General features: G+C 73.2%; 99 protein-coding genes, 2 pseudogenes and 1 riboswitch (2 of these 102 cut by a window edge). Of the genes and pseudogenes, 26 read left to right on the top strand and 75 right to left on the bottom strand.

The genetic code is table 11. The annotated features are described in order from the left end of the window. A protein-coding gene (locus tag ACIGO8_RS20675; protein WP_399732456.1) for a lipid-transfer protein crosses the window boundary here: on the top strand, positions 1-605 show its 3' portion. Its footprint begins 553 nt before the window's first position; only the last 605 of its 1,158 coding nucleotides appear in the window; its start codon lies beyond the left edge, outside the window; it ends in the stop codon at positions 603-605. 79 nt (positions 606-684) lie between these two features. Here the strand turns inward: ACIGO8_RS20675 and ACIGO8_RS20670 are convergent, their stop codons facing one another. Genes ACIGO8_RS20670 through ACIGO8_RS20655 form a run of 4 tightly spaced genes read right to left on the bottom strand, consistent with a single transcriptional unit; the run spans position 685 to position 4,907 of the window. Further along, positions 685-1,296 carry a GTP-binding protein gene (locus tag ACIGO8_RS20670; RefSeq protein WP_399732359.1) on the bottom strand — a complete coding sequence of 204 codons (612 nt, stop codon included), beginning with the start codon at positions 1,294-1,296 and terminating at the stop codon, positions 685-687. Further along, a complete protein-coding gene (locus ACIGO8_RS20665; protein WP_399732356.1) occupies positions 1,277-1,687 on the bottom strand; it encodes a DUF742 domain-containing protein in 411 nt (136 codons plus the stop codon). Before ACIGO8_RS20665 ends, ACIGO8_RS20670 begins: the two co-directional genes overlap by 20 nt. A 14-nt stretch (positions 1,688-1,701) precedes the next feature. Then, positions 1,702-2,142 (bottom strand): roadblock/LC7 domain-containing protein, encoded by a 441-nt coding sequence (locus ACIGO8_RS20660; protein ID WP_399732353.1) that lies wholly within the window; start codon positions 2,140-2,142, stop codon positions 1,702-1,704. After that, a complete protein-coding gene (locus tag ACIGO8_RS20655) occupies positions 2,139-4,907 on the bottom strand; it encodes a nitrate- and nitrite sensing domain-containing protein (RefSeq protein WP_399732352.1) in 2,769 nt (922 codons plus the stop codon). Before ACIGO8_RS20655 ends, ACIGO8_RS20660 begins: the two co-directional genes overlap by 4 nt. 462 nt (positions 4,908-5,369) lie before the next feature. Here ACIGO8_RS20655 and ACIGO8_RS20650 point away from each other — a divergent pair, with 462 nt between their 5' ends. Further along, complete coding sequence (locus tag ACIGO8_RS20650; RefSeq protein WP_399732349.1) at positions 5,370-5,738, top strand: hypothetical protein; 369 nt, start codon at positions 5,370-5,372, stop codon at positions 5,736-5,738. Between the two features lie 229 nt (positions 5,739-5,967). Here the strand turns inward: ACIGO8_RS20650 and ACIGO8_RS20645 are convergent, their stop codons facing one another. The 5 genes from ACIGO8_RS20645 to ACIGO8_RS20625 form a co-directional block, all read right to left on the bottom strand. Continuing rightward, positions 5,968-10,863 carry a hypothetical protein gene (locus ACIGO8_RS20645; protein WP_399732346.1) on the bottom strand — a complete coding sequence of 1,632 codons (4,896 nt, stop codon included), beginning with the start codon at positions 10,861-10,863 and terminating at the stop codon, positions 5,968-5,970. Between the two features lie 30 nt (positions 10,864-10,893). Then, positions 10,894-11,790 (bottom strand): hypothetical protein, encoded by an 897-nt coding sequence (locus tag ACIGO8_RS20640; RefSeq protein WP_399732343.1) that lies wholly within the window; start codon positions 11,788-11,790, stop codon positions 10,894-10,896. Continuing rightward, the gene (locus ACIGO8_RS20635) at positions 11,787-12,203 is read right to left on the bottom strand and encodes a hypothetical protein (protein WP_399732340.1); all 417 of its coding nucleotides are present in this window, start codon (positions 12,201-12,203) and stop codon (positions 11,787-11,789) included. The genes ACIGO8_RS20640 and ACIGO8_RS20635 overlap by 4 nt, the downstream gene beginning before the upstream one ends. Then, positions 12,200-13,747, bottom strand: a complete 1,548-nt coding sequence (locus tag ACIGO8_RS20630) for a hypothetical protein (RefSeq protein ID WP_399732337.1) — start codon at positions 13,745-13,747, stop codon at positions 12,200-12,202. The genes ACIGO8_RS20635 and ACIGO8_RS20630 overlap by 4 nt, the downstream gene beginning before the upstream one ends. A gap of 204 nt (positions 13,748-13,951) precedes the next feature. After that, entirely contained in the window at positions 13,952-14,647 is a 696-nt protein-coding gene (locus ACIGO8_RS20625) for a GntR family transcriptional regulator (RefSeq protein WP_399732334.1), read from the bottom strand. Positions 14,648-14,847: 200 nt separating this feature from the next. Here ACIGO8_RS20625 and ACIGO8_RS20620 point away from each other — a divergent pair, with 200 nt between their 5' ends. Genes ACIGO8_RS20620 through ACIGO8_RS20600 form a run of 5 tightly spaced genes read left to right on the top strand, consistent with a single transcriptional unit; the run spans position 14,848 to position 19,233 of the window. Then, entirely contained in the window at positions 14,848-16,128 is a 1,281-nt protein-coding gene (locus ACIGO8_RS20620; protein WP_399732331.1) for an MFS transporter, read from the top strand. After that, complete coding sequence (locus tag ACIGO8_RS20615) at positions 16,125-16,925, top strand: putative hydro-lyase (RefSeq protein WP_399732328.1); 801 nt, start codon at positions 16,125-16,127, stop codon at positions 16,923-16,925. The genes ACIGO8_RS20620 and ACIGO8_RS20615 overlap by 4 nt, the downstream gene beginning before the upstream one ends. 45 nt (positions 16,926-16,970) lie before the next feature. Continuing rightward, positions 16,971-17,750: a LamB/YcsF family protein gene (locus ACIGO8_RS20610; RefSeq protein ID WP_399732325.1), complete on the top strand. Its 780-nt coding sequence runs from the start codon at positions 16,971-16,973 to the stop codon at positions 17,748-17,750. Continuing rightward, entirely contained in the window at positions 17,747-18,373 is a 627-nt protein-coding gene (locus tag ACIGO8_RS20605; protein WP_399732323.1) for an allophanate hydrolase subunit 1, read from the top strand. The genes ACIGO8_RS20610 and ACIGO8_RS20605 overlap by 4 nt, the downstream gene beginning before the upstream one ends. Beyond that, positions 18,370-19,233 carry a biotin-dependent carboxyltransferase family protein gene (locus ACIGO8_RS20600; RefSeq protein WP_399732320.1) on the top strand — a complete coding sequence of 288 codons (864 nt, stop codon included), beginning with the start codon at positions 18,370-18,372 and terminating at the stop codon, positions 19,231-19,233. The genes ACIGO8_RS20605 and ACIGO8_RS20600 overlap by 4 nt, the downstream gene beginning before the upstream one ends. 22 nt (positions 19,234-19,255) lie before the next feature. On the opposite strand, the gene ACIGO8_RS20595 is transcribed toward ACIGO8_RS20600, so the two are convergent. The 6 genes from ACIGO8_RS20595 to ACIGO8_RS20570 all read right to left on the bottom strand — a co-directional run bounded on the left by ACIGO8_RS20595 (position 19,256) and on the right by ACIGO8_RS20570 (position 28,558). Beyond that, complete coding sequence (locus ACIGO8_RS20595) at positions 19,256-22,876, bottom strand: hydantoinase B/oxoprolinase family protein (protein ID WP_399732317.1); 3,621 nt, start codon at positions 22,874-22,876, stop codon at positions 19,256-19,258. Next, positions 22,873-23,751, bottom strand: coding sequence for an SGNH/GDSL hydrolase family protein (locus ACIGO8_RS20590; RefSeq protein WP_399732453.1), 879 nt, complete (start codon positions 23,749-23,751; stop codon positions 22,873-22,875). Before ACIGO8_RS20590 ends, ACIGO8_RS20595 begins: the two co-directional genes overlap by 4 nt. A 77-nt stretch (positions 23,752-23,828) precedes the next feature. Beyond that, positions 23,829-24,962 carry a glycosyltransferase gene (locus ACIGO8_RS20585; protein WP_399732451.1) on the bottom strand — a complete coding sequence of 378 codons (1,134 nt, stop codon included), beginning with the start codon at positions 24,960-24,962 and terminating at the stop codon, positions 23,829-23,831. 200 nt (positions 24,963-25,162) lie between these two features. Next, positions 25,163-26,290, bottom strand: coding sequence for a glycosyltransferase family 4 protein (locus tag ACIGO8_RS20580; RefSeq protein ID WP_399732314.1), 1,128 nt, complete (start codon positions 26,288-26,290; stop codon positions 25,163-25,165). A 205-nt stretch (positions 26,291-26,495) separates the two neighbouring features. Beyond that, entirely contained in the window at positions 26,496-27,917 is a 1,422-nt protein-coding gene (locus ACIGO8_RS20575) for a HEAT repeat domain-containing protein (RefSeq protein ID WP_399732311.1), read from the bottom strand. 242 nt (positions 27,918-28,159) lie between these two features. Next, on the bottom strand, positions 28,160-28,558 hold the full coding sequence (locus ACIGO8_RS20570; protein ID WP_399732309.1) for an ankyrin repeat domain-containing protein: 399 nt from the start codon (positions 28,556-28,558) through the stop codon (positions 28,160-28,162). Positions 28,559-28,869: 311 nt separating this feature from the next. On the opposite strand from ACIGO8_RS20570, the gene ACIGO8_RS20565 reads away from it, so the two are divergent. Then, on the top strand, positions 28,870-29,064 hold the full coding sequence (locus tag ACIGO8_RS20565; protein ID WP_329122987.1) for a hypothetical protein: 195 nt from the start codon (positions 28,870-28,872) through the stop codon (positions 29,062-29,064). A gap of 37 nt (positions 29,065-29,101) precedes the next feature. Continuing rightward, complete coding sequence (locus ACIGO8_RS20560) at positions 29,102-30,862, top strand: hypothetical protein (RefSeq protein WP_399732306.1); 1,761 nt, start codon at positions 29,102-29,104, stop codon at positions 30,860-30,862. Between the two features lie 76 nt (positions 30,863-30,938). Here the strand turns inward: ACIGO8_RS20560 and ACIGO8_RS20555 are convergent, their stop codons facing one another. Next, positions 30,939-32,438, bottom strand: a complete 1,500-nt coding sequence (locus ACIGO8_RS20555) for a PLP-dependent aminotransferase family protein (RefSeq protein WP_399732304.1) — start codon at positions 32,436-32,438, stop codon at positions 30,939-30,941. Positions 32,439-32,502: 64 nt separating this feature from the next. On the opposite strand from ACIGO8_RS20555, the pseudogene ACIGO8_RS20550 reads away from it, so the two are divergent. From ACIGO8_RS20550 to ACIGO8_RS20535, 4 genes and pseudogenes are all read left to right on the top strand, one after another. After that, positions 32,503-33,174, top strand: a pseudogene (locus tag ACIGO8_RS20550) (YitT family protein); the annotation flags it as partial. Between the two features lie 203 nt (positions 33,175-33,377). Then, positions 33,378-34,142 (top strand): glycerophosphodiester phosphodiesterase, encoded by a 765-nt coding sequence (locus ACIGO8_RS20545; protein WP_399732301.1) that lies wholly within the window; start codon positions 33,378-33,380, stop codon positions 34,140-34,142. Between the two features lie 56 nt (positions 34,143-34,198). Beyond that, positions 34,199-35,560 carry an MFS transporter gene (locus ACIGO8_RS20540; protein WP_399732298.1) on the top strand — a complete coding sequence of 454 codons (1,362 nt, stop codon included), beginning with the start codon at positions 34,199-34,201 and terminating at the stop codon, positions 35,558-35,560. A gap of 255 nt (positions 35,561-35,815) precedes the next feature. Then, the gene (locus ACIGO8_RS20535) at positions 35,816-36,190 is read left to right on the top strand and encodes an RNA polymerase-binding protein RbpA (protein ID WP_026278069.1); all 375 of its coding nucleotides are present in this window, start codon (positions 35,816-35,818) and stop codon (positions 36,188-36,190) included. A gap of 212 nt (positions 36,191-36,402) precedes the next feature. Here the strand turns inward: ACIGO8_RS20535 and fxsA are convergent, their stop codons facing one another. The 4 genes from fxsA to ACIGO8_RS20515 form a co-directional block, all read right to left on the bottom strand. Next, positions 36,403-37,008 carry an FxsA family membrane protein gene (gene fxsA / locus ACIGO8_RS20530; RefSeq protein WP_399732295.1) on the bottom strand — a complete coding sequence of 202 codons (606 nt, stop codon included), beginning with the start codon at positions 37,006-37,008 and terminating at the stop codon, positions 36,403-36,405. A 52-nt stretch (positions 37,009-37,060) separates the two neighbouring features. Next, complete coding sequence (locus tag ACIGO8_RS20525; RefSeq protein ID WP_399732293.1) at positions 37,061-37,834, bottom strand: polyprenol monophosphomannose synthase; 774 nt, start codon at positions 37,832-37,834, stop codon at positions 37,061-37,063. Between the two features lie 403 nt (positions 37,835-38,237). Continuing rightward, positions 38,238-39,848 carry an amidohydrolase gene (locus tag ACIGO8_RS20520; protein WP_399732291.1) on the bottom strand — a complete coding sequence of 537 codons (1,611 nt, stop codon included), beginning with the start codon at positions 39,846-39,848 and terminating at the stop codon, positions 38,238-38,240. 156 nt (positions 39,849-40,004) lie between these two features. Continuing rightward, a complete protein-coding gene (locus tag ACIGO8_RS20515) occupies positions 40,005-40,445 on the bottom strand; it encodes an Lrp/AsnC family transcriptional regulator (RefSeq protein WP_382548111.1) in 441 nt (146 codons plus the stop codon). A gap of 224 nt (positions 40,446-40,669) precedes the next feature. On the opposite strand from ACIGO8_RS20515, the gene ACIGO8_RS20510 reads away from it, so the two are divergent. Beyond that, positions 40,670-41,038 (top strand): hypothetical protein, encoded by a 369-nt coding sequence (locus ACIGO8_RS20510; RefSeq protein WP_399732288.1) that lies wholly within the window; start codon positions 40,670-40,672, stop codon positions 41,036-41,038. 54 nt (positions 41,039-41,092) lie between these two features. On the opposite strand, the gene ACIGO8_RS20505 is transcribed toward ACIGO8_RS20510, so the two are convergent. Both ACIGO8_RS20505 and ACIGO8_RS20500 read right to left on the bottom strand, forming a co-directional pair. After that, positions 41,093-42,193 (bottom strand): phosphotransferase family protein, encoded by a 1,101-nt coding sequence (locus ACIGO8_RS20505; protein WP_399732285.1) that lies wholly within the window; start codon positions 42,191-42,193, stop codon positions 41,093-41,095. 13 nt (positions 42,194-42,206) lie between these two features. Next, positions 42,207-43,328, bottom strand: coding sequence for a hypothetical protein (locus ACIGO8_RS20500; protein WP_399732282.1), 1,122 nt, complete (start codon positions 43,326-43,328; stop codon positions 42,207-42,209). 183 nt (positions 43,329-43,511) lie between these two features. Here ACIGO8_RS20500 and ACIGO8_RS20495 point away from each other — a divergent pair, with 183 nt between their 5' ends. Then, positions 43,512-43,886, top strand: coding sequence for a hypothetical protein (locus tag ACIGO8_RS20495; RefSeq protein WP_399732280.1), 375 nt, complete (start codon positions 43,512-43,514; stop codon positions 43,884-43,886). Here the strand turns inward: ACIGO8_RS20495 and ACIGO8_RS20490 are convergent. After that, positions 43,849-45,003, bottom strand: a complete 1,155-nt coding sequence (locus ACIGO8_RS20490) for an acyl-CoA dehydrogenase family protein (RefSeq protein WP_399732276.1) — start codon at positions 45,001-45,003, stop codon at positions 43,849-43,851. The genes ACIGO8_RS20495 and ACIGO8_RS20490 overlap by 38 nt on opposite strands. Before the next feature lie 334 nt (positions 45,004-45,337). On the opposite strand from ACIGO8_RS20490, the gene ACIGO8_RS20485 reads away from it, so the two are divergent. Together ACIGO8_RS20485 and ACIGO8_RS20480 are read left to right on the top strand one after the other, a co-directional pair. After that, positions 45,338-45,961 (top strand): SMI1/KNR4 family protein, encoded by a 624-nt coding sequence (locus ACIGO8_RS20485; RefSeq protein ID WP_399732274.1) that lies wholly within the window; start codon positions 45,338-45,340, stop codon positions 45,959-45,961. A 452-nt stretch (positions 45,962-46,413) separates the two neighbouring features. Beyond that, a complete protein-coding gene (locus tag ACIGO8_RS20480) occupies positions 46,414-46,683 on the top strand; it encodes a hypothetical protein (protein WP_399732271.1) in 270 nt (89 codons plus the stop codon). 73 nt (positions 46,684-46,756) lie between these two features. Here the strand turns inward: ACIGO8_RS20480 and ACIGO8_RS20475 are convergent, their stop codons facing one another. Continuing rightward, a complete protein-coding gene (locus tag ACIGO8_RS20475; protein ID WP_399732268.1) occupies positions 46,757-48,172 on the bottom strand; it encodes a peptidase C39 family protein in 1,416 nt (471 codons plus the stop codon). A 186-nt stretch (positions 48,173-48,358) separates the two neighbouring features. Between ACIGO8_RS20475 and ACIGO8_RS20470 the strand changes: the two genes are divergently transcribed. Both ACIGO8_RS20470 and ACIGO8_RS20465 read left to right on the top strand, forming a co-directional pair. Continuing rightward, complete coding sequence (locus tag ACIGO8_RS20470) at positions 48,359-48,988, top strand: uridine kinase (protein WP_399732266.1); 630 nt, start codon at positions 48,359-48,361, stop codon at positions 48,986-48,988. Positions 48,989-49,293: 305 nt separating this feature from the next. Further along, positions 49,294-51,186, top strand: a complete 1,893-nt coding sequence (locus tag ACIGO8_RS20465) for an AAA family ATPase (protein ID WP_399732263.1) — start codon at positions 49,294-49,296, stop codon at positions 51,184-51,186. Between the two features lie 2 nt (positions 51,187-51,188). Here the strand turns inward: ACIGO8_RS20465 and ACIGO8_RS20460 are convergent, their stop codons facing one another. From ACIGO8_RS20460 to ribD, 10 genes are all read right to left on the bottom strand, one after another. Beyond that, on the bottom strand, positions 51,189-52,259 hold the full coding sequence (locus ACIGO8_RS20460) for a hemolysin family protein (protein ID WP_399732259.1): 1,071 nt from the start codon (positions 52,257-52,259) through the stop codon (positions 51,189-51,191). Beyond that, complete coding sequence (locus ACIGO8_RS20455; protein WP_399732256.1) at positions 52,256-53,596, bottom strand: hemolysin family protein; 1,341 nt, start codon at positions 53,594-53,596, stop codon at positions 52,256-52,258. The genes ACIGO8_RS20460 and ACIGO8_RS20455 overlap by 4 nt, the downstream gene beginning before the upstream one ends. Positions 53,597-53,838: 242 nt before the next feature. Continuing rightward, a complete protein-coding gene (locus ACIGO8_RS20450) occupies positions 53,839-54,291 on the bottom strand; it encodes a PH domain-containing protein (RefSeq protein ID WP_399732253.1) in 453 nt (150 codons plus the stop codon). A 24-nt stretch (positions 54,292-54,315) separates the two neighbouring features. Next, complete coding sequence (hisG, locus tag ACIGO8_RS20445) at positions 54,316-55,164, bottom strand: ATP phosphoribosyltransferase (protein WP_399732250.1); 849 nt, start codon at positions 55,162-55,164, stop codon at positions 54,316-54,318. A 123-nt stretch (positions 55,165-55,287) separates the two neighbouring features. Continuing rightward, the gene (locus tag ACIGO8_RS20440; RefSeq protein WP_376637414.1) at positions 55,288-55,560 is read right to left on the bottom strand and encodes a phosphoribosyl-ATP diphosphatase; all 273 of its coding nucleotides are present in this window, start codon (positions 55,558-55,560) and stop codon (positions 55,288-55,290) included. 34 nt (positions 55,561-55,594) lie between these two features. After that, positions 55,595-56,080 (bottom strand): 6,7-dimethyl-8-ribityllumazine synthase, encoded by a 486-nt coding sequence (gene ribH / locus ACIGO8_RS20435; protein WP_399732248.1) that lies wholly within the window; start codon positions 56,078-56,080, stop codon positions 55,595-55,597. A 52-nt stretch (positions 56,081-56,132) separates the two neighbouring features. Continuing rightward, a complete protein-coding gene (locus ACIGO8_RS20430; RefSeq protein ID WP_399732245.1) occupies positions 56,133-57,410 on the bottom strand; it encodes a bifunctional 3,4-dihydroxy-2-butanone-4-phosphate synthase/GTP cyclohydrolase II in 1,278 nt (425 codons plus the stop codon). Positions 57,411-57,501: 91 nt separating this feature from the next. Further along, on the bottom strand, positions 57,502-58,080 hold the full coding sequence (locus ACIGO8_RS20425) for a nicotinamide riboside transporter PnuC (protein WP_399732449.1): 579 nt from the start codon (positions 58,078-58,080) through the stop codon (positions 57,502-57,504). Positions 58,081-58,136: 56 nt separating this feature from the next. Next, positions 58,137-58,745 carry a riboflavin synthase gene (locus ACIGO8_RS20420; RefSeq protein ID WP_399732242.1) on the bottom strand — a complete coding sequence of 203 codons (609 nt, stop codon included), beginning with the start codon at positions 58,743-58,745 and terminating at the stop codon, positions 58,137-58,139. A 2-nt stretch (positions 58,746-58,747) separates the two neighbouring features. After that, a complete protein-coding gene (gene ribD, locus ACIGO8_RS20415; protein WP_399732239.1) occupies positions 58,748-59,839 on the bottom strand; it encodes a bifunctional diaminohydroxyphosphoribosylaminopyrimidine deaminase/5-amino-6-(5-phosphoribosylamino)uracil reductase RibD in 1,092 nt (363 codons plus the stop codon). A gap of 187 nt (positions 59,840-60,026) precedes the next feature. Then, a riboswitch (FMN riboswitch) is annotated at positions 60,027-60,157 on the bottom strand. A 286-nt stretch (positions 60,158-60,443) separates the two neighbouring features. On the opposite strand from ribD, the gene ACIGO8_RS20410 reads away from it, so the two are divergent. Then, positions 60,444-62,816, top strand: a complete 2,373-nt coding sequence (locus ACIGO8_RS20410) for a chitinase C-terminal domain-containing protein (RefSeq protein ID WP_399732236.1) — start codon at positions 60,444-60,446, stop codon at positions 62,814-62,816. Positions 62,817-63,014: 198 nt separating this feature from the next. On the opposite strand, the gene ACIGO8_RS20405 is transcribed toward ACIGO8_RS20410, so the two are convergent. Next, positions 63,015-64,142: an ROK family transcriptional regulator gene (locus tag ACIGO8_RS20405; RefSeq protein ID WP_399732234.1), complete on the bottom strand. Its 1,128-nt coding sequence runs from the start codon at positions 64,140-64,142 to the stop codon at positions 63,015-63,017. Positions 64,143-64,260: 118 nt separating this feature from the next. Between ACIGO8_RS20405 and ACIGO8_RS20400 the strand changes: the two genes are divergently transcribed. The 3 genes from ACIGO8_RS20400 (at position 64,261) to ACIGO8_RS20390 (ending at position 67,830) form a co-directional block, all read left to right on the top strand. After that, the gene (locus ACIGO8_RS20400; RefSeq protein ID WP_399732231.1) at positions 64,261-65,469 is read left to right on the top strand and encodes an MFS transporter; all 1,209 of its coding nucleotides are present in this window, start codon (positions 64,261-64,263) and stop codon (positions 65,467-65,469) included. A 77-nt stretch (positions 65,470-65,546) separates the two neighbouring features. After that, on the top strand, positions 65,547-67,049 hold the full coding sequence (locus ACIGO8_RS20395) for a uracil-xanthine permease family protein (RefSeq protein ID WP_399732228.1): 1,503 nt from the start codon (positions 65,547-65,549) through the stop codon (positions 67,047-67,049). Positions 67,050-67,122: 73 nt separating this feature from the next. Continuing rightward, positions 67,123-67,830 carry a DUF5995 family protein gene (locus ACIGO8_RS20390; RefSeq protein ID WP_399732225.1) on the top strand — a complete coding sequence of 236 codons (708 nt, stop codon included), beginning with the start codon at positions 67,123-67,125 and terminating at the stop codon, positions 67,828-67,830. Positions 67,831-67,937: 107 nt separating this feature from the next. On the opposite strand, the gene ACIGO8_RS20385 is transcribed toward ACIGO8_RS20390, so the two are convergent. The 4 genes from ACIGO8_RS20385 to ACIGO8_RS20370 all read right to left on the bottom strand — a co-directional run bounded on the left by ACIGO8_RS20385 (position 67,938) and on the right by ACIGO8_RS20370 (position 72,824). Then, positions 67,938-69,635 carry a flavin monoamine oxidase family protein gene (locus tag ACIGO8_RS20385; protein WP_399732222.1) on the bottom strand — a complete coding sequence of 566 codons (1,698 nt, stop codon included), beginning with the start codon at positions 69,633-69,635 and terminating at the stop codon, positions 67,938-67,940. A gap of 66 nt (positions 69,636-69,701) precedes the next feature. Then, a complete protein-coding gene (locus tag ACIGO8_RS20380; RefSeq protein ID WP_399732219.1) occupies positions 69,702-70,520 on the bottom strand; it encodes a carbon-nitrogen hydrolase family protein in 819 nt (272 codons plus the stop codon). A 341-nt stretch (positions 70,521-70,861) separates the two neighbouring features. Further along, entirely contained in the window at positions 70,862-71,317 is a 456-nt protein-coding gene (locus tag ACIGO8_RS20375) for an Lrp/AsnC family transcriptional regulator (RefSeq protein ID WP_030691274.1), read from the bottom strand. A 10-nt stretch (positions 71,318-71,327) separates the two neighbouring features. After that, positions 71,328-72,824 (bottom strand): amino acid permease, encoded by a 1,497-nt coding sequence (locus ACIGO8_RS20370; RefSeq protein ID WP_399732216.1) that lies wholly within the window; start codon positions 72,822-72,824, stop codon positions 71,328-71,330. 334 nt (positions 72,825-73,158) lie between these two features. Here ACIGO8_RS20370 and ACIGO8_RS20365 point away from each other — a divergent pair, with 334 nt between their 5' ends. Continuing rightward, entirely contained in the window at positions 73,159-74,172 is a 1,014-nt protein-coding gene (locus ACIGO8_RS20365) for a GDSL-type esterase/lipase family protein (RefSeq protein ID WP_399732213.1), read from the top strand. Here ACIGO8_RS20365 and ACIGO8_RS20360 read toward each other — a convergent pair. The 8 genes from ACIGO8_RS20360 to fmt all read right to left on the bottom strand — a co-directional run bounded on the left by ACIGO8_RS20360 (position 74,156) and on the right by fmt (position 81,739). Next, entirely contained in the window at positions 74,156-74,659 is a 504-nt protein-coding gene (locus ACIGO8_RS20360) for a GNAT family N-acetyltransferase (protein WP_399732210.1), read from the bottom strand. The two genes, ACIGO8_RS20365 and ACIGO8_RS20360, sit on opposite strands and share 17 nt — an antisense overlap. Before the next feature lie 133 nt (positions 74,660-74,792). Then, a complete protein-coding gene (locus tag ACIGO8_RS20355) occupies positions 74,793-76,235 on the bottom strand; it encodes a GuaB1 family IMP dehydrogenase-related protein (protein WP_399732207.1) in 1,443 nt (480 codons plus the stop codon). A 65-nt stretch (positions 76,236-76,300) separates the two neighbouring features. Then, entirely contained in the window at positions 76,301-76,681 is a 381-nt protein-coding gene (locus tag ACIGO8_RS20350) for a barstar family protein (protein ID WP_399732204.1), read from the bottom strand. After that, complete coding sequence (locus tag ACIGO8_RS20345; RefSeq protein ID WP_399732202.1) at positions 76,668-77,177, bottom strand: ribonuclease domain-containing protein; 510 nt, start codon at positions 77,175-77,177, stop codon at positions 76,668-76,670. The genes ACIGO8_RS20350 and ACIGO8_RS20345 overlap by 14 nt, the downstream gene beginning before the upstream one ends. Positions 77,178-77,238: 61 nt before the next feature. Further along, entirely contained in the window at positions 77,239-78,288 is a 1,050-nt protein-coding gene (locus ACIGO8_RS20340) for a sugar-binding transcriptional regulator (RefSeq protein ID WP_399732199.1), read from the bottom strand. Positions 78,289-78,431: 143 nt separating this feature from the next. Then, positions 78,432-79,115: a ribulose-phosphate 3-epimerase gene (gene rpe, locus ACIGO8_RS20335; RefSeq protein ID WP_399732196.1), complete on the bottom strand. Its 684-nt coding sequence runs from the start codon at positions 79,113-79,115 to the stop codon at positions 78,432-78,434. Positions 79,116-79,211: 96 nt separating this feature from the next. Further along, positions 79,212-80,636 (bottom strand): RsmB/NOP family class I SAM-dependent RNA methyltransferase, encoded by a 1,425-nt coding sequence (locus ACIGO8_RS20330; protein WP_399732193.1) that lies wholly within the window; start codon positions 80,634-80,636, stop codon positions 79,212-79,214. Between the two features lie 161 nt (positions 80,637-80,797). Then, positions 80,798-81,739: a methionyl-tRNA formyltransferase gene (gene fmt, locus ACIGO8_RS20325; protein ID WP_399732191.1), complete on the bottom strand. Its 942-nt coding sequence runs from the start codon at positions 81,737-81,739 to the stop codon at positions 80,798-80,800. A 221-nt stretch (positions 81,740-81,960) separates the two neighbouring features. Between fmt and ACIGO8_RS20320 the strand changes: the two genes are divergently transcribed. Continuing rightward, a complete protein-coding gene (locus tag ACIGO8_RS20320; protein WP_399732188.1) occupies positions 81,961-82,482 on the top strand; it encodes a hypothetical protein in 522 nt (173 codons plus the stop codon). Positions 82,483-82,585: 103 nt separating this feature from the next. On the opposite strand, the gene ACIGO8_RS20315 is transcribed toward ACIGO8_RS20320, so the two are convergent. The 14 genes from ACIGO8_RS20315 to pyrR all read right to left on the bottom strand — a co-directional run bounded on the left by ACIGO8_RS20315 (position 82,586) and on the right by pyrR (position 99,136). Beyond that, positions 82,586-84,733, bottom strand: coding sequence for a primosomal protein N' (locus ACIGO8_RS20315; RefSeq protein ID WP_399732185.1), 2,148 nt, complete (start codon positions 84,731-84,733; stop codon positions 82,586-82,588). A gap of 109 nt (positions 84,734-84,842) precedes the next feature. After that, positions 84,843-86,051, bottom strand: coding sequence for a methionine adenosyltransferase (metK, locus tag ACIGO8_RS20310; protein WP_399732182.1), 1,209 nt, complete (start codon positions 86,049-86,051; stop codon positions 84,843-84,845). 262 nt (positions 86,052-86,313) lie between these two features. Next, positions 86,314-87,528: a bifunctional phosphopantothenoylcysteine decarboxylase/phosphopantothenate--cysteine ligase CoaBC gene (gene coaBC / locus ACIGO8_RS20305; protein ID WP_399732180.1), complete on the bottom strand. Its 1,215-nt coding sequence runs from the start codon at positions 87,526-87,528 to the stop codon at positions 86,314-86,316. Positions 87,529-87,627: 99 nt separating this feature from the next. Continuing rightward, a complete protein-coding gene (rpoZ, locus tag ACIGO8_RS20300; RefSeq protein WP_005319902.1) occupies positions 87,628-87,900 on the bottom strand; it encodes a DNA-directed RNA polymerase subunit omega in 273 nt (90 codons plus the stop codon). A gap of 28 nt (positions 87,901-87,928) precedes the next feature. Next, the gene (gmk, locus tag ACIGO8_RS20295; RefSeq protein ID WP_399732176.1) at positions 87,929-88,492 is read right to left on the bottom strand and encodes a guanylate kinase; all 564 of its coding nucleotides are present in this window, start codon (positions 88,490-88,492) and stop codon (positions 87,929-87,931) included. Between the two features lie 60 nt (positions 88,493-88,552). Then, positions 88,553-88,876 carry an integration host factor gene (locus ACIGO8_RS20290; protein ID WP_030493613.1) on the bottom strand — a complete coding sequence of 108 codons (324 nt, stop codon included), beginning with the start codon at positions 88,874-88,876 and terminating at the stop codon, positions 88,553-88,555. 320 nt (positions 88,877-89,196) lie between these two features. Beyond that, positions 89,197-90,030: an orotidine-5'-phosphate decarboxylase gene (gene pyrF / locus ACIGO8_RS20285; RefSeq protein ID WP_399732174.1), complete on the bottom strand. Its 834-nt coding sequence runs from the start codon at positions 90,028-90,030 to the stop codon at positions 89,197-89,199. Then, entirely contained in the window at positions 90,027-91,148 is a 1,122-nt protein-coding gene (locus tag ACIGO8_RS20280) for a quinone-dependent dihydroorotate dehydrogenase (RefSeq protein ID WP_399732172.1), read from the bottom strand. The genes pyrF and ACIGO8_RS20280 overlap by 4 nt, the downstream gene beginning before the upstream one ends. Before the next feature lie 55 nt (positions 91,149-91,203). Beyond that, positions 91,204-94,512: a carbamoyl-phosphate synthase large subunit gene (gene carB / locus ACIGO8_RS20275; protein ID WP_399732170.1), complete on the bottom strand. Its 3,309-nt coding sequence runs from the start codon at positions 94,510-94,512 to the stop codon at positions 91,204-91,206. Continuing rightward, positions 94,505-95,647: a glutamine-hydrolyzing carbamoyl-phosphate synthase small subunit gene (carA, locus tag ACIGO8_RS20270; RefSeq protein WP_399732166.1), complete on the bottom strand. Its 1,143-nt coding sequence runs from the start codon at positions 95,645-95,647 to the stop codon at positions 94,505-94,507. Before carA ends, carB begins: the two co-directional genes overlap by 8 nt. Then, the gene (locus ACIGO8_RS20265) at positions 95,644-96,219 is read right to left on the bottom strand and encodes a hypothetical protein (protein ID WP_399732164.1); all 576 of its coding nucleotides are present in this window, start codon (positions 96,217-96,219) and stop codon (positions 95,644-95,646) included. The genes carA and ACIGO8_RS20265 overlap by 4 nt, the downstream gene beginning before the upstream one ends. Beyond that, entirely contained in the window at positions 96,216-97,502 is a 1,287-nt protein-coding gene (locus tag ACIGO8_RS20260; RefSeq protein WP_399732162.1) for a dihydroorotase, read from the bottom strand. The genes ACIGO8_RS20265 and ACIGO8_RS20260 overlap by 4 nt, the downstream gene beginning before the upstream one ends. 4 nt (positions 97,503-97,506) lie before the next feature. Next, the gene (locus ACIGO8_RS20255; protein WP_399732160.1) at positions 97,507-98,487 is read right to left on the bottom strand and encodes an aspartate carbamoyltransferase catalytic subunit; all 981 of its coding nucleotides are present in this window, start codon (positions 98,485-98,487) and stop codon (positions 97,507-97,509) included. 85 nt (positions 98,488-98,572) lie between these two features. Next, positions 98,573-99,136 (bottom strand): bifunctional pyr operon transcriptional regulator/uracil phosphoribosyltransferase PyrR, encoded by a 564-nt coding sequence (gene pyrR, locus ACIGO8_RS20250; protein WP_399732157.1) that lies wholly within the window; start codon positions 99,134-99,136, stop codon positions 98,573-98,575. A 243-nt stretch (positions 99,137-99,379) separates the two neighbouring features. On the opposite strand from pyrR, the gene bldD reads away from it, so the two are divergent. After that, the gene (bldD, locus tag ACIGO8_RS20245) at positions 99,380-99,880 is read left to right on the top strand and encodes a transcriptional regulator BldD (protein ID WP_030607052.1); all 501 of its coding nucleotides are present in this window, start codon (positions 99,380-99,382) and stop codon (positions 99,878-99,880) included. Between the two features lie 192 nt (positions 99,881-100,072). Here bldD and nusB read toward each other — a convergent pair whose 3' ends face one another. From nusB to alaS, 14 genes and pseudogenes are all read right to left on the bottom strand, one after another. Then, positions 100,073-100,510, bottom strand: a complete 438-nt coding sequence (gene nusB, locus ACIGO8_RS20240) for a transcription antitermination factor NusB (protein ID WP_399732154.1) — start codon at positions 100,508-100,510, stop codon at positions 100,073-100,075. 2 nt (positions 100,511-100,512) lie between these two features. Next, complete coding sequence (gene efp, locus ACIGO8_RS20235) at positions 100,513-101,079, bottom strand: elongation factor P (protein ID WP_399732152.1); 567 nt, start codon at positions 101,077-101,079, stop codon at positions 100,513-100,515. A 48-nt stretch (positions 101,080-101,127) separates the two neighbouring features. Further along, complete coding sequence (locus ACIGO8_RS20230) at positions 101,128-102,234, bottom strand: aminopeptidase P family protein (RefSeq protein ID WP_399732150.1); 1,107 nt, start codon at positions 102,232-102,234, stop codon at positions 101,128-101,130. A 149-nt stretch (positions 102,235-102,383) separates the two neighbouring features. Then, entirely contained in the window at positions 102,384-103,328 is a 945-nt protein-coding gene (locus tag ACIGO8_RS20225; RefSeq protein WP_399732147.1) for an AAA family ATPase, read from the bottom strand. A gap of 154 nt (positions 103,329-103,482) precedes the next feature. After that, positions 103,483-103,929, bottom strand: coding sequence for a type II 3-dehydroquinate dehydratase (aroQ, locus tag ACIGO8_RS20220; protein WP_399732144.1), 447 nt, complete (start codon positions 103,927-103,929; stop codon positions 103,483-103,485). Continuing rightward, positions 103,926-105,020, bottom strand: coding sequence for a 3-dehydroquinate synthase (gene aroB, locus ACIGO8_RS20215; RefSeq protein ID WP_399732141.1), 1,095 nt, complete (start codon positions 105,018-105,020; stop codon positions 103,926-103,928). The genes aroQ and aroB overlap by 4 nt, the downstream gene beginning before the upstream one ends. Continuing rightward, complete coding sequence (locus ACIGO8_RS20210) at positions 105,017-105,538, bottom strand: shikimate kinase (RefSeq protein WP_399732138.1); 522 nt, start codon at positions 105,536-105,538, stop codon at positions 105,017-105,019. Before ACIGO8_RS20210 ends, aroB begins: the two co-directional genes overlap by 4 nt. Further along, complete coding sequence (aroC, locus tag ACIGO8_RS20205; protein ID WP_399732136.1) at positions 105,535-106,719, bottom strand: chorismate synthase; 1,185 nt, start codon at positions 106,717-106,719, stop codon at positions 105,535-105,537. The genes ACIGO8_RS20210 and aroC overlap by 4 nt, the downstream gene beginning before the upstream one ends. 131 nt (positions 106,720-106,850) lie before the next feature. Further along, a complete protein-coding gene (locus tag ACIGO8_RS20200; RefSeq protein ID WP_399732133.1) occupies positions 106,851-107,087 on the bottom strand; it encodes a hypothetical protein in 237 nt (78 codons plus the stop codon). A gap of 100 nt (positions 107,088-107,187) precedes the next feature. Continuing rightward, a complete protein-coding gene (locus ACIGO8_RS20195; RefSeq protein WP_399732131.1) occupies positions 107,188-108,015 on the bottom strand; it encodes a shikimate dehydrogenase in 828 nt (275 codons plus the stop codon). Further along, positions 108,015-109,709, bottom strand: a complete 1,695-nt coding sequence (gene mltG / locus ACIGO8_RS20190) for an endolytic transglycosylase MltG (RefSeq protein ID WP_399732129.1) — start codon at positions 109,707-109,709, stop codon at positions 108,015-108,017. The genes ACIGO8_RS20195 and mltG overlap by 1 nt, the downstream gene beginning before the upstream one ends. A gap of 101 nt (positions 109,710-109,810) precedes the next feature. After that, positions 109,811-110,846, bottom strand: a pseudogene (locus tag ACIGO8_RS20185) (RNA-guided endonuclease TnpB family protein). 51 nt (positions 110,847-110,897) lie between these two features. Continuing rightward, positions 110,898-111,362, bottom strand: coding sequence for a Holliday junction resolvase RuvX (gene ruvX, locus ACIGO8_RS20180; protein ID WP_399732446.1), 465 nt, complete (start codon positions 111,360-111,362; stop codon positions 110,898-110,900). Between the two features lie 73 nt (positions 111,363-111,435). Then, a protein-coding gene (alaS, locus tag ACIGO8_RS20175; RefSeq protein ID WP_399732126.1) for an alanine--tRNA ligase crosses the window boundary here: on the bottom strand, positions 111,436-113,809 show its 3' portion. It continues 296 nt past the right edge of the window; only the last 2,374 of its 2,670 coding nucleotides appear in the window; its start codon lies beyond the right edge, outside the window — the gene reads right to left on this strand; its stop codon occupies positions 111,436-111,438.

Here is a 113,809-nt window from a genome sequence, read left to right as displayed (position 1 = left end):
CCGTGGTCGCCGATCCGCTGCGGCTGCTCGACATCTGCGCGACCTCCGACGGCGGCGCGGCGCTCGTCCTGTCGAGCATGGACTACGCCCGGCGCCACGGGCACCCGGACCCGGTCCGTATCCGCGCGGTGTCCACGGTCACCCCGACCTACCCGAAGGCGGTCCTCGACCTGCCGGACATCGCGACCGACTCGGCCGCGGTGGTGCCGCCCGCGCCGCACACCTTCCGGGCGTCGATCGCGCGGGCCGCGTACGAGGAGGCGGGGCTCGGCCCGGAGGACCTGTCCCTGGCGGAGGTGTACGACCTGTCCACGGCCCTGGAGCTGGAGTGGTACGAGGACATCGGGCTGTGCGCGCCGGGCGAGGGCGCGAAGCTGCTGCGGGAGGGCGCGACCGGACTGGGCGGGCGGCTGCCGGTCAACCCGAGCGGTGGACTCGCCTCCTTCGGGGAGGCGGTGCCGGCGCAGGCCATCGCCCAGGTCTGCGAGCTGACCTGGCAGCTGCGGGGCACGGCGGGCGACCGGCAGGTGCCGGGTGCGCGCGCCGGGATCACCGCCAACCAGGGCCTGTTCGGCCATGGTTCGGCGGTGGTGGCGGTCCGCTAGCGACCCGGGGCGACGCCGCGCGCGCCGGTCACGGGCCGGACGCTTCCGGCCGTGTCCACCGGGGCCCGGCGGCGTCCCGTCAGGTGGTGACGGCCGCCGGCCGGTGTTCGGCGAGGGCCAGGGCGTGTTCGACGACGGCCACCAGGACGTTCTTCACGGACTCGCGGTCGCGGGCGTCGCACATCAGCAGCTCCACCTCGGGATCGAGGTCGAGCGCGCCGCGCACGGACTCGGCCGCGTAACGGCGCGCGCCCTCGAAGCAGTTGACGGCGACGGTGAAGGGAATCCCGCGCCGCTCGAAGTAGTCGATCGCGGCGAAGCTGTCCTCCAGACGGCGGGTGTCGGCCAGCACGACCGCGCCCAGCGCGCCCTGCGCGAGCTCGTCCCACAGGAACCAGAAGCGGTCCTGGCCGGGCGTGCCGAACAGGTACAGGACCAGGTCCTCGCGCAGCGTGATCCGGCCGAAGTCCATGGCGACGGTGGTGGTCGACTTGGCCTCGACGCCGTGCAGGTCGTCGACCGGCCGGCCCGCCTCGCTGAGGATCTCCTCGGTCCGCAGCGGCCGGATCTCGCTGACCGCGCCGACCAGCGTGGTCTTGCCGACCCCGAAGCCGCCCGCGACCAGGATCTTCAGCGTCACCGGTTCGACCGGCGGCTGCCTGCGGCTGGAGCTAGAGCGCCCGAAGGCCATTGATCACCTCGCGAAGGATGCTCACGTCCGGCAGCTCGGCCGGCGGAACGGGGCGGGTCACGTGCACGAGTTCGTCGTCCACGAGGTCGCCGACCAGGACCCGTACCACCCCGACGGGCAGGTCGAGTCCGGCGGCGAGTTCGGCGATCGACTGCGGCTGCTCGGAACAGCGTTCGACGATCTCCACGTGCTCGGGGGACAGCGTCTGGTCGCGGCCGGGGTCGTCGGCCGCCGGTTCGGGCACCACGACCGCGATCAGGTCGAGCCGGTGGCGGGTCGCGGCGCTGGTGCGGCCGCGGGTCATCGCGTACGGGCGGACCACCGGGCCCGCCTCGTCGTCGAACCAGCGGGCGAGCGTGTCCTCGTGGGACTGGTCTGCTGCGTCGGTCATGCCGTCCCCCTTGTTCATCCTCCGGTGGGCAGCCCGGACCGGGGCGCCGTGGCGAGATGGGCACCGACCCGCTTGACCATGAGGGTCATCTCGTACGCGACCTGGCCGACGTCCGAGTCGGCGTCGGCCAGGACGGCCAGGCAGCTGCCGTCGCCCGCGGCCGTGACGAAGAGGAAGGCGTCCTCCAGCTCGACGACGGTCTGGCGGACCCTGCCCGCCTCGAAGTGGCGGCCGACGCCCTTGGCGAGGCTGTGGAAGCCGGAGGCGACGGCGGCGAGGTGCTCGCCGTCCTCGCGGGAGAGGTCCTGCGAGGCGCCGGTGGGCAGGCCGTCGCTGGAGAGCACCAGGGCCTTGCGGATGGAGCCGACGCGCTGGACCAGTTCGTCGAGGAGCCAGTTCAGCTCCCCGTTGCCGTGGGTGGAGCTGTGGGCTGCTGCGGCGTTCGGTGCGGTCATCGACCGTCCCCCTCGGGTGTCGTTCCAGGTGCTGTCGTTTCGGCGTTCTGCCGCCGGCCGCGCTGCCAGCCCCGCTGCATGGAGGCCATGCGGCTGCGCACCTCCTCGGCGTCGCGCTCGAAGGAGTCGGTCTCGGCGCCCTGGCCGGTGCCGGCCGGGGCCGCCGGGGTGGCCGACCGGTGGTCGGGGCGCGCGGCGGTGTCACGGAGCTGGGGCGCGAGGCTGGCCTGCCGCACGCGCCGGGGCAGTCCGCCGAACGGTGCCGGTCCCTCCTGCGGTACGGGTACGAGGGTGGGCGCCGGGCGGACGCGGGCCAGCTCCATGGTGTCGTCCGGGCGGGCCCCGTCGCGGGCGTCGTCGCGGGACGCGGCGGCGGTCGGCCCGGCGGGCCGGGACGCGTCGCGCAGGCCCTCGCGGGGCTCGTCCTCGTCGGCCGGGCCGGCCGCCGGGTGGGCGCGGCCGTCCTCGTCGAGGCGCCGGCCGCGGTCGACGACGAGCGTCGGCGGGCGGCGGCGGCGCGGCAGCCGGACGGGTGCGGCGGGAGCGTCGTCCTCGTCCGCGCGGCCGCCGGCGTGGTCGGGCGTCTGCTGGTGCTGCTCGCCCCGGCGGCGGTGCTCGCGGGCCCGGAAGAGGCCGCCGCGCTCGCTCTCGCTGTCGAGGAGGTCGGCCGCGCCGCCGAGCAGCGCGTCGAAGCCGTCGGTGTCGAGCGGGGCCTCCAGCTCGACGGGTCCGTCGAGGGCCGTGTCGGAGACGGTGGTCAGGGCGGGGCGGCGGCTCGGCAGGCCTTCCGGGCCCGAGGTGTCGCCCTGCTCGCGGCCGGCCCGGTCCGGCGTCTTGCGGTCCAGGCGGAAGCCGGCGCCCTGGGTCTCGGGCGCGTCGGTGAGCAGCGCGGCCGGGATGAAGACGACCGCGGTGGTCCCTCCGTACGGCGAGGGCTGGAGCGAGACGCGCACGTTCTGGCGCTGGGCGAGGCGGCTGACCACGAACAGGCCGAGGCGGTCGGTGTCGGAGAGCTCGAACTCGGGCGTCTCGGCGAGGCGGAGGTTGGCGTCGAGGAGGGCGTCCGGGCTCATGCCGAGGCCGCGGTCGTGGATCTCGAGGGTGAAGCCGTTGGCGACGCGCTCGCCCAGCACCTGGACGGCGGTGTGCGGCGGCGAGAAGACGGTGGCGTTCTCGAGGAGTTCGGCGATGAGGTGGGTGAGGTCGGCGACGGCGGGTCCGCCGACGCCGAGCCGGGGCAGCCGGCGGACCTCGATGCGCTCGTAGTCCTCGACCTCGGCGACGGCGGCGCGGACGACGTCCATGAGCTGGACGGGCTTGCGCCACTGGCGGGAGGGCGCGGCGCCGGACAGGATCACCAGGCCCTCGGCGTGGCGGCGCATGCGGGTGGTGAGGTGGTCGAGCCGGAAGAGGTCGGCGAGCTCGTCGGTGTCCTCGGTGCGGCGCTCCATGGTGTCGAGGAGGGTGAGCTGGCGGTGCAGCAGGACCTGGTTGCGGCGGGCGAGGTTGACGAAGACCTCGGCGACGCCGCGGCGCATGTCGGCCTGCTTGACGGCGGCCTCGACGGCGGCGCGCTGGAGGGTGTTGAGGGCCTGGCCGACCTGGCCGACCTCGTCGTCCTCGTACCGCAGGTGGGGCACCTCGGTCTCGACGTCGACGTGTTCGCCGGCGGCGAGGCGGCGCATGACGCTGGGCAGCCGGACGCCGGAGACCTCCTGGGCCTCCTTGCGGAGCCGGCGCAGGTCGCGGACGAGCTCGCGGCCGACGCGTACGGAGACGATGACGGAGACCAGCAGGGCGACGAAGCCGAGGACGCCGGCGACGCCGGCCTTGAGCAGCACGCGGTAGGCGGCGGGCTGGACGCGGTCCTTGTAGCGGTCGCCGGCCGCGGTGTTCTCGTGGGCGAGGGTGTCGAGGACGGGCGTGGCCTGCTCCTGCCAGTGTTCGGCGGAGACGGCGCGCGGGTGCTCGGTGGCGCCCGCGGAGATGACCGCCTCCTCCGACGTGCGCAGAGGTGCGGTGGCGGCGCCGGCCCAGTACTTCTCGAAGCGGTCGCGTTCGGAGCCCGGCAGGACCTCCAGGTTGGCCTCGTAGAGCAGCTTGCGGCCGGCGACGAGGTCGGTGACGGCGCGGACCTCCTCGGCGGTGACGCGCTCGGCGATCAGGGCCGAAGAGACGAGGGCGTCCTCGCGGGAGAGGAGTTCACGGGCGCGGGTGACGCCGACGAGCGCGCGGCCCTGCTTGTCCATCTCGACGTTCTCCAGGGCGTGGAGCGTCATGAGGAAGCCGTAGCAGGGGTCGACCAGCCGGTTGTAGAACTCCAGGGCCTGCATGCGGCCGATGCTGCGGTTCTCCACGGAGCGGCGCAGCGAGGAGAGGCCGTCGAGGGCTTCGAGCACGGAGTCGAGCCGCTGGGAGGTGACGGGGTTCATGTCGCCGCGTACGCCGGGGTCGGCGGCGTTGCGGCGGATGAGCGCGATCTGCCGGTCGGTGGCCTCGCGTTGTTCGCGCAGCCGGGTGGGGGCGTCGGCGGCGCGCGGGTCGGCGAGGTAGACGAGGGACTGGCGGCGTTCCTTCTGGATCACCCGCGCGGTGTCCTCGATCGGGTAGCCGATCTTGTCGACGATGTAGCCGACGTCGAGGAGTTGGCGTGCCTCGCGACCGGTGAGGACCGTCGCGAAGCCCCACAGGCCGGTGAGCGAGACGAGCGGCACGAGGAGCAACGCCACGATCTTCCTGCGGATGGACTTCCCGCGAAAGCGCATGGCCTCCCCCAGCTCGGCCTCCGCGGCCACGGAGGTCCCTCACATCGTCACGCCCGACGTCCACACGCGGCGTCAACATTCGGCGTCAACATTCGGCTTCAACAAACGGCGGCGCGAGCCTACTACTGCATCACAGCCAACTCGAAGGCGCGTCCGGTCGATTTTCAGCCGGTCGAGTGAGTGTTGATCATGAGATGTCCCGGTATTCGGGGAGTTGGCTTCCGCCGGTGTGGCGTAGGACACCTGACAGTTCACCACTTTCTGTCTCCTGACAGATGGCTGGAACTGTTTGTTCCGGTCCCTGGAGTGCAGGTGGCGCCGCGCCCCGGGAAGGGACCCCGCCGAAACCTTTTCCCTCACTCGTGCGTCATTCTGTACCGGGGAGGGTTGTGTCCGCGTAAAGCGGCGCAAGACGGGCAGCAGCTTCCCTGGGAAACATCGTTGGTGGGGAGTGACAGCGCGATGGGACACGAGGCGCGACCGGTGGGGCAGTTGTGGGTGGAGGACGAGAAGGGTCGCGTCCGGATGCCCGATCCGGTGCGGACGGCGGCGGTACGGGCCGTGCTGATCACCTCGGTCACACTGATCCAGGCGATGGTCGCCTTCTTCTGCTCGGTCACCGGATCGTGGCTGGCGTTTCCGCTGACCGTCACGGCCGTGGGCAGCATCGTGGTGGCGACCTGGAGCGTGCTCGACGTGTGGATCACCCGTCAGGTCTGGCGCCAGCGCAACGGCGTGGTGTCCGAGCCGAGCAGCACGGCGCGCCGGCTGCGGCGCGAACGCCGCCGGGAGGAGCGGGCCGAGGGGCACGCACTGTCCGAGGCGGCCTGACGGCCCGGCCGACGTGACGGCCTGACCGACGTGACGGCCTGACCCCGGCCTGACCGGCCTGGCTGATCTGACGGTCCGGCTGAGCCGCCCGCGGGCGGCGTACGGACGCGGAACGGCGAGCGGCCCGGTCCCTCCGCTCGGGGGACCGGGCCGCTTCCTGTCGCCGTAGGCAGCAGGGCCGTAGGTCGTAGCGGGCCGTTGTCGGCCTCGCCGGCCGCGTGGGCGTCAGCTACTCCGACGCGGCGGCCTGGACGGCCTCCGGCGTACGGCGGAACATGCGGGTCGCCGTGATCTCGCCGTGGATCGTCTCGCCCTCCGCGCTCGGCTGCGGCAGACCCGGGCGCAGATGCTCCTCCACGCTGATGTACTTCAGGCCCGCCCGCAGGTCGGCGTCGTTGCGCAGCCGGATGACCAGCGGGAACTCGGCGAGCGCCGTGGTGTCGAACAGGCCCGTGGTGTACAGCAGCTGCACGCCGAGCGCGTCCGACACCGCCCGCTGGAGTTCCAGCAGATACGTGGCGTTGGCGCGGCCGATCGGGTTGTCCAGGAACAGCGTGCCCGCGTGCCGGTGCTTGTCGCGGCCCCGGTCGTTGGAGCGCAGCGCGGCCATCGTGCAGTAGAGGGCGATGGCGGCGGTGAGCAGCTGGCCGCCGGAGAAGACGTCGCCCATCTGTCCGACGGGCACGCGCTCGGCGCGCAGCACCGCGTCCGGCTTGAGGATCTCGACGGCGACGCCCTTCGGTTCGAGGGCGGCCTGCACACCGCGCAGCAGCAGCGACATGCCGTCCCTGCGCAGGTCGGAGTTCTTCCGCAGGGCGGCGCGGGTGGCCTCGTCGATCACCTCGCCCAGGCGCGCGGCGAGCGTGGCCTGGTCGGGCTCCTCGAAGCGGATGCGCAGGAACTCCTGGCCCGACCACTCCCCCAGGCCCTCGGGCAGCCGGGAAAGGCGCTGGGCGGACCGGAGGGTGGCGAGCGCGGACTCCACCAGGCCGCGCAGCCGGTCCACGATCGAGTCGCGGTTGCGCTCCAGCTGCGCCAGCTCGTCGGTGAGCACCCGCAGCCGCGGCGCGAAGGCCTCCGCCCACTTGGCCGCGTGCTCGGGCAGCGCGGCGGCGGGCAGTTCGCGGATCTGCTGGCGGGCCGGGGTGCGGACCTGCTCGAAGCGGGTGGAGTTGGCGTGGCGTACGAGGATGTCGCCGGCCTCGCGGACGGCGGCGTCGGCGGCCGACAGGTCGGCGGCGCAGGAGCGCAGCGAGCGGCGGGCCTCCGCCGCGGTGGTACGTGCCTCGGCGAGCGGACCCGGGTACGGCTCGGGCTCCTCCTGCTCCTCCTCGCCGTGGTCGCGCAGCAGGTCGCGCAGGAGCGCCGCGGTCTCGTCGAAGCCGCCGGCGGCGTCCTCGGCGGCCCGGTGGGCCTGGAGCAGGCCGGTGTGGGCGGCGCGCGCGGCCTCCAGGGCGTCGGTGCGGGCGGCGAGTTCGGTGGTGGCGGTGCGCAGCAGGCTCTGGGCGTGCTCGGCGTCGGCCGGGACGAGCTCCTCGGGCAGCTCGGTGTGCGCCTCGCCGTCCTCGGGCGCCAGCCGCTCGGCCTCGCCGCGCAGCCGGCCGAGCTTCTCGCTGGCCTCCGAGGCGCGCGACTCCAGCTTCTGGACGAGGGCCTCGGCCCGCGCGGCGGCGGCCTGGCGGGACGGGCCGTCGGCGCCGTCGGTGGACTCGAGGAGCTGCTCGGCGCGGGTGCGGACCTTGTTGGTGAGCCGGTCGAGCTCGGCGAGCGCGGCGGACTCGTCGCTCTCGGCGCGGGCCTGCTCGGCGCGCAGGTCCGCGCCGACGCCGACCTTCTCGTACACCTGGGAGGCGGCCCGGTAGGCCTCGCGGAGGGTCGGGAGCGCGGCGCGCGGCGCGTCGGCGTCCTCCTCCGGGAGGGTCTCGGGCGCGCCGGCGATCTCCGCGCGCTCGGCGCGCAGGGCGCGGGCGGTGCGGTGGGCGTCGTCGGCGGCGCGCTGGGCGGCGCGACGGTCCTCGTCGGCGGCGCGGGCGCGCTCCAGGCAGGTCTGGGCGCGGGCCTCGCACTCGGCGGCCTCGTCGGCGAGCTCACGGAGCTTGGCCTGCCAGGCGGAGCGCTCGCGCAGCCGGAAGGCGAGTCCGGCGAGGGCGTCGGCGGCGCGGCGGGAGCGCTGGGCGGCCTCCTGGCGCTCGTCGCGCACCCGGGTGGCGTCGGCGGCGGCCTCGTCGGCCTCCGCGCGTACGGTACGGGCCTCGGCGAGCGCGGCGACGGCGGCCTCGGCGGCGGTGCGGGCGGTCGCCGCCGCGGCGGCGAGCTCGGTGAGCATCCCGGGCGGGCAGTCGGCGCGCCAGGCGCCGATCCGGGCGGCCAGCGAACGGTCGGCGGTGAGGCGGGCGGCGAGGGTACGGATCTCCTCGTCCCGGGCCGCGGCCCGGGCGCGCAGCGCCTGGCGCTCCTCGTCGGCGGCGTGCTCGTCGTGCATGGCCGGGTTCGGCGGCACGAGGAACACGTCCGCGTCCTGACCCGACTCGGGCGCCGGGACGGGCGCGAGCAGCGCGGCGGCGGTGCCGACGGCCACGGTGGAGCGGGGCAGCAGCGCGGCGCCGCCCAGCACCTCGCGGGCGCGGGTGTACGAGACGGGGTCGGTGATCACGACGCCGTCGACCAGCTCGGGGCGGGCGGCGAGGACGGCGGCGTGGTCGGCGGGGTCGACGGCCTGGGCGAGATAGCGCCAGCCGGGCAGGGCCGGGATGCCGTGCTCGCCGAGGTACTCGACGGTGGCCAGGACGTCAGGGCCGGGCGGCAGCAGACCGCCGTCGCCGAGGGCGCCGAGGATCCGGTTGTCGTCGGCGGCGGCCGTGCGCAGGTCGAAGAGCTGGCGCTCGGCGGAGGCGATGGACTGCTCGAGCAGTGCGCGCAGTTCGTCGGCGTAGCGGTCGAACTCGGTGACGGTGAGCGGGCCGTGGGGCCCGGGGCGCAGGCCGAAGGCCGCGCCGGAGCGGGCACCACCGGCCTGGCCGTCGGCGTCGGAGGCGGCGGGCGGGCGGCTGTGGGACGGGCCGTCGGCCGGGTCGGCGCCCGGGGCGGAGTCGCTCGAGCCGGACCGGGAGTGGCGGCCGTCGGTGCTGGAGGAGCTGCCGGCGGGGTCCGCCTCGGCGTCAGCGGCGCGCCGGCCCGGCGGGACGGCTCCGGGACGGGCGGGCCCGTCGGCCGCACCGGCGTTCGGGTCGGTGTCACCGGCTCGCTGGCCCGGCAGGGCCGAACCGGCGGCCGGTGTCACGCCCGGCAGGGAGAGGAGTTCGGCCAGGCGCGGCGTGGCGGCGAGGGACTCGGCGGCGCGGCGTTCGGCGTCGTAGGCGTTCTCGGCGGCCTCGGCCGCGTCGGAGGCGCGGGCGGCGGCGAGTTCGGCGCGGGACTCGGCGGCGGCGGCCTCCCGCGCGCGGTCGGTCGCGGTGCGGGCGGCCTCGCGGGCGGCGTCCCAGGCGGCGACGGTGGTCTTCTCGGCGTCGCTGGCGGCCAGGGCGGCGCGGGCCGGGTCGGCGTCGGGAGCCTGGTCGTCGAGCCAGCCGGCCCGGACGGCCTCGGCCGTCTCCTGCTCGACCTCGGCGAGGCGCTGGCGCAGGTGTCCGGCCTCGCTGCGGGCCCGCTGGGCGTCGGTCGCGGCGGCGGTGGCGTCGCGGTGGGCGGCCTCGCCGGCCTCCTGGAGCGCGGCGGACCGCTCCTCCTCCTCGGCGGCGTGCCGCTCGCCCTCCTCCGCGGCGCCGGCCAGCGCCCGTACGAGATCGGCGGCGGCCTTGGCGCGGGCGGCGAGCGCCGGGGCGGCGTCCCGCTCGGCCTCACGGATGGCGGCGGCGACCCGCGCGGAGCGGTCGCTCGCGGCGCGGTGGCGCAGCACGGACTCGGCGGCCTGCCAGGCGGAGTGCAGGGTGCGGGCCTCGGTCAGCTCGCGGCGCTGCGCGGCGGCGCCCTTCTCCGCGGCGGTGAGGGCCAGCGAGGCGTGCCGGAAGGCGAGTTCGGCGGCGATGAGGGAGCTGCGGCCGCGGGCCTCCTCGGCCTCGGAGACCGCGTGGGCGGCGGAGGTGACCTGCTGGGCGAGTTCGGCGGTGCGGGCGCGTTCCTCGGCGGCGCGGGCGGAGAGCCGGCGGGCGAGGGTGCGGGTGCGGCGCTCGGCGCCGGCGTGCACGTCACGTGCGCGGGCGCGGGTCTCGGCGGCCTCGACGATCCGGCCGAGCAGGTCGACGGAGCCGGCCGTGAAGTCCCGCTCGGCGGTGAGCTCGGCGCGGCGGCCCAGCTTGTTGCCGAAGCCGCTCACCAGGTCGGCGAGGCCGTCGGTGTCGCGGGTGTCGGTGACGGCGCGCAGCAGGAGGTCGGTGAAGTCGGAGTCCTTCTTGACCGCGAAGAGGCCGGCGGCCTCGCCCTCGTCGGCGTTCATCTCCCGCTGGTAGCGGAAGAGTTCGGGGTCGAGGCCGAGCTCGCCGAGGTGCTCGTTCCAGCGGTCGTGGATCTCCTCCCAGACGACCTCGAGGTGCGGGTAGGCCTTGCCGGCCTCGGTGAGGGCGTCGCGGAAGCCCTTCATCGTGCGGCGGCGGCCGGTGGCGCCGGAGGCGCCCTCGACGGACGGCCGGACGGAGGTGGCCTCGGCGACGGGCAGGTTGTCGAGGCTGAGTCCGGGACCGGGGCGGAAGGAGTACCAGGCCTCGGCGAACTTGCGCGGGTCGTTGGAGACCTGGCGGCCGCGCCACTCGCTGACCTTGCCGACGACGACGAGCTCGCCGGTGAGGGTGTGCTGCCACTCCAGGGCGACGTGGCCGCAGTCGTCGGCGAGCAGGAACTTGCGCAGCACGCCGGAGCTGGCGCCGCCGAGGGTGTTGCGGTGGCCCGGGAGCATGACCGAGAAGATCAGCTTGAGCAGGACGGACTTGCCGCCGCCGTTCTCCAGGAAGAGCACGCCGGCGGGCGCCGGGCGGCGCGGCGGGCCGACCGGTTCCTCCTCGAAGAACTCCGCCTGGGTGGGCGCGGGATGCGGCACGGGCGCGCCGACTCCGCGCAGGTCCAGGACGGTGTCGGCGTAGCGGGCACCGGCCGGTCCGATGGAGTAGAGGCGGACCCGGGACAGCTCGTACATGCGGCGGACTCTCGTGGCTGGGGTGGTCGGTTACGCGTGGAACGGCAGGCCGGCGTCGGCGGCGATCTCCAGGTCGTCGCCCTCGGGCGGCGGCAGGAGGGTCGCGGAGCCGTCGCTGACGGGGACGATGCCGAGGTCGAGGAGTTCGGCCATGGCGGCGTTGCCGGCCATGTCGCGGACCTGGAGCTGATAGCGGGCGGTGGTGCGGTAGGAGCCGCCGGACTCGTCGCCGGTGCGCTGCAGGAAGCCGGACTCGGTGAGGAAGGCGACGGCCTTGCCGACGATGCCGGTGGTGGAGCCGGCGAGCCGGCGGGCGTCCTTGGTGGCGCCGGTGGCGCTGCGGCGGGCGTAGATCCGCCAGGCGGCCTCCAGGCCGGGCGCGTCGGTGGCCGGGTCGGTGTTCTCTCCCTGCTGCTCGGCGCGCTCTTCGAGGCGGCGGCAGGCCTGGCGGACGAAGGCGTCGACGCCGTTGACGGTGAGGCGGCCGATGTAGCCGTCGTCGGCGAGGTCCTCGGGGCGCGGGAAGGCCATGGCGGCGACGGCGAGGTGGGCGAGGCCGTGCAGGAACCGGTCGGCGGAGTCGGTGGAGGCGCGGCGGGCGTAGTCGCCCATGCGGACGGCGAAGACGGAGTCCTCGCCGGCGGTGACGGCCATGCCGGCGCGCGGCGAGACCTCGAGGACGACGAGGCCGAGGCCGGTGGCGACGGCGTCGGCGAGCCGGGCGAAGCCGGGGTCCTCGCGGTAGCGGCGGAGCAGGTCGGCGTACTCGGCGTCGCGGGCGGGCAGCAGCTTGGGCTGGAGCCCGAAGGACACCAGCCGCGCGGCGTCGGCCGCGTCGGCGGGCGTGAGCGCGGCCGGCGCGGCCGGTGTCTGCGGGGCCTCCGGCTCGCTCCACGCGTCGGTGTGCTCGACGTGGTGTTCGCTCACGGCTGGGGCTCCTCGGTACGGCGGTTCTGTGACGCGGGTTCGGGCGGGGTGACGGGCAGGCGTACGGGCCTGACGGAGACCGGCGGCGGACCGGGCGGCGGCTCCTGCGCGGCGCGCTCGCCGCGCGGCAGCGGCACCGGCCGGACGAACGGCCGCGGCTCCGGCTCAGCCGGCGCCCCGTCGGTCACCGGCACGGCCGCCACCCGCGGCCCGTCCGCTCCGGCCTCCCGCTCGGCCACCACCGGCCGCGCCACGACGACGGCGGCCACCCGGGGCCCGTCGCCGTGCGGCTCGGCCGGGCGCGGGCCGGGCAGGGCCGGGGACGCGGGCAGCTCGAGGCGTGGGCTCGGGGTGTCGTCGGGTGCGGGGCAGGGCGTCGCGGAGGGCCGGGGCTCCGTGGGCGGGGTCGTCACGTGGGCTCCGTGCGGGCGGCGGCCATGCCCGCGGCGTCGAGGAGGGCCGTGCCGACGATGAGGTCGGCGCCGCCGAAGTCGGGGTCGTCGAGAGGTGTGCCGTCGTCGACGGCGAAGAGGAGGCGCTCCTCGCCCTGGCGGTAGGCGGTGCCGACCGGTGGGCTCGCGGCGTGGACGGCGAGGAGGGCGACCAGGTAGGCGAGCTCGGTGCCCTCGCGGCGGCGGGCGTCGGCGAGGAGGCCGGAGAGGCGGCGCGGGGCCTCGGGCTCCAGGTCGAGGATCTCCATGGCGCTCGCGAGCTGCTCCTCGCTGAAGCGGCTGTCGTCGGGCGTGGCGATCAGGTCCGGCTCGGGCATCTCGGCGCCGAGGTGCTGGCGCTCGACGGGCGGCGTGAGGAGCAGGTCGACGAGGTCGCCGAGGCGGACGGAGGCGGGAGCGCGCAGTCCGGTGCCGCGGGCGAAGAAGGCGTCGGTGACCTTGGTGGCCTGTTCGACGGGCAGCGGCAGGACGGGCGCGACGAGCTGCCCGTACAGGTCGAGGCCGGTGTAGGTGGTGGGCGCGGCGAAGGCCTGCCGGTCCTGTTCGGCGCGGAAGAGCGGGCCGGCCTCCAGGAGCCGGGACTGGAGCTGGGTGTGGCGGCGGATGCAGTCCTTGACGATGTCGACGAGTTCGGCGGCGCGCCGCTTGTGCTCCGCCGTCTTCGCGTCGGACGCGGCCTCGGCCTCGTCGCGCGCCTTGCGGATGTTGGTGAGGATCGCGTTCTCGTGGCGATAGCGGTCGGCCACGTGGTCGAGCGCCTCGGCGATCATGTCGGGCACGGTGTTGAGCCAGTCGACCGCGCGGACGTTGCGCCGGGTGGCCTCCAGGGTCTTGCGCAGCGTCTCGGCGTACTGCACGGTCCGGTAGCGGGCCTGCTCGGCGGCGAGCTGGGCGTCGGCCAGGCGGCCCCTGCTGATGAGGACCTCCAGCTTGACCTCGGCGGCGATCTGGGCGCTGGTGACGTCGGTGTCGAGGGCGCCGACGAGGACGTTGACGGCCTCGTCGGTGGTGCGCAGATAGACGCCGCCGCCGTAGCCGGGGACCTCTTCGATGAGTTTGAAGTCGTAGTCGCGGCGGGTGTAGACGCCGTCGGCGCCGAACGTGCCGTAGACCGCGCGGAAACCGCGGTCGACGGTGCCGACGTTGATCAGGTTCTCCAGGACCCAGCGGGCGACGCGCTCGTGCTCGGCGGCGGGCCGGGTGGGTGCCTGGGCGGCGACGCGGGGCAGCAGGCGGGCGATTATCTGCTCGACGTCGGCGCCGGTGTCGAAGTCCATGTTGAGCGTGACCAGGTCGATCGCGGCGAGGGCGACCTCGGCCATCGCGTAGACCGAGTACTCGCCGGCCAGGTTCGCCTTGCGCGCGTCCAGGTCGTGCAGCGGAGCGGTGCACGCGAGCGCGCGGAGCCGCCGCGCGAGCCCTTCGTCGGCGGCCGGGCCCTGCGCGGGGCGCGGCCCCGCGCTGAGCTGGGGCGGAGCGAGGTCCGTCGAGGCAGGCGAAGTCACGGTGCACAGACTAGGTCCTCGAACTGACAACGGTCGAAACGGCGCTTATACGACCCGGAGCCGTGACGGGCGCGGGACCGGCCGGGACCGGCCGGGACCACCGCGCACCGCACCCGAGCCGGTCCACGCCCGAGCCCTGCCGCCCGAGCCCACGCCCGAGCCCTGTCGCCCAAGCCCACGCCCGCGCCCTGCCTCCCGCGCCCGTCACGGCTCCGGGTCGTCGACCGCCTTCGCGTACGCCTCGGTGATCCGGCTGCGCGAGTCGTCGAGGTAGCGGTCCAGGAGCTGTTGGGCCCGGTCGCGTTCGCCCGCTCGCAGGGCGTCCAGAATCTCCCGGTTTCGTAGGAGATAAGGCTCATGGAGTCCGCGCGGGTCGTCCACGATGTGGAAGGCGAGACGGAGTTCGGCGAGCACGCCGCGCATCAGCTCGTCGGTGCGGGCGCTGCCCGCCAGCGCGACGAGTTCGCGGTGGAAGTGGATGTTGGCGGTGGAGACGCCCTTCCAGTCCGCGGCGCGGGCGGCCCGCTCGCCCTCCGCGACGGCGGCGGCGAGGCCGGCGACCGGGTAGGGCGGTGCGCCGAGCCCTTGCACGACGGCGCATTCGACGAGGCGGCGGGTGCGGTAGATGTCGACGACGTCGTCGACGGCGAGGACCCGGACGAAGACGCCGCGGTTGAGGCGGTGGACGAGCAGCCGCTCGTGCGTGAGCAGCCGGAACGCCTCGCGCAGTGTGTTGCGGGACACACCGAGGGCGCCGCCGATGCTCTCCTCCGACAGGCGGGCGCCGGGCGGGAAGAAGCCTTCGGCGATCCGGGTGCGCAGGATGTCGGCGACCCGTTCCGCCGTACTCGTGCGTCCCAGCAGGGCGCGGTCGTCCGACAGTTCGCCCAGTCCGTCCATGGTGCCGCGTTCCCTCCGTCGTCCGGGGCCGAGTCAATCGCAGGTCCCGCCGTGGAAACAAGGACGGGCCGACACGACTCTTGTCGGATCGTTGAACAATCCCTACATTGAACGACACCGCACGGCTCTTCAGCACGGCTCTTCAGCACGGCTCTTCGGCACGTCTCTCCCCGCACCCTCCTCCCTCCTGCGAGGTGCAGATGAGCACGACCCAGACCACCCGGCGGCTCCAGGGCGAACGCCCCGACGACACCGGCGCGTTCGCCTGGCTGCGCGCCCTCGGCCCGCGCGGCCGGCGCGCGTTCGGCGGCGCCTTCGGCGGATACGCCCTGGACTCCTACGACTTCTTCACGCTGCCGCTGTCGATGGTCGCCATCGCGGCCCACTTCGGCCTGGACAAGGGCCAGACCGGCCTCCTCACCACCGTCACCCTGGTGGTCTCCGCCGTCGGCGGCGCCCTCGCCGGCATCCTCGCCGACCGCATCGGACGGGTCCGGGCGCTGATGATCACGGTCGTCACCTACGCGCTTTTCACCGTCCTGTGCGGCTTCGCACCGAACTACGAGACCCTGATGGTCTTCCGCGCCCTGCAGGGCCTCGGCTTCGGCGGCGAGTGGGCGGTCGGCGCGATCCTGGTCGCCGAGTACGCCTCAGCCAAGCACCGCGGCCGCACCCTCGGCGGCGTCCAGAGCGCCTGGGCGGCCGGCTGGGCGCTCGCCGTGGTCGTCTACACCCTGGTCTTCCGCCTCGTCGACGCCGACACCGCCTGGCGCGTCATGTTCTGGACCGGCGCGCTGCCCGCCCTGCTCGTCGTGTACGTGCGCCGCAACGTCGAGGACGCCCCGCAGGCCGCCGAGGTCCGCCGCACCGCCGCCGACCGGGGCTCGTTCACCGCCGTCCTGCGCCGGCCACTGCTGTCCACCACCCTCTTCGCGGTGCTGCTGTCGACCGGCGTCCAGGGCGGCTACTACACGCTCGCCACATGGGTGCCGACCTATCTGAAGACCGAGCGCGGGCTCACCGTCGTCGGCACCGGCGGCTATCTCGCCTTCCTCATCTCCGGGGCCTTCATCGGCTACCTCACCGGCGGCCACCTCACCGACCGGCTCGGCCGGAAGAAGAACATCGCGCTCTTCGCCGTGCTCTCGGCCGTCGCCGTCCTCGCCTACACCCGCATCCCCGACGGGGCGAACACGCTGCTCCTCGTCCTCGGCTTCCCGCTCGGCTTCTGCATGTCGGCCATCTTCAGCGGCTTCGGCTCCTTCCTCGCCGAGCTCTACCCGACCGCCGTGCGCGGCACCGGACAGGGCCTGACCTACAACACCGGGCGCGCGGTCGGCGCGCTCTTCCCCACCCTGGTCGGCTATCTCGCCGACAGCTGGGGCGTGGGCGGTGCGCTGGTCTTCGGCGCCGTCGGCTACGGCCTCGCCGTGCTGGCGCTGCTCGGCCTGCCCGAGACCCGCGGGAGGGAACTCGTATGACCTCCTTCACCCATGGCGCCGTCGTGCCCGATCCCCGTACGGCACGCGCGCGGGCCCGCGCCGGAGCGACCGTTCCCACGGCCGGCTGGGCGCCGGGCCACACCCAGGCCAACCTGATCTCGGTGCCCGCGGACTGGGCGTACGACGTGCTCCTCTTCTGCACCCGCAATCCGCGGCCCTGCCCCGTGCTGGACGTCACCGACCCCGGCTCCTGGCGGACCTCCCTCGCGCCGGACGCCGACCTGCGCACCGACATCCCGCGCTACCGGGTGTGGGAGCACGGCCGGCTCGTCGACGAGCCCGCGGAGGTGACGCCGTACTGGCGCGGCGACCTGGTGTCCTTCCTCATCGGGTGCAGCTTCACCTTCGAGGGCGCGCTGGCCGACGCGGGCGTGCCGCTGCGCCATGTGGAGCAGGGCCGGAACGTGTCGATGTACGTCACCGACCGGGCCTGCCGGCCCGCCGGGCGGCTGCACGGGCCGATGGTGGTGTCGATGCGGCCGGTGCCGGCCGGGCTGGTGCCCGTCGCGCGGCGGATCAGCGGGCTTTTGCCTGCGGTGCACGGGGCGCCGGTGCACGCCGGCGACCCGGCGGCGCTCGGCATCCGCGACCTGGACCGGCCCGACTTCGGTGACCCGGTGGTCGCCGAGCCGGGCGACGTGCCGGTGTTCTGGGCGTGCGGGGTCACTCCGCAGGCGGCGGTGACGGCCTCGCGCCCACCGTTCGCGATCACCCACGCGCCGGGCCGGATGTTCGTGACGGACGTGCGGGACACGGAGTACCGCGTCGCCGCCTGACCGGAATCGGGCTCTTCTGCGCAAGATCAGGAAAGGAAACCTCTCATGACCCGGGTCTCGATCGACCTCAACGCCGATCTCGGCGAGGGCTTCGGCCGGTGGACGCTGACCGACGACGAGCGGCTGCTGTCGGTCGTCACCAGCGCCAACGTGGCCTGCGGCTTCCACGCCGGGGACGCGGCGACGATGCGGCGCGTCTGCGAGCTGGCGGCGGAGCGCGGGGTACGGATCGGGGCCCAGGTCTCCTACCGCGACCTGGCCGGCTTCGGGCGGCGCGCCATGGACGTGCCGGCGGCCGAGCTGGCCGCGGAGGTCGCGTACCAGATCGGCGCCCTGGAGGTGTTCGCCCGCGCGGCCGGTTCACGGGTGGCGTACGTCAAGCCGCACGGGGCGCTCTACAACCGGGTGGCGCGCGACGAGGAGCAGGCGGCGGCGGTCGTCGACGGCGTGCTCCTCGCCTCCGCCGGCGGGCCGGGGCCGGGTCTGCCGGTGCTCGGGCTGCCCGGCTCCCGGCTGCACGAGGCGGCCGCGAAGGCCGGACTGCCGGTCGTCGGCGAGGCGTTCGGCGACCGCGCCTACCGGGCGGACGGCACCCTGCTGCCACGGGGGCAGGAGGGCGCCGTGCTGCACGACCCGGCCGAGGTCGTGGAACGCTCGGTGTCCATGGCCCGGTTCGGCGCCGTCACCGCGCACTGCGGACGGTCGGTCGCGGTACGGGCCCGGTCGCTGTGCCTGCACGGCGACACGCCCGGCGCGGTGGACCTGGCCCGCCGGGTGCGGACCGCCCTGGAGTCGGCCGGAGTCCGGGTGGAGGCCTTCGCATGAGGGCCCGTGAGGTGTTCCGGGTCGGCGACCACGGCCTGCTCGTCGAGCTGGTGAGCGGGGAGGCGGCCGAGGCCTTCCACGCGGAGCTGCTGCGCCGCCGGGAGGCGGGCACGCTGCCCGCCGTACGGGAGATCGTGCCGGCCGCGCGCACGGTGCTCCTCGACGGCGTGGCGGCGCCCGGCCGGCTCGCGGCCGAGCTGCGCTCCTGGGACGTGCCCGACCTGCCCGCGCGCGTGGCGGCGGCCGTGGAGCTGTCCGTGCGCTACGACGGGCCCGACCTCGCCGAGGTGGCCGCCGGCTGGGGCGTGTCGGTGGAGGCGGCCGTGCGGATCCACACGGGCACCGAGTTCCGGGTCGCGTTCTGCGGGTTCGCGCCGGGCTTCGGCTATCTGACGGGTCTTGGCGGCCGCTACGAGGTGCCGCGCCGGGCCACTCCGCGCACCGCGGTGCCGGCCGGGTCGGTCGCGCTCGCCGGTCCGTACACGGGCGTGTATCCGCGGTCCTCGCCCGGTGGCTGGCAGCTGATCGGCACGACGGACGCGACGCTCTGGGACCCGGCCCGGGAACCGGCCGCGCTGCTGTCCCCCGGCACCCGGGTGCGGTTCACGGCGGCCGGCCGATGACCGACCGTGCCTTCGCCGTCGTACGGGCCGGGGCGCTGACCACCGTGCAGGACCTCGGGCGGGCCGGACACGCGCATCTCGGCGTGCCGCGCTCGGGTGCGCTCGATCCGGGCGCGGTACGGCTCCTGAACCGGCTGCTCGGCAACGAGGAGGGCGCCGCCGTCCTGGAGACCACCCTCACCGGGTGCGCGGTGCGGCCGCGGTGCGCGGTGACGCTGGCGGTGGGCGGGGCGCCGTGCCCGGTACGGGTGGAAGGCCGGCCCGCCGCCTGGGGCGCGCCCGTACGGGTCGGGCCCGGGCGGCTGGTGGAGGTGGGCACGGCGGTGCGCGGACTGCGCTCGTACGTGGCCTTCGCCGGCGGCGTCGCCGTCGAACCGGTGCTCGGCAGCCGTTCCACCGACCTGCTGTCCGGGCTCGGCCCGGCGCCGCTCGCGGACGGTGCGGTGCTGCCGCTGGGCGCGCCGGCGGCCGTACCGGCGCCGGTCGACGCCCCGCCCTGGCCGGGCCCGCGGGACGAACTGGTGCTGCGGGTCCGGCTCGGACCGCGCGAGCGCTGGTTCACGCCGGCCGCCCTGGAGTCCCTCGCCACGCGCGCGTGGTGGGTGTCGCCGGCGAGCAACCGCATCGGGCTGCGCACGGAGGGTCCGCCCCTGGAGCGGGCCGTCGGTGGCGAACTGCCCAGCGAGGGCATGCCGTTGGGCGCGGTGCAGGTGCCGCCGGACGGCCGTCCGGTGGTGTTCCTCGCCGACCACCCGACGACGGGCGGCTATCCGGTGGTGGCCGTGGTGCGCGAGGCGGACCTGGCGGCCGCGGCGCAGGCGGTGCCGGGGACGGTGGTGCGCTTCGTGCCGTACCGCTGAGGGTGTGGCGGGCGGCGCGGGTTCACGGCGGCGGGTCACCGGGCGGCGGGCCGTATCCTCCGCCGCCGGGTGTGCGGACGACGAGGACGTCGCCGGGGCCGACGTCGGTGGTGTCGACGCCGCCGAGCCGCTCGACGGTGCCGTCGGCGCGTTCCACGGAGTTGGCGCCGAGCCCGCCCGGCAGGCCGCCCGCCATGCCGTACGGCGGGACGCGGCGGTGGCCGGTGAGCAGGGCCACGGTCATGGGTTCCAGGAAGCGGATGCGGCGCTCGACGCCGGCGCCGCCGTGCCGGCGGCCCGGTCCGCGGCTCTCCTCGCGGACCGTGAAGGCGTCGACCCGGACCGGGTGGCGCCATTCGAGGATCTCGGGGTCGGTGAGCCGCGAGTTGGTCATGTGGGTCTGGACCGCGTCGGCGCCGTCGAAGTCCTCGCCCGCGCCGGAGCCGCTGGCGACGGTCTCGTAGTACTGCACGCGGTCGTTGCCGAAGGTGACGTTGTTCATCGTGCCGGAGCCCTCCGCCTGGACGCCGAGGGCCGCGTAGAGGGCTCCGGTGACGGCCTGTGAGGTCTCGACGTTTCCGGCGACGGTGGCGGCGGGAAAGCTCGGGGCGAGCATGGAGCCGGGCGGGACGCGCACGTCGAGCGGTTCCAGGCAGCCGCTGTTGAGCGGGATGTCGTCGTCGACGAGGGTGCGGAAGACGTAGAGGACGGCGGCCATGACGACGGAGGTGGGCGCGTTGGCGTTCGTCTCGCGCTGCGGCGAGGTGCCGGTGAAGTCGATGACGGCGGAGCGGTGGGCGCGGTCGACGCGGACGTCGACGCGGATCTCGGCGCCGTCGTCGGTCTCGTAGCGGCAGGAGCCGTCCCGCAGCCCGGCGACGATGCGGCGTACGGACTCCTCGGCGTTGGCGCGGACGTGCCGCATGTAGGCGTGCACGACGTCGAGTCCGAACTGGTCGACCGTCTTGCGGAGTTCCTCGATGCCCTTCTCGTTGGCGGCGATCTGGGCCCGCAGGTCGGCGAGGTTGGTGTCGGGGTCGCGCGAGGGATACGGGGCGCCGGTGAGCAAGGCCCGGGTCTCGGTCTCGCGCAGCCTTCCGTCGCGGACGAGGAGCCAGTTGTCGAAGAGGACGCCCTCCTCGTGGACGGTGCGGCTGAAGGCGGGCATGGAGCCGGGCGTGATGCCGCCGATCTCGGCGTGGTGGCCGCGGGAGGCGACCAGGAAGCGCAGCTCGCCGCCGGTGTCGTCGAAGACGGGCGTGACGACGGTGACGTCGGGCAGGTGGGTGCCGCCGTGGTACGGGTCGTTGACGGCGTACACGTCCCCGGGCCGCAGGTCGCCCTCGTTGCGGCGCAGCACCTCCTTGATGGACTCGCCCATGGAGCCGAGGTGGACCGGGATGTGCGGCGCGTTGGCGATGAGGTTGCCGTCCGGGTCGAAGAGGGCGCAGGAGAAGTCGAGGCGTTCCTTGATGTTGACGGACCGGGCGGTGTTCTCCAGGCGGACGCCCATCTGCTCGGCGACGGCCATGAAGAGGTTGTTGAAGACCTCCAGGAGGACCGGGTCGACGTCGGTGCCTGCGGCCGTGCGGGCGGGCCGGGGCGTGATGCGGCGCAGCAGCAGGTGGCCGTCCTCGGTGGCGGTGGCGCGCCAGCCCGGGTCGACGACGGTGGTGGCGTCGGCCTCGGCGAGGACGGCGGGGCCGGTGACGGTGTCGTCGGGGCGCAGGTCCTCGCGGCGGTGGAGCGGCGTCTCGACGGGCCGGCCGCCGCTGTACGCGGTGACGGTGGCCCGCGGTGTCAGGGCGCCCTTCCGCGCGGACCGTGGCACGACGACGGGGCCGTGCGGGCCGGTGGTGCCGACGGCCTCGACGGAGACGGCCTCGACGACGAGGGGTTGGTCCATGGTGAAGCCGTAGCGTCCGCGGTGGAGGGCTGTGAACGCGGCTTTCATCTCTTCCGGGTCGGCGAGCGGCACGGGCAGGCTCGCGTCGGTGCCGGCGTAGCGCAGCAGTACGCGCGCGTGGGTGGTGATCGCCTCGTCGGGCAGGGCGTCGGCGCGCAGTTCGCCGCGGGTGCGGTCGGCGAGTTCGGCGCAGAGGCGGTCGACGCGCTCGCGGGTGCCGGGCGCGTCGAGGTCGGCCTCGACGGACCGCTCGCGCATGGCGGTGGCGTCGGCGAGACCGATTCCGTACGCGGACAGGACACCGGCGAGCGGTGGTACGAGCACGGTGTCGACGCCCAGCGCGTCGGCGACCGCGCAGGCGTGCTGGCCGCCCGCGCCGCCGAAGCAGGTGAGGGCGTAGCGGGTGACGTCGTGGCCGCGCTGGACGGAGATCTTCTTGACGGCGTTGGCCATGTTGAGGACGGCGATCTCCAGGAAGCCGGCGGCGACCTGCTCCGGTGTGCGGCCGCCGCCGATCTCGGCGGCGAGCGCCGTGAAGCGGGCGCGGACGACGTCGGCGTCGAGCGGCTGGTCGCCGTGTTCGCCGAACACGGCCGGGAAGTGGTCGGGCTGGATCCGTCCCAGCATCACGTTGGCGTCGGTGACGGTGAGCGGGCCGCCGCGGCGGTAGCAGGCGGGGCCGGGCACGGCGCCGGCGGAGTCGGGGCCGACGCGGTAGCGCTGCCCGTCGTAGTGGAGGACGGAGCCGCCGCCGGCGGCGACGGTGTGGATGCTCATCATCGGTGCGCGCATCCGCACTCCGGCGACCTGGGTGCCGAGTTCCCGCTCGAACTCGCCCGCGTGATGCGACACGTCGGTGGAGGTGCCGCCCATGTCGAAGCCGACGACCCGGTCGAAGCCGGCCTGCCGCGAAGTACGGGCCATGCCGACGACGCCGCCGGCGGGGCCGGACAGGACGGCGTCCTTGCCGCGGAAGTGGGCGGCCTCGCGCAGTCCTCCGTTGGACTGCATGAACATCAGGCGGATCCCGGCGAGTTCGCGGGCGACCTCGTCGACGTAGCGGCGCAGGATCGGCGAGAGGTAGGCGTCGACGACGGTGGTGTCTCCGCGCGGGACGAGCTTGATGAGCGGGCTGACCTCGTGGGAGCAGCTGACCTGGGTGAAGCCGGCGGCGCGGGCGAGTGCGGCGACGCGGGTCTCGTGGGCGGGGTTGCGGTAGCCGTGGAGCAGGACGACGGCGGCGGAGCGCAGGCCGTCGCGGTGGGCGGTGGCCAGGGCGGCGGTGACGGCGTCCTCGTCGAGCGGGGTGACGACGCGGCCGTGGGCGTCGAGGCGTTCGGGGACCTCGGCGACCCGCTCGTACACCGCCTCGGGCAGCACGATGCGGCGGTCGAAGATGCGGGGCCGGTTCTGGTAGGCGATGCGCAGGGCGTCGCGGAAGCCGCTGGTGACGAGCAGGAGGGTGGGTTCGCCGCGCCGTTCCAGGAGGGCGTTGGTGGCGACGGTGGTGCCCATCTTGACGACGGCGACGCGCTCGGCGGGAACGGGCTCGTCCGGGCCGAGGCCGAGGAGGAGGCGGATGCCGGCGACGGCGGCGTCGTGCGGGCGGTGCGGGTCGTGGGAGAGGAGTTTGCGGGTGACGAGGCGCCCGTCGGGGCGACGGCCGACGACATCGGTGAAGGTGCCGCCCCGGTCGATCCAGAACTCCCAGCGGCCGGCGCCCGGCTCTGCGGTCATGTCCTCATTGTCGCCGCGAGGGCCCGGGAGAGGGCGAGGTCGGCGCGCGCGTCGAGGCGGACGCGGGTGCCGGTGGCGGAGTGGCGCAGCTCGGCGGCGGCGAGCAGGAGCAGCTGCGGCAGCAGGTCGCCGCAGCGGCGTACGACCCAGGCGGTGCCGGCGGTGGCGAGCCAGAGCAGGGCGTCGGTGCGGGTCGGCGGCGGCTGTTCGGGCTCGGGCGAGGGAGGTGCGCCGTGGGCGAGGCCCCGTTCGCGCAGGAGCCGGTGGAACGCGGCGGCGACGGCGCGGTGGCCGCGCTCTCCCGGGTGCAGCCGGTCGGCGCTCCACAGGTCGCGGTCCTCGGTCCAGGCGGGCCCGTCGAGGTGCAGGTGGACGGCTCCGTGGCGGGCGGAGAGCGCGTGCACGACCGCGTTGACGGCCCGCTGCCGGCGGGCCAGCGGGCGGGCGAGCGGCGCGGGCAGGGCGAGCATCCGGCCGGGGTCGGGCAGACAGGCGGTGAGCAGCACGGCCCCGCCGGCGGTGAGCTCGGCGCAGACGCGGTCGAGCCGGCGGGCCAGCAGCCCGATGTCGAAGGTGCGGCGCAGGGTGTCGTTGACGCCGACGACGACCGAGGCGAGGTGGGGCCGCAGCGCGAGGGCCTCGGGCAGTTGCCGCTCGGCGACGTCCAGGCTCTGCGCACCGCTGACGGCCAGGTTCCGGAACATCACGCCGCCGTCGGTGTCCGCGTGCAGCGCGTCGGCGAGCAGCGCGGCCCAGCCCCGCCACCGCGTGCCGACCCGGTCGCCGACGCCCTCGCTGAGGGAGTCGCCGAGCACCACGAACCGGGTGACGGCCGCCTCCGGACCGGGCGCGGGCGCGGACGGGGGCGCGGGCAGGAGTGAAGGCGCGGGTGGGGGCGCGGGTGGGGGTGGGGGCGCGGGCCGGATGGCGACCGTCTCCTCGCCACGGGCGGTCACCGGCGGGTCTCCTGGGGCAGCAGGGCGTCGTGGGCGGCGAGGAAGGCGGCGGTGGCGCGGGACCAGGAGAAGAGTTCGGCCCGGCTACGGGCGGCCGCGCGGCGCTCGGCCTCGGGCCGGGCGAGCAGCGCCTGGACGGCACGGGAGAAGGCGGCCGGGTCGTCACCGGCGCAGGCACCGGCGTCGGCGACGACCTCGGGCAGGGCCGAGGAGGCGCTGCAGACCACGGGCGTGCCGCAGGCGAGGGCTTCGAGGGCCGCGAGGCCGAAGGTCTCGGCGGGTCCCGGCGCCAGGCACACGTCGGCGGCGGCCTGGAGGTCGGCGAGGGCCTCACGGTCGGCGACGTGGCCGAGGAACCGCACCGGGAGCCGCAGCTCCCGCGCCCGGCGTTCGAGCGCGCCCCGGAGCGGCCCGTCGCCGGCCACCACGAGAGCGGCCCGGACGCCGCCGGCGCGCAGGGCGGCGAGGGCGTCGAGCGCGGTGCCGGGGCGTTTCTCGACCGAGAGCCGGGAGCACATCACGAGCAGCACCCGCTCGCCGTCCGCGTACCGCGCCCGCAGGACGGTGCTGCGGCGTCCGGGCCGGCAGCGGTCGAGGTCGACGCCGAGCGGGGCGCGGACGACGTTGCGCGCGCCGATCCGTACGAACTCCCGCTCGGCCCACTCCGTGGTGCAGACGATCCGGGAGTACGCCCAGGCGCTGCGGCGGTTGAGCCGGTCGGCCGCGCGGGCGGCGAGGGCGTCGGGCACGCCCCAGGTGCGCAGCACGCCGTCGGCGGTCTCGTGGGAGACCATCACGGACGGGACGCGGGCGCGGCGGGCCCACTCGCCGGTCCAGCGCAGGGTGGTCCGGTCGGAGACCTCCAGGCGGTCGGGCGCGAGGTCCTCCAGGAGCCGGCGCAGGCGACGGCGGTCGGCGAGGACGCGGTAGCCGCCGGTGCCGGGCAGTTCGGGGCCGGGCAGGGTGATCACCCGTCCCTGCGGGGTGTCCCGGTCGCTCGCCGTGTCGCCGGGGACGACGAGGACGGGCTCGTGTCCGGCGGCCCGGTAACCGCGGCCCAGCCGGTCGAGGGCGGTGCGCAGACCGCCGGAGGTCGGGGTGACGAAGTTGGCGAGCCGCACGATCCGCAGGCCGTACGGCGCCGGGCCGGGCCCCTCGTCCCGCCGCCGCCCGTCCTCGCGGCCCGCGCCCGTACGCAACCCGTCGCCGCGGCCCGCGCCCGCGCCCGTACGCCTCAGGTCCACACCGCCCGCGCCCGTACGCCTCAGGTCCGGGCTGCCTACGGCGGAGCCGCCCGCGCCGCTCGTCCGCGTGCCGTCCACCGGGCCCCTCACGCCGCCACCGCCGTCCGCTCGCGCAGCACCTCGCGGTAGTGGCCGATCAGTTCGTCGCCGACCGCCTCCCAGGTGCGCCGTTCGACCGTGGCTCGGCCGGCTCTGCCGTAGGCGGCACGCAGGGCGGGCGCGGCGGCCAGCGCGGCGACGGCGGCGCGCAGCTCGTCCGGTTCCTCGGGCGGGATCAGCAGCCCGGTGCGGCGGTGCGCGACGAGGTCCAGCGGGCCCCCGGCGGCGGGCGCGACGACGGGCACGCCGCTGGCCATGGCCTCCTGCACGGTCTGGCAGAAGGTCTCGTACGGACCGGTGTGAGCGAACAGGTCGAGCGAGGCGAAGATCCGCGCGAGGTCGTCACCGGTGCGCCGGCCGAGGAAGACGGCGCCGGGCAGGGCGGCGCGCAGGCCGGGCTCGCTGGGGCCGTCGCCGACGACCACGACCCGTACGCCGGGCAGCGCGCACGCGCCGGCGAGCAGTTCGACGCGCTTCTCGGGAGCGAGGCGGCCCACGTAACCCACGATCGTCTCGCCGTGGGGTGCGAGCCGGCGGCGCAGGTCCTCGTCGCGCAGCTCGGGCCGGAAGCGCGCGGTGTCGACTCCGCGGCCCCACAGCCGTATCCGGCCGATCCCGTGCGCCTGGAGGTCGCGCATGCTGGCGGTGGACGGCGCGAGGGTGCGGTCGGCGGCGCCGTGCACCGCGCGCAGCCGGCGCCAGGCGGCGGCCTCGCCGGTGCCCATGTAGGTGCGGGCGTAGCCGGCGAGGTCGGTCTGGTAGACGGCCACGGCCGGCAGGCCGAGCCGGGTGGCCGCGGTCATCCCGCGCATGCCGAGGACGAACGGGCTCGCCAGGTGCACGAGGTCGGCGCGGTGCGCGGCGAGGGCGGCGGCGACGCGCCGACTGGGCAGGGCGACCCGTACCTGCGGATAGCCGGGCAGCGGCAGGGACGGGACGCGGACGACGGGGCAGGGCGCGTCGGCGTCCGTGCCCGCGGCGGAGGCCGGGACCGCGGGCGCGACGACGAGCGGGTCGTGGCCGCGGCGGGCGAGGTGACGGGCGGTCTGCAGGGCGCAGTGGGCCACGCCGTTGACGTCGGGCGGGAAGGACTCGGTGACGATGACGACACGCATACCCGTGTTGTCGTCCGACTCGGCGTGTCCCCGTCAAAGTGGATCTGGACGGCCGGGGAACGTCCCATGAGCGTTTCCCCCGGCGCCCGCGGCCCGGCCCCGTCGAAGACCCGGTCCCTTCGGAAACCCGGTCCCTACGAGGACGACGGACGGGGGCGGCCCTGCCCGGGCCGCCCCCGTCCGTCCGACGCCGCAACGCCGGTCGTCAAACCTGCAGGTCCAGATCCGGGCCTATGCGGCCCCGGACGGCGTCCTGGACCTCGGCCTCCTCGGCCGGATCGGCGGCGAGGCGGCGCAGGCGGTCGGCGACGCGGGCGTCGCCGGTCTCGGCGTGGAGCGCGGCGATCTCGCGGGTGGTCTCCTCGCAGTCCCAGAGGCACTCGACGGCGAAGCCGCTGGCGAAGCCGGCGTCGGTCGTGGCCAGGGCGCGGGCGGTGCGGCCGCGCAGCTGGGAGGAGGCGGTCTCGCGGTAGACGTGGCGCAGCACGGGCGCGGCGCAGACGATGCCGAGGCGTCCCGCGCCGTCGACGAGCGGGTAGAGGGCCGGGGCGTCGGGGCCCTGGGCGCGGACCGTCTCGCGGAGGGCACCGAGGACGAGGGGGGAGTCCTCGGGGCCGCCGCGATGGGCGAGCGTCGCGGCCGCGGCGGCGCCGAGCGCGTCGGGCCGGTGGATCCAGCCGCGCGCCCGGTCGACGGCGGCCTCGCCGCTCATCCGCTGGTAGGCGGTGACGGCGGCGTCGGCGACGGTGGGTGACCCGTCGGCGACGGCGGACTCGACGAGGTCGAGGACGGCGGGGTCCTGGGCCTCGGCGAGGTAGTGCAGGGCGGCGCAGCGGGCTCCGTCGGGGCCGCTGCGGGCGGCGGCGAGGATCGTGTCGCGGTCCTCGGGCGCGGCCACGGCGACCAGGCAGCGGGCGGCGGGCCCGTACAGTTCGGCGCCGCGCTCGTGGCCTTCCTGGGCCCAGTCGAGGACGGCCCGCACGCTCCAGCCGGGCCGGGGCCCGCCGGGTCGCATCTGGCGCTGCCAGCGGTCGAAGGAGCCCTGCTCGCGGGCGGCCTTGAGGCGGGCGCCGACGGTGGGCCGCGGGTCCTCGGCCCACAGCCGCCAGGGCCGCGGTTCGAAGGCGTCGCGGACGGCGGCGGCCAGCTCGGCCTCGCCCTCGGCGTCGGCCGGGAAGCGGGCGAGGACGGGCACGGCGAGGGCGCGCAGGCCCGCGTCGTCGTCGCGCAGCGCGAGCTCGTCGAGGGCCCAGGCCCAGTTGGTGCCGGTGGCGGCGTAGCGCCGGAGCAGCAGCAGGGCGTCGCGGCGGCCGTACGAGGCGAGGTGGCCGAGCACGGCGAGCGCGAGGCCGGTCCTGGACTCCTCGGTGTCGAGGTGGTCCTCGGCTCCGAAGAGGTGCGCCTCGATCTCGTCCAGACCTCCGTGGAGGTCGAGGTAGAGCCGCGCGTAGTAGAGGGAGCGGTTCTCGACCCGCCAGTCGTGGCGGGGGTCGTCGAGCACGCAGTGGTTGAGGGCCGCGAGGGCCTCGGCACGTGGTGCGGCGAGCGCGTGCAGCGTGCCGTCGCCGCGGCCCCGCTGCAGCAGACCGAGCAGGGTGCCGCTCGGCGCTATGACTGGATCGAACATGGAAGACGCCTCACATCAAGCTGTCGACACGACCGGGGGGATTCCCGGGATGAACCGGGGCAGGCTGTTCGCCTAGGCCGTGCGGCAACATGTCGGGCCGCCCGTCGTCCTGCGCTTGCCAGTGACCATCTTCCTCTGCCTCTCGTCGGTGGCCCCCTGCGGGCCCGACGTCATGATGACCCACCCATTTCGCCACCGCGACCACATTTACGGCGCCGTCTCACCTGGGGTTCAGCCGTTGTTCACCGAGCTCCGAAGAGCTCCAGGAGTTCTGCCTTCCCAAACATCCGCGCGGTATCCACGGCGGACGGAGTCCCTGCTTCCGGATTCGCCCCGCCGGCGAGGAGGGCGCGGACGACGGCGTCCTCGCCCTTGAAGACGGCGCCGGCGAGCGGCGTCTGGCCGCGGTCGTTGGCGCGGTCGGCGTCGGCGCCGCGGGTGAGGAGGGCGGTGACGGCGGCGGGGTGGCCGTGGTAGGCGGCGAGCATGACGAGCGAGTCGCCCTTCTCGTTGCTGAGGTCGGCCGGGACGCCGGCGTCGAGGTAGGCGGCCAGGGTCGCCGCGTCCCCGGTGCGGGCCAGGTCGAAGACCTTGGAGGCCAGTTCGACGACCTCGGGGTCCGGGGTCTCGTGCTCGCTCATCGTGGTGCCCACCTCTCCTTGCGTCCTTGCCGGTCCCCCGCACGGCGGGCGGGGCCGTACGAGTGAATCGACAGGGTACTGCCCGTGGCGCGACATGAGGGGGCGCGTCCGCGGCAAGGATCATCGCGGCTCACCCCGGGGCCCGGCGCCCTAGCGCACGGCGCGCGTTTCGCCACCCGGAGAGGCCCCGGCATCCGCCGGTCAAGTGAAATCGCCCACCGTTCACCCATTTGCACCTTTAGTCATATCGATACTTGCTGTGAACCTGGAAGGACTCAAGGTGACTGTCCCCTCAACCAGGAGAACACCTCATGATCCTGTCCATCTCAGGCGTCGTCCTGCTCGGCATCATCTGCTTCCTGTTCTTCAAGAAGGACGGCATGAAGGCCTCGCACGCCCTCGTCAGCTCACTGTTCGGCTTCTACCTCGCGGGCACCGCGATCGCCCCGAGCATCACCGCCGGCGGCCAGAGCCTCGCCAGCCTCTTGGGCGGGATCAAGTTCTGACGCCTCTCATCCCCTTCCACCCCTCCAGGAGTACGACGTGGCCCGGCGACCACTCCCCCGCATTCTGAGCAGCGGCAGCGCACAGATCGCTCGCAGCCGAGAGATCGCGCGCACGGCCGCCGACAGTGCCACCGACGTGCTCCATCCGCTGATCACCGTCACACGTGGTCTGCGGAAGCTGGCCGCGACCGCGCGCGGCAAGTGGGCCGCGACCCCCAAGGAGCGGCGCGGTCCCACGCTGTTCCTGGTCGCGGCCTGCGTCGTCGCCGTCGCCCTCGTGCCGTACGGTCCGCTGCTCGCGCTCGTGGCGCTGATGGGCGCGGCCGCCTGGCAGGGACGTCAGCGCCCGGTCGTCAAGACCGGGCCGGACGACGCCGAGGTCGCCCGGCTCAAGGGCCTCTACGAGGCCCTGGTGCCGTATCTGTCTCTCCCCGAGGATCCGGAGCCGCTGTTCGCCCACGGCGGCGACTTCGGCGCCGCCTTCGCCGACTACGCCTTCGACGACGACGGCCGCCTCACCCGGCTGCGGATCTCCTATCCCCCGTACTTCACCGACGGCGAGCCGGCCGCCCGGGCCCGCATCGAGCAGCTGCTGCACGCCAAGTCGGGCCGGGGCCGCGAATACCTCTTCGACTGGGACGAGGAGGGCAACCAGCTCACCCTGCGGGTACTGCCCCCGCTGCCGACCACCATCGCCGCCCAGCGCTTCGTCACCGCGCCCGGCGAGACCGTGCTCGGCTTCACCGACGCCGACGCCGTGCAGCGGACCGTGCCCGTCGTGGCCTCCGACGGCACCGAGGACGCCCCGGCCGTCGTCTGGCGCACCGGCTTCCGCTCCACCGAGCCGCATCTGCTCGCCGTCGGCCAGCCCGGCAGCGGCACCACCTCCCTGCTCCGCTCGATCGCGCTCCAGGCCCTTCCGCACGGCGACGTGCTGGTGATCGAGGGCAGCGGCACCGGCGAGTACGCGTGCCTGGTCGGCCGGGCCGGTGTGCTCGCCGTCGAGTGCGGGCTCGGCGGGGCGCTGGCCAGCCTGGAATGGGCCGCGAACGAGACCGAGCGGCGGCTCGTCGCCGCGAACCGGGCCCGGCAGTCCGGCCAGCCGGCGCCCGAGGACACCCGCCGCCCGCTGTGGATCCTGCTCGACCGGCCCAGCGTGCTCGGCCACCTGGCCGCCGCCCATGGCCGGCCCGACCCGCAGGACCTGCTCCAGGTGCCGCTGCGGCACGGCCGGGCCGCGCAGGTCACGGTGGTCGTGGCCGAGCAGTTCGACAGCCTGGACGCGCTGGGCGAGACGGTGCGCGGTCACACCCGGGCCCGCGTGGTGCTCGGGCCCGCCTCGCACGAGCAGATCGCCGCGGTCCTGGGCACCGGCCCGCACACCACGCCCGTCCCGGACGTCCCGCCGGGGCGCGGTTACGTCCGCCTCGGCAGCGCGCCGGTGCTGCGCCTCCAGGTGCCGGCGACGCCCGATCCGTACGACGACGAGGCCACCGAGGCGCACCGCCGGGCGGTCCTGGAGCTGCTGCCGGAGCGCCGCACGGCGACGGTCGCGGCACCGGCGGTGCCGGCGGTGCCGCCCGCGGCGGCGGTGACGGCGACGGCCGACGCGGCTCCCGGAGCGGCCGCGGAACCGGACCGGGCCGCGGTCACGGCCACCGCCCCGCTGCCCGTCCTGGACCGCGAGGGCCCGGAGAGCCGGGCCGGCCACGAGGACCTGGACCCCGACACGGCGCCGACCCTGCGCAAGGAACCGGGCACGGCCTCGTTGCCCTCTCCCGTCGCGGCGGAGGGCTGAACTCCCGACGCCGTACGGAAGAGGGCGGCCGCACCCCGACGGGTGCGGCCGCCCTCTTCGTCGCTCGGTCCGTCCGCTACGCCACGAAGGAGCGCGTCGCCTCCACGCCCGCGCCGGCGCCCGACTCGACGAGGCGGGCCGCGGCGGCCAGCCGGACGGCGGCCTCCTCGGCGACGGGGCCGCTGACGGTGAACGGGAGCCGGACGTAGCCCTCGAAGGCGCCGTCGACACCGAAGCGCGGCCCCGAAGGGACCCGGACGCCGACGCGCTCGCCGACCTCGGCGAGCCGGGACCCGGACAGACCGCCGGTGCGCACCCAGAGCGTCAGTCCGCCGCGCGGCACCTCGAACTCCCAGTCGGGCAGCTCCTTGCGGACCGCCGTCACCAGGGCGTCGCGGTTCTCGCGGGCCTGGCTGCGGCGCAGGCTGACGGCCTCCTCCCAGCCGCCGGTGCGCATCAGCCAGTTGACGCCCAGCTGCTCCAGGACGGGCGTGCCGAGGTCGGCGTAGGCGCGGGCGGCGACCAGGGAGCGGATGACGTCGGGCGCGGCCCGCACCCAGCCGATCCGCATGCCCGCCCAGAACGCCTTGCTCGCCGAGCCGACCGTCAGCACGGTGGCGCCGGCCGGGTCGAAGGCGCAGACCCGCCGGGGCATCTCCAGGTCGTCGTCCAGGAACAGCTCGGTCATCGTCTCGTCGACCACGAGGACGGTTCCGGCGGAGCGGGCCGCCTCCACCAGCTGCCGCCGCTGGTCCTCGTCGGCGAGGGCACCGGTGGGGTTGTGGAAGTCGGCGACGACGTACGCGAGGCGGGGCGCCGCGTCGCGCAGCACCTGGCGCCAGCGGCCCAGGTCCCAGCCGGCGAGGCCCTCGGCCATGGCGACGGGCACGAGCCGGGCGCCCGCCTCGCGCATCAGCTGGAGGATGTTGGCGTACGAGGGCGACTCGACGGCGATCCGCTCGCCGCGGCCGGCGAAGAGGTGGCAGATCGCGTCGATGGCGCCCATGGCACCGGTGGTGACCATGATCTGCTCGGGCATGGTGGGGATGCCGCGCTCGGTGTAGCGGTCGGCGAGCATCTGCCGCAGCGCAGGCAGGCCGGCCGGGTAGTCGCCGTGCGTGTGGGCGTACGGCGGCAGCTCCTCCAGGGCGCCCTGGATGCCGCGGGTGAGCCAGGGCTCGGGCGCGGGCAGGGCCGCGCAGCCGAGGTCGATCATCGAGCCGAGGGACTCGGGCGGCAGCGGCTCCAGGCCGCGGGCGGGCAGCGGGTTGCCGGCCGGGACGGCGGTCCAGCTGCCGGCGCCGCGGCGGGACTCCAGGAAGCCCTCGGCGCGCAGCGCCTCGTAGGCGGCGGCGACGGTGGTGCGGCTGACGGTGAGCGCGACGGCCAGTTCGCGTTCGGCGGGCAGCCGGGCGGCGACCGGGACGCGGCCCTCCAGGACCAGCAGGCGGATGCCGTCGGCGAGGGCGCGGTACGCGGGCGGCTTGCGGGCTCCGGGCGCGGCGGGCCGCGGCTGCTGGGCCTTGAGCTGCCGGGCGAGCTGGGCCGGCCCCACGGCCGAAGTCCACTGGGCCATGGAAATCAGTCCACCTTCCGCGAATTGGCCATGGTTGGCTCTTCGTCTCCCGCCACAGAGTGTCATGAGTCAGTCCACCCGCACCACCCAGGTCTTCTCTCAAGGGGGCACTTCCTTGTCCATCGCCTCCGGTCTCCGCGGCCGGCACCTCACCCGCAGGCTCGTCCAGCTCTACGCCGGTCTCGCGCTGTACGGCATCAGCTCGGCCCTGCTCGTGCGGGGCGGGCTCGGTCTGGAGCCCTGGGGCGTGCTGCACCAGGGGCTCGCCGAGCTGACCGGACTGAGCATCGGCGTCGTGTCGATCGTCGTCGGAGCGGTCGTGCTCCTGCTGTGGATCCCGATCCGGCAGCGACCCGGCCTGGGCACGGTCTCCAACGTCTTCGCCATCGGGCTCGCCATGGACGGCACCCTGGCGCTGGTGCCCGAGACGGACGGCCTGCCGGCCGGGATCGCGCTGATGGTGCTCGGCATCGTCCTCAACGGTGCGGCGACCGGCCTCTACATCGCGGCCCGCTTCGGCCCCGGCCCGCGCGACGGCCTGATGACCGGTCTGCACCGGCTCACGGGCCGGTCGATCCGGCTGGTCCGTACGGCGATCGAGGTCGCGGTCGTCGCCACGGGATTCCTGCTCGGCGGCTCGGTCGGCGTCGGCACCGTCCTGTACGCGCTCGCCATCGGGCCGCTCGCGCAGTTCTTCCTGCGCTGGTTCGCCGTCCCGGAGTCGGAGTCGGACTCGGACTCGGACTCGGACTCGGAGTCGGAGTCGGAGTCGGCGTCGGATCCTGGATCCGACATCCAGGAGATCGGATCCGATATCCCGCAGATCGGATCCGATATCCCGCAGATCGGATCCGATGTTCAGGATCCTGGATCCGATGTTCAGGATCCTGGATGCGATCCGGTCGCCGCCCCGACACCGGAGCAGGCCATACTGCGGCGGTGACTCGCGTACGCCACCCCTACCTCGACCACCCGGCGCCCCTCCCCTTCGCCCACCGCGGCGGCACGGCGGACGGCCTGGAGAACACCGCGGCCGCCTTCCGGCGCGCCGCCGCCGCCGGATACCGCTATTTCGAGACCGATGTGCACACGACGTCGGACGGCGTGCTCGTCGCCTTCCACGACGCCACGCTCGACCGGGTCACCGACACCGCGGGCCGGATCCGGGACCTGCCCTGGGCGGCGGTCCGGGAGGCGCGGGTGGCCGGCAAGGAGCCGCTGCCGCTCTTCGCGGACCTCCTGGAGGAGTTTCCCGAGGCCCGCTGGAACGTGGACCTGAAGGCCGAGTCGGCCCTGGAGCCGCTGGTGGAGCTGATCTCCCGGACCGGCGCCTGGGACCGGGTGTGCGTGGGCTCCTTCACCGAGGCGCGGGTGGCACGGGCGCAGAAGCTCGCCGGGCCGCGGCTCGCCACCTCGTACGGGGTGACCGGCGTCCTCGGCCTCCGGCTGCGCTCGCTCGGCATCCCGGCCGCGCTGCGGGCCGGCGCGGTGGCCGCCCAGGTGCCGGAGCGGCAGGCCGGCCTCCCGGTCGTGGACCGGCGCTTCGTGCGCGAGGCGCACGCCCGCGGCCTCCAGGTCCATGTGTGGACCGTGAACGATCCCACGCGGATGAACACTCTCCTCGACCTGGGCGTCGATGGCATCATGACCGATCATCTGGAGACGCTGCGCACGGTGCTGACCGAGCGAGGAGCGTGGGTCTGAGGGCCCGCGGCCCGGGCGCGCGTCCCGTCAACGGGGACGAACGAGGGGGCGCGGGCGTGACCGCAGACACCACCGATCCGGACGGCCGGACCGCCGATCCGGCCGCCGCGCGCAGACGCGAGCAGCGCGGCTGGTACTTCTACGACTTCGCGTGCTCGGTCTACTCGACCAGCGTCGTCACCGTGTTCCTGGGGCCCTATCTGACGTCGGTCGCCAAGGCCGCGGCGGACGCCGACGGATTCGTGCACCCGCTGGGCGTGCCCGTACGGGCCGGTTCCCTCTTCGCGTACGCCGTGTCGGTCTCGATCGTCGTGGCGGTGTTCGCGATGCCGCTGGTGGGTGCCGTGGCGGACCGTACGGGCCGGAAGAAGCCGCTGCTCGCGGCGGCGGCGTACGTGGGCGCGGCGGCGACGACCGGGATGTTCTTCCTGGAGGGCGAGCGCTATCTCCTCGGCGCCTTCCTGCTGATCGTGGCGAACGCGTCGCTGTCGGTGTCGATGGTGCTCTACAACGCTTATCTGCCGCAGATCGCCGAGCCCGACGAGCGGGACACGGTCTCCTCGCGCGGCTGGGCGTTCGGCTACACCTCGGGCGCGCTGGTCCTGGTGCTCAATCTGGTCGTGTACGCGGGTCACGACTCCTTCGGCCTGTCCGAGGGCGCGGCGGTACGGATCTGTCTGGCCTCCGCCGGTCTGTGGTGGGGCGCCTTCACGCTCGTGCCGCTGCGCCGGCTGCGCGACCGGCGGACGGAGCGGGTGCACGGCGAGGGCGCCGTCGGCAGCGGCTGGAAGCAGTTGTCGGCCACGCTGCGCGACATGCGCCGCCATCCGCTGACGCTGTCGTTCCTGCTGGCGTACCTGATCTACAACGACGGCGTGCAGACGGTGATCTCGCAGGCCTCGGTGTTCGGCTCCGAGGAGCTGGGGCTGGACCAGACGACGCTGATCACGGCGGTGCTGCTGGTGCAGGTGCTCGCCGTGGCGGGCGCCCTGGGCATGGGCCGGATGGCGCGCTCGTACGGGGCGAAGCGGACGATCCTCGCCTCGCTCGCGGTCTGGACGGCGATCCTGCTGGCCGGATACTTCCTGCCGGCCGGGGCACCGGTCTTCTTCTACTGCCTGGCGGCGGCGATCGGCCTGGTCCTCGGCGGCAGCCAGGCGCTGTCGCGGTCGCTGTTCTCGCATCTGGTGCCGCGCGGCAAGGAGGCGGAGTACTTCTCGGCGTACGAGATGAGCGACCGGGGACTGAGCTGGCTGGGTCCGTTGGTGTTCGGTCTCGCGTATCAGCTGACCGGAAGCTATCGGGATGCCATCATCTCTCTGGTGATCTTCTTCGGCGTCGGCTTCGTCCTGCTCGCCCGGGTCCCGGTGCGGCGCGCGGTGGCCGCCGCCGGAAACCCCGTGCCAGGCCGAATTTAGACGCGGAAGTGAAAGGGCGGTAGTGTACGCCTTTGGCCTGCCAGGCGGACCGTTACTGCGTGCTGACTTAGTGAAGACGCTAGGTGACATCTGCTGCCAGATGTGACAAAACGGGCACTGGTGGGTACAAAAAGGGGCGGCACGACGGGCGACGCATGACCCGGAACGGGAATCTTTACCGCCGACCGGACGTTGACCGGATGACGACGACAGCGACACCTGTCCTGTGGGCGACAAGCCCGGGAGGCACGATTCATGAGTGAGCGAGCTCTTCGCGGCACGCGCCTCGTGGTGACCAGCTACGAGACCGACCGCGGCATCGATCTGGCCCCGCGCCAGGCGGTGGAGTACGCATGCGAGAAGGGGCATCGTTTCGAGATGCCCTTCTCGGTCGAGGCGGAGATTCCGCCGGAGTGGGAGTGCAAGGTCTGCGGAAGCCAGGCGCTCCTGGTGGACGGGGACGGCCCCGAGGAGAAGAAGGGCAAGCCGGCGCGTACGCACTGGGACATGCTCATGGAGCGGCGCACCCGCGAGGAGCTGGAGGAAGTGCTGGCCGAGCGGCTGGCGGTCCTTCGTTCCGGTGCCATGAACATCGCCGTGCATCCGCGCGACAGCCGGAAGTCCGCCTGACGGACCGACGGGACGACGGCCGCACGGCCTGACAGAACAACGCCGCGGGGCCCGGTACACGCAACGTGTACCGGGCCCCGCGGCGTTTGTGCGCGGGTCTCCGTGCGCGGCCGGCGCGGCGGCCGTACGAGAGGCGTACGGCCCGGGCCCGGCGACGGGCCGGCGGCCGTGCCGGACGAGCCCCGCGGCGGGCCGGGCGGGCCGTACGCGCGTCAGGGCGTCAGTGGCGGGCGGGAGTCCTGGGTCGGCGGCGGGCCCTGAGGCGTGTCCTGGCGGATGACCTCACCCTGCACGACCTTCCCGTCCGGCCGGCGCATGCGGGCCTGCTGGAAGGCGTCCTGGAGGCTGCCCGGCGTCGCGGCGGCCATCCGGCGCTCCGCGGCCTTCTCCGCGTACCGCCCGACGGCCGCACGGACCGGCGGGATCAGCAGCAGCAGACCGGCCGCGTCGGAGATCAGACCGGGGATCATCAGCAGCAGGCCGCCCAGCATCAGGAAGCCGTTGCGGTCCTCCGCGCCGGTCCGGTCGGCGGCCGCGGGCATCTCGCCGCGCCGCGCCGCCTCCTGGGCCCGCTGGAAGGTCCCGGTGAGATGGGCGAAGGCCCGCCGGCCCGCCCGCTTGATGACGGTCGCACCCAGCACGGCGCCGCCGACGAGCAGCAGGAAGACGGTGAGCCCGCCCGCCGCGTTCGCCACGACGGTGAGCAGCCAGATCTCCAGGACCGTCCAGAGGACGAGGCCCAGCGGAAGGAACGTACGCGCGCGGGAGCGCTTCGGGGCGGTGGTGGGGGCGAGAGGAGGCGTTGCGCCGGTCGTCATGCACCCCAGTGTGCCTGGATGCCCGCAGGAACGTCGTAAAGGAGAGATCAGCTCACGGCTTGCGGCCGAGCAGCTTGCCGACCTTCCGGGCCCGGGCGCTGACGCCCCAGCCGGTGACCCGCCACAGCGCCTCGACGAGGATGTCGCGGCTCATCTTGGAGTCGCCGACCTCCCGCTCGACGAAGGTGATGGGCACCTCCACGACGTGGAATCCGGCGGCGACGGCGCGCCGGGCCAGGTCGACCTGGAAGCAGTAGCCGGCCGAGGCGACCTCGTCGAGGCCGAGGCCGAGGAGGGTCTCCTTGCGGAAGGCGCGGTAGCCGCCGGTGACGTCGCGGATCGGCACGTCGAGCATGAGCCGGGAGTAGAGGCTGCCGCCGCGGGAGATGAACTCGCGGGACTTGGGCCAGTTCACGATCCGGCCGCCGGGCACCCAGCGGGAGCCGAGCACCAGGTCGGCGCCCTTGAGCGCGGTGAGCAGCCGGGGCAGCTCCTCCGGCTGGTGGGAGCCGTCGGCGTCCATCTCGACGAGGACGTCGTAGCCGTGGTCCATGCCCCAGCGGAAACCGGCCAGGTAGGCGGCGCCGAGCCCTTCCTTGCCCTTGCGGTGCAGCACGTGGACGTGATCGTCGTCGGCGGCGATCTCGTCGGCGAACTTGCCCGTGCCGTCGGGGCTGTTGTCGTCGGCGACGAGCACGTGCGCATCGGGCACGGCTTCCCGCACCCGGGCGACGATCGGCTTGATGTTCTCCGCCTCGTTGTAGGTCGGGATGATCACCAAGGCCTTGCCGAGCGGGCCGTATCGCCTCTGGCCACCGTCGTTCACTACTGCCCCTTCGGATACATACGCGAGCCCCCACCATAGCGAGCCGCGCGCATGTGGTGCGGGATCGGGGCCCGGCGTCCTTCGGGCCGACCCGGGGACCCGCTGGCTGCGGATCGGCCGAGGCCGTTGTCTACTGAACGCCCGGGCCCCACCCGGGTCGCACCCTCCGCCGGAAAAACCTTCCCTCGCCCCCGAGGCGCGGGCGGCGTTCGGTGCCTGCGTGGAGGTTTGAAACCGGTCGGACGTCCGTGGTGGACCCGCCGAACCTACCCGCCGGTGGCGGCCTGCTGTCAACACCCGTTTGACCTGCGGCGATGAACCGTCACTGCAGGACAGCGACGAAGATCCGCAGGTCGTGGGCGAGCGGGACGAGGTCCGACCCGTGGAGCGAAATGTCCTGGTGTCACACGTTCGGCCGCACGAACACCGTTTGTCCGGAGACGACGGTGCGGAGGCACACGGGCAGCTCGCGGCCGGGCGTCAGATCGGGCAGACCGGGCGTCCCGGAGCGCGGGTCGGTGGACCAGCGGGCCACCCGGTCGTCGGGCGCCTGGACCACCAGCTCGCCGGTGCGCCAGACCGCGTAGTCGGCCGGGGCGCCGGGCACCAGGGTGCCCGCGTCGTCGCGGCCGACCGCGCGCCAGCCGCCCCGGGTGTGCGCGGTGAAGGCGGCGCGGACCGAGACGCGGTGCTCCGGCGTCCGGTGGAAGGCGGCGGCCCGGACGGTGCCCCACGGGTCCAGCGGCGTGACCGGGCTGTCCGAGCCGAAGGCGAGCGGCACGCCCGCGCGCAGCATGGCGGCGTACGGGTTGAGGGCGCGGGCCCGCTCGACGCCGAGGCGGTCGGCGTACATGCCCTCCTCGCCGCCCCAGTACGCGTCGAAGGCCGGCTGCACGGAGGCGGTCAGGCCCAGCTCGGCGAAGCCGGCGATCGCCTCCGGGCTCAGCATCTCGGCGTGCTCGACGCGGTGGCGGGCGGCCCTGATCCGGGCCAGGCCGAGCTTTTCGGAGGCGGTCCGGACGCCCTCGAGGACCGCGTCGACGGCGGCGTCGCCGATGGCGTGGAAACCGGCCTGGAGGCCGGTCTCGGTGCAGGCCACGACGTGGGCGGCGACGGCGGCCGCGTCCAGGTGGGCGACGCCGGTGGCGTCCCGGTCCGCGTAGGCCTCGTGCAGGCACGCGGTGTGGGAGCCGAGGGAGCCGTCGGCGAAGAGGTCGCCGGCCGCGCCGAGCGCGCCGAGCGCCCGGGCCCGCTCGACGTCGAGGTCCGCCCAGTAGCCGACGACGCGCGGGCCGGGCTCGCTGCGGGCGAGGTCGAGGAGGCCGGTGAAGTCCTCCTCGGAGGAGATCTCGGGGCCGCCGCACTCGTGGAGGGTGCCGATGCCGAGCGAGGCGGCGTGCCGGCGGGCGGCGCGCTGGGCCTCGGTGCGCTGCCGGGGCGAGAGCGCGGCGTAGGCGGCGGCGCGGACGGCGTGGTGGGCGTCGCCGGTGAGCGGCTGCCCGTCGTCGAAGCCGGCCAGCGCGCGGACGCCGGGGACGAGGTCGAGCAGGGCGGTGGTGACGACGGCCGAGTGGACGTCGATCCGGGTGAGGTAGAGCGGCCGGCCGCCGGTGAGCTCGTCGAGTTCGGCGCGGGTCAGCGGGCGGCGCTCGGGCCAGCGGGCGGCGTCCCAGCCGTGGCCGATGAGGATCCGGTCGGCCGGGCGGGCGGTGGCGTAGGCACGGATCCGCTCCGCCGCGTCGGCGAGCGAGGCGGCGGCGGACAGGTCGAGACCGGTCAGGGCGAGGCCGGTCGCGGTGGTGTGCACATGGGCGTCGACGAAGGCCGGGGTGACGAGCGCGCCGTCGAGGTCGACCACCTCGTCCACGCCGGAGGCGAAGGCGTCGGCCGCGCCTTCCGAGCCCACCCAGGCGACGTGCCCGCGCTCCACCACCATGGCGGTGGCGAAGGGGTCGGCGGGGCTGTGGACTTCTCCACCGCGCAGCAGCACGGTGCGGTGTTCGTTCGCGCTCATGCGACCAGGCTAGGACCTGGTGGGTCCCGGTTTGCCCGCCGGGGCCCGGGCCGCGGCGGGCGAGGGCCCGGCCCGCGGCGGGCGAGGCGCCGGCCGCGGGCCCGGCATGAGGCTGACGCGGCACCGGACGCGGGCCCGGCGTGCGGCGTACGGGCGCTAGACGCGCGGCGGTCTCGCCTCGTACGGCGTGGACAGGACGACCGTGGTGCGGCTGGAGACATGGGCCTGCGACCGGATGCGGCTGAGCAGGTGCTCGAGCTCCAGCGGTGTGGCGACGCGCACCTTGAGGATGTAGTTCTCCTCGCCCGCGACGCTGTGACAGGCCTCGATCTCGGGGATGTCGGCGAGCCGGTCGGGGGTGTCGTCGGGAGCGCTGGGGTCGAAGGGTTTCACCGAGATGAAGGCGGTGAGCGGCAGGCCGACGGCCTCCGGGTCGACGACGGCGGCGTAGCCGCGGATGACTCCGCGCTGCTCGAGCCGGCGGACGCGCTGATGTACGGCCGAGGTGGACAGGCCCGTGGCCTTGCCCAGGTCGGTGTAGCTCATGCGCCCGTCCTTGACGAGCAACTCGACGATCTGACGATCCAGCTCCTCCATGCGGTGACCCTATTGCCCCGGAGGCACCCGGGCACAGTCGGGCCCGGCTCCCATCCCACTCTTTGGGCAGTTGCGGGGCACCTGCGACCGGCATGTGACGAACGCCACAGGTTTTGCGCGGTCTCGGGCGTGACCTCACGGTTATGCGGGAGTCCGTATGGGAATTGCTTGCTGTGGTCGAGGCCACTCAGATCCGGCCGACCCGTCCGAGGGGGAGATTCTCCATGCAGGAGCCTGTTGATTCCGTCGACACGTCCGACGAGTTCGACGCGTACGACACCTTTGAGATGTACCGGGTGATCTGCCCGGACTGCGAGCAGCCGATCGCGCTGCTCGCGGACGAGGACGTCCTGCCGGAGCACGCGCTCTGCCCGACGCCGTGGAACCCCTTCGTCCTGACGGTCTGCACCGGCACGGGCCGGGGCGCCGCCGAGGCCCGTCCCGCCGACGAGACCCTGGAGGTCCAGGAGCAGGACACGGGCCTGCTCCTGACGCTCCCGCAGGGCCTGGACTGGCGGACGCAGCCCTTCTCGCACGTCGGCGGCCCGGGCTCGCGCCCGATCAAGGCGGCCCAGCTGCGCCGCGCCGCCTGACCAGGCTCCGCGTCCGCGCCCGCGCCCGCACCGGCGCCCGCGTCCGCCGGGTCGTCACCAGTAGCGTCCCCGCACCATCGCCGCGAGCGTGGCGTGGTGCAGGATCAGGCTGTCGACGTCCTCGGCGCGCCGCGGCACCTCGACCTCTCCGAAGTACGCCTGGCGGTACGCGATCCTGAGCATCACGATCGCGTGCCGCAGCGCCGCGTACAGGGTGTGGAAGTCCATGTCGCGCGGTGTGTGCCCGGTCAGTTCGGCGTAGCGCCGCTCGACCGCGTCGCGGCGCAGGAAGTCCGGCAGACCGGGCTGGCCGAAGCCGACGGTGAGGTCCTGGAAGAAGCGGTGCAGATAGACCGTCCAGCCGAGGTCGACCTCGCGCGGGGCGTATCCGGCCATCTCCCAGTCGAGGACGGCGGCGGGCCGGAAACCGTCGTAGACGATGTTCCCGATCCGGGCGTCGCCCCAGTTCAGCACGGCCGGCCCCTCGTCGGCGGGCCAGTGCGCCTCCAGCCACGCGAAGGCCTCCTCGATGAGCGGCGAGGGCGCGAGGCCGTCCACCACCCAGGCGTAGTAGGCGCGTTGGGCCTCGACGTGACGGCGCAGCGGGCTGCCCTGCCCGTCGGGAAGCAGGAACTCGGCCTCCTTCGCCGGGAACTGGTCGTGGAGCCGGGCGAGGACCGCCACCGACTCGGCCTCCAGGAGGGCGCGTTCGGCGTCGTCGGCCGCGTGCAGCCAGTTTCCCTCGTACGTGTAGGGCATGACGTCCGGCGGCACCCTGCCCTCGGCGCGGGCCATCACGAAGAACGGCGCGCCGAGCGGTTCGGGGTCCTCCTCCAGCCAGAGCACCCGTGGCACGGGCACGTCGGTGCGCTCGCCGACCAGGCGCATCACCCGGTACTGGCGCGCCAGGTCGTAGACCGGGAAGACGGTGTACGCGGCGGGGTCGGCGGCCAGCCGCAGCGCGCAGCCGCGGACCGGGGCGTCGGGGTGGTCGAGGTCGAAGAGCAGGGTCTCGCTGGACATCCCGTTGGAGCCGGGCACGGCGAGCCCGGTCACGCGGGCGCCGGGCAGCAGCCGGCCGAGCCAGGCGGCGAGCCGGCGGCCGAGCTCCTCGGGATCGCGGGTGGTCGTGCGGGGACGGGGCGCGGTGGCCATGGCGGCGGCTCCTTTACGGGGCGGTGGCGGCGTAGTCGGCGAAGCCGCTGGGGTCGTGACGGCCGAAGGAGCCGTGCTCGAAGATGCCGTAGCCGGTGCGGCCTTCGAGGGTGAAGCGGGCGGCGTGGTCGGTGACGCCGAAGGCGGCCATGGGGTGGGCGGCCGGGTCGGAGAGGTCGTAGACGCGTCGGTCGGTCCAGTTCCGGCCCTGCCAGCTGCCGTGCTGCCAGTCGGGTGCGGGCGGGTAGCCGGCGCCGACGGCCAGCGGCGAGGAGGCGAGGATCTCGACGCCGATCTCCAGCGGCTTGCCGGCCGGGTCGGTGAGATGGACGACGGCGCGTGCGGGATCGCGGGTGCCGGGGCGGTAGGTGATGTCGGTGCGGGGCCAGCCGAGCTGGGTGTCGCGGCGGCCGTTGCGTACGAGCAGCGCCTCGTTGAGGGTGCGGTAGCCGTCGGCGTCCTCCTGGGCGATGACCATGAGGAAGCGGTCGTCGAAGCGCATCGGGATCCAGAGCCAGTGGAAGCCCTCGGGGCGGAACTCCTCGGCGCGACCGGGCTCTTCGCCGGGCAGGGGCCGCACGCCCCAGCTGCGGTCGCGGGTGCCGGTCCACTCCCCCGCCGTGACCGTGAACTCCTCGCCGCCGGCCCGGATGGTGCCGGTGGCGTGTCCGGCCTGGACGAAGCGGCGGCCCTCCAGGGTGAGGCGGTCGCCGCGGCGCTGGGTGTGGTGGGGCTCCCAGACGGCGGGGAAGTCGCCGGTCCAGGTGAGGTCGAAGGAGAGCGCGTCGGGGTCGTCGGGATCGGGTGCGCAGTGCAGGCCGAGCCGCCGCAGGGGCTCGTCGACGGTGATGCGCAGCGGGCCGACGGAGAGGTCCATGCGGTCCTCGCCGAGGGCGTCGGAGGCGCGCACGGCGTGCAGCCGGTCGCCGGTGCGCAGGGTCGCGTAGGCGTCGACGACTCCGGTGTTGGGGTAGACGCCGAGGCCGGCGACGAGCAGGGCGCGGCCGTGGTGGTCGAAGACGTGGAAGATGCAGCGGTCGTAGGCGTTCCGGTCGCCGCTGACGTGGTGCTTCATGGAGAGAGGTGCCTGGTGCACGGGGTACTCGTCGAGCGGGACGGGCCGGTCGTCTGACACGTGTAGCCTCCTGGGCGCGATCTCCTGGGCCGCGAACGGGAATTGACGGTACGTCAGAAACGGCGCCGGGGACCAGAGCCGTGCAGGGCGGGGCGCCCGGGGCCGTACGGCGGGGACGGGTCGAACTCCCGCCCGACGGCCTTCGGCGGTGACCGGAAAGCGGGCCTGAACGTTGGGCAGGGCATGACCACGCTGTATACGACACCCAGCGGATACGGCCGGCACCGGCAGCCCGATCCGCACTTTGAAGAATCGGTTCAGCGGGAGGCCGGGCCGCCGGCGCCCGTGCCGGTACCGGTCCCCGGGCCGGCGCCGACGGCCGTGCCCGGTACGGCCCTGCCCGGTCACACCGCGCCCGGTCACGCCGCACCCGGCCCGGCCGCGCACCCGGCGGACCCGCCCATCTACACGGCCGTCCTCCAGCTCTGGGCCAGCCGCGGCAGGACCCTGCCCGGCCACCGCGACCAGGAGTGGAGCCGGCTGGCCGCCGGACCCGTCTGGGCGGACCGCACCGTACGCGTCAGCGGGACTCTGGTCCGGCAAGGTGACGGGCGATGACCACCCGCTGGATCTGATTGGTGCCCTCGACGATCTGGAGCATCTTCGCCTCCCGAAGGAAGCGTTCGACGGGAAAGTCCGCGGTGTAGCCGTAACCGCCGAGCACCTGCACCGCGTCCGTCGTGACCCGCATCGCCGCGTCCGAGCAGAACAGCTTCGCCATCGCCGCCTGCCGGGAGAACGGCCGCCCCTCGTCGCGCAGGCGCGCCGCCTCCAGGTACAGGGCCCGGCCCGCCTCGATCTGCGTGGCCATGTCGGCGAGCAGGAAGCGCAGGCCTTGGAAGTCGGCGATCGGCCGGCCGAACTGGCGCCGCTCGCGCGCGTACGCCACGGCCACGTCCAGCGCGGCCTGCGCGAGCCCCACGGCGCAGGCGGCGATCCCGAGCCGCCCGGAGTCCAGGGCCGCGAGGGCGATCGCGAAGCCCTGCCCCTCCGCCCCGATCCGCCGCGCGTCCGGGACGCGCACGCCGTCGAGGTGCACCTGCGCGGTGGGCGAGCCCTTCATCCCCATCTTCCGCTCGGGAGCGGCGGCGCTCAGCCCCGGCGCGTCGCCCGGCACCAGGAAGGCCGTGATGCCCTTCGGGCCCTCGCCGCCGGTGCGGGCCATCACGGTGTAGAAGTCGGCGATCCCGCCGTGGGTGATCCACGCCTTGGTGCCGTCGAGCACCCACTCGTCGCCGTCCCTGACCGCGCGGGTCCGCAGCGCCGCCGCGTCGGAGCCCGAGGACGGCTCGGACAGGCAGTACGCACCGAGCAGCCCGCCGCCGAGCATCGCGGGCAGGTGCGCGGCCCGCTGCTCCTCCGTACCGAAGACGGCCAGGGCGTGACAGGCGAGGCTGTGCACGCTGACCCCGAGGGCCACGGTGAGCCGGGCGGCGGCCAGCTCCTCCAGCACCTGCAGATGGACGGTGTACGGCTGGTCGCCGCCGCCGTACGCGGAGTCGTACGGCAGTCCGAGCAGCCCGGACGCGGACAGCAGCGAGAACAGCTCGCGCGGGAAGCGGCCCGCGGCCTCCTCCTCGGCGGCCCTGGGCGCGACCTCCCGCGCGACGATCTCCCGCACGAGCGCGAACAGCTCCCGCGCCTCCTCGCTCGGCAACCGCCGTTCCACGGACATGTCGGCGCCCTCCTCCCTCTCGGCCCCTCATGCTCCCCCGCCGGCCACCCCGCCCCCCGACGCCAGGCGGCCCCGCCCCCGTACTTTCCCCGTTCGGCGGCTTCCGCGCTTCGCTTGAGCAGCGAACCAGTCCGGTTCTACGTGAATCACCCCTCTGCAGACCTGGCCCGGCTCTCGGCCTTGTACCGTCAGCGACATGGCCGGCTCTTGGGACATGGCTCAGGCTCTGCGCGGCGGGATACGCGACAGACGGCAGGCATGGGATTGTGTCCGCGACTTCGCTGCAGCTTGGTCGGCCCCACTGGGTGACGCCTCCGGCACACAAAGGACGGAGTTGGAGCAGGCCGAGGCAGCCCTCGGACTCCGCCTGCCCGTGGCGCTGCGCGAGGGCTACTCACTTCTCGGTGCGACACGACACGACCTCACCGGCAACCTGGATCCGCTGCTGCCACCCTCCGAGCTCTTCGTACACGACAAGTTCGGAGAAGTCCTCGTCTTCCGCAGCGAGAACCAAGGGTGTGCCTTCTGGGGCGTTCGTCTGCGGGACCTCGATCAGGACGATCCGCCGGTGTTCGTGCAGTCGCGAGACGGTTGGATCCCCTTCACGGAGCGGGTCTCCCTCGCCTGGGTCGAACTTGTCCTCAGCGAGACGCTGTTCAGCGACGGGCGGCTCTACAACGCGTGCGAACTGTCCGTGGAAGTGATCCGTGAGCTACCGCGGCTGTTCACACACGCCGAGCTGCCCGACTACCCGATGTGGACAGGGCCCGAGGAAGCACCCGTGCGCTGGTTCTCCGCACCAGGAAAACTTCTGCGGTTGGACGGGCAGGGTGACCGGAGCTGGCTGCACGTTCGAGGAAGGACAGCCGCCGCCCTGGAGTCGATCACCGCGACCGTCCCCGGGCCATGGGCGCGCGGCTACTTCCCGCTCCCCGAAGTCGACGAGCTGCCCTTCTGAGCGAGTGATCGCAGGGGAAACATCGTGCTCAGTCTCGGCAGCCTGCGCGATGCCTCGTCCTCGCAGCGCACGTCCCACCGCTCACCAAGCGGCCCAAGCCTTCCCTCTTCGTCGCTCTGCTCGGCGTCGACGGCCTCGTAGAACGCTTCTACGCACTCGTCATCGACGCCGGTCAGGATCTCGTACGCCTCCATGGCGACATAGTCGAGCGACTCCCAATCCGGCCAGTCGTCGTTCCACGTTGGGTTCTGTTATTTCGGCCTGTGGATGGTGGGTCTCGACCTTGCCGGCGACCTCCGCGACAGTTCGCCGCGCAGCCACGCAGAGCGTGCATCCGGTCCCCGCGCCTGCCGTCGGCACTCTTCGATGAGCTCCCAGAACGAATCGATGTCCACGGCGGCACTGTGCCAGGCGCCTCTGACACCAGACGGTTCACGGGCTATGTTCGAGCGGTGGAGAATCCGGAGATCGTCATCAAGCTCACCCCGGATGAGGCGCTGGTCCTGTCGGACTGGCTGGAGCGGGTGCAGATGACCGACCTCAGCCGTCTCGTCGACGATGCGGCGGTCTGGGCGCCCCTTCACCGCATCGCCGGAACACTCGACAAGTCGCTGCCCGGGATCTTTGCGGCGGACTACGCCGAACGTCTGGACGCGGCCCGCCGCAGGCTTCGTCCGACCCTGGACGACGACACCGATGATCACCAGGAGGCGGACGCGTGAGCCGAGTCGCGGAGCTGAAGCGCCTGGCCGGACGGCGCCGGTGGCTCGCTCCCGCAGTCGGCGCCGCGCACGCTCACAGCAGGCCGAGCGCCCGCAGGGCGCGGCGTTGGGGTGGGGTCGGTCGGTTCGGCCAGAAGAGGTAGCAGATGCCGCCCGTGCCGCTTCTTACCTTGCCGTTCGCGTCGTACCGCTTGGTCCGGAGCCAGATGTTCTCCCATTCGTGGCGGCGGTAGACCCGGCGGACGGCGGGGTTGTTCGGGGAGGCGGGGTCGTTGGCGATGACGTCGCCGTCGGCGGTGAAGCCGATCACGGTCATCAGGTGGCCGGAGGTGCCGTAGCCGGCGCCGGTGAGTTCCTCCTTGCGGAAGGACTGGGACGTTATGGCCGGGATGCCGGCGCGGATCAGGGTCTCCAGGTCGGTGAGCGAGCCGAGTCGGGTCACCACCGCGTTCAGGTCGGGGTAGGTGGCGGCGTAGGCGGCGTTGAAGGGCCAGTTGCCGCAGCCCGCGTACTGGTAGTCGTAGGTGAAGCGGGCGGCGTGGCACACCTGCGGGTCGGCGAAGTCGGGGTTGACCCAGGCGAGGTCCTCGGCGGCGGGGCGGCGGCCCCAGTACTCGACGATCATCTGCGAGGAGGTGGGGCTGCACCAGGCCTCGCCGCCGTTGTCGTACTCCGGGTACTGGCCGACGTGGGTGTTCTGCGAGTAGCGCGGCACGGTCAGTTCGTGGTCGAGGCCCGGCGCGGAGGCGGGCACGGTGAAGCGGTCCGGGATGTCCGAGGCCATCGCGCCGAGCCGCCAGACGGTCGGGGTGAGGGTGGTGCCGGGCGTGCGGTGGAGGGTGAGGCGCAGCCGGTAGGAGACGAGGCGGAGTCCGCTCGCCGGGTCGTCCACGGAGAAGGTGTCGGTCCAGATGGTGGCCTTGCCGTCGCTCTGGTCGTCGACCGAGGTGCGGCGGATGTCGGTGTCGCCCGAGGCCCAGCGGCCCATGACGAACCAGGGCGTCTCGGTGCCGTCGCCGTACGTGCCGCGCAGGTCGACCTGGAGCCAGGTGCCGGGCGGCGTGTGGGCGTTCCAGGAGGCGACGACCTCGGTGGCGGGGACGGTGGAGGTGTGGACGGGCGAGGTCCAGGTCGCGTACTCCCAGGTGCCGGTCCGGCCGGTGTGCGGGTCGGTGTAGTCGGTGCGGCCGGCCGGCGTGTCGATGACCAGGCCGGGGCGGTGGCCGGCGACGGCCCGGGTGCCGGCGGGCGTGCCGCAGCGCCAGTCGGTGTAGGTGCTCCAGAAGCGGTTGTCGACGAGGCCGGGCGCCGGGGTACCGGCCTCGGGACCGGCCTCGGCGGCGTCGCAGACCTCGGCCGGGATGCCGGCCGCGGCGCCGGCGCAGGTCTCGGCGGCGCTCGCGGGAGCGGCGGAGGTGGCCGCGGCCGTGCCGGCGGCGGCCGCGAGGGCGGCGGCGAGGACGGTACGGCGCGGGGTGGCAGGGGGCATGGGCGGTGACCCTCCAGTCGGTGGTGGTGAAGGGACGGGCTGCGGGCCCACTATCGCGGCTCGTGGAGGGCTTCTGCCAGCGATTCGACGCGTGCCGCCCGAGCAATATTGGTCTTCACCAGTGGCGCTGCGGGCAGCGCTGACCTGCGGCGGGCCGCCGCCGGCGGTTCCCCTAGGCTGGAGCCCATGAACGATCTCGACCGCGCGGCGGCGTCCTTGCGCCGGCTGCCGCCGTCCTGCGGACCGGTGCGGCTCGTCGCGGTCGACGGTCACGCGGGCTCCGGCAAGTCGACGTTCGCCGGCCGGCTCTCGGTCGCGCTCGGCGGCGCGCCCGTGCTGCACCTCGACGACCTCGCCAGCCATGCGGAGCTGTTCGCGTGGACGGACCGGATGCTCGCCGAGGTGATCGGGCCGCTGTCGCGGGGCGAGACGGCGCTCTACCACCCGTACGACTGGACGCTGCGCTCCTTCGGTCCGCCGAGGCCGCTGCCGCCGGCGCCCGTGGTGCTGGTGGAGGGTGTGGGGGCCGGGCGGCGGGCGCTGCGGCCGTTCCTGGCGGGGCTGCTGTGGATGGAGCGCGGTCCCGAGGAGTCGTGGGGGCGCGGCCGGCACCGCGACGGGCCGGAGCTCTCCTCCTTCTGGGACGGCTGGACCGTGGCGGAGACTCGCCATTTCGCCGAGGACCCTTCGCGGCCCTTCGCCGACGCCCTGGTACGGGAGGTGCCTGAGGGGTACGTGTGGCTGCCAGGGCCTTGTGTGACAGCAGGCCCGAACCAGACCATCACCCAGGGTGACGGCTCTTCGCCCGCAAACTGAGCACATGGAAGTCCGCTTCCGCAAGTGCCTCAACTCGGCTTGACCCAAGGGGCGTACAGGTCTTACGTTCTCAATGTGCGGCTCCTCGGAGTCGCCGCGGACGCGAAGCCCCCGGTTGTTCCCCCGTGATCGGGGGCTTCGTTCCGCCCCACGCTCACCGAGGGTCACCGTCGGTGGGCCGGCGCCGGTTCGCGTCGATCACGGCGGATCGCCTTCTTCTCCCTCATCACGCACCCTCTGCGCAGGTACGATGCCCCTCGGTGCGGTCAATTCCCGTCCACGTGTAGATGGTTGTGGGGGACCCGATGGACTTCGGCACACAGGGCGCGCACGCCCCCGCCGAGCTCGCCTGGCTGCGCGGAGTCGACGCCTACACGATGGGCGCCTATCCGCAGGCCGAGGAGGAGTTCCGTACGGCGGTGCGCATCGACCCGGGCATGGCCGACGGCTGGCTCGGTCTGCACGCGCTGCGGGTCGACACCACGACCGCCCTGCTGCGGATGTACCGCAACCGGGAGCGGTTCGGCGAGCAGCGCACCCGGCACCGCAAGACCCTGAACTCCTGGTACTGGCTCGGCTGGTGGGTGCAGCCGGTCCTGGAGAGTCCCCGCGACCTGCTGCTCGCGCACGCCTCGCACTGGCTCGACGGCCGCCATGTAGCCGAGCTGGACCGGGCGCTGGCCGGGCTGCCGCCGGTCGACACCGACCCGCAGGTCCGCTTCCTGCACGCCTGCCGGGCGTATCTGGTGAAGGACTGGGACCAGCTGGTGCGGCACACCGAGCCGCTGGTCGACGACCCGATGCTGGGCATCGAGGCCGGGCTGTTCGGCGGCATGGCCCGGGTGCGGCTGGAGATGTACGGGCAGGCCGAACCGCTGCTCGCGGCGGCGCTCATGCGCTGTCGCAGCGAACAGCCGCAGCGCAAGGAGCTGCGCTACTGGCTCGCCCGGGCGCACGAGGGCACCGGCCGCAGCGCCGCCGCGCTCCCGCTCTACCGGGCGGTGCACCGGATCGACCCGGCGTTCATGGACACGGCGGCCCGGCTCGCCGCCATCGCCGAGTACGACGGCTTCGAGGGCACGGACGACCTGATCGGCTTCGCGCCGGCCGTCTACGGCGGGCTCGGCCAGGACACCGTGGACGGCGAACGGGCCGATCCCGACCTGGCGGCAGGCGACGGGCTGCTGCTGCGGCCCGAGGTGCCCGGTCCGCCGCCCGCGCCGCCGGAGCCGCCGGACTTCGAGCGCCAGAAGGCGGTGGTCCCCCCGCAGCCGGTGCCGCCCCGCTTCCCGGCCGGCACCACCGATCCGGAGCTGCTCGCGGAGGCGCTCGCCGAACTGGAGCGGATGGTCGGACTCGAGCCGGTCAAACGGCAGGTGAAGGCCCTGTCGGCGCAGCTGGAGATGGCGCGGCTGCGCGCCGGGCAGGGCCTTCCGGTCCAGCCGCCGAAACGGCACTTCGTCTTCTCCGGCCCCTCGGGCACCGGCAAGACCACCGTCGCCCGCATTCTCGGCCGGGTCTTCTACGCCCTCGGGCTGCTCGGCGGCGACCATCTCGTGGAGGCCCAGCGGGCCGACCTGGTCGGCGAGTTCCTGGGCCAGACCGCCGTCAAGGCCAACGAGCTGATCGACTCGGCGGTCGGTGGGGTGCTCTTCGTCGACGAGGCCTATTCGCTGTCCAACACCGGCTACAGCAAGGGCGACGCCTACGGCGACGAGGCCCTCCAGGTCCTGCTGAAACGGGCCGAGGACAACCGCGACCACCTGGTGGTGATCCTGGCCGGCTATCCCGAGGGCATGGACCGGCTCCTCGCCACCAACCCCGGGCTGTCCTCCCGCTTCACCACGCGGGTCGACTTCCCGTCGTACCGCCCGCTGGAGCTCACCGCGATCGGCGAGGTGCTCGCCGCCGCCAACGGCGACGGCTGGGACGAGGAGGCGCTGGACGAGCTGCGGTCGATCAGCGGGCACGTCGTCGACCAGGGCTGGATCGACGAGCTCGGCAACGGCCGCTTCCTGCGCACCCTGTACGAGAAGTCCTGCGCCTACCGCGATCTGCGGCTGTCCGGCTATCCGCGCACCCCGAGCCGCGAGGACCTCGCCACGCTGCGCCTGCCGGACCTGATGCAGGCGTACGGCGAGGTCCTGTCGGGCCGCGGCCCCGCGGACCGCGGCCCGCAGGAACCGCCGGCGATCTGACGTCAGCCGGTCAGTGCCTCCGCCGCCCGCGGGTGCTGCGGCGGTGGCAGCAGCCGGTGGGCGGGGTCCCTGACCTCGCCGACCAGCATCTCCAGGACGTCCTCCAACGCGACCAGGCCGAGCACCCGGCCGGAGGCGTCCGCCACCTGGGCCAGATGGGTCGCGGCCCGGCGCATCACGGTGAGCGCGTCGTCGAGCGGCAGCTCGGCCCGCAGCGTGGCCATCGGGCGCCACACGTGCTGGGGCACCGCCCGCTCCCGGTCCTCCAGGTCCAGGACGTCCTTCACGTGCACGAAGCCCATGAAGGTGCCCCGGCCCTCGGCCCGTACCGGGAAGCGGGAGTAGCCGGTGCGGACGGTCAGCTCCTCGACGGCGCGCGGGGTGACCGACGGCGGCACGGTGACCAGCGCCGAGGACGGGATCAGGACGTCCGTCACCGGGCGGGTGCCCAGCTCCAGGGCGTCCTCGAGGCGCTCCTGCTCGGCCGGGTCGAGCAGCCCGGCCTGGCCGGCGTCCTCGACGAGCCGGCCGAGCTGCGCACTTGTGAAGACGGCCTCGACCTCGTCCTTGGGCTCGACCTTGAAGGCCCGCAGGACGAGGCGCGCGCAGGCGCCCAGCGCGCTGGTGACCGGCCGGCAGAGCCGGGCGAAGCCCACCAGGCCCGGCCCGAGCAGGAGCGCGGTGCGCTCCGGGTCGGCCATGGCGAGGTTCTTCGGGACCATCTCGCCGATCACCAGGTGGAGGAAGACCACGGCGGCGAGGGCGAGCACGTATCCGAGCGGGTGGATCAGGCCTGCCGGCACGCCCACGGCGTGGAAGACGGGTTCGAGCAGCCGGGCCACGGTCGGCTCGGCGACCGCGCCGAGGGTGAGGGAGGCGACGGTGATGCCGAACTGGGCGGCGGCCATCATCTGCGGCAGGTTCTCCAGGCCGTGGAGGACCTGCCGGGCCCGGGCGCCGCCCAGTGGCTCGATCTGGCTGCGGCGGACGGAGACGAGGGCGAACTCGGCGCCGACGAAGAAGCCGTTGGCGAGGACCAGGAGGACGGCGAAGAGGAGGGGAAGCAGACTCATCGGACGGCCTCCGCCGGGACGGGCACCGGGGCGGTGCGCATGATCCGCACCCGTTCGGCGCGGTAGCGGTCGACCTGGCGCACCGAGAGCCGCCAGCCGGGCAGTTCGGCCCGGTCGCCCGCGGCCGGGATGCGCCCGAGCAGATCGGCGACGAGCCCGGCGACCGTCTCGTACGGCCCGTCGGGCACGTCGAGGCCTATCCGCTGCAGGGTGTGCACCCGGCAGGAGCCGTCGGCCTCCCAGATCTGACTGCCGTCGTCGGAGGGCACGGCGGCCAGCTCGGACCGTCCGTCGGCAGCGGTGTCGTGCTCGTCGCGGACCTCGCCGACGAGCTCCTCGACGATGTCCTCGAGGGTGACGACGCCGGCGGTGCCGCCGTACTCGTCGACGACGACCGCGATCGGCTGCTCACGGCGCAGCCGCTCCAGAAGCGTCTGGGCCGGCAGCGACTCGGGGACGAGCAGCGGCGGGACGGCGATCCTGCCGACCGGGACGCGGTGCCGCTCGTGCGGGACGACGGCCAGCGCGTCCTTGAGGTGGACCATGCCGACGATCTCGTCGATCCGCTCGCGGTAGACCGGGAAGCGGGACAGGCCGGTGGCCCGCGTGAGGTTGAGGACGTCGGCCGCGGTGGCGTCCGACTGGAGGGCGCTCATCTTGACCCGCGGGGTCATGAGCTGCTCGGCGGTGAGTCCGCCGAGCGTCAGGGTCCTCACGAAGAGGTCGGCGGTGTCCTGTTCGAGGGCGCCGGCCTGCGCCGAGTGGCGGGCCAGGGAGACCAGCTCGCCGGGCGTGCGGACCGAGTCGAGCTCGTCGGCCGGTTCCACGCCGAAGAGCCGGACGAGCCGGTTGGCGACGGTGTTCAGGAGGCTGATCACCGGACGGAACAGCGACGAGAAGACGGCCTGCGGGCCGGCGACGAAGCGGGCGACCTGGAGCGGCCGGGAGACCGCCCAGTTCTTGGGCACGAGTTCGCCGACGACCATCTGCACGGCGGAGGCGAGCAGCATGCCGACGAGCACGGCGATGCCGGAGACGACGCCGTCGGGCAGGCCGGTCGCGGTGAGCGGCCCGTCGAGCAGCCCGGCGAGCGCGGGCTCGGCGAGCATGCCGGTGACCAGCGAGGTGATGGTGATGCCGAGCTGGGTGCCGGAGAGCTGGAAGGACAGCTCGCGCAGCGCCCGGACGACGCCGCGGGCCCGGCGGTCGCCTTCGGCGGCGGCGCGCTCGGCGTCGGCGCGTTCCACCGTGACGAGGCCGAACTCGGCGGCCACGAAGAAGCCGTTGGCGAGGATCAGGAGGAAGGCTGCGGCGAGCAGCACAAGAGAGACGATCATGCCGCCGCCTCGGGTGAGGGGGCGGCGCAGGTACTACCGGACGATCCGTCCATTGCTGGAGGGAGTCACTCCTCGGGTCGTAGGGCTGCCTCGCGGGCCGCCGGCGGGCGGCCCTGCACATGCGAGGCGGTGGTGCCGCTCGGCACCACCGCCTCCAGATTAGTCACGCCCGCGCCGTCGCGGGCAGGGGGTCGGCCCCGTATGGGGGACGGATCAGGGTCCGTCCCCGGGTCCGCTCGGGGTCAGCGGGCCTCGGCGCCGGTGCCCCGGGTCTCGGCGAGGGCGCGCAGCGCGCGGGCGTCGCGGATGGCGCGTTCCTTGGCGATTCCGGGCTGGATGCCGAGGGCGGGCAGGCTGGTGCCGTCGCTCAGGTCCAGGAAGACCCAGGGGTCGCCGGGGCGCAGGTTGACCTTGAGGATCTCGGCCCAGGCCAGTCGGCGTGTCCGGGTGATGTTGACCACCGTGACGCCCTGGTCGTCGGCGACGATCTTGGGACGGCTGAGCAGCACCAGGACGCCCAGGAAGAGCGCCGCGGTGAAGAAGAAGCTGACCCGCTCCGCCGGGCTGACCCGCTCCAGCATCAGCGCGACGCCGGAGATGACCATGAACATGGTGAGGCCCACGGTCAGCAGGACGATCCGGGTGCGGGCCGGCCGGAAGGTGACCGGCAGGGCCGGAGCGGTGGTGTCGGACATGGTTTTCCGGATCCTTGCGGTCTTTCAGAGGCGGCAGGCGTGGATGGCCGTCGTGAGGATGGCGCGGGCGCCGAGCTCGTACAGGTCGTCCATGACCTTCTGCGCCTCCTTGGCGGGGACCATGGCGCGGACGGCGACCCAGCCCTCGTTGTGGAGCGGCGAGACGGTCGGCGACTCCAGGCCCGGGGTGAGGGCGACGGCCTGCTCCAGGTGCTCGGCCCGGCAGTCGTAGTCCATCATCACGTACGACCGGGCGACCAGGACGCCCTGGAGGCGGCGCAGGAACTGCTGCACCTTGGGGTCGTCGGTGGGGGCGCCGGTGCGGCGGACCACGACGGCCTCGGAGGTGAGGATCGGGTCGCCGATGACCTCCAGGCCGGCGTTGCGCAGGCTGGTGCCGGTCTCGACGACGTCCGCGATGATCTCGGCGACGCCCAGCTGGATCGCGGTCTCGACGGCGCCGTCGAGGTGGACGACGGAGGCGTCGACGCCCTGCTCGGCGAGGTGCTTGGCGACGATGCCCTCGTAGGAGGTGGCGATCGTCATGCCGTGGAAGTCGGCGGGGCCGCTCGCGGTGCCGGGGCGGGTGGCGTAGCGGAAGGTGGAGCGGCCGAAGTTCAGCGGCAGGATCTCCTCGGCGTTGGCGCCGGAGTCCAGGAGCAGGTCGCGGCCGGTGATGCCGATGTCGAGCCGGCCGGACGCCACGTAGATCGCGATGTCCTTGGGACGGAGGTAGAAGAACTCCACCTCGTTGTCCGGGTCGACGGTGACGAGCTCCTTGGACTCCTTGCGCTGCCGGTAGCCCGCCTCATGGAGCATCTCCATCGCAGGTCCGGAGAGGGAACCCTTGTTGGGGACGGCGATGCGCAGCATGGGGTGGGCTTCCTTTGCCTCAGGAGTTGCAGAAGTGCTGATGGTGGTGGTGCTCGGTGGTGCTTCGGTACGCGGGGGTTCTTCGGTACGCGGTGGTGCTTCGGTGCTCGGTGGGTGCGGTGCTCAGAGGTGGGCGTAGACGTCGTCGAGCGAGATCCCGCGGGCGACCATCATCACCTGGACGTGGTACAGCAGCTGCGAGATCTCCTCGGCGGCGGCTTCCTTGCCCTCGTACTCGGCGGCCATCCAGACCTCGGCGGCCTCCTCGACGACCTTCTTGCCGATGGCATGGACGCCCTTGCCGACCAGTTCCGCGGTGCGGGAGGTGGCAGGGTCGCCGTTCTCGGCCTTGAGCTTGAGCTCGGCGAAGAGCTCTTCGAAGGTTTTGTTCGCCATGATGTCCTAAGAGTACGGGGTACGAAGGCGCCACTCAGCGCCAGGGTTCGCTGACCGTACGCAGCGTGGTCGCGGTGGCGACGGCGGCGGTGACGGCCTCGTGGCCCTTGTCCTCGCGGGAGCCCTCGAGGCCGGCCCGGTCGAGGGCCTGCTCCTCGTTGTCGACGGTCAGGACGCCGAATCCGACGGGTACGCCGGTGTCGATCGAGACCTGGGTGAGGCCGTGGGTGACGCCCTGGCACACGTACTCGAAGTGCGGCGTTCCGCCGCGGATGACGACGCCGAGCGCCACGATGGCATCGTAGCCGCGTCCGGCGAGCACCTTCGCCACGACCGGGAGCTCGAAGCTGCCGGGGACGCGGAGCAGGGTGGGCTCCTCGATGCCGAGTTCGGCCAGGGCGCGCAGGGCGCCGTCGACGAGGCCGTCCATGATCTTCTCGTGCCACTGGGCCGCGATGACCGCGACGCGGAGGTCGCCGCAGTTCTTCACGCTGAGGACGGGTGCGCCCTTGCCGCTCATGTTTCTCCTTGCCGGTGTTCGTACGCGATACAGAGGATGTCGGGATCGGGGACTACTGGTTGCCGCAGGTGCCGGCCGGGGTCCCGTCCAGCCAGGGCAGGTCGTGGCCCATCCGGTCCCGCTTGGTGCGCAGGTAGCGGAGGTTGTGCTCGCCCGCCTGGACCGGCATGGGCTCGCGGCCCTCGACGGTGAGGCCGTGGCGGGTGAGGGCGTCGATCTTGTCGGGGTTGTTGGTCAGCAGCCGCAGGCTGCGCACCCCGAGGTCGGTGAGGATCTGCGCGCCGGCGGCGTAGTCGCGGGCGTCGGCGGGCAGCCCGAGCTCCAGGTTGGCGTCGAGGGTGTCGCGGCCGCGCTCCTGGAGTTCGTAGGCGCGCAGCTTGGACAGCAGGCCGATGCCGCGGCCCTCGTGGCCGCGCAGATAGACGACGACGCCGCGGCCGGCCTCGGTGATCCGGTCCATGGAGGCCTCCAGCTGCGGGCCGCAGTCGCAGCGCAGCGAGTGGAAGACGTCGCCGGTGAGGCACTCGGAGTGGACCCGGACGAGGACGTCGCGTCCGTCGCCGATCTCGCCGTGGACGAGGGCGACGTGCTCGACGCCGTCGACGGTGGAGCGGTAGCCGTACGCGGTGAAGTCGCCGTGCCGGGTGGGCAGCTGGACCGCGGCCTCGCGGCGGACGGTCGGCTCGGCGGAGCGGCGGTAGGCGATCAGGTCCTCGATGGAGATGATCGTCAGGCCGTGCTTGCGGGCGAACGGGACGAGCTCGGGCAACCGCAGCATCGCGCCGTCCTCGCCGGCGATCTCGACGATCGCGCCGGCCGGGCGGAGTCCGGCGAGGCGGGCGAGGTCGACGGCGGCCTCGGTGTGGCCGTTGCGGGCCAGGACGCCGCCGGGCTTGGCGCGCAGCGGGAAGATGTGGCCGGGCCGGACGAAGTCGCCGGGCTCGTGGGCGCCGCCCGCGAGCATCCGCAGGGTGGTGGCGCGGTCGGCGGCGGAGATGCCGGTGCTGACGCCGTGGGCCGCGGAGGCGTCGACGGAGACGGTGAAGGCCGTCTTCATGGACTCGGTGTTGTCCTCGACCATCTGCGGCAGCCGCAGGCGCTCCAGCTCGTCGGCCTCCATGGGGGCGCAGATCAGGCCGCGGCACTCGCTCATCATGAAGGCGACGACCTCGGGCGTGGCCTTCTCGGCGGCGATGACGAGGTCGCCCTCGTTCTCGCGGTCCTCGTCGTCGACGACGACGACGGGCCGGCCGGCGGCGATGTCCGAGATGGCCTGCTCGACGGGGTCGAGGACGAGGTCGGTGACCTCCCAGGCGGGAAGCGCGCTCATGCCGCACTCCTTTCGATCGCTGCTGCGCCCGCGCGGCGCGGACGTGCGGCCGTCGCGTTCGTCCGCGGCCGGGCGGCCGCGTGTGCCTCGCTCACGACAGGGCTCCTTCCAGGGCGGGAGCGGTGCGCGAGCGGAGCCACCAGTCGCGCATGCCCCAGATGACGAGGGCGAAGTAGATGACGTAGACGAGGCCGGAGAAGGCGAGGCCGCTGCTGAAGGCGAGCGGGACGCCGACGAGGTCGACGAGGAGCCAGGCGAACCAGAACTCGACCAGGCCGCGGGCCTGGGCGACCATCGCGACGAGGGTGCCGACGAAGATGTACGCGTCGGCCCACGGGCTCCAGGAGAGCGACGGGTAGAGCGTGAAGAGGCCGCCGACGGCGAGGGTGCCGAGCGCGGCGCCGGCCAGCAGCACGCCGCGCTCCTTCCAGCTCGCGAAGCGGACGGCGATGGAGCCGTCCTGCGCCTGCTGCTTGCCGCGGTTCCACTGCCACCAGCCCCAGGCGGCGACGCCGATGACGAGGAGCTGCTTGCCGACGCCGCCGGACAGGTGCGCGGAGGCGTAGGCGCCGACCAGGATCACGCCGGAGAGCAGCTGGGCGGGCCAGGTGAGGATGGAGCGGCGCCAGCCGAGGGCGAGGGCGATCAGACCGATCGTGTTGCCGATCATGTCGGACCACAGGATGTGCTGGTCGAGGACGGTGAACGCCTCGGAGTTGAGCCAGTTCACTTGACGTTCTCCCGGGCGTTCGGGCCGAGCAGCCGCTCGACGTACTTGGCGATGACGTCCACCTCGAGGTTGACCGGGTCGCCGCTCTGCTTGATGCCGAGCGTGGTCAGGTCGAGGGTGGTGGGGATGAGGCTGACGGTGAACCAGTCGTCGCCGACCTCGACGACGGTGAGGCTGACGCCGTCGACCGTGATCGAGCCCTTCTCGACGACGTAGCGGGCGAGCGGGGCGGGCAGGCCGACCTTGACGATTTCCCAGTGCTCGGAGGGCTCGCGCTCGAGGACGGTGCCGGTGCCGTCGACGTGTCCCTGGACGATGTGGCCGCCGAGGCGCCCGCCGACGGCCATGGGCCGCTCCAGGTTGACGCGGGAGCCGACCTCGAGGGCACCGAGCGAGGAGCGCTTGAGGGTCTCGGCCATCACGTCGGCGGTGAACTCGCCGTCGCCGCACTCGACCACCGTGAGGCAGACGCCGTTGACGGCGATCGAGTCGCCGTGCCGGGCGCCTTCGGTGACCACGGGGCCGCGCAGGCGGAAGCGGGAGGCGTCCGCCAGCTGCTCGACGGCGACGACCTCGCCCAGCTCTTCGACGATTCCGGTGAACACGGTCAGGCTCCCTTGAGGGTCGCAGTGATACGCAGATCGGGGCCGATGCGCACGGTCTCGGTGACGTCGAGACGCAACGCGTCGGCGATGGTGCCGATTCCGGCGTCGGCGAGGGCGGCGGGGCCGGCGCCGAGCAGGACGGGCGCGAGATAGCCGACGACCTGGTCGACGGCGCCCGCGGCGACGAAGGCGCCCGCGAGGGTGGGGCCGCCTTCGAGGAGTACGGAGCGGACGCCGCGTGCGTACAGGGCGTCCAGGAGGGCGGGGACGGACAGGCCGCCGGCCGCGCGCGGCAGCCGTACGACGTTCTCCAGCGCGGTCTCGGCGTCCTCGGCGACCGCGATCAGGGTGGGCGCGGCGTCGTCGAGGACGCGGGCGCCGGGCTTCACGGCGGCGGCCTCGGTGTCGACGACGACCCGGAGCGGCTGGACGGAGCCCTCGGCGGCGTCGGCCGCGTCGGCGCCGCGCACGGCCAGGTGGGGGTCGTCGGCGCGGGCGGTGCCGGATCCGACGACGACGGCGTCGGACTCGGCGCGCAGCCGGTGGACGTCGGCGCGGGACTCGGCGGAGCTGATCCAGCGGGAGGTGCCGTCGGCGGCGGCGATGCGGCCGTCGAGGGTGGCGGCGTACTTCCAGCGGACGAAGGGCCGGCCGCGGCGGACGGAGGTGAGCCAGGCGATGTTGCCGGCCTCGGCCTCGTCCTCCAGCAGGCCCTGCTCGACCTCGACGCCGGCCGCGCGCAGGGTGTCGGCGCCGCCGGTGGCCTGCGGGTTCGGGTCGCCGACGGCGTAGACGACGCGGGCGATCCCGGCGTCGATCAGCGCCTGCGCGCAGGGGCCGGTGCGACCGGTGTGGTTGCAGGGTTCGAGGGTGACGTAGGCGGTGCCGCCGCGGGCCAGGACGCCGGCCTCGCGCAGGGCGTGGACCTCGGCGTGCGGGCCGCCGGCGCGCCGGTGGTGGCCGGCGCCGACCTGGTGGCCGGAGGCGTCGGTGATGACGCAGCCGACGACCGGGTTGGGGCTGGTGGAGCCGAGACCGCGGGCGGCGAGCGCGATCGCGCGTCGCATGGCGGTGATGTCGGCCTGGGTGGCCACCGGGTCCTCCTGCCTCTTCGGGCACGGACTCCGGGGCCTGTCGATGTCGACAGAGAGCGGGTACGACTCCTCGCGCGGGGTGCGCCGAGGCCGAGGGTCCTCCGGTGCGCCGGGAGCCGGCCTGGCGAGGCCGACGCGGCGACCAGCGGACGTACGGCCGGCTCACCCCGGATGAAGGGGTCGCCCGCCGCGCACTGCCTCCCATCCGGACTTTCACCGTCGGTCCAGGAATCTCACCTGGTCAACCGGCCGCTGGCTTGCGGACGGGTCGCGGACTATACCGCCGGTTCGGAATTACACCGACCCCGGAGTGCGCTGCTGCTGATACAGGGCCAGTGTGCCACGGACGTGGACCGGCCATACGGGTGAGGTCCTGTGGGCTGGCTCACAACTCGCCATGACCCTGCCACGAATCGCCTCGTTGGTCCAGACCTATTGACGCACTGGTCTAGTCCTCTTAATCTCCGTGTCACCTCCGAGGTAACGGCCCGCCGGCGTGCGCACTCCACGGGCCCGACACGACCCACCCCTTTTTCGTTGTGTTCTGCCGACTCCCCCTGCGCCTGGCGGCGCGGTGGTACCCCCACCCCTGGAGGAACCGAACGTGCTGTCCCCCACGACGAAGAGAGCGAGCCTGCTCGCGTCCGGCGCCGCCGTCGCCGGACTGCTGATCAGCTCACTCGCCGCAGGCGGCGTCTCGTACGCGGCCGACAACGAGTCCTGTCGGCCCGACGGCCTCTACAGGACGCCCGGCGTCGACGTCCCGTACTGCTCGGTCTACGACACCGAGGGCCGCGAGAAGATGGGCGCGGACCACCAGCGCCGCGTCATCGGCTACTTCACCGGCTGGCGCACCGGCAGGAACGGCGAGCCCGCCTACCTCGCCAAGGACATCCCGTGGGACAAGGTCACCCACGTCAACTACGCCTTCGGCCACGTCGGCGGCGACAACAAGCTGTCCGTGGGCACGGACGGGGCGGACAACGCGGCCACCGGGATGACCTGGCCCGGTGTCGCCGGCGCCGAGATGGACCCGGCCTACGCGTACAAGGGCCACTTCAACCTGCTCAACAAGTTCAAGAAGCAGCACCCGAACGTCAAGACGCTGATCTCGGTGGGCGGCTGGGCGGAGACCGGCGGCTACTTCGACGACAAGGGCGCCCGGGTGAACTCCGGCGGCTTCTACGCGATGGCGACCAACGCCGACGGGTCGGTCAACCAGGCGGGGATCGACACCTTCGCGAACTCCGCCGTCGACTTCATCCGGAAGTACGGCTTCAACGGCGTCGACATCGACTACGAGTACCCGACGACGATGAAGGACGCGGGCAACCCGCTCGACTGGCAGCTCGCCAACGCCCGCCGCGCGGGCCTGGTCCAGGGCTACGCGGCCCTGATGAAGTCGCTGCGCGAGAAGCTCGACCGGGCCGGCGCCGCCGACGGCAGGCACTACCTGCTGACCGTCGCCGCGCCCTCCTCCGGCTATCTGCTGCGCGGCATGGAGACCTTCCAGATGCAGAAGTATCTGGACTACGTCAACATCATGTCCTACGACCTGCACGGGGCCTGGAACGAGTACGTCGGCCCCAACGCCTCGCTCTTCGACGACGGCAAGGACGGCGAGCTCGCCGCGGCCGGCGTCTACGGCAGCCAGCAGTACGGCGGCATCGGTTACCTCAACACCGACTGGGCCTACCACTACTTCCGCGGCTCGATGCCGGCCGGCCGCATCAACATCGGCCTGCCCTACTACACCCGCGGCCACAAGAACGTGCAGGGCGGCACCGACGGCCTGTGGGGCAAGGCGAGCGCGACCAGCTGCCCGGCCGGCTCCGGCCTGACCAAGTGCGGTGACGGCGCCGTCGGCATCGACAACCTGTGGCACGACAAGGACACCGGCGGACAGGAGTCGCCGGCCGGCTCCAACCCGATGTGGCACGCCAAGAACCTGGAGAAGGGGATCGTCGGCGACTACGTCACGAAGTACGGCTTCCCCGCGAACACCACGCTGACCGGCACGTACGCCCGCAAGTACGACTCCACGCTGGTCGCGCCGTGGCTGTGGAACGCGCAGAAGAAGGTCTTCCTGTCCACCGAGGACGAGCAGTCGGTGGCCGCCAAGGCCGACTACGTGGTCGACCGCGGCATCGGCGGCACCATGGTCTGGGAGCTGGCCGGCGACTACGGCTGGAACGCCGCCAAGGGCCAGTACGAGATGGGCTCCACGCTCACCTCGCTGATGTACGACAAGTTCAAGGCCGCCACCCCGTACGGCGCGAGGAAGTCGAACAAGGCGCTGCCGGCGCAGGCCGTGAACGTGGGCGTGGAGTTCACCGACTTCAAACTGGGCGACTCCAACTACCCGATCACCCCGAAGCTGAGGATCACCAACAACACGCGGACGACACTGCCGGGCGGCACCGAGTTCCAGTTCGACTACGCGACCGCGGCCCCGAACAACGCCTCCGACCAGTCCGGCTTCGGCACCAAGGTGATCAGCAGCGACCACACGGGCAGCAACGTGGGCGGTCTGAAGGGCGACTTCCACCGGGTCTCGCTGAAGCTCCCGGCCTGGCAGTCGCTGGCCCCGGGCGCCACCGTCGACCTGGCCTTCAACTACTACCTTCCGGTCTCGACCCCGTCGAACTGGACGGTGACGGTGGGCGGCACGGCGTACGCGCTCGCCGGCGACCTGGCGCGCGGCACGACGACGGTGGAGCCGGGCACGACGACCCCGCCGACCACGCCGCCCACCACCCCGCCGACGACTCCCCCGACCACGCCGCCCACGACCCCGCCGACGACGCCGCCGACCTCCGGCTGCACGGCCCCGGCGTACGTGGCGGGCACGGTCTACAACGCGGGCAACCTGGTCTCCCACAAGGGCCACACCTGGAAGGCCCAGTGGTGGACCCAGAACGAGGAGCCGGGCACGACCGGCGAGTGGGGCGTCTGGAAGGACCAGGGCGCCTGCTGATCCGCACTCTCTGAGAAGCCCCCGGCGGCGGTCTCACGGCCCTTGCCGCCGCCGGGTCCTCCCCCGCCCGCGCCGCGTCCCCTGTCCGGGGGCGCGGCGCGGGTGCGTCCGTCCCGCGGGCGTGCCGTCGGTCGCCGGTCGTGGCTCGCCGGTCGTTCGTCGGCCGTTCGTCGGTCGTGGCTCGCCGGTCGCCGGTCGTCAGGGGAAGAGGGCGTCCTGCGCCGCGTCGCGGGCGGTCAGCAGGGCGCCGCGCAGGACGGCGGTGTCGCCGAGGGCGGTGGCCCGGACCTCGGTGCGCAGCGGCGAGAGCTCGGCGAGGCGGGACTCGACGCGGGCGGCGAGCCCGGGGCCGCCGCGGTGGCCGGTCTCGCCCGCGAGGATCACGCAGCCCGGGTCCAGGACCGCCACGACGGAGGCCGCGCCGATCGCGAGCCGCTCGGCGAGGGCGTCGAGGAAGGGGCCGTCGCCGGACTCCAGGGCGCCGGCCGGGTCGAGGCCGTGGGCGCGCGCAAGGGCGTCGACGGCGGCGGCGCAGGCCAGTTCGTCGAAGCCGCCGTCGCAGCCGTGCGCGGAGGGCAGTCCCGAGGTCCCCGGCACCGGCAAAAAGCCGATCTCGCCCGCGCCGCCGGAGGCCCCGCGGCGCAGCCGCCCGTCCAGGACGACGGCCGCGCCGATGCCCTGGCCGAGCCAGAGCAGGGCGAAGGTGTCCCGGTCCGGGCCGGCGGCGCCTTCGCGCAGCTCGGCGACGGCGGCCAGATTGACCTCGTTCTCCACCAGGACGGCGGCGGGCAGCCGCTGCCGGAGCGCGGAGACCAGACGCCGGTGCCATTCCGGGAGCTTGGCGGTGTCGCGCAGCTGCCGGGTGGCCGGGTCGATGAGGCCGGGCGCGCCGACGGCGACGCTGTGCAGCCGGGCGGCGCCGGCCTCGCGCGCGGTGCGCTCGAGGAGCGCGACGGCCCGGTCGGCGGCGGGACCGGGATCCGCGCCGTCGCCGATGGGCAGCGTCGCCTCGGCGAGGGTGGTGCCGAGCAGGTCGGCGACCACGACGGAGACGGAGCGGGTGCGGACGTCGAGGGCGGCGAGGTGGGCGCGGTCGGCCACGATCCCGTACAGCTTGGCGTTGGGCCCGCGGCGCTCGGCTCCGGCCTCGCCGACGACATGGACGAGCCCGGAGCCTTGGAGCCGCTCGACGAGGTCGGCGACGGTCGGGCGGGAGAGCCCGGTGAGGGTCTTGAGCTGAGCGGCCGTCAACGGGCCCTCGTCCTGGAGCAGTCGCAGGGCGAGCCGGTCGTTGATGGCCCGTGCGGTGCTCGGGGATGCGGCCATGCGGCGATCCTCTCAGACGTCTTCCCACCCGTTCGGAGCCGGACCACTATTTATCAGGCAGGGTTCCTGATAGTTTACGGCGGCATCAACGGCCGGGACTCCGGGGAGGGGCACACCCATGGCGGACACCACCGTCTTCACCACCGAGCGGCTGCGGCGGGCGCGCATCGCCGTCGCCGCCGTCTTCTGCGTCCACGGCGCCGTCACCGGCAGTTTCGCGACCCGCATCCCCTGGATCCAGGAGCACGCGGGCGTCAGCGCTGGCCAGCTCGGACTCGCCCTCGCCTTCCCCGCGATCGGCGCCTCGCTCGCGATGCCGCTGGCCGGCGCGGTCAGCCACCGCTTCGGCGCCCGCACGGCGCTGCGCGGGCTGCTCGCCCTGTGGACCCTGTCGCTGATCCTGCCCTCGCTCGCGCCGAACATCTACGGTCTGTGCGGCGCCCTCCTCGTCTACGGAGCCACCGCCGGCATGTCCGACGTCGCCATGAACGCGCTCGGCGTCGAGACCGAGAACCGGCTCGGCCGCTCGATCATGTCCGGCCTGCACGGCATGTGGAGCGCCGGCGCCCTGCTCGGCTCCGCGGCCGGCACGGTCGCCGCCCACCTCGGCGGCGACGCCCGGCTCCACCACCTGATCGCCGCCCTCGTCCTCACCGCCCTCGGCCTGGTCTGCTGCCAGGGCGTGCTCGACCTGCGCAGCGCACCCGAGGAGGAGGCGCCGCCGCGCTTCGCGCTGCCGCCCAAGTCCGCCCTGGTCATCGGCGCCATCGGCTTCTGCGGAGTCTTCGCGGAGGGCGCGAGCCTGGACTGGTCGGCGGTCTATCTGAAGGACGAGCTCGGCACCTCCGCCGGTCTCGCCGCCGCCTCGACCACCGCCTTCGCCCTGACCATGGCCGTGGCGCGGCTGGCCGGCGACCGGGTCGTGGACCGCTTCGGCGCGGTGCGCACCGTACGGACCGGAGGCGTGGCCGCCACCCTGGGCGGGCTCCTGGTGGTGTTCGCCCCGCACGCGGCCCTCGCGATGGCCGGTTTCGGACTGATGGGCCTCGGTGTCGCGGTCGTCGTGCCGCTCGCCTTCGCCGCCGCCGGCCGCAGCGGCCCGAATCCCAGCCAGGCCATCGCGGGCGTCGCCACCATCACGTACACCTCCGGCCTGATCGCGCCGTCGGCGATCGGCGGCATCGCCGACGCGACCTCGCTGGTCCTCTCCTTCGGCCTGGTCACGCTGCTGGCGTTCGGTCTGGTCCTGGGCGCGGGCGTGCTGCGGCCGGGCGCGCGGACCGCCGCCGGGGCCGCCCGGGCCGACGCCACGGAGGGAGCCCGCTGACCTGGGCCGCATTACCATATGGCTGATCTTTTACGGCCCCGAATCGGCCACGGACCCCGGAGAACTGGAGCGACCACATGAGCCTCGGCGTGCGCTGGACCCTGCACGGCGACGGGAGGACACCCGCTCCGGGAGCCGTCGTCCGGCCGGACGAGCGGCTCTCCTGGCCCCGTACGGTGGGCCTCGGCGCCCAGCACGTGGTCGCGATGTTCGGCGCCTCGTTCGTGGCGCCGGTCCTCATGGGCCTGGACCCGAACCTCGCCATCATGATGTCCGGTGTCGCCACCGTGATCTTCCTGCTCGCGACCCGCGGCACGGTGCCGTCCTACCTGGGCTGCTCGCTCTCCTTCGTGGGCGTCGCCGCCGCGATCCGGGCCTCCGGCGGCACCAGCGCCACCGTGACCGGCGCGGTGTTCGTGGTCGGCGCGGTGCTGTTCCTCGCCGGGCTCGCGGTGAAGCGGTTCGGCGCGCGGATCATCCACGCGGCCATGCCGCCGGTCGTCACCGGCGCCGTCGTCATGCTGATCGGCTTCAACCTGGCGCCGGTCACCGCGGCCACCTACTGGCCGCAGGACCAGTGGACCGCGCTGCTGGTGATGCTCTTCACCGGTCTCGCCGTGGTCTGCCTGCGCGGCTTCTGGTCGCGCATCGCGATCTTCCTCGGCCTGATCTTCGGCTACGGCATCTCCTGGGTCTTCGACCTGGTCTTCGGCAAGATCCACTCGATGTCCCCGGGCGGCCAGGTCACCGACCACTGGCGGCTCGACCTGTCCGGCGTGTCCACGGCGGACTGGGTCGGCCTGCCGTCCTTCCACGGGCCCGCCTTCGAGTGGTCGGCGATCCTGGTCGCGCTGCCCGTCGTCATCGCGCTGATCGCCGAGAACGCCGGCCACGTCAAGGCGGTCGGCGAGATGACCGGCGACCCGCTGGACGACAAGCTGGGCACCGCGATCGCCGCCGACGGCGCCGCCTCGATGCTCTCCACCGCCGTGGGCGGCCCGCCGAACACCACGTACTCCGAGAACATCGGCGTGATGGCCGCCACCCGGGTCTACTCCACCGCCGCCTACTGGGCCGCGGCCGGCTTCGCCCTGCTCTTCGGCCTCTGCCCCAAGTTCGGCGCGGTCGTCGCCGCGATCCCGGGCGGTGTGCTCGGCGGCATCACCGTGATCCTCTACGGCATGATCGGCCTGCTCGGCGCCCAGATCTGGATCAACGCCAAGGTCGACCTGCGCAACCCGCTCAACCTGGTGCCCGCCGCGGCCGGCATCATCATCGGCGTCGGCGGCGTCAAGCTCACCTTCACCGACACCTTCGAACTCGGCGGCATCGCGCTCGGCGCCCTGGTCGTCATCACCGGCTACCACGTGCTGCGCGCCTTCGCCCCGGCCCACCTCAAGCAGCAGGAGCTGCTGCTCGACGCCGGCACCAGCTCGTACGAAGGCGCGAGCGAGAACGCGGGCGAGAGCGAGAGCGAGAACCCGGGCGAGAGCCGGAGCGAGACCGCGGGCGAGAGCGAGAACCCGGGCGAGAGCCAGGACCGGAGCAGCTCCGGCGGCGAGCCCGCGCCCAAGTCGTAGGCGATTCGCCCGTTCTGGGGAAGCCGGGCGGCGGAATCCTTCCGTCCGGCCCTCCGGCTGCCACGCTGCCCCCATGGCGCAGACGCAGCAGACCGACCTCGTTCTCGGTCCTTTCACGGCCGTCGACCCCGTCGTGGGCCGGATGCGGGCCATCCGTGCGGCCTGGCACCCGGCCGACGGGGTCGCGGTCTTCAACCGGGTGTATCTGACCGTCACCGAGGAGATCGGCCACGCCATCGAGGCGGGCACCTTCACCGACCGGCAGGCCGCCGCCACCCTCGACGTACGGTTCGCCCAGCGCTATCTCGCGGTCGTCGACGCCGTCGCCGCCGGCGGCCCCGCCCCGGCCTGCTGGCGGCCGCTGTTCCGCTACCGGCGCCACCCCGGCGTACGTCCGCTGCAGTTCGCGCTCGCCGGGATCAACGCGCACATCGGCCACGACCTGGCCCTCGCCGTCGTCGACACCTGCCGGACCCTCGACTGCGCGCCCACGGACCTGGAGGACGAGTTCGACCGGGTCGGCGACGTCCTGGTCCTCCTGGAGGAACGCATCCGGGAGGAACTGATGCCGGGCCCGGACCTCCTGGAGGTCGCGGACCCGCTCACGCATCTGCTCGGCTGCTGGAGCCTGGACCGGGCCCGCGACGGGGCCTGGCTCGCCGCCCGCTCGCTGTGGCAGCTGCGGCGGCTGCCCGACCTGGCCGAGGAGTTCACCGAACGCCTCGACCGGTCGGTGGGCCTGGTGGGGCGGATGCTGCTCACCCCGCTCGCCGGCCCTTAGGACGAGCCGGGAAGGGAAGTCTTCCCGGCTGTCCTCCCGGCCCTCAGGACGAGCCGGGAAGCGAACCCTCCCGGCTGTCCTCCCGGCCCTCAGGACGGGCCGGTGCCTCAGTCCTCCGGCAGCTCGACCGGGGCGATCTCGTCGTACACGTCGCCCGGGCCCGGGTTGGTGGCGTCGGTGGCGCCGCCGAAGTGGTGCATCACGCCCCACACCGCGTTGAGCGCCGTCTGCACCGCGCCCTCCGCCCAGCCGGCCGTCCACGAGATGTCGTCGCCGGCCAGGAAGATGCCCCGCTTGTCCTCGGGCAGCCGGTCCTGCATGAAGTGCGTGAACAGGCGGCGCTGGTAGCGGTAGTGGCCCGGCAGGTTGGCCTTGAAGGCGCCCATGAAGTAGGGCTCGTTCTCCCAGGAGACCGTCACCGGGTTGCCGATGATGTGCTTCCGGATGTCGACCTTCGGGTAGATCTCGCCGAGCGACTTCAGCATGACCTCCATCCGCTCGTTCGCGGACAGCGGCAGCCACTTCAGGCTGTCGTCGCACCACGTGTACGAGAGGCAGATGACGGCCGGCTTGTCCGGACCGTCGTCCAGGAGGTAGGTGCCGCGGGTCATCCGGTCGGTGAGCGTCATCGACATGACGTCCCGCCCGGTGGCCTCGTCCTTGTCCAGCCAGAACGGCCGGTCCACCGGCACGAACAGCTTCGAGCTCTCCATGTAGTGGGTGCGCTCGATCGCCGTCCAGTGGTCGATCGGGAAGAGGGTGTCGTCGCAGGCGATCTTGGAGAGCAGCATCCAGGACTGGGCGGTGAAGATCGCCGCCTGGTACGTGCGGATGTCGCCGGACGCGTCGGTCACCGTGATCCGGTTGCCGGCGGTGCGGTTCAGCCGGGTCACGGCCGGGCGCGGCTCGCCCTCGTGCAGGGACTTCAGCGAGGTGCCGTACGGCCAGTGGACGATCTTCTCCGGCTCGCGCTCCCACAGGCGCAGCGGCAGCTGCTGCGAGCCGCCGACGATGCCGCGGTGGTGGTCGTCGGCCTCGGTGTAGACGACGCGGAGGATCTCCAGGATGGAGTTGGGGAAGTCGGTGTCCCAGCCGCCGGTGCCGAAGCCGACCTGGCCGAAGATCTCGCGGTGCCGGAAGGACTTGAAGGCCTCCGACTCGCACAGGAAGCCGTAGAAGGTCTGGTTGTCGAGCTTCTCGACCAGCTTCGCCCAGATCTCGCGGATCCGCGGGACGTCGCGCTCACGCATGGCGCGGTTCATGTCGGAGAAGTCCGCGCCCTCGTCGAGGCACTTGTTCCAGGCTTCGGCGACGTCGCGGTAGACCTGCGGCAGGTCGTCGACCGTCTCGGCGTAGTGCGACTCGCCCTTCAGGTCGACGACGGTCGACGGGGTGGCCTCGGCCAGCGGGTTCGGGAACGGGCTGGTCCGCAGGCCCACCAGGTCGATGTAGTGCTGGAGCGCGGTGGAGGAGGGCGGGAAGCGCATCGCGCCCATCTCGGCCGTCAGACCCTCGGTGCCCGTGCCCTCGAAGCCGACGGTGCGCAGCCGGCCGCCGATCTGGTCGGCCTCGTAGACGACGGGCTTGAGGCCCATCTTCATCAGCTCGTAGGCGGCGATGATGCCGGACAGACCGCCGCCGATGACGGCGACCTCGGTGCCGTGCTCGGTCGCGGGGACCTGGCCGAGGCCGGCCGGGTGGGCCAGGAAGTCGTCGTAGGCGTACGGGAAGTCCGGGCCGAACATGGTGATCGGCGGCTGCTGCTCGTCGGCGTGCTCGACGGCGTTGGGCACGGTGGACGTCATGGGGTACGGACTCCTTGCACGAAACGGTGAAACAGGCGGGGAGGGCGGTGGCCGGGCTCGGTCGGGTCAGGTCCGGTCGTGGACCAGGGAGCCGTAGAGACCGGGCCGGCGGTCGCGGAGGTAGGGGTTCTCCGCGCGGGAGGCCGCCAGGAAGTCGGGATCGACGTCGCCGAGGACGAGGTCCTCGCCCCGCCCGGCGCGGGCCCGGGCGGTGCCGTCGGGGCCGGCCAGCGTGGACAGGCCGACGAACTCGAAGTCGCCCTCGGGGCCGGTGCGGTTGGCGTACGCGAGGTAGATCTGGTTCTCGAAGGCGCGCACCGGGACGACGGACTCGGGGACGATCTCGGCGGGGTGCATCAGCGCGGTCGGCACGAGGAGGAGGTCCGTGCCGGCCAGCGCGTGCGCCCGTACGTTCTCGGGGAACTCCACGTCGTAGCAGATCATCAGGCCGACGGTGAGGTCGCCGAGCTCGGTCTGGACGACGGCCTGGTCGCCGGGCGTGAACCACTTCAGCTCGAAGTCGCCGAAGAGGTGGGTCTTCCGGTAGTGCGCGAGCACGGCGCCGTCGGCGCCGAAGAGCTGCGCGGAGTTGTGGAGCACGCCGTGCGCCTCGGTGTCCCGCTCGGGATAGCCGTAGCCGACGGCCAGGCCGTGGCGGGCGGCGATCGCGGCGACCGCCCGGGCGGACGGCCCGTCGGCGGGCTCGGCGAGGCGGGCGATGTCGGCGCCGATGGCGTAGCCGGTCAGGAACAGCTCGGGAGCGAGCAGCAGGCCGGCTCCGGCGGCGGCGGCGCGTCCGGCGGCCTCGTCGAGGATCTTCAGGTTGGCGGCCACGTCACCGAGCTCTCCGGAGCTCTGGAGCAGGGCGATGCGCAGCGCGGGCATGGCGATCCTCGTGGGGAAGGAGTTGAGGGGGAAGACGTCAAAAACGGTACGGTTTCGGGCTCGGCCGGGACAAGGCGAGTCCGTTGCGGACCGACCGTCGAACTGTTGCGCTCTCGTCGGGCGTGACGGCGATTCGTTGCGCACGCCTCCGACCGGGGTCGTACGGATCTTCCGCCGCCCGGCGGAGACCCGGACCGTTCCCCGGCGCGACGCGGTGGCGGGACCTGCGCGGAAGAGTGGTGGCCGTCCGGCCGGCCGCTCCCGCGGGGACCGGACCGGCCCGCCGAAACGAGCGAAGGGACCGTCCCACGGGGGTGGGCGGTCCCTTCGTTCGCGGGCTGCTACGCGGGCGAGCCGGAGGAGAAGCGCCGCAGGAGCGGCGAGAGCACCAGGACGGACTTGGTGCGCTCCACGAAGGGCTCGCCCGCGATCCGCTCCAGGACGCGCTCGAAGTGGCGCATGTCGGAGGCGAAGACCTGGACGACGGCGTCCGCGTCGCCGGTGACGGTCGACGCGGACACCACCTCCGGATACCGTTCCAGACCTCGCCGGATGTCCTCCGGCGAGGTGTTGTGGCGGCAGTAGATCTCGACGAAGCCCTCCGTCTCCCAGCCGAGCGCCGCCGGGTCCACCCGTACGGTGAAGCCGGTGATGGCGCCTTCGGCCCGGAGCCGGTCCACGCGCCGTTTCACGGCGGGCGCGGAGAGGCCGACGAGCGAGCCGATGTCGGCGTAGCTGCGGCGGGCGTCCTCCGCGAGGGCGTGGACGATGCGTTCGTCGAGGTCGTTGAGTCGCACTACGGGTGGATCACTTCTCTGCTGGAGCCTCTGCCAGGGACGGAGCCGTGGCCAGTCGGGAACGGCGCATGCCGTACAGGAAGTAGAACACGAGACCCGCGGCCATCCAGCAACCGAAGACCACCCAGGTGACGGCGTCGAGGCTGAACATGTTGTACGCGCAGAAGAAGAAGCCGAGCACGGGGAAGACCGGGCCGAACACGACCTTGAAGGTGCGCGGCATGTCGGGGCGGGTGTAGCGGAGCACGACGACCGCGATGTTGACCAGGCCGAAGGCGAAGAGGGTGCCGATGCTGGTGGCGTCGACGAGCTTGCCGAGCGGGATGACCGAGGCGAGGGCGGCGCAGAACAGCGAGACGATCACCGTGTTGACGCGCGGGGTGCCGGTCTTGGTGCTGACCTTGCCGAAGGCCTTCGGGACGAGGCCGTCGCGGGACATCGCGAAGAGGATGCGGGTCTGGCCGTAGAGCACGGTCAGGACGACGCTGGCGATGGAGATGACGGCGCCGGCGGCGAGCAGGGTGCCCCAGAAGGTCTGGCCGGTGACGTCGTTCATGATCGCCGCCAGGGTGGCCTCGGAGCCCGCGAAGTCCTTCCAGTTCCAGGCGCCGACCGCGACGGCGGCGACGAGGACGTAGAAGACCGTGACGATGATCAGCGAGAGCATGATCGCCCGCGGCAGGTCGCGCTTGGGGTTCTTGGCCTCCTCGCCGGCCGTGGAGGCGGCGTCGAAGCCGATGTAGGAGAAGAAGAGCGTGGCGCTGGCGGCGCCGATGCCCGTGATGCCGAGCGGCATGAAGTCCTTGTAGTTGCCGGACTTGAAGCCCATGAAGCCGATGGCGCAGAAGAGCACGAGCGCGGCGATCTTCACCGCGACCATGATCGTGTTGGCCACGGCGGACTCACGGGCGCCGCCGAGCAGGAACACCATCGCCAGCAGGACGACGATCAGGCCGGGCAGGTTGATGATGCCGCCCTCGCCGGGTGCGGAGGACAGCACGTCGGGGATGGTGACGCCGATGGTGCCGTCGAGCAGCTCGTTGAGGTACTCGCCCCAGCCGACCGCCACGGCGGCCACCGACACGCCGTACTCCAGGACCAGGCACCAGCCGCAGACCCAGGCGACGAGTTCGCCCAGCGTTGCGTACGCGTACGAGTACGAGGAACCCGCGACCGGTATGGAGCCGGCCAGCTCGGCGTAGGAGAGGGCCGAGAAGAGGGCCGTGAGGCCGGCGATCACGAAGGACACCGTGACGGCGGGGCCGGCCTTCGGAACGGCGTCGCCGAGGACGACGAAGATGCCGGTGCCGAGCGTCGCACCGATGCTGATCATGGTCAGCTGCCACATGGACAGCGAGCGGCGGAGCGTGCCGCCCTCGCCCTGGCCACCCTCCGCGACCAGGTTCTCCACCGGCTTGCGGCGGGTCAGGGCGGAGAGCCCGGAGGTCGTGCGGGCGGTCGGGACGGACGTGTCCTCGGCCGGTGGGGCTGCGCCGTGGTCAAGCACTGCGGGGGCTCCTTATCGCTGCCTGTCGACGAGCGGGGACCGCGGCGGTACCTCGGGGCAGGCCGAAACAGCCCGCAGAGGAAGGGGAGACCGCCGAGCAGGCGGTCGCCGCCACTCCTGGTACGAGGCATGAGCCTAAGCGCTAGAGCTTCGCAGTCGTAATGCAGGGTTGTTGCGCACTGTCGAATGATCATTGCGCGCTCGGGGCACGGACGGGGAAACATTGCGCGCCCCCGCATGAATCGACACATCGGGGGCATGACGCGACCTGCGCACGTCCCTTGACTCCTCAGGGCCGATGTCCCACTCTGCACCCGCCCGAACGGAGGTCCTCGTGAGCTGGCTGGAGCCGGAACCCTTCCTGCGCGGTACGGCGTGGCTGGACGGCCGCCGCCCGGTCCGGGCCGATCCGGCCGACCTGGGACGGCTGCCGTGGGACATCGCCGAGCGGGCCGCGCTGCCCATCGGGGTGCGGGTGGAGTTCACGGCGGCGCCGGGCACCCGGGCGGTGCTGCTGCGCTACCGGGCGGCGGTGCCGGCGGCCGGGGACGCGCTGCGGGAGCTGCGGCACGGCTTCGCGCTGTGGCGCGGGACGCGCTGCCTGGCCGAGGTGTTCGCCGAGCCGGCCGAGGAGGCCGAGGTGCGGATCGAGCTCCCGCCCGACGGCGGCCGCTTCACCGTCCACCTGCCGGAGAACCAGGCGCCGGTCGTGCTGGGTCTGCGGCCGGTCGGCGGTGCGCTCGCGCCCGCGCCGCGCCGGCCGCGCTGGCTGGTGCACGGCGACTCGATCACCGAGGGCTGGTGGGCGACGCGGGCGGCGCACTCCTGGCCGGCGACGGCCGGCCGGGCGCTGGGCCTCGACCCGGTGAACCTCGGCTACGCGGGCGGCGCGCGCGGTGAGCTGCCGCTCGCCGAGCACCTCGCCCGCCTGCCGGGCGAGCTGATCACGCTGGCCTTCGGCACCAACTGCTGGGCGGCGGTGCCCAGTTCGGCGCCGCTGCTGTACGAAACGACGCGCGCCTTCGTCGCGCTGGTCCGGCGCGGCCACCCGACGACCGGACTGCTCGTGGTGTCCCCCGTGCTCCGCCCGGCCGCCGAGCACACCGGGAACGCGCTGGGCGCCACCCTCGCGGAGCTGCGCACGGCCATGGAGGAGGCGGTACGGGACATGGCGGCGGCCGGCGACACCCGCCTGGCCCTGCTGCCCGGCGGCCCGCTGCTCGGCCCGGAGGACCTCGCCGACGGCCTGCATCCGGACGACCGCGGCCACGCCAAGATCGCGGCGGCGGTGGTGCGGGCGCTGCGGGAGGCGGGTTTCGTGGGCCGGGCGGTCAGTCCAGCCGTCTGACGAGGAAGGTGGCGGTGTCGGCCTGCTCGTGCGTGCGGCCCTGTGCGTCGGTGGACGTCCAGCGGTCGGTGTAGGCGGACACGGGCTCGTAGCCGAGCCGGGCGTAGAGGGCCGCGGCCCTGGGGTTGTCGTCGGTGACGCCGAGGCCCAGGAGCGTCCGGCCGCGCTCCCGCGCCAGCCGCTCGGCGGCGCGGACCAGGGCGATGCCGATGCCCCGGCCGCGCAGGTCCTCCCGTACGTCCAGGCCGTTGAACTCCGGGCAGTCCCCGAGCACGGCGCGGACCTCCGGGGCCGCGCAGCCGTCCCAGCGGACCTGCCCGTTCCCGACGGGCACGGCGTCGCGCCAGGCAATGAGATACGTGCCGTGTCCGGCCTCCTGGCGGGCGAAGCGGCCGGCGTGGCGGGCGGGCGCGTCCGGGGTGGGCAGGTGGCGCTCGAGCAGCGGCACGTCCTCGGGGCGGCAGGGCCTGATCTCCGTACGGTCCATGGGGCGACCGTACGGGAAGGCCGCGGGCCCCCGGGAAGGGTTTTCCCGGGGGCCCGCGGCACCGGCGCGGAGGCCGGTCAGGTGCCGGTCACGTGCCGGTGGGTCCCGGCCGGACGCGGCGCCGTGCCGGAGGTCAGCTCCAGCTGGCGTGCAGCGGCTTGCCCTCCGCGTAACCCGCGGCGGACTGGATGCCGACGACGGCCTTCTCCTCGAACTCGGCGAGCGAGCCGGCACCGGCGTAGGTGCAGGAGGAGCGGACACCGGCGATGATCGAGTCGATCAGGTCCTCGACGCCCGGACGCTGCGGGTCGAGGAACATGCGCGAGGTGGAGATGCCCTCCTCGAACAGGGCCTTGCGGGCGCGGTCGTAGGCGGACTCGTCGGAGGTCCGGTTCCGGACGGCGCGGGCCGAGGCCATGCCGAAGGACTCCTTGTACGCGCGGCCCTTGGCGTCGTGCTGGAGGTCGCCCGGGGACTCGTAGGTGCCGGCGAACCAGGAGCCGATCATGACGTTGGACGCGCCGGCGGCGAGCGCCATGGCGACGTCGCGCGGGTGACGGACGCCGCCGTCGGCCCACACGTGCTTGCCGTACTTCTTCGCCTCGGCGGCGCACTCCAGGACGGCCGAGAACTGCGGGCGGCCGACACCGGTCATCATGCGGGTGGTGCACATGGCGCCGGGGCCCACACCGACCTTGATGATGTCCGCGCCGGCGTCGATGAGGTCCTTGACGCCCTCGGCGGCGACGATGTTGCCGGCCACGATCGGGACCTGCGGGTCGAGCGCCCGGACGGTCCGGATGGCGGAGATCATCGACTCCTGGTGGCCGTGCGCGGTGTCGATGACGAGCGTGTCCACGCCCGCGTCGAGGAGCTGCTTGGCCTTGCCCGCCACGTCGCCGTTGATGCCGACGGCGGCGGCGATGCGCAGGCCGCCCTTGGCGTCGACGGCCGGGGTGTAGAGGGTCGCGCGGAGGGCGCCCTTGCGGGTGAGGATGCCGACGAGCTTGCCGTCGGCGTCGACGGCCGGGGCGTAGCGCCGGTTGGCGCCGTCGAGGATGTTGAAGGCCTCGCGGGGCTCGATGTCGGCGTCGAGCAGCAGCAGGTCCTTGGACATGACCTCGGACAGCTGGGTGAAGCGGTCCACGCCGGACAGGTCGGCGTCGGTGACGACACCGACCGGGCGGCGGTTCTCGTCGACGACGACACCGGCGTCGTGCGCGCGCTTGGGCAGCAGCGAGAGCGCGTCGGCGACGGTCTGGTGCGGCTCCAGGACGATCGGGGTGTCGAGGACGTGGTGGCGGGACTTGACCCAGCCGATGACGTCGGTGACGACCTCGATCGGGATGTCCTGCGGGATGACGACCATGCCGCCGCGGCGGGCGACGGTCTCGGCCATGCGGCGGCCGGCGATGGCGGTCATGTTGGCCACGACCAGCGGGATGGTCGTGCCGGTTCCGTCCGGCGAGGAGAGGTCCACGCCCTGGCGGGAACCGACGGCCGAGCGGCTCGGCACCATGAACACATCGTCGTACGTGAGGTCGTACGGCGGCTTGACGTCATTGAGGAAACGCACGTGCTGACATCCCAGTCGTTCGGATCGGCCCCTAGGCATTTCAGCCAGGGGAAAAAGCACGTAGTTCATTGTCCCACGGCGGGGCCGTGGGGCGGTGCGGGCGGATCGTCCGAGCCTTGCGGGTGGGCACTTGTCCGATCCTCCGAACCGGCGATCTCGCCGCCGAGCGAGAGGAGGACCGTGAGGCCCGCGGAACTGGCCCGGGCCGCCGCCGAGAACACCTCCTGGGCGGTGGACCAGCCGTCCGGGTCGGCCTCGGCATAAGCCTGCCAGTGCGTCACCACGATCGCCATGGGTTCGCGCATGTCGGCGAGACAGTCGGCGAGGGCGTCCCAGTTGCGGCCGAACCAGACCGGCAGCGGGAGCGCGCGGACGCAGCGGTTGATGAAGGCGGCCTTGTCGGTGACCCCGTGCAGGTCGAGGACGTGGGCGTCATCGAGTCTCATCCGCGACCACCTCCCGGAAGCTCTGGTAGTGGTCGTCCGTGTAGTACGTCTCCCCGCGCTGCCCGGTGACGATGCGCCGCGCGCCGCGGTCGTGCTCGCCGGGCGTGCGCACGGTGTACTCGTGGTAGTAGCCGCGGCGGTGCGGGGGCAGGACGCGCTCGAAGTTGGCGAACACCGACCCGTCCTTGGCGTACGGGAAGGGGCCGCCCCGCTCGATGAGGGCGAGGGTGCGCCGCGCCTCGGGCGGCAGGTCGGCCTCGCGGACGGTGGGCAGGCCGGAGGTCGCCGTGGCGGTGCGCGAGGGCGCGGCGGTGCCGGTACGGGTGGCGGCCGGCGCACCGGTCGTGGGGGCCGTGCCCGTGGCCGCACCGGTCGTGGTGGCCGTGCTCGTGGCGGCACCGGTCGTCGGGTCCGTACCGCCGCCGGAGCAGCCGGTCAGGAGCAGCGAGAGTCCGGCGAGGAGGGCGAGCCCGAGCCGGGCGCATCGCTGGATCATGCCCCGATGCTGCCATCGGCCGCCCGGGCGCGCGGGGCGAGCGCGCCCGGGCGGCGGAGGTTCAGTTGCCGTCCGGGTCCGCGCGGTCGAGGGCCGGGCGCGGGCCGGGGCTGAACTCGGTGAGCAGGTAGTCGGCCGCCGACCGGTCGGTCACCAGGCTGGTGACCAGGCCCGAGCGGAGCACCGCTCCGATGGCCGCCGCCTTGCGCTGGCCGCCGGCGATGGCGACGACCTCGGGGATCCGGCGCAGCCGGTCCGCCTCGACCGTGATGCACCGCTCGCCGAGGTCGCGGCCGACCCGGCGGCCCTCCGCGTCGAAGAGGTGCGCGGACATCTCGGCGGCGACGCCGAGCGAGGCGTAGTGGGCGCGCTCCTCGTCGGAGAGCATGTCGTGGACGGTCGAGATGCCCGGCTCCCAGGAGCCGATGGAGACGCAGGCGACCGTGACCTTGTCGAAGTACTCGAAGGCGCGGGCGATGCCGGTCTGGCTGCGCAGCGCGGCCGCGGTGGCCGGGTCGGGCAGCAGCATGGGCGCGTAGATGGGGTGGGCCTCGCCGCCGGAGACCTGGGCGGCGCGCCGGACCGCCTCGACCGAGCCGCGCTCGGCCGTGCCGGCGTCGTACACGCCGGTGAGCTGGACGACGGTGCAGGGCGGCAGCCGGTCGAGGGCGGCGGCCATGTGGATGGTGGAGCGGCCCCAGGCCAGGCCCAGGACGTCTCCCTCGGTGACCAGCTCGCCGAGCAGGTCGGCCGCGACCTCGCCGAGGTTCTCCGGGTCGGGCGACTCGTCGTCGCCCTCCGCCGGGGACTCGACGACGACGGCGTGGCGCAGGCCGTAGCGGGCGCGGAGCGCGTCGGAGCGCTCGGCGTCCAGCTCGGCCGGTACGCGGATCTCGATGCGCACGAGGTCGCGCTCCAGGGCGGTCTCCAGGACCCGGGCCACCTTGAAGCGGCTCACGCCGAACTCCTCGGCGATCTGGATCTTGGACTTGCCCTCGAGGTAGAAGCGGCGGGCCATGGCCGCCGCCTGCACGAGCTCCGCGGGTCCCATCCGCAGGGCTGACCGTCCCGCCGACATACCCGCCACCACGATCTCCTCACTGCTGTTCACGTACCGCTGCTCACGTGCCGTGGATCGGTTGCTGCTGTTCACACTCTGGACTCACCGTTCATCCTGTCAGATCCGGTGGGTCCTGTTCGGTTCTGTCGGCGGCCCGACGGACCGCGTTCACGTGCCGGAGGCCCGCCGGAGGCTCAGTGGCCACACGCCCACGCCGCCGAGGCGGTCGCGGCCTCGGCGCTGGCCCGCAGCGAGCGGACGGCGGCGGCGGGGTCGGCGGCTCCGTAGACGGCGGAACCGGCCACGAAGACGTCGGCGCCGGCCTCGGCGCACCGCTCGATGGTGGACTCGGCGACACCGCCGTCGACCTGGAGCCACAGCTCCAGACCGTGCTTGGAGATCAGCTCACGGGTGCGGCGGATCTTGGGCAGCATGATGTCGAGGAAGGCCTGACCGCCGAAGCCCGGCTCGACGGTCATGATCAGGAGCATGTCGAGCTCCGGCAGCAGGTCCTCGTAGGGCTCGATGGGCGTGGCCGGCTTGAGCGCCATGGACGCCCGGGCTCCCTTGGCGCGGATCTCCCGCGCGAGGCGCACCGGCGCGGCGGCGGCCTCCACGTGGAAGGTGACGGAGCCGGCGCCGGCCTCCACGTACTGCGGGGCCCAGCGGTCCGGGTCCTCGATCATCAGGTGGCAGTCGAGCGGCGTGTCCGTGGCCCGGCTGAGCGACTCGACCACCGGCACGCCCAGCGTCAGGTTGGGCACGAAGTGGTTGTCCATCACGTCGACGTGCAGCGAGTCGGCCCCGTCGACCGCCCTCGCCTCATCGGCGAGCCGGGCGAAGTCCGCGGACAGGATGCTGGGATTGATCTGCGCCATGTGCCAAGCCTGCCATGTTCTTGAGGACTTCTTTGCCGCGAAGCGGTGAGTGGTCGATCCGGGGCCGGACGTACTGGTACAGACCAGTAGAAACCGTCAGGCGGTCCGGCGGATCAGCGCCAGATACATCGCGTCCGTACCGTGCAGATGCGGCCACAGCTGGACGTCGGGACCGTCGCCGAGGTCCGGCACGCCGGGCAGCAGCGGGCGGGCGTCGATCAGCTCGGCGCCGCCGGTCTTCTTCACAACGTCGTCGACGACCACCCGGGTCTCGGCCAGGTGCGGGGAGCAGGTCGCGTAGCCGACGACACCGCCGACGCGCACGGCCCGCAGTGCCTCGGTGAGCAGCCCGCGCTGGAGCGGCGCGAAGCCGTCCAGGTCGGAGGGCCGGCGGCGCCAGCGGGCCTCGGGGCGCCGGCGCAGGGCGCCGAGTCCGGAGCAGGGCACGTCCATCAGGACGCGGTCGAAGGAGCCCTCGCGCCACGGCGGGCGGGTGCCGTCGGCGGCGATGACCTGGTACGGGCCGGGGTTGCCGGCCAGGGCGCGCTCGACCAGGCGGGCGCGGTGCGGCTGCTTCTCGGAGGCGAGCAGGGCGGCGCCGCGGCCGGCCGCGAGGGCGCCGAGCAGGGCCGCCTTGCCGCCGGGGCCGGCGCAGCCGTCGAGCCAGCGGGTGTCGGGACCGTCGAGCGGCGCGTTGGCGAGGGCGATCGCGACGAGCTGGCTGCCCTCGTCCTGGACGCCGGCCCGGCCCTCCCGCACGGCCTCGATGGCGCCCGGCTCGCCGCCCTCGGCGAGCCGGCGGGCGTAGGGCGACCAGCGGCCGGGCTCGGTCTCGGCGGCCGCGGCCAGCTCCTCGGTGGTGGCCCGGCCGGGCCGGGCGACGAGGGTGACCTCCGGCCGCTCGTTGTCCGCCGCGAGGAGCGACTCGATGCCGGCCCGGCCGCCGCCGAGCGCGTCCCAGAGCGCGGAGACGACCCAGCGCGGGTGGGAGTGGACGACGGCGAGGTGGTCCTCGGCGTCGTCCTCGTAGGGCGGGGCGACCCGCTCCACCCAGGTGTCGAAGTCGTCCTGGGCGATCTTGCGCAGGACGGCGTTGACGAACTTGGCCCGCCCGTCCCCGAGCACCACGCGGGCCAGTTCGACGGTGGCGGACACGGCGGCGTGGCTCGGGATCCGGGTGCCGAGCAGCTGGTGCGCGCCGAGCGCCAGCACGTCGAGCACCGGCGGGTCGACCTCGCGCAGCGGCCGGTCGACGCAGGCGGAGATGATCGCGTCGTACGTGCCCTGGCGGCGCAGCGTGCCGTACACGAGCTCGGTGGCGAGCGCGGCGTCGCGCCCGTCGAAGCCCTCGTTCTTCTCGCGCGCCTTCTTCAGCAGCGGCGGCAGCACGAGGTTCGCGTACGCGTCCCGCTCGTCCACCGCCCGCAGCGCCTCGAACGCGAGGATCCGCACCGGGTCCTTCTTGGGCCGCCGGTAGGGCTTGGGGGACTTGGGCGCACGACCACGTGCCTGCTCGCTCAAAGGTGCTCCGCGTGACGAAATGAACCGGTGAAGGGGCCGGGCGACTTGGGCGCCGGCCCCTCTCAGCCTACGTCCGCCGGGCTGTGCCGGGAAAAAGCACCCTTCGGTCGGGGCACGACCTGGGCCGGGTCCGGCACGACCCGACCCGGTCCGGACCGGACTTACGCCCCGAGGCGCTCGCCCGGCGCGATGCGGACGCCGCGCGCCCAGTCCGCGGCCTTCATCGGCTTCTTGCCCTGGGGCTGGACCCACAGCAGTTCGACGGCGTGCGAGCCGGTGCCGGCGTACACGTTGTTCTTGCCGACGGCGAGCTCGCCCGGGGCCAGTCCGGCCAGGTCGGCGCGGTCCGGGAGGAGGGCGATCTGGATCAGCTTCAGGCGCTCGCCGCGGAAGACCGTCCAGGCGCCGGGCGCCGGCGTGCAGCCGCGGACGACGCGGTCGACGCGCAGCGCCGGGGCGGCGAAGTCGACGCGGGCGTCCTCGACCTGGATCTTGGGCGCCAGCGTGACGCCGTCGGACGGCTGCGGCACGGCCTTGAGGCTGCCGTCCTCGATGCCGTCCATGGTCGCGGCGAGCAGGCCCGCACCCGCGAAGGCGAGCCGGGTCAGCAGGTCACCGCTGGTGTCGGTGGGGCGGACGTCCTCGGTGACGACGCCGTACACCGGGCCGGAGTCGAGCCCCTCCTCGATCTGGAAGGTCGACGCTCCGGTCACCTGGTCGCCGGCCATCAGCGCGTGCTGCACGGGCGCCGCGCCGCGCCAGGCGGGCAGCAGCGAGAAGTGCAGGTTGACCCAGCCGTGGGCCGGGATGTCGAGGGCGACGCGCGGCAGCAGCGCGCCGTAGGCGACGACCGGGCAGCAGTCGGGCGCGATCTCCCGCAGCCGGGCGAGGAAGGCCTCGTCGCGCGGCCGCTGCGGCTTGAGCACCTCGATGCCGGCCTCCTCCGCGCGCTCGGCGACGGGGCTCGCGACGAGCCGGCGCCCGCGCCCCGCGGGAGCGTCGGGCCGGGTGACGACGGCGGCCACCTCGTGCCGCCCGGAGGCGAGCAGGGCGTCCAGGGCGGGTACGGCGACCTCGGGGGTGCCTGCGAAGACGAGCTTCACGCGGGAAAACCTCGCATCTCGGGGCGGTGGCGGGCAGCGCACCAGTCTACGGCGGTGATCCGCAGGGGGCGTACGGAAGGACGAGCGCCCCGCGCATATGCGTATACGCCCCCGCAGCGTGACCCGAGGCCCGGTGGCGCGTTGGTCAAGAGAGATTGACCGAATCGGGTCGCCCTCCCCCAGCGACCCGCCCCTTTCACGCCGGTTCGAGAGGCTTATCCATGGCCGACCACGCAACCCACGACGCCCAGGCCCGGGCGAGTCTGCACCTGCTGGTGCGGGACATCGAGCGGGTCCGGCGGCAGGTGGACGCACTGCGCACGCTGACGGCCCAGCTGGGCAATGTCTACCGCCCTCGCCGCTCCGCCCCTTCGACGGGCTTCGTCGTCTACGGACGCGCCCCCGCCCCGACCGTCCGGCTCGCCCAGGAGCTGCGGGACAGTGTCGAGACCCTGGTGACGGCGGCGGTCGACTTCGACCGCTCCCTCGGCTTCTCGTGGGACGCGGTGGGCTCCGCGCTCGGAGTCACCAAGCAGGCGGTCCACCGCCGTTACGGTTCCCGCCGCGCCCCGCAGCCGGGTGTCGCCGCCCTGGAGCAGGAACGCCCGACCGAGACGGCCGGCACGCGCACGATCCCGGTGGTCCCGCCGGCCCGCAGCATGCCGCCGCAGCCGACCTCGGGCAGCCAGACGCTGCGCGAGGAGTCCCGCCCGCCGGCCTTCCCGGCCCCGCGCAACGGCTGACGCGGCCGCCGGTGCCGCCCGGGCACCGGCCGCCTCGCCCGCAGGACCAGGCCGCCCGCCCGTGCCCCCCACACGAGCGGGCGGTCTTTCGTGTGCGGTGCCGTCAGCCGATGTCGGGCGGGTCGACACGGACGCGTACGGGCTCGCCGCCGCCGCGGGCCAGGCGGGCGGCCTGTGCCTGCTTCAGGGCGGCGGCCAGGGCGGCGCCGCTGCCCGGCGGCACGCGGATCAGGGCGCGGTCCCACTGCTCGCCGGGCGGGGTGTCGCCGGGGCGGCGCGGGCCGCCGGGGCGGGTGACGGGGAGCGCGACGGGTCCGAGGACCTCGGCGTCGGGCGGGAGTCCGGCGGCGTCGAGGAAGGCCGCGAGGGCCTCCGGCGGGCCCGCCACCGAGGCCATCCGGGAGACCGGCGGGAAGCCCAGTTCCGCCCGCTCGGCGAGCTCGCGCTGGGCGTGACCGACCGGGTCCCAGCGGACCAGGGCCTGGACGGGCCGCAGCGTCGGCTCGGCGACGACCACCACGGTGCCGCCGTCGCCCTGCCCGCGCACCAGCGAGGCCGCGTCGATCCAGCGGCGCAGCGCCTCCTCGCCGGCCCGCAGGTCGGGCCGCCCGAGCATGGCCCAGCCGTCGAGGAGCAGCGCGGCCGCGTAGCCGCCGTCGGCGACGGGTTCGGCGCCCGGTGTGGAGACGACGAGCGCGGGACGGCCCGGCACCTGGTCGAGGACGTGGTCGCGTCCGGAGGTGCGTACGGGCACGGCGGGAAAGGCCCGGCCGAGCTCCTCTGCGGTGCGCCGCGCGCCCACGATCTGGGCGCGCAGCCGGGTCGACCCGCAGGCCACGCAGTGCCAGTCGGCGGCGGCGCGCCCGCACCAGCCGCAGTGCAGCTCCTGCTGCTCGGGCGCCTCCAGGGGCCCGGAGCAGTGCCGGCAGCGTGCGGGCGTGCGGCAGCGCTCACAGGCCAGCCGGGGCACGTAGCCCCGGCGCGGGACCTGGACGAGCACGGGGCCGGTCTTGAGGCCCTCGCGCACCACCTGCCAGGCGAGGGTGGGCAGCCGGGCGGCGCGGGCGGCCTCGTCGCGGGCGAGGTCCGTGTCGCCGACGGTCCGCACCAGCGGCGCGGCGGTCCGCACCTGGTCGCGCCCGGCGACGAGCGGCCCGGCCCAGCCGGACTCGACGAGCTGGGCGGCCTCGACGGTGCAGCTGGTGGAGCCGAGCAGGAAGGCGCAGCGGTCGTGCGCGGCGCGCAGCAGCAGGACGTCGCGGGCGTGCGGCTGCGGCGCGTGCGGTTCGCTGTGGCTGCCGTCGCCGTCGTCCCAGATGACGGCGAGCCCGAGGTCCCGCACGGGGGCGAACATCGCGGCGCGGGTGCCGACGACGGCGCGTACGGCTCCGCGGCGGACGGCGAGCCACTGCGCGTACCGCTTCTCGGGGCCCGCCTCGGCGGTCAGCACCGCGTGCCGTCCCGCGCCGAGCAGCGTGGTCAGGGCGGCGTCCACGCGGCCGGCGGCCCGGCCGTCGGGGACGACGACGAGCGCGCCGCGCCCGGAGGCCAGCGTGGCGGCGACGGCCCGGGCGATCTCCTCGGCCCAGTACGGCCCCGGCAGCGCGTTCCACACGGCCCTGGGCGCTCCGCCGCGCGCCAGTGACTCCAGGAACGCGGGCCCGCGTTCGTACCGCGTCCAGCTGCCCGCCTCGGGCGCGGCGGGCGGCGGCAGCGGGGCCGGCGAGGGCTTGCGCTCGGCGGACGCGTTGCGGGGCGGGACGGCGAGCTGGAGGACGTCGGCGAGGCTGCCGGCGTAGCGGTCGGCGACGGCGCGGGCGAGGCCGAGGAGTTCGGGTCCGAGGACCGGCTCGGGCGAGACGACGTCGGCGAGCGCGGCCAGCGGTCCGGAGTAGTCCGACTCGGCGCGCCGCTCCACGAGGAACCCGTCGATGAGCCGGCCGCCCTCGCGCCGCCCGCCGCGCACCTGGTGGGCGCCGGCCCCGAACCGGACCCGTACCCGCACGCCGGGCCGGGCGTCGGCGTCGAGCTCCTCGGGCACGGCGTAGTCGAAGAACTGGTCGAGGTGCAGCACGCCCTTGTTGACCACGACCCGCGCCACCGGCAGCTCCTTGGCCAGCGCGGCGCCCCGCCACGTGCGCGGCTTGGCGCGCGGCACCTTGGCCTTGCGCACGGTCTCCCGGAGGAGCGCGAGCTGCTCGGGCTCGTCCGGCGCCCCGTGCCCCCCGGCCTTCTCGTTCTCGCTGCTCACAGCCCCATACCTACCAGACGCCGCCGACAGTCCCACGGACACGGCGAAGGCCCGGTCCTCCGAGGAGGGCCGGGCCTTCGTGGTGCCGGTGCGGTGGATGGCCCGCGGTTTAGAGGCCCGCGGCCTTCTTCAGCGCGTCCACACGGTCCGTGCGCTCCCAGGTGAAGTCCGGCAGCTCGCGGCCGAAGTGGCCGTAGGCGGCGGTCTGGGAGTAGATCGGGCGGAGCAGGTCGAGGTCGCGGATGATCGCGGCCGGGCGGAGGTCGAAGACCTCGGCGATGGCGTGCTCGATCTTCTCGGTCTCGACGGCGTTGGTGCCGAAGGTCTCGACGAAGAGGCCGACGGGCTCGGCCTTGCCGATCGCGTACGCGACCTGGACCTCGCAGCGCGAGGCGAGGCCGGCGGCGACGACGTTCTTGGCGACCCAGCGCATGGCGTAGGCGGCCGAGCGGTCGACCTTCGACGGGTCCTTGCCGGAGAAGGCGCCGCCACCGTGGCGGGCCATGCCGCCGTAGGTGTCGATGATGATCTTGCGGCCGGTCAGGCCGGCGTCGCCCATCGGGCCGCCGATCTCGAAGCGGCCGGTCGGGTTGACCAGCAGGCGGTAGCCGTCGGTGTCGAGCTTGATGCCGTCCTCGACGAGCTGCTTCAGAACGTGCTCGACGACGAACTCGCGGATGTCGGGCGCGAGCAGCGACTCGAGGTCGATGTCGGAGGCGTGCTGCGAGGAGACCACGACCGTGTCGAGGCGGACGGCCTTGTCGCCGTCGTACTCGATGGTGACCTGGGTCTTGCCGTCGGGGCGCAGGTACGGGATGGTCCCGTTCTTGCGGACCTCGGTGAGGCGGCGGGAGAGCCGGTGCGCCAGGTGGATCGGCAGCGGCATCAGCTCGGGCGTCTCGTCCGACGCGTAGCCGAACATCAGGCCCTGGTCGCCGGCGCCCTGCTTGTCGAGCTCGTCCTCGTCGCCCTCGACGCGCTTCTCGTAGGCGGTGTCGACGCCCTGCGCGATGTCCGGGGACTGCGACCCGATGGAGACCGAGACGCCGCAGGAGGCGCCGTCGAAGCCCTTCTTCGAGGAGTCGTACCCGATCTCGAGGATCTTGTTGCGGACGAGGGTCGGGATGTCCGCCCACGCCTTGGTGGTGACCTCGCCGGCGACGTGCACCAGGCCGGTGGTGATCAGCGTCTCGACGGCCACGCGGGAGGTGGGGTCCTCCTTGAGGAGGGCGTCGAGGATGGTGTCGCTGATCTGGTCAGCGATCTTGTCGGGGTGACCCTCGGTCACGGACTCCGAGGTGAACAGACGACGGGACACAACGCTCCCTGAGGTTGCAGCGGCTGCTGGCTAGTCGATTGCGGACCGGCAGGGGCTGCGCCCCACGACGTTCCGAGGACAGTCTATCGGTCACGATCGGGCATCTGGCCAGGTCTTCCACCGGAGGATTGCGTGATCTGCGCGCCAATCGCTCCGGCAGGCTGGATTTATGTCCGGTTTTGTGGATTTTCTCTGGGCCGTGCGGGCGATATCCGGCCGTCCCGCTCCGTTGGCGCGGAATTCACTCGCCGTGGCGCGTCCGTCACGCGGAGCGGGCGCGCAGCCGCGGCAGCACCAGGTCCCAGACCGTCTCGGCGAGGGCTTCCTTCGGCCCGTACGGGACGGGTGTCTCGGCGCCGTCGGCGGCGAGGACCACGGCCTCGTTCTCCTCCGAGCCGAAGGTCTTGCGCTCGCCGACCTCGTTGACGACGAGGAGGTCGCAGCCCTTGCGGCGGAGCTTGGCGCGGCCGTTGGCGAGCACGTCGTCGGTCTCGGCGGCGAAGCCGACGACGACCTGGCCGGGCAGGGCGCGGTCGGCGGAGATCTCCGCGAGGACGTCGGGATTGCGGACCAGCTCGATGGTGGGCGCGCCGCCGTCGTCGGTCTTCTTGATCTTGCCGGTGGCGTAGGCGGCCGGGCGGAAGTCGGCGACGGCCGCGGCCATCACCACCGCGTCGGCGTCGGCGGCGGCCTTGAGGACGGCCTCGCGCAGCTGGACGGCGGTGCCGACGCGGACGACGTCGACGCCGGCCGGGTCGGGCAGGCCGGTGTTGGCCTCGATCAGGGTGACCCGGGCGCCGCGGGCCGCGGCGGCCCTGGCGAGGGCGTAGCCCTGCTTGCCGGAGGAGCGGTTGCCGAGGTAGCGGACCGGGTCGAGGGGCTCGCGGGTGCCGCCGGCGCTGACCACGACATGACGTCCGGCCAGGTCGGCCACGGCGACGCCGCGGGCGAGGATCCTGCGGCAGACCTCGAAGATCTCGCCCGGGTCGGGCAGCCGGCCCTTGCCGGTGTCCACGCCGGTCAGACGGCCGACGGCGGGCTCGACGACCACGGCGCCGCGGCGGCGCAGGGTGGCCACGTTCTCCTGGGTGGCCGGGTGCTCCCACATCTCGGTGTGCATGGCCGGGGCGAAGACGACCGGGCAGCGGGCGGTGAGCAGGGTGTTGGTGAGCAGGTCGTCGGCGAGGCCGTGGGCGGCCTTGGCGAGCATGTCGGCGGTGGCGGGCGCGACGACGACGAGGTCGGCGGCCTGGCCGATGCGGACGTGCGGGACCTCGTGGACGCTGTCCCACACCTCGGTGGAGACCGGGTTGCCGGAGAGCGCGGACCAGGTGGCGGCACCGACGAAGTGCAGGGCGGAGTCGGTCGGCACGACCCGTACGTCGTGGCCCGACTCGGTCAGCCGGCGCAGCAGCTCGCACGCCTTGTACGCGGCGATGCCGCCGCTCACGCCCAGGACGACCTTCGGCTTGGCCACTGTCACTGCTCCCCTGACGGCTCTGATGCGTACGACTCCATGAGACACCACGGGCCCGGCGGATGTTCCGCCGGGCCCGTGGTCAGGATTTCCGCGTGCTTACTGCGCCGGGCCCTCGATGGCCTCGGAGGTCAGCAGGCCCGCGTTGATCTCGCGCAGGGCGATCGAGAGCGGCTTCTCGTGGACGTGGGTGTCCACGAGCGGACCGACGTACTCGAGCAGACCCTCACCGAGCTGCGAGTAGTACGCGTTGATCTGGCGCGCACGCTTGGCCGCGTAGATCACGAGGCTGTACTTGGAGTCCGTCGCCTCGAGCAGCTCGTCGATCGGCGGGTTGATGATGCCCTCGGGCGCGGTGATGGAAGAGGACACGCTCTACCTTCCGAAGATGGAAAAAAGATCAGACAACGTGCATCAACGTTAGCAGCTCGCGCGCGACGTCCTCGACGGAGGTGTTGACGAGCGTGGTGTCGAACTCCGACTCGGCGGCCAGTTCGACCTTCGCGGCGTCCAGCCGGCGCTCGATGACCTCCGGCGACTCGGTGCCGCGGCCGGTGAGCCGGCGGACCAGCTCCTCCCAGCTCGGCGGGGCCAGGAAGACCAGCTGGGCCTCGCCCATGGACTCCTTGACCTGGCGCGCTCCCTGGAGGTCGATCTCCAGGAGCACGGGCTCCCCGGCGTCCAGGCGGTCGAGGACCGCGCGGCGCGGGGTGCCGTAGCGGTTGCCCGCGAACTCGGCCCACTCGAGCAGCTCGCCGTTGGCGACCAGCTTGTCGAACTCGTCGTCCGTGACGAAGAAGTACTGGACGCCGTGCTGCTCGCCCGGACGCGGCTTTCGTGTCGTGGCCGACACCGAGAGCCAGACCTCGGGGTGGACCTTGCGCATATGAGCGACGACCGTGCTCTTGCCCACCCCTGAGGGGCCGGAGAGCACGGTCAGTCGCGGACGTACCTCTGCTGCCATGCAGCGATTATTCCAGCTTTACCGGTGTGCCCGGGACGCGAGTCCCGAGCCGGGACGCCCTCAGGCGCCGGCGCCGCCGAACTCGCGCTCCAGGGAGGCGATCTGGTTGGAGCCGAGGCCACGGACCCGGCGGCTCTCGGAGATTCCCAGTCGCTCCATGATCTGCTTGGCGCGGACCTTGCCCACGCCCGGCAGGGACTCGAGCAGGGCGGAGACCTTCATCTTGCCGATGACGTCGTTCTCCTGGCCCTGCTTGATGACCTCGTGGAGGGAGGCGCCGGAGTGCTTGAGTCGATTCTTGACCTCGGCCCGCTCCCGGCGAGCCGCGGCGGCCTTTTCGAGCGCGGCTGCGCGCTGTTCAGGGGTAAGGGGCGGAAGAGCCACGCCTACGTCACCTCGGATGTCGAACTGTCGGATACGGACCGGTGGGAAAGCCGGGCACCCCGCGCGGGGCGCCCCACACCAGTGGAGCAACGACCGACGTGGAGTACGCCGAACGCCGACTCTGTCCCGGAGACTAGCGGCCAAGGCCGCCGGAGTCAGCGAGAACAGACGAAAAGTCCTGGTCAGCATCGACCGACCAGGACATTTCCGACATAACGACGCTGTTTTGGGTCAACTTTTGTCAAGGAGTGAGACGGCGAGGACACGCCGCCCCACCTGCGGATTGGCCGGAACCCGCCGAAAACGGCCCGCGAGGTGCCTCAGGCGCCGACGGCCTGCCTGATCTCGTTCGCGTAACGTTCCGCCGCCGACCGCAGCGCGGCGGCGTCCGGGCCCTCCTTGAGGACCCCGCGGCTGACGTTCGGGACGACGTTGCGCACCGCCGCGCCGAAGACCACGGGCAGGTCGGCGGGCGTCGCGCCCTGCGCGCCGATGCCCGGTGCGAGCAGCGGCCCGTTGATGTCGAGGTCGAAGGCGGACAGATCGCCGAGCGTGGCGCCGACGACCGCGCCGAAGGAGCCCATCGGGCTCTCGCCCGCGTTCTCCTCCGCCAGCCGCGCCAGCATGGTCGCGCCGACGGTCCGCCCGTCCTCGCGCACGGCCCGCTGCACCTCGGCGCCCTCCGGGTTGGACGTCAGCGCCAGCACGAACAGCCCGGCACCGGACTCGCGGGCCAGGTCCACGGCCGGCTTCAGCGAGCCGTAGCCGAGGTACGGCGAGACGGTGAGCGCGTCGGAGAACAGCGGGGAGTCCTTGCGCAGGAAGGCCTCCGCGTAGGCCGCCATGGTCGAGCCGATGTCGCCGCGCTTGGCGTCCATCACCACCAGAGCGCCCGCCGCGCGCAGGTCGGCGGTGGCGCGCTCCAGGACCGCGACGCCGCGCGAGCCGAAGCGCTCGAAGAAGGCGGCCTGCGGCTTGAAGACGGCGACGGTCCCGGCGAGCGCCTCGACGACCGTGTACGTGAAGCGCTCCAGGCCGGCGATGTCGTCGGCGAGGCCCCAGGAGTCCAGCAGGGCGGCGTGCGGGTCGATGCCGACGCACAGCGGGCCGCGCTCGTCCATGGCGGCGCGCAGGCGGGTGCCGAAGGAGGTCATGCGGTGGCCTTTCGGGAGTCGGTTCGGTGGTCGGCGCCGACGGCCTCGGCGAGGGTGGCGTACGGGGAGGCGGCGAGGCGCGCGGCGAGGCCCTTGTGGATCGCGCGGGCGTAGAACGGCCCCTCGTAGATGAAGGCGCTGTAGCCCTGGATCAGGGTGGCGCCGGCGAGGATGCGCTGCCAGGCGTCCTCGGCGTTCTCGATGCCGCCGACGCCCACGAGGACCATGCGGTCGCCCACGCGCGCGTAGAGGCGGCGCAGGACCTCCAGGGAGCGCTGCTTGACGGGCGCGCCGGACAGGCCGCCGGTCTCCTTCACCAGGGCCGGGTCCGACGTCAGACCGAGGCCCTCGCGGGCGATGGTGGTGTTGGTGGCGATGATGCCGTCCAGGCCGAGCTCCAGGGCCAGGTCGGCGACGGCGTCCACGTCCTCGTCGGCGAGGTCGGGAGCGATCTTCACCAGGAGCGGGACGCGGCGGTCCGGGACGGAGCGGTCGGCGGCCTCGCGCACGGCCGTCAGGAGCGGGCGCAGCGACTCGGTGGCCTGGAGGTTGCGCAGGCCGGGCGTGTTCGGCGAGGAGACGTTGACGACGAGGTAGTCGGCGTGCCGGGCGAGCCGCTCGGTGGACTTCACGTAGTCGGCGGCGGCCTCGGACTCGGGCACGACCTTGGTCTTGCCGATGTTGACGCCGACGACGGTACGGAAGACCTCACGGCGGGCGGCGAGGCGGGCGGCGACGGCGGCGGAGCCCTCGTTGTTGAAGCCCATCCGGTTGATCAGGGCGCGGTCCGGCACCAGCCGGAAGAGCCGCTTCTTGGGGTTGCCGGGCTGGGCCTCGCCGGTGACCGTGCCGATCTCGACGTGGTCGAAGCCGAGCATCGACATGCCGTCGACGGCGACGGCGTTCTTGTCGAAGCCGGCGGCCAGGCCGAAGGGGCCGTGCATGCGCAGGCCGAGGGCCTCGGTGCGCAGCTCCTTGTGGCGGGGCGCGAGGACGGCGGCGACGAAGGTGCGCAGCACGGGGACGCGGGCGGTGAGCCGGATCCAGCGGAAGGCCGTGTAGTGGGCCCGCTCGGGGTCCATCCGCTTGAAGACGAGGTCGAAGAAGAACTTGTACATGAAGGTGTCCTCACCAAGAGGGGGACACCGTTTCCGGTGTCCCCCTTGTGGGCTGCTAGTCGCGGGCCGCGGTCAGATGCGCCGCGTGTTCCTGGAGCGATCGGACGCCCACGTCGCCGCGGTTGAGCGCGTCGATGCCCTGGACGGCGGCGGCGAGCGCCTGGACCGTGGTGAGGCACGGAACGCCGCGCGAGACGGCCGCCGTACGGATCTCGTAGCCGTCGAGGCGGCCACCGGTGCCGTAGGGCGTGTTGACGATGAGGTCGACCTGGCCGTCGTGGATCAGCTGGACGATGGTCTTCTCGCCGTCGGCGCCCTCGCCCTCGCTGAGCTTGCGCACGACGGTGGCGTTGATGCCGTTGCGCTTGAGGACCTCCGCCGTGCCCGAGGTGGCGAGCAGCTCGAAGCCGTGGGCGACCAGCTCGCGCGCCGGGAAGATCATCGAGCGCTTGTCGCGGTTGGCGACCGAGATGAACGCGCGGCCCTTGGTGGGCAGCGGGCCGTAGGCGCCGGCCTGCGACTTGGCGTAGGCCGTGCCGAAGACCGAGTCGATGCCCATGACCTCGCCGGTGGAGCGCATCTCCGGGCCGAGGACGGTGTCCACACCGCGGCCGTGGATGTCGCGGAAGCGGCTCCACGGCATCACGGCCTCCTTGACGGAGATCGGCGCGTCCAGCGGCAGGGTGCCGCCGTCGCCGGTCTTCGGCAGCAGGCCCTCGGCGCGCAGCTCGGCGACGGTGGCGCCCAGCGAGATGCGGGCGGCGGCCTTCGCGAGCGGCACCGCGGTCGCCTTCGAGGTGAAGGGGACGGTGCGGGAGGCGCGCGGGTTGGCCTCCAGGACGTAGAGGATGTCGCCGGCCATCGCGAACTGGATGTTGATCAGGCCGCGCACGCCGACGCCCTTGGCGATGGCCTCGGTGGAGGCGCGCAGGCGCTTGATGTCGAAGCCGCCCAGGGTGATCGGCGGCAGGGCGCAGGCCGAGTCGCCGGAGTGGATGCCGGCCTCCTCGATGTGCTCCATGACGCCGCCGAGGTAGAGCTCCTCGCCGTCGTAGAGCGCGTCGACGTCGATCTCGATGGCGTCGTCGAGGAAGCGGTCGACGAGGACCGGGCGGGTCGGGGAGATCTCGGTGGACTCGGCGATGTACGCCTCCAGGCGCGCCTCGTCGTAGACGATCTCCATGCCGCGGCCGCCGAGCACGTACGACGGGCGGACGAGGACCGGGTAGCCGATCTCGTCGGCGATGGCCTTGGCGCCGGCGAAGGTGGTGGCGGTGCCGTGCTTGGGCGCGGGCAGGCCGGCCTCGGCGAGCACCTGGCCGAAGGCGCCGCGGTCCTCGGCGGCGTGGATGGCCTCCGGGGAGGTGCCGACGACCGGCACGCCGTTGTCCTTGAGCGCCTGGGCGAGGCCGAGCGGCGTCTGGCCGCCGAGCTGGACGACGACACCGGCGATCGGGCCGGCGAGCGTCTCGGCGTGGACGATCTCCAGCACGTCCTCGAGCGTCAGCGGCTCGAAGTACAGGCGGTCGGAGGTGTCGTAGTCCGTCGAGACGGTCTCGGGGTTGCAGTTGACCATCACGGTCTCGTAGCCCGCCTCGCTGAGCGCGAAGGAGGCGTGGACGCAGGAGTAGTCGAACTCGATGCCCTGGCCGATGCGGTTCGGGCCGGAGCCCAGGATGATCACGGCGGGCTTCTCGCGCGGCGCGACCTCGGTCTCCTCGTCGTAGGAGGAGTAGAAGTACGGCGTCTTGGCGGCGAACTCGGCGGCGCAGGTGTCGACCGTCTTGTAGACCGGGCGGACGCCGAGGGCGTGGCGGACCTCGCGGACGACGTCCTCGCGCAGGCCGCGGATGCCCGCGATCTGGGCGTCGGAGAAGCCGTGGCGCTTGGCCTCGGCGAGCAGCTCGGGGTCGAGCTTCTCGGCGGCGGCCAGGTCGTCGGCGATCTCCTTGATCAGGAAGAGCTGGTCGACGAACCACGGGTCGATCTTGGTGGCCTCGAAGACCTCCTCGGGCGTGGCGCCGGCCCGGATCGCCTGCATGACCGTGTTGATCCGGCCGTCGGTCGGACGGACCGCCTCGCGCAGCAGCTCGGCCTTGTCACCGGTCTCGCCGGTGAAGTCGAACTGGCTGCCCTTCTTCTCCAGGGACCGCAGGGCCTTCTGGAGGGCCTCGGTGAAGTTGCGGCCAATCGCCATCGCCTCGCCGACCGACTTCATGGTCGTGGTCAGCGTGGAGTCGGCGGACGGGAACTTCTCGAAGGCGAAGCGCGGGGCCTTGACGACGACGTAGTCGAGGGTCGGCTCGAAGGAGGCCGGCGTCTTCTCGGTGATGTCGTTCGGGATCTCGTCCAGCGTGTAGCCGACGGCGAGCCGGGCGGCGATCTTGGCGATCGGGAAGCCGGTGGCCTTGGAGGCGAGCGCGGAGGAGCGGGAGACGCGCGGGTTCATCTCGATGACGATGATCCGGCCGTCGTCCGGGTTGACGGCGAACTGGATGTTGCAGCCGCCGGTGTCGACGCCGACCTCGCGGATGATCGCGATGCCGATGTCGCGCAGGACCTGGTACTCGCGGTCGGTCAGCGTCATCGCCGGGGCGACGGTGATCGAGTCGCCGGTGTGCACGCCCATCGGGTCGAAGTTCTCGATGGAGCAGACGACCACGACGTTGTCGTTCTTGTCGCGCATCAGCTCCAGCTCGTACTCCTTCCAGCCGAGGATGGACTCCTCCAGGAGCACCTCGGTGGTCGGGGAGAGCGTGAGGCCCTGGCCGGCGATGCGGCGCAGCTCCTCCTCGTCGTGGGCGAAGCCGGAGCCGGCGCCGCCCATGGTGAAGGAGGGACGGACGACGACCGGGTAGCCGCCGAGGGTCTCGACGCCCTTGAGGACGTCGTCCATCGAGTGGCAGATGACCGAGCGGGCGGACTCGCCGTGGCCGATCTTGGCGCGGACGGCCTCGACGACGCCCTTGAAGAGGTCGCGGTCCTCGCCCTTGTGGATGGCCTCGACGTTGGCGCCGATGAGCTCGACGCCGTACTTCTCGAGCACGCCCTGCTCGTGCATGGAGATCGCGGTGTTGAGCGCGGTCTGGCCGCCGAGGGTGGGCAGGAGGGCGTCGGGGCGCTCCTTGGCGATGATCTTCTCGACGAACTCGGGCGTGATCGGCTCGACGTAGGTGGCGTCGGCGATCTCCGGGTCGGTCATGATCGTGGCCGGGTTGGAGTTGACCAGGATGACGCGCAGGCCCTCGGACTTGAGGACCCGGCAGGCCTGGGTGCCGGAGTAGTCGAACTCGGCGGCCTGGCCGATGACGATCGGGCCGGAGCCGATGACCAGGACGGACTGGATATCGGTGCGCTTAGGCACGCTCGGCCTCCATGAGGGTCACGAAGCGGTCGAAGAGGTACGCGGCGTCGTGCGGGCCCGCGGCCGCCTCGGGGTGGTACTGGACGGAGAAGGCCGGCTGGTCGAGCAGCTGCAGGCCCTCCACGACGTTGTCGTTCAGGCACACGTGGGAGACCTCGGCGCGCCCGTAGGGAGTGTCGGAGACCTTGTCGAGGGGCGCGTCGACGGCGAAGCCGTGGTTGTGCGCGGTGACCTCGACCTTGCCGGTGGTGCGGTCCTGGACGGGCTGGTTGATGCCCCGGTGGCCGTACTTCAGCTTGTAGGTGCCGAAGCCGAGCGCGCGGCCGAGGATCTGGTTGCCGAAGCAGATGCCGAAGAGCGGCGTCCTGCGCTCCAGGACGGCCCGCATGACGGAGACGGGGCCGTCGGCGGTGGCCGGGTCGCCCGGTCCGTTGGAGAAGAACACGCCGTCGGGGTTGACGGCGTAGACGTCCTCGGCGGTGGCGGTGGCGGGCAGCACGTGCACCTCGATGCCGCGCTCGGCCATCCGCTGCGGGGTCATGCCCTTGATGCCGAGGTCGACGGCGGCGACGGTGAACTTCTTCTCGCCGATCGCCGGGACGACGTAGGCCTCCTTGGTGGCGACCTCGGCGGAGAGGTCCGCGCCCTTCATCTCGGGCTGCTGGCGGACCTCGGCGAGCATGGTGCCCTCGTCGGGCAGCGCGCTGCCGGAGAAGATGCCGACGCGCATGGCGCCGCTCTCGCGCAGGTGGCGGGTGAGGGCGCGGGTGTCGACGCCCTGGATGCCGACGACGCCCTGGTGGCGCAGCTCCTCGTCGAGGGAGCGCCGGGCGCGCCAGTTGGAGGAGACGCGGGCGGGGTCGCGGACGACGTAGCCGGCCACCCAGATGCGGGCGGACTCGGGGTCCTCGTCGTTGACGCCGGTGTTGCCGACGTGCGGGGCGGTCATCACGACGACCTGCCGGTGGTACGACGGGTCGGTGAGGGTCTCCTGGTAGCCGGTCATGCCGGTGGAGAAGACGGCCTCGCCGAAGGTCTCCCCCACGGCCCCGTAGGCGCGGCCGCGGAAGATGCGGCCGTCCTCCAGGACGAGTACGGCGGGAACCTTGGCAGCTCCCCTGGTGGAGGTCGTCATCGTGCGATGCCTTCCGTCGTGGTTGCGTTGCTGAGGGTGTTGATGGCCTCGACCCAGGCGGCGTGCTCGGCCGCCCGGTCGGAGCGGAAGCCGGAGTCGAGCAGCTTGTCGCCGTGCTCCCAGGTGACGACCAGCAGGCCGCCTTCGGTGAGGACCTTGCCGGCGATGCCCTTGTCGAGGCGGGCCTCGCGCAGGGCCGCGGCCGGGATGTGGAAGTCGTTCGCCCCGGGGCGCAGGACGGTGATCCCGGCGTCGGTGAGGGTGAGCTCGGCGCGGCTGCGCAGTCCGAGTCCGTGGGCGACGATCCGGTCGAGCCACTGTCCGGCGGTGGTGGAGCCGTGGTAGCGGCCCCGGAGCGTCAGCCTGGCCTCGCCGGGCGCCTCGGGCACCTCGGGCAGGGCGGGGAGGTCGGACTGGAGGCTGCCGCGCCACTTCCATCCCTGGCGCATCAGCCAGTAGACGAAGACGACGAAGAGCAGCAGTCCGGCGACCCAGCCGAGCCGGCCGGCCCAGTCGGTCACCTCGGCCGACTTCTGTTCGGCCGCCTCGGCCAGGTGGATGAGTGGAGTCACGCCAGCTTCCCGTCGACGAGCGTTGCCCGGCCCCGCAGGAACGTGTGGGTGACGCGCCCCGGCAGCTCACGGCCCTCGTAGGGGGTGTTGCGGCTGCGGGAGGCGAAGTCGGCGGGGTCCACGACACCACGGTATGCCGGATCGACCAGCGTCAGGTTGGCGGGCTCACCCACCGAGACGGGTCGGCCGTGGCCCCGGGCCTGTCCGATCCGGGCGGGCGTGACGGACATCCGGTCGGCGACGCCGGCCCAGTCGAGCAGCCCGGTCTCCACCATCGTCTGCTGGACGACGGACAGCGCGGTCTCCAGGCCGACCATGCCCATGGCGGCGGCGGCCCACTCGCAGTCCTTGTCCTCGTGGGGGTGCGGGGCGTGGTCGGTGGCCACGATGTCGATGGTGCCGTCGGCCAGGGCCTCGCGCAGCGCCATGACGTCACGCTCGGTGCGCAGCGGCGGGTTGACCTTGTAGACCGGGTTGTACGAGCGGACCAGCTCGTCCGTCAGGAGGAGGTGGTGCGGGGTGACCTCGGCGGTGACGTCGATGCCGCGGGACTTGGCCCAGCGGACGATCTCGACGGAGCCGGCGGTCGACAGGTGGCAGATGTGGACGCGGGAGCCGACGTGCTCGGCGAGCAGCACGTCGCGGGCGATGATCGACTCCTCGGCGACGGCCGGCCAGCCGCCGAGGCCGAGCTCGGCGGAGACGACGCCCTCGTTCATCTGGGCGCCCTCGGTGAGGCGGGGCTCCTGGGCGTGCTGGGCGACGACGCCGCCGAAGGCCTTCACGTACTCCAGGGCGCGGCGCATGATCACGGCGTCGTCGACGCACTTGCCGTCGTCGGAGAAGACGGTGACGCCGGCGGCGGAGTCGTGCATGGCGCCGAGCTCGGCGAGCTTCTTGCCCTCCAGGCCGACGGTGACGGCGCCGATGGGCTGCACGTCGCAGTAGCCGGCCTCCTTGCCGAGGCGGTAGACCTGCTCGACGACGCCGGCGGTGTCGGCGACGGGGTGGGTGTTGGCCATGGCGAAGACGGCGGTGTAGCCGCCGGAGGCGGCGGCGCGGGTGCCGGTGAGGACGGTCTCGGAGTCCTCGCGGCCGGGCTCGCGCAGATGGGTGTGCAGGTCGACCAGGCCGGGCAGCAGGATCTGGCCCTCGGCCTCGACCACCTGGGCGTCCTCGGCCGGCAGGTCCGTACCGATCTCGGCGATGACCTCGCCGTCGATGAGGACGTCCCGCGCCTCGCCGCCGAGCACCTTCGCACCACGGATCAGGATCTTGCTCATGTTCTTACTTCTCCTCGGTACGGGCGGTGGCGGGGGCGGCGGACTCGTTGCCGCCGAGCAGCAGGTAGAGGACGGCCATGCGGATGGAGACGCCGTTGGCGACCTGCTCGACGACCGTGCAGCGGTCGGAGTCGGCGACCTCGGCGGTGATCTCCATGCCGCGGACCATGGGGCCGGGGTGCATGACGATGGCGTGCTCGGGCATCTTCGCCATCCGGTGGCCGTCGAGCCCGTAGCGGCGCGAGTACTCGCGCTCGGTCGGGAAGAAGGCGGCGTTCATCCGCTCGCGCTGCACACGCAGCATCATCACCGCGTCGGACTTCGGCAGCACGCTGTCGAGGTCGTAGGAGACCTCGCAGGGCCAGTGCTCGACGCCGACGGGGACGAGGGTGGGCGGGGCCACCAGGGTGACCTCGGCGCCGAGGGTGTGCAGCAGGTCGACGTTGGAGCGGGCGACCCGGCTGTGCAGCACGTCGCCGACGAGCGTGATGCGCTTGCCGGCGAGGTCCTTGCCGAGGCCGGCGTCCCGGCCGACCAGGCGGCGGCGCATGGTGAAGGCGTCGAGCAGGGCCTGGGTGGGGTGCTGGTGGGTGCCGTCGCCGGCGTTGATGACCGGGGCGTCGATCCAGCCGGAGGTGGCGAGCCGGTACGGGGCGCCGGAGGCGCTGTGCCGGATGACGACGGCGTCGACGCCCATCGCCTCCAGGGTCTGGGCGGTGTCCTTCAGGGACTCGCCCTTGGAGACGCTGGAGCCCTTGGCCGCGAAGTTGATCACGTCGGCGGACAGGCGCTTCTCGGCCGCCTCGAAGGAGATCCGGGTCCGCGTGGAGTCCTCGAAGAACAGGTTGCAGACGGTGCGCCCGCGCAGGGTCGGGAGCTTCTTGATGGGCCGGTCGGCCACCCGGGCCATCTCCTCGGCGGTGTCGAGGATCAGGACGGCGTCGTCGCGGGTGAGGTCGGCGGCCGAGATGAGGTGACGCATCATCGGGTTTTCTCTCCGTGGTGGGGAGGACGAGGGCATGCGGGTGCGCAGGGATGTGCCCCGGACCCGTCGGGGAGTGCCGGTCCGGCTAGGAGGCGGGCTTGCCGCCGAGCAGCACGGTGTCGCGACCGTCCTCCTCGGCGAGCTGGACCTTGACCGTCTCCCGCAGCGACGTGGGGAGGTTCTTGCCGACGTAGTCGGCGCGGATGGGCAGCTCGCGGTGGCCGCGGTCGACGAGGACGGCGAGCTGGACGGCGCGCGGGCGGCCGATGTCGCCGAGGGCGTCGAGCGCGGCGCGGATGGTGCGGCCGGAGAAGAGCACGTCGTCGACGAGGACGACGAGGCGGCCGTCGACGCCGTCACCGGGGATCTCGGTGCGGCCGATGGCGCGGGCCGGCTTCAGGCGCAGGTCGTCCCGGTACATCGTGATGTCGAGGGAGCCGACCGGGATCTTGCCGCCGGTGATCGATTCGAGCTTCTCGGCGAGCCGGCGGGCGAGGTAGACACCGCGGGTCGGGATGCCGAGGAGGACCACGTCGTCGGCGCCCTTGGCGCGCTCGACGATCTCGTGGGCGATGCGGGTCAGGACCCGCGCGATGTCGGGGGCCTCGAGAACGGGCCTCGCCTCATCGGTGTACTGCTGTGCGTCCATGTGAAAGGACCTCCTTCTCCGCCTCACGGGACGGTTCTTAAAGGACGTCGGAATTGCGCCGTCCACCTTACCAGGGGCGGACGTGTGCCCAGCTCACCACCCGCCCGCCACTCCGGGCCCCGTCCCTCGGGAGAGGGCGGTATGGACCATTCGGCTTGACGGGAGAGTGTCACGCTGCGTAACCTCACAGTGAGTTACCAGCCGCGCGGCGCAGCCGCAGTCGTCACAGCGTCCGGGAGCGTTATGTCCAGCGAATACGCAAAGCAGCTCGGGGCCAAACTCCGTGCGATCCGCACCCAGCAGGGCCTTTCCCTCCACGGGGTGGAGGAGAAGTCCCAGGGCCGCTGGAAGGCGGTCGTGGTCGGCTCCTACGAGCGTGGCGACCGCGCGGTGACCGTGCAGCGTCTCGCCGAGCTGGCGGACTTCTACGGGGTCCCGGTGCAGGAGCTGCTGCCGGGCACCACGCCGGGCGGGGCCGCCGAGCCGCCGCCGAAGCTGGTCCTGGACCTGGAGCGCCTGGCCCACGTCCCCGCGGAGAAGGCCGGCCCCCTCCAGCGCTACGCGGCGACCATCCAGTCGCAGCGCGGCGACTACAACGGCAAGGTGCTGTCGATCCGCCAGGACGACCTGCGCACCCTCGCCGTCATCTACGACCAGTCCCCCTCGGTCCTCACCGAGCAGCTGATCAGCTGGGGCGTCCTCGACGCGGACGCGCGCCGCGCGGTCGCCCACGAGGAGAGCTGACCTTACGCTCCACCCGCAGAAACGTGCCGCCGGGCCCCGTGAGTCGCCGACTCACGGGGCCCGGCGCGTTTTTCTCCTCTCCCGTGGGCGCGAGCGCACCCGCCTGGCCGTTCCTGCTGGGCCGTACGTCGAAGGGGCCCGCAGCACGTCATGTGCTGCGGGCCCCTTCGACTGCCGGGACGGCGGGACGGACTAGACGTCCGCGTCCCGGCGCAGGCGCGGCTTCAGGTCCTTGAAGCGCGCCAGCAGACCGTTGACGAAGGTCGGCGACTCGTCCGTGGAGAACTCCTTGGCGAGCTGCACCGCCTCGTCGATCGCCACCGCGTCCGGCGTGCCGTCCTCCCAGATCAGCTCGTACGCGCCGAGGCGCACGATGTTCCGGTCGGCGACGGGCATCCGGTCGAGGTCCCAGTCCACCGCGTAGGTCGCGATGAGCTCGTCGATCCGGGCGACGTGATCCGCGTAGCCCTCGACCAGCTGCATGGTGAATTCGTTGACCGGCGGCTGGCGCTCGTCCGACCGCGCGATCCGGACCTGGTCCGCGAGGACCTCCTGCACCGAGGTGCCACGCTGGTCGGCCTCGAACAGGATCTGGAAGGCCCGCCTGCGGGCCTTGCTCCGGGCGGCCACGGTTAGTCGTTCACCCGGCCGAGGTAGGCGCTGTTGCGCGTGTCGACCTTGACCTTCTCACCGGTGGTGACGAAGAGCGGGACCTGGATCTCGTGGCCGGTCTCCAGGGTGGCGGGCTTGGTGCCACCGGTGGAGCGGTCGCCCTGGACGCCCGGGTCGGTGTGCTGGATGACCAGCTCGACGGCGGCCGGGAGCTCGACGTAGAGCACCTCGCCCTCGTGGCGCGCGACGGTGGCCTCGAAGCCCTCGATGAGGAAGTTGGCGGCGTCGCCGACGGCCTTCTTGTCGACGTGCAGCTGGTCGTAGGTCTCCATGTCCATGAAGACGAAGTACTCGCCGTCCATGTAGGAGAACTGCATGTCGCGGCGGTCGATGGTGGCCGTGTCGACCTTCACACCGGCGTTGAAGGTCTTGTCGACGACCTTGCCGGACAGCACGTTCTTGAGCTTGGTGCGCACGAAGGCCGGGCCCTTGCCGGGCTTGACGTGCTGGAACTCGACGACGGACCAGAGCTGGCCGCCTTCGAGCTTGAGCACCATGCCGTTCTTGAGGTCGTTCGTGGAAGCCACGGTTGCGGAATCTCCTGGACTGACGTGGACCAAAAGGCATGGCGCGCGCTACAGCGCGAGCAGCTCCTTGGTCGTGATGGTGAGTAGCTCGGGTCCGCCGTCCGCCTCCTGGCGTACGACGAGCGTGTCATCGATCCGGACCCCGCCCCGGCCCGGGAGGTGGACCCCCGGTTCGACGGTGACCGGCACACAAGCGTCCAGTTTACCCATGGCCGCGGGTGCGAGCTGCGGGTCCTCGTCGATTTCCAGGCCCACGCCGTGCCCGGTGAGGGCGGTGACGGCACCGGCGTGGCCCGCCGCGGCGAGGATCTGCCGGGCGGCGCGGTCGACGTCCCGGTACGCGGCGCCGGGGGTCAGCGCCTCGCGGCCGGCCCGCTGAGCGGCGAAGACGAGATCGTACAGCTCGATCTGCCAGTCGGCGGGCGTGGTCCCGATGACGAAGGTGCGGCCGATCTCGCAGCGGTAGCCGCGGTAGGTGGCGCCCAGGCAGACGGACAGGAAGTCGCCCTCCTCCACCCGCCGGTCGGTGGGCCGGTGCCCGGGGCGGCCCGAATGAGGTCCGGTGGCGACGGAGGTGGGGAAGGCGGGGCCGTCGGCGCCGTGGTCGACGAGCCGGCGCTCCAGCTCCAGGGCGAGGTGCCGCTCGGTCCTGCCGACCAGGATCGACTCCAGGAGTTCGCCGAGGGCCTGGTCGGCGATCTCCGCGGCGATCCGCAGACAGGCGATCTCGTCCTCGTCCTTGACGATCCGCAGCTGCTCGACGGCCGTGGACAGATCGACGAGCCGCAGCTCGGGCGCCACGGCGCCCATGGCACGGTGCCGGGCGACGGTCAGGTGGTGCTCCTCGACGGAGAGCGCGTCCGCGCCGGCCTTGCGGGCGACGCCGACGGCCGCGACCGCGGGATCGCCGTCCCCGGCCGGCAGCACCTGCTGGCGCAGCCGCTCGTCGAGCCGCCCGTCGGCCGGATCACCGCCCGGCGCGGTCGGGCACAGCAGGACGTCCTCGTCGGGACCGAGCAGCAGCACGGCGCCGGCCGGCGAACCGCCCGTGAGATAGCGGACGTTGGCGGGGCGGGAGACCAGGGCCGCCGGGCTGCCCGCGGCCGCGCACCGGTCCCGCAGCCGCACCCGACGTTCCGCGTACACCTCAGACATGTTCCGAGCCTACGAGCGCCCGCCCGCCCCGGCCTGTTGTGCGCCGCCGACCGGGCGCAGCCCGGCCATGATCCGCCGGAGACGACCGGCGCGACTCCCGAGCGGGCCTGCCGGGCGTCGCGGGCCGGTCGGGACTCTCCGGACCCGGTCTACGCGGGCGGCTGGCCGGAGATCGCGCGGGCGAGGACGTCGTCCAGGACGCGGGCGGTGGTCTCGACGTCGTACGTGGAGTTGTCGATGATCGGCAGCCCGGAGCCGTACCAGCCGGCCATCCGGCCGTGGATCGCGGCGACCTCCTCGTCGGCGAGGCGCCGGTTGCCGCTGCGCTCGGCGTTGCGCTCCAGGACGACGTCGAGGCCGGGCAGCAGCACGACGGGGAGCAGGCCGGGCCCGACGTGGCGCTTCCAGCCGCCGAGGCCGACGACGGGCCAGTCGGGGAAGACGGCGTCGTCGAGGATGCAGGAGATGCCGTTGGCGAGGAAGTTGCGGGCGGCGAAGCCGCAGGTGCGGCGGGCCAGCCGGTACTGGGCCTCGGAGTTCTCGTTCCAGCCCGACTGGGGATCGGCGAAGCCGGAGCAGACCCACTCGCGGACGTCGTCGAGGCTGATGTGGGCGGTCGGGACGGGACGGCGGGTGGCCCAGTGGCGGGCCACGGTCGTCTTGCCGGCCCCGGCGGGGCCGATGAGCAGCACGGCGAGGGTGGCGGCGCCGGTGCCGGTGACCGCGGGCGGCATGGTGATGTGCCCGGTGACGGAGCCGCCGCCCCAGCCGGGCGGCGGGCCCTGCGGAGGACCCTGGGGTATGCCCTGGTGCGGGGCCTGGGCCATGGGCTGCGGTGCGTGCGGTGCCTGGGGCGCTTGCGGCGCGGGCGCGGCGTGCGGCGGGGCCTGCGGCGCGTGGGCGGGCGGCTGCGCCGGCCCGGGCCGGCCTTGAGAACCGGGAGGACCGGGAGGGCCGGCCGGCACCGGCGGCGCCGGGTAGGGGCGGTGGGCGGGCGCGGGCGGCACGGGCGGCTGCGCGCCTCCCGCCCATCCGCTGCTGCCTGCGGGTTCCTGCGGTCGCGGCGGCAACGGAGCCCCCATCCCGTGCTGCATCCGGTGCCCCACTCCGTCCCCTGCCGGCGTTCCTTGCGTCGTTGCCGGAACGTTACCGCCCCCGGCTTCCCCAGGGGAAACGGCCGGGGGCGGATCGACGTGCCCGGTGCGCCGCGAACGGTGTCCGTGGACGGTGTCGCGGACGGTCGGCCGGCTAGTCGGCCAGTTCCTCCGCGAGCGCGCGCAGGGCCAGCCGGTAGGAGCCGATGCCGAAACCGGCGACGGTCCCGGTGGCCACGGCGGCCACCACCGAGGTGTGCCGGAACTCCTCCCGTGCGTACGGGTTCGAGATGTGCACCTCGATCAGCGGCGCGGTGCGCTGGGCGGCCGCGTCGCGCATCCCGTACGAGTAGTGGGTGAAGGCGCCGGGGTTGAGGACGACCGGCAGGGAGCCGTCGGCGGCCTCGTGCAGCCAGCGGATCATCTCGCCCTCGTCGTTGGTCTCGCGCACGTCGACGTCGAAACCCAGTTCCTCGCCCAGGCTGCGGCAGGACTCCACCAGGCCCTTGTAGGAGGTGGCGCCGTAGATGTCGGGCTCGCGGGAGCCGAGCCGGCCGAGGTTCGGGCCGTTCAGCACGAGGACGCGGCGCGCTCCGGTCACGCGGACACCTCGCCGTACGCCGCGATCAGGACGGCCGGATCGGGGCCCTCCAGGACGGTGGGCTTGCCGAGACCGTCGAGGACGATGAAGCGCAGCAGGTCGCCGCGGGACTTCTTGTCGACCTTCATGGTCTCCAGCAGCTTGGGCCACTGGTCGCCGCGGTAGGTGAGCGGCAGTCCGACCGACTCCAGGACGGCGCGGTGCCGGTCGGCGGTCGCGTCGTCCAGGCGGCCGGCCAGCCGGCCGAGCTCGGCGGCGAAGACCATGCCGACCGAGACCGCGGCGCCGTGGCGCCACTTGTACCGCTCGTTCTTCTCGATGGCGTGGGCGAGCGTGTGCCCGTAGTTGAGGATCTCGCGGCGGCCGGCCTCCTTGAGGTCACCGGAGACGACCTCGGCCTTCACCTTGATCGACCGCTCGATCAGCTCCGCGGTGTGCGGCCCGGCCGGGGTGCGGGCGGCCTCGGGGTCGGCCTCGATCAGCTCGAGGATGACCGGGTCGGCGATGAAGCCGGCCTTGATGATCTCGGCGAGCCCGCTGACGTAGTCGTGCACCGGCAGCGAGTCGAGCGCGGCCAGGTCGCACAGCACACCGGCGGGCGGGTGGAAGGCGCCGACGAGGTTCTTGCCCTCGGCGGTGTTGATGCCCGTCTTGCCGCCGACGGCCGCGTCCACCATGGCGAGCACCGTGGTCGGCACGGCGATCCAGCGCACGCCCCGCAGCCAGGTCGCGGCGACGAAGCCGGCCAGGTCGGTGGTGGCACCGCCGCCGACGCCGACGATCACGTCGCTGCGGGTGAAGCCGGTCTGGCCGAGCGCCTTCCAGCAGTAGGCGGCGACCTCGGCGGTCTTGGCCTCCTCGGCGTTGGGCACCTGGATGGCGACGGCCTCGAAGCCCTGGTCCGCCAGGTCGGCGCGCAGCGCCTCACCGGTCTCGGCGAGCGCCTCGGGGTGGATCACGGCGACCCGCTTGGCGCCGGCGCCGATCAGCGAGGGGAGCTCGCCGAGCAGCTGCCGGCCGACCAGTACCTCGTACGGGTCGGTGCCCGCGGAGCCGCCGACCTCGATACGGGTCACTTCCTGGTCCGTCATGTCTCCTTCTTCAGGTCCAGGGCGTCGACGATCGCGTCGGCGACCTCTTCGGGCGTGCGCTCGTCGGTCTCGACGACGGCGCTCGCGACTTCTTCGTACAGATGACGGCGCGCGTCCATCAGCTCGCGCCACTGGCGGCGCGGGTTGACGGCGAGCAGCGGCCGGGCGGCGCCGAGACCGACACGGCGCACCGCCGCCTCGACGTCCATGGAGAGGTACGCGACGGGCAGCGGGCCCAGCAGGGCGCGGGTGCCCGGGTCGAGCACCGCGCCGCCGCCGAGCGCGAGGACACCCTCGTGCTCGGCGACGGCCTTGCGCACGGCCTCGCGCTCCAGGGCGCGGAAGTGGTCCTCGCCGTCCTCGACGAAGATGTCCGAGATCTCGCGTCCCTCGGCGGCGACGATGTCCGCGTCGGTGTCCCGGTAGACGGCGCCGAGCCGTTCGGCGAGCAGCGCGCCCACCGTGGACTTGCCGGAGCCCATGGGGCCGACGAGGACGACCAGCGGACCGCCGGTCACCGGATGTGCAGGTTGTCGAGGTACGAGCGGACGTTGCGCCGCGTCTCCGGCACGCTGTCGCCGCCGAACTTCTCCAGGACGGCGTCCGCCAGCACCAGGGCCACCATCGCCTCGGCGACGATGCCGGCGGCCGGGACCGCGCACACGTCGGAGCGCTGGTGGTGGGCCGCGGCGACCTCGCCGGTGGCGACGTCGACGGTCGCGAGGGCCCGCGGGACGGTCGCGATCGGCTTCATCGCGGCGCGGACGCGCAGCAGCTCACCGGTGGTCAGACCGCCCTCGGTGCCACCGGCCCGGCCGGTGCTGCGGGTGATGCCGTCGGGACCCTTGACGATCTCGTCGTGGGCCTGCGAGCCGGGCACGCGGGCGAGCTCGAAGCCGTCGCCGACCTCGACGCCCTTGATGGCCTGGATGCCCATGAGCGCGGCGGCGAGCCGGGCGTCGAGGCGCCGGTCCCAGTGCACGTGCGAGCCGAGGCCGACGGGAACGCCGTACGCGAGGACCTCCACGACACCGCCGAGGGTGTCGCCGTCCTTGTGGGCCTGGTCGATCTCGGCGACCATCGCCTTCGACGCGTCGGCGTCGAGGCAGCGCACCGGGTCGGCGTCGAGCTTCTCGACGTCGGCCGGGGTCGGGTAGACGCCGTACGGGGCCTTGGCGGCGGCCAGCTCCACGACGTGCGACACGATCTCGATGCCGGCCGCCTCCTTCAGGAAGGAGCGGGCCACGGCGCCGAGCGCGACGCGGGCGGCGGTCTCCCGGGCGCTGGCGCGCTCCAGGATCGGCCGGGCCTCGTCGAAGCCGTACTTCTGCATGCCGGCCAGGTCGGCGTGGCCGGGACGCGGGCGGGTCAGCGGCGCGTTGCGCGCGGAGCCCTCGAGCTCGGCCGGGTCGACCGGATCGGCCGACATGACCTTGTCCCACTTGGGCCACTCGGTGTTGCCGACCATCACGGCGACCGGCGAACCGAGCGAGAGGCCGTGGCGGACGCCGCCGAGGAAGGTGACCTCGTCCTGCTCGAACTTCATGCGGGCACCGCGTCCATAGCCGAGGCGCCGCCGCGCGAGATGGTCCGCCACCAGCTCCGTGGTGACCGGAACGCCGGCCGGAAGTCCCTCAAGGGTTGCAACCAGCGCGGGTCCGTGGGACTCCCCCGCCGTCAGCCAACGCAACCTGCTCAACGATGCTCCTCATGCTCGCGCCTGGGCACTGCGACGGCACGACCTGGGTGCGCGGCCCGGGCCCGCCTTCCCCGATCCTCCCACGTCCGGGCGGCCGATCGATCGCCGGTCCACGAGTCGGGACGCATGTCTCAGCTGTCGAGTGGGTTTTCCGCCGTGTCCGCCGCGCCCGCCGCTTCCGCCGTGGTCGCGGAATCGCCCCGCCGCTCGCGCCACCAGCCCCACACCGTCAGGCCGACGAGCGCGCTGCCGAGCACCATCGCCGGGTACCGGATCCAGTCAGGCCCGTCCATCAGGACGAACCTGAGCAAGCCGCGCAGCAGATACCCGAGATCGAACACGACGTCCCATTTCGACGCGAGCAGCACGCCGTCCCCCACCCTGATCCCTTCCCGTCCCCCACCGTGATCTCTTCCGGTCCTCCGACCCGCTCGGCGCGTCCACCGTGTCCGCCGCGCCCGACGCCGCTCAGCGCGCGGCGAGCGCCGCCTCTCCCGCCGCGCGCATCGCGGCCAGCGGGCCGGGCGCCCGGCCGGTCATCTGCTCGACCTGAAGCACCGCCTGGTGCACCAGCAGGTCGAGACCGCCCACCACCTTGCCGCCACGGGCGGACCAGGCGGCGGCGAGCCGGGTGGGCCAGGGGTCGTACAGGACATCGAAGAGGGTGCCGGGCGCGTCGGGAACGGCCGCCGCCAGGGCGTCCGTGGTCCCGGCCGGAGTCGTGGCGATCACCAGCGGCGCCGCGAAGGCCTCCGCCGCCGCCTCCCATCCGGCGGTCCGCACGTCGACGCCCAGCCGCTCGCCCCAGCCCCGCATCTCCTCGGCCCGCGCCTCACTGCGGACGTAGGCGGTGACCGGGCCCGAGCAGATCCGGGCCAGCGCGGCGAGCGCCGAGGACGCGGTGGCCCCGGCGCCGAGCACGGCGGCGGAGTCGACCTTCTCCACGCCCCGCTCGCGCAGCGCCGCGACCATCCCGGGAATGTCGGTGTTGTCGCCGACCCGACGGCCGTCCCCGGTGAGGACGACCGTGTTGACGGCCTCGACCGAGGCCGCGGTGTCCGTGACCTCGTCGAGCAGCGGAATGATCGCCCGCTTGAGCGGCATCGTGAGCGACAGACCCGCCCACGACGCGTCCAACTCGCTGACGAAACCGGGCAACGCGGCCTCGTCGATCTCGAACCGGTCGTACGACCAGTCGTCGAGCCCGAGCTCCCGGTACGCGGCGCGGTGCAGCACCGGCGAGAGGGAGTGGGCGATGGGCGATCCCAGGACCGCCGCACGGCGTGCTGCCGTCATCAGTTCTTCCTCGACTTGTTGAACTTCTCGACGAGCTTCTGGTGCTCCGCGTTCGTCTTCGTGAACTGGGAGGTCTTGCCGTCGAGCGAGATGAAGTAGTACCAGCCGTCGCTCGTCGGGTTGACCACACCCTGCATCGCCTCGGCGCCGGGGTTGCCGATCGGACCGGGCGGCAGGCCCTTCACGAAGTACGTGTTGTACGGGTTGTCGTACTTCCGCAGCTCTTCGAGGGAGAGGTCGAGCTTGCTCTGGTTCTTGATGTAGTTGTACGTGGAGTCGAACTCGAGCCCACCGTAGGTCTGCGGGTTCGACGGCTTGAGGCGGTTGAAGACGACCTCGGCCATCTTGCGGAAGTCGTCGTGCGAGGTGCCCTCCGCCTGGACCAGGCTGCCGATGGTGACGAGCTCCCAGGGACCGTCGACGCCGAGCTGCTTCGCCCTGGCCTCCAGGTCGAGCTTGCCGTACTCCTGGTTCGCGCGGCTGACCATCTTGCGCAGTGCGTCCTCGGGCTTGCTGCCCTTGGCCACCGGATAGCTGGCCGGGAAGAGGAAGCCCTCCAGCGGATCCTTGACGTCCTTGTGGTTCTTCGCCCAGTCCGGCAGACCGAGCTCGTTCGCCTTGGCCTTGGCGATGCCCTGCGTCGTACCGGGCTCGAGGTCGAGCCGTTTGTCGATCTGCTCGTAGACCCAGACGTTGCGGCGGCCCTCGGGGATGACGAAATTGCTCTGGCTCGCCGGGTCGAGCATCATCGCCACCGCGCTCGCCGCCGACATCTCCTTGTGCAGCGTGTAGACGCCCGCCTGGATCGACAGACCCTTCGGGTTCTTCTGCTGCGCGGAGACGAAGGCGTCGACGCTCTTGACGACGCCCGCCTTCTTCAGGATGTTGCCGATCTCGTAGCCGCCCGCGGCCTTCGGGATCTCGACCTGGATCTCGCCGCTGCCCTCGCCCGCGTAGTCCGGTGCCGCGCCGAACTGGCCCTGCCAGAACTTGTAGCCGAAGTAGCCGATGCCGCCGACGCCGCCCACGAGGACGGCGGCGACGACCAGGCAGGCCATGCCGTTCTTGGCCTTGCGGCCCTTGTTCTTCTTCCCGCCGCGGCGGTCACGGCCGGAGCGGGAGCCCCGGCCGCCGGCCGGCTCGTCGTCGTAGTCGTCGTACGCGTCGTCGCGGTCGTCCTCGCGGCGGTCGTCGGCGCCGGTGAAGAAGGGGTGATCCTCCTCCTGCGGCTCGGGCCGCGCCTCCGGCTCCGGCTCCCACTCGTGCGCCGGCTGCGGCGGCACCTGCCGCCGACCGGGCGGCTGCGGCGGCGGGTAGGCCTCGGGCGTGCCGTAGAGGTCGGGCTGCTGGCCACCGTAGGGATCGGCGGGAGGGGCGTTGTACGGCATCGCCGCCTGGCCCGTCTCCCAGTTCCCGTCGTACTGCTGTGCGGCATACCCGGGCGTGTCGTACCCGCCCGGGTGCCCGTACTGCTGTTCCCCGTACGCCTGCGAAGGCTGCTGCGGGTGCTGCTGCGCCTGCTCCGGGTACTGCTGCTGGTACATGCCGTCGGCATAGGCCTGACCGTACGGATCCTGCTGCCCGTACTGCCCCTGCTGCGGGTACTGCTGCTGACCTTCCCACCCCTGGTCCCCGTACAAGGGGTCCGTGGGGTGCCACGGTTCGGAGCCGGGGCTCCGGCCATACTCAGTCATCGATCCCCAAACAGCCGCGAGGCTTCCGGACGTTCCGCCTCTACGTAGTGCGGCAGCTGTTCGAACACCGCCGCATCGCGCGGAACGTTACCGTATCGCGATCAGTTGACATCTCTACCTCCGCACCGATAGTCGGAGAAATCTCCCGCGGTCACCCGCTTGGCTTCCTGCTTCATCGCCGGCTGCCCCGTCCGGGATTGCTCCCGTCGAGGTCTGACACCGGCTCCACAGGCCGTCACCGCCAGCCCGGCGGCCAAGAGGTTCTTCGCTCCGTTCTCGTCCCGGTCATGAGTCGCGGCACAGCCGGGACAGGTCCAGCGGCGGACGTCGAGCGGCAGCTCCGCCAGCACGACGGCCGTAGCAGCGCCACTTGTATTCCAGCATGGAGCGCAGCTCCGACCAGGCGGCATCGGAGATCGAACGCGCCAGCGATCTGTTCTTGAGCATTCCGCGAACGTTGAGATCCTCGATCACGATCGTTTGGTTCTCACGAACGAGTCGAGTCGTCAGCTCGTGCAGGTAGTCTCGGCGCCGGTCGGCGATCTTGGCGTGAACCCTCGCGACCTCACGCCGGGCCTTGTCACGGTTCCGTGACCCGGGCTGCTTCCGCGCCAGCTGCCGCTGAGCGCGTGCGAGGCGCTTCCTGTCGCGTCGCTCGTGCCGAGGATTGGCGACTTTCTCTCCCGCGGAGAGCGTCGCCAGCGACGTCAGCCCCATGTCGAGGGCAACTGCGGGGCCGGCGGCCGGCGGCAACGGCCGGACCCTCGGGTCCTCCACGGGGAAGTATTCGGCGGTCGCGCGGGACTTCTTCCGGGATTTGAAGCGCGGGTGTCGCGCTCGCCCTTCCCAGAAGTTCACGAAGGCCCCTTGCAAATGCCTCAGTGCCTGCTGCAAAGGCACCGAGGACACCTCGCTCAGGTAGGCGAGATCCTCCGCCTTCTTCCACGCGGTGAGCATCGCCGAGGTCTGCACGTAATTGACGCGTTCACGCCTCAGACGCCATGCCTCGGCGCGAGCCTGAAGAGCGAGGTTGTAGACCTTCCGCACGCAGCCGAATGTGCGGGACAGCTCGGCCGCCTGCGCATCGGTCGGATAGAAACGGAACTTGAAGGCCCGTCTCACATGCCTGCTCTTCACGGCCCACACGCTAGTGCCGTCGTCGCTGAGCCACGGAGCGCAACGAAAAGGTCAGATAATCACTTCGACGCCCTCGCCGGGCGGATTACCTGATACCCGTTCGGACTCAAGAGCGTTCTGCAGGATGATCACAGCGGCGGCCTGGTCGATGACGGACCGCCCCTTCTTCGACTTCACGCCCGAGGCCCGCAGGCCCTGGGTCGCCGTGACCGTCGTCATGCGTTCGTCGACCAGGCGGACCGGGACCGGGGCGATGCCCTTGGCCATTTCGCGGGCGAAGGCGCGGACCTTGGTCGCGGCCGGGCCCTCACGGCCGCTGAGGGAGCGGGGCAGGCCCACGACGACCTCGATCGGCTCGTACTCCTCGACGATCTGGCGCAACCGCCGGTGGGCCGCCGGGACGTCGCGTCCCGGGACGGTTTCCACCGGCGTGGCCAGGACCCCGTCGGGGTCGCAGGAGGCGACCCCGATCCGGGCGTCGCCGACGTCGACCGCGATACGGCGGCCTCGACGCATCGTCACTGTGCCTCCTCGTGAGCTGCTCCGCTCGCGCGGCGCGCGGGTGCGGCCAGGGCCGCGCGAGCGTCGCTCACGCGTTCTCCAGCACCAGGCGCTCGACGGCCTCGATGGCCTCGCCGACGGCCTGCGGGTTCTGGCCGCCGCCCTGGGCGACGTCCGGCTTGCCGCCACCGCCGCCGCCGAGGGTCTTGGCGGCCGTGCGGACCAGGTCGCCGGCCTTGAGGCCGCGCTCGCGGGCGGCCTCGTTGGTGGCGATGACCGTGAGCGGCTTGCCGCCGACCGTGGTGAACAGGGCGACGACGGCCGGGCGGTCGGACGGGATGCGGCCGCGGACGTCGAGGACCAGCTTGCGCAGGTCGTCGGCGCCGGTGCCGTCCGGGACCTGGCCGGTGACCAGGGCGACGCCGCGGATGTCGCGGGCGGAGTCGACCAGGCCGGCGGCGGCCTGCAGGACCTTCTCCGCGCGGAACTTCTCGATCTCCTTCTCGGCGTCCTTCAGCTTGCCGAGCATGGCGGAGACCTTCTCCGGCAGCTCCTCCGGGCGGCCCTTGACCAGCTCCTGGAGCTGGGCGACGACCGTGTGCTCGCGGGCGAGGAAGTTGTACGCGTCGACGCCGACCAGGGCCTCGATGCGGCGCACGCCGGAGCCGATGGAGGACTCGCCGAGCAGCTTCACCAGGCCGAGCTGGGCGGTGTTGTGCACGTGCGTGCCGCCGCAGAGCTCCTTGGAGAAGTCGCCGATGGTGACGACGCGGACCTTCTCGCCGTACTTCTCGCCGAACTCGGCGATGGCGCCCTGGCGCTTGGCCTCGTCGATCGGCATGACCTCGGCGTGGACCTCCAGCTCGCGGGCGAGGACCTCGTTGATCTTCTGCTCGACGTCGTTGAGGACGGTGCCGGGGACGGCGTTCGGCGAGCCGAAGTCGAAGCGGAAGCGGCCGGGCTGGTTCTCCGAGCCGGCCTGGGCGGCGGTCGGGCCGAGGGCGTCGCGCAGCGCCTGGTGGGTGAGGTGGGTGGCGCTGTGGGCGCGGGCGATGGCCCGGCGGCGGCGCACGTCGATGGCGGCGTAGGCGGTGGCGCCGACGGTGACCTCGCCGACCTGCACCGAGCCCTTGTGCACGGAGACGCCGGGGACCGGCTGCTGCACGTCGCGGACCTCGATGACGGCGCCGGAGTGCAGCTTGATGCGGCCCTGGTCGGCGATCTGGCCGCCGCCCTCGGCGTAGAAGGGCGTGCGGTCGAGGACGACCTCGACCTCGTCGCCCTCGGAGGCGGCGGGCGAGGGGACGCCGTTGACGAGCAGGCCGACGACGGTGGTCTCGCCCTCGGTGTTGGTGTAGCCGGTGAACTCGGTGGCGCCGGCGGTGTCGGCGATCTCGCGGTACGAGGTGACGTCGGCGTGGCCGGTCTTCTTGGCCTGGGCGTCGGCCTTGGCGCGCTCCCGCTGCTCCTTCATCAGGCGGCGGAAGCCGTCCTCGTCCACGGAGAGGCCCTGCTCGGCGGCCATCTCGAGGGTGAGGTCGATCGGGAAGCCCCAGGTGTCGTGGAGCAGGAAGGCCTTGTCGCCGGAGAGGACGGTGCCGCCGGCGGCCTTGGTCTCGGTGACGGCGGTGTCGAGGATGTTGGTGCCGCCCTTGAGGGCCTTGAGGAACGCGGCCTCCTCGGCGAGGGCGACGCTCTCGATGCGCTTGCGGTCGGTCTCGAGCTCCGGGTACTGCTCGCCCATCGTCTTGATGACGGTGTCGACGAGCTCGCCGACGACCGGGCCGGTGGCGCCGAGCAGGCGCATGTTGCGGACGGCGCGGCGCATGATGCGGCGCAGGACGTAGCCGCGGCCCTCGTTGCCGGGGGTGACGCCGTCGCCGATGAGCATCACGGAGGTGCGCATGTGGTCGGCGACCACGCGGAGCGAGACGTCCGAGTCGTGGGCCTTGCCGTAGGCGACACCGGTGAGCTCGGTGGCCTTGTCGATGACGACCTTGAGGGTGTCGGTCTCGTACATGTTCTGCACGCCCTGGAGGATCATCGCGAGGCGCTCGAGGCCGAGGCCGGTGTCGATGTTCTTGGACGGCAGGTCGCCGAGGATCTCGAAGTCCTCCTTGCCGATGCCCTGGCCCCGCTCGTACTGCATGAAGACGAGGTTCCAGATCTCGACGTAGCGCTCGTCGTTGACGGCCGGGCCGCCCTCGACGCCGAACTCGGGGCCGCGGTCGTAGTTGATCTCGGAGCAGGGACCGCAGGGTCCGGGGACGCCCATGGACCAGAAGTTGTCCTTCTTGCCCAGGCGCTGGATGCGCTCGGCGGGGACGCCGACGACGTCGCGCCAGATGGCCTCGGCCTCGTCGTCGTCCTGGTAGACGGTGATCCAGAGCTTCTCCGGCTCGAGCCCGTAGCCGCCGTGCTCGACCGGGGTGGTCAGCAGCTCCCAGGCGAGCTTGATGGCG

It is taken from the genome of Streptomyces sp. NPDC053493 (assembly GCF_044544825.1).
Classification (GTDB): domain Bacteria; phylum Actinomycetota; class Actinomycetes; order Streptomycetales; family Streptomycetaceae; genus Streptomyces.
Note: the sequence above shows the minus strand (reverse complement) of the source record. Positions and strands in the feature narration are given on the sequence as shown.

Bases quoted from the DNA above. Each gene is read 5' to 3' on its own strand.
- ribH (WP_399732248.1), bottom strand. From the start codon at position 56,080: ATGAGCGGCAAGGGCGCACCCGTCCTCAGCGTGAAGAACTGCGGCGAC.
- ACIGO8_RS20595 (WP_399732317.1), bottom strand. From the start codon at position 22,876: ATGACCGCAGAGCCGGGCGCCGGCCGCTGGGAGTTCTGGATCGACCGG.
- ACIGO8_RS20615 (WP_399732328.1), top strand. From the start codon at position 16,125: ATGACCTCCTTCACCCATGGCGCCGTCGTGCCCGATCCCCGTACGGCA.
- ACIGO8_RS20395 (WP_399732228.1), top strand. From the start codon at position 65,547: ATGAGCCTCGGCGTGCGCTGGACCCTGCACGGCGACGGGAGGACACCC.
- ACIGO8_RS20505 (WP_399732285.1), bottom strand. From the start codon at position 42,193: ATGGCCACCGCGCCCCGTCCCCGCACGACCACCCGCGATCCCGAGGAG.
- gmk (WP_399732176.1), bottom strand. From the start codon at position 88,492: ATGGCAGCAGAGGTACGTCCGCGACTGACCGTGCTCTCCGGCCCCTCA.
- ACIGO8_RS20440 (WP_376637414.1), bottom strand. From the start codon at position 55,560: ATGGCGAACAAAACCTTCGAAGAGCTCTTCGCCGAGCTCAAGCTCAAG.
- ACIGO8_RS20470 (WP_399732266.1), top strand. From the start codon at position 48,359: ATGAACGATCTCGACCGCGCGGCGGCGTCCTTGCGCCGGCTGCCGCCG.
- hisG (WP_399732250.1), bottom strand. From the start codon at position 55,164: ATGCTGCGCATCGCCGTCCCCAACAAGGGTTCCCTCTCCGGACCTGCG.
- ACIGO8_RS20280 (WP_399732172.1), bottom strand. From the start codon at position 91,148: ATGTACAAGTTCTTCTTCGACCTCGTCTTCAAGCGGATGGACCCCGAG.
- ACIGO8_RS20650 (WP_399732349.1), top strand. From the start codon at position 5,370: ATGGGACACGAGGCGCGACCGGTGGGGCAGTTGTGGGTGGAGGACGAG.
- ACIGO8_RS20510 (WP_399732288.1), top strand. From the start codon at position 40,670: ATGCAGGAGCCTGTTGATTCCGTCGACACGTCCGACGAGTTCGACGCG.
- aroB (WP_399732141.1), bottom strand. From the start codon at position 105,020: ATGACGGACCAGGAAGTGACCCGTATCGAGGTCGGCGGCTCCGCGGGC.
- ACIGO8_RS20455 (WP_399732256.1), bottom strand. From the start codon at position 53,596: ATGATCGTCTCTCTTGTGCTGCTCGCCGCAGCCTTCCTCCTGATCCTC.
- ACIGO8_RS20260 (WP_399732162.1), bottom strand. From the start codon at position 97,502: ATGAGCAAGATCCTGATCCGTGGTGCGAAGGTGCTCGGCGGCGAGGCG.
- ACIGO8_RS20645 (WP_399732346.1), bottom strand. From the start codon at position 10,863: ATGTACGAGCTGTCCCGGGTCCGCCTCTACTCCATCGGACCGGCCGGT.
- ACIGO8_RS20495 (WP_399732280.1), top strand. From the start codon at position 43,512: ATGACCACGCTGTATACGACACCCAGCGGATACGGCCGGCACCGGCAG.
- ruvX (WP_399732446.1), bottom strand. From the start codon at position 111,362: ATGCGTCGAGGCCGCCGTATCGCGGTCGACGTCGGCGACGCCCGGATC.
- ACIGO8_RS20600 (WP_399732320.1), top strand. From the start codon at position 18,370: ATGACCGACCGTGCCTTCGCCGTCGTACGGGCCGGGGCGCTGACCACC.
- ACIGO8_RS20520 (WP_399732291.1), bottom strand. From the start codon at position 39,848: ATGAGCGCGAACGAACACCGCACCGTGCTGCTGCGCGGTGGAGAAGTC.
- ACIGO8_RS20625 (WP_399732334.1), bottom strand. From the start codon at position 14,647: ATGGACGGACTGGGCGAACTGTCGGACGACCGCGCCCTGCTGGGACGC.
- carA (WP_399732166.1), bottom strand. From the start codon at position 95,647: ATGACGACCTCCACCAGGGGAGCTGCCAAGGTTCCCGCCGTACTCGTC.
- pyrR (WP_399732157.1), bottom strand. From the start codon at position 99,136: ATGGACGCACAGCAGTACACCGATGAGGCGAGGCCCGTTCTCGAGGCC.
- fxsA (WP_399732295.1), bottom strand. From the start codon at position 37,008: ATGACGACCGGCGCAACGCCTCCTCTCGCCCCCACCACCGCCCCGAAG.
- ACIGO8_RS20405 (WP_399732234.1), bottom strand. From the start codon at position 64,142: ATGGCCGCATCCCCGAGCACCGCACGGGCCATCAACGACCGGCTCGCC.
- ACIGO8_RS20360 (WP_399732210.1), bottom strand. From the start codon at position 74,659: ATGGACCGTACGGAGATCAGGCCCTGCCGCCCCGAGGACGTGCCGCTG.
- ACIGO8_RS20195 (WP_399732131.1), bottom strand. From the start codon at position 108,015: ATGACGGCAGCACGCCGTGCGGCGGTCCTGGGATCGCCCATCGCCCAC.
- pyrF (WP_399732174.1), bottom strand. From the start codon at position 90,030: ATGACCTCCTTCGGCACCCGCCTGCGCGCCGCCATGGACGAGCGCGGC.
- ACIGO8_RS20400 (WP_399732231.1), top strand. From the start codon at position 64,261: ATGGCGGACACCACCGTCTTCACCACCGAGCGGCTGCGGCGGGCGCGC.
- ACIGO8_RS20580 (WP_399732314.1), bottom strand. From the start codon at position 26,290: ATGCGTGTCGTCATCGTCACCGAGTCCTTCCCGCCCGACGTCAACGGC.
- ACIGO8_RS20660 (WP_399732353.1), bottom strand. From the start codon at position 2,142: ATGACCGCACCGAACGCCGCAGCAGCCCACAGCTCCACCCACGGCAAC.
- ACIGO8_RS20465 (WP_399732263.1), top strand. From the start codon at position 49,294: ATGGACTTCGGCACACAGGGCGCGCACGCCCCCGCCGAGCTCGCCTGG.
- ACIGO8_RS20490 (WP_399732276.1), bottom strand. From the start codon at position 45,003: ATGTCCGTGGAACGGCGGTTGCCGAGCGAGGAGGCGCGGGAGCTGTTC.
- ACIGO8_RS20665 (WP_399732356.1), bottom strand. From the start codon at position 1,687: ATGACCGACGCAGCAGACCAGTCCCACGAGGACACGCTCGCCCGCTGG.
- ACIGO8_RS20610 (WP_399732325.1), top strand. From the start codon at position 16,971: ATGACCCGGGTCTCGATCGACCTCAACGCCGATCTCGGCGAGGGCTTC.
- ACIGO8_RS20430 (WP_399732245.1), bottom strand. From the start codon at position 57,410: ATGAGCGCGCTTCCCGCCTGGGAGGTCACCGACCTCGTCCTCGACCCC.
- ACIGO8_RS20225 (WP_399732147.1), bottom strand. From the start codon at position 103,328: ATGCAGCACGGGATGGGGGCTCCGTTGCCGCCGCGACCGCAGGAACCC.
- ACIGO8_RS20390 (WP_399732225.1), top strand. From the start codon at position 67,123: ATGGCGCAGACGCAGCAGACCGACCTCGTTCTCGGTCCTTTCACGGCC.
- ACIGO8_RS20535 (WP_026278069.1), top strand. From the start codon at position 35,816: ATGAGTGAGCGAGCTCTTCGCGGCACGCGCCTCGTGGTGACCAGCTAC.
- bldD (WP_030607052.1), top strand. From the start codon at position 99,380: ATGTCCAGCGAATACGCAAAGCAGCTCGGGGCCAAACTCCGTGCGATC.
- ACIGO8_RS20460 (WP_399732259.1), bottom strand. From the start codon at position 52,259: ATGAGTCTGCTTCCCCTCCTCTTCGCCGTCCTCCTGGTCCTCGCCAAC.
- ACIGO8_RS20425 (WP_399732449.1), bottom strand. From the start codon at position 58,080: ATGATCGGCAACACGATCGGTCTGATCGCCCTCGCCCTCGGCTGGCGC.
- ACIGO8_RS20475 (WP_399732268.1), bottom strand. From the start codon at position 48,172: ATGCCCCCTGCCACCCCGCGCCGTACCGTCCTCGCCGCCGCCCTCGCG.
- ACIGO8_RS20570 (WP_399732309.1), bottom strand. From the start codon at position 28,558: ATGAGCGAGCACGAGACCCCGGACCCCGAGGTCGTCGAACTGGCCTCC.
- mltG (WP_399732129.1), bottom strand. From the start codon at position 109,709: ATGACTGAGTATGGCCGGAGCCCCGGCTCCGAACCGTGGCACCCCACG.
- ACIGO8_RS20670 (WP_399732359.1), bottom strand. From the start codon at position 1,296: ATGGCCTTCGGGCGCTCTAGCTCCAGCCGCAGGCAGCCGCCGGTCGAA.
- ACIGO8_RS20345 (WP_399732202.1), bottom strand. From the start codon at position 77,177: ATGATCCAGCGATGCGCCCGGCTCGGGCTCGCCCTCCTCGCCGGACTC.
- ACIGO8_RS20380 (WP_399732219.1), bottom strand. From the start codon at position 70,520: ATGCCCGCGCTGCGCATCGCCCTGCTCCAGAGCTCCGGAGAGCTCGGT.
- ACIGO8_RS20255 (WP_399732160.1), bottom strand. From the start codon at position 98,487: ATGATGCGTCACCTCATCTCGGCCGCCGACCTCACCCGCGACGACGCC.
- ACIGO8_RS20385 (WP_399732222.1), bottom strand. From the start codon at position 69,635: ATGACGTCCACCGTGCCCAACGCCGTCGAGCACGCCGACGAGCAGCAG.
- ACIGO8_RS20620 (WP_399732331.1), top strand. From the start codon at position 14,848: ATGAGCACGACCCAGACCACCCGGCGGCTCCAGGGCGAACGCCCCGAC.
- ACIGO8_RS20320 (WP_399732188.1), top strand. From the start codon at position 81,961: ATGGCCGACCACGCAACCCACGACGCCCAGGCCCGGGCGAGTCTGCAC.
- ACIGO8_RS20450 (WP_399732253.1), bottom strand. From the start codon at position 54,291: ATGTCCGACACCACCGCTCCGGCCCTGCCGGTCACCTTCCGGCCGGCC.
- ACIGO8_RS20565 (WP_329122987.1), top strand. From the start codon at position 28,870: ATGATCCTGTCCATCTCAGGCGTCGTCCTGCTCGGCATCATCTGCTTC.
- ACIGO8_RS20350 (WP_399732204.1), bottom strand. From the start codon at position 76,681: ATGAGACTCGATGACGCCCACGTCCTCGACCTGCACGGGGTCACCGAC.
- rpe (WP_399732196.1), bottom strand. From the start codon at position 79,115: ATGGCGCAGATCAATCCCAGCATCCTGTCCGCGGACTTCGCCCGGCTC.
- ACIGO8_RS20230 (WP_399732150.1), bottom strand. From the start codon at position 102,234: ATGTCTGAGGTGTACGCGGAACGTCGGGTGCGGCTGCGGGACCGGTGC.
- ACIGO8_RS20605 (WP_399732323.1), top strand. From the start codon at position 17,747: ATGAGGGCCCGTGAGGTGTTCCGGGTCGGCGACCACGGCCTGCTCGTC.
- ACIGO8_RS20555 (WP_399732304.1), bottom strand. From the start codon at position 32,438: ATGGCCCAGTGGACTTCGGCCGTGGGGCCGGCCCAGCTCGCCCGGCAG.
- ACIGO8_RS20575 (WP_399732311.1), bottom strand. From the start codon at position 27,917: ATGTTCGATCCAGTCATAGCGCCGAGCGGCACCCTGCTCGGTCTGCTG.
- ACIGO8_RS20655 (WP_399732352.1), bottom strand. From the start codon at position 4,907: ATGCGCTTTCGCGGGAAGTCCATCCGCAGGAAGATCGTGGCGTTGCTC.
- ACIGO8_RS20515 (WP_382548111.1), bottom strand. From the start codon at position 40,445: ATGGAGGAGCTGGATCGTCAGATCGTCGAGTTGCTCGTCAAGGACGGG.